The sequence below is a fragment of the Mycobacterium spongiae genome (assembly GCF_018278905.1).
GTDB classification, from domain to species: Bacteria; Actinomycetota; Actinomycetes; order Mycobacteriales; family Mycobacteriaceae; genus Mycobacterium; species Mycobacterium spongiae.
Map to the genome: position 1 here is coordinate 3,688,361 of NZ_CP046600.1, position 115,343 is coordinate 3,803,703.

A 115,343-nucleotide genomic window follows, 5' to 3' on the forward strand; every position below is an offset into this window, starting at 1 on the left:
CAGCCGACCGTGGCCGAGGTATCCACCGCAACCGCACCGGACCCGGAGCCGTCAACGAGCGCGTCTTCACGCCCGTGGCCCTCCACAGCCACTAGCACTCCCCCATCGGACGGCTCGCCGCGACGGATCCGCCATGAGGTCAGCGTCACTGTCAATGCGGTCAAGAGGAACTCCCGCGCTCCGATATCCGCGGACGCGGCGGCCAGCTTGTCCAACATGGCCCGGGTCTCGAACACATCATGGTGAACTTCGCTAGCCCGTAGTGACGCCCACGTGTCGAGCGTTGGATCAGGCATCCGCGCTCCCAGCGCCGGATCGGGACCAGCGAGCTCGCCCAGCCAGTAGTCACGTTGGGAACATATCTCGGCGCGGCGAGACCGCTGTTCCAACAACCGCGACCACTCTCTGTACGTCGTGTATTCGCCCGGAAAAGCCACCTTTTCGCACTCAACAAGCTGCGTCCACGCGCTTGCTAGAGCAGCGATCAACACGTACCACGACACGACATCGGTGGCCAGGTGATGCACCGCCAAGAGCAGGCAACTGCGGTCGTGTTCGGGGTCATCGCACCACAACGCTCCAACCATGGCACCAGTGAATGGGTTGATGCTGTCGAGCGTCCCACGCGCATGAGTCTTGATCGCGTCATCGATCGGCCCAACGACCCGGCTGAGGATGTCTGCTGCCCGTACCGAGCCCCGGCGGCGGCTGCTCAGCCGGTAATTGCCGGCCACCCCGTCGAGCCGTGCCCGCAACATCTCGTGGCGGTCCAAGACCGCCTGCAGCACTGTTTCCAGTTGGTCCGCAACGATTTCCGGAGGCAACTCGATCAGGACCGCCTGGCTGAACCGCTGGAAGTTTCCATACTCGTACATCCACGACACGATCGGCACGGGGACAATCTCGCGGTGGCGTTCGACCTCGTGGTGCGCATCGCGGGTTCCTGCTTCGCCGCTATCGATGGCAGCATCGACGGCCGCCGCGAGTTCCCGGATGGTGTCCGATTCGAGGATTAGCCGGGCCCGCAGCGCAACCCCGCGCGCCTTGGCCGCATTGACCACTGCGAGCGATGCGATGCTGTCCAAGCCCAGGTGCAGAAAATCGGCGGTGACGTCGACATCGGAATCGCCCAAGACATCGATGAACGCGTCGACCAACGCCACCTCGGTCGGCGTCTCGGGCTGGGTTGCCGGCCCTTGGGTGATGGTGATTGCAGCCAAGGCGTTTTCGTCGATCTTGCCGTGCGGGGTCAGCGGCAACTCTTCGAGAACGACGATGTGATGCGGGACCAGATAGCGCGGCAGCCGATGGCGCAGCATCGCCCGTAGTTCGGACACCGGCGGCCGATTCGGTCCGGCTGCCACGTATGCCGTGAGCCGCGAGCCACTGGCATGCCTGCGGGCGGTCACGTGACAACCGCGCACCGCGTGGTGGCTATTGAGCACTGCGGCGATCTCGCCCGGTTCGACGCGGAACCCGCGGATCTTCACCTGGTCGTCGCTGCGGCCCAGGAACTCCAACCCGCCATCCGGTAAGCGGCGCACGATATCTCCGGTGCGGTACATCCGGCCGCCGCTCCCGTTGCGCTCAGCGACGAAGCGTGCGGCGGTCTCAGGCGCGCGTGCGAGGTAGCCGCGGGTCAGCTGGTCTCCCGCCAGGTACAGCTCGCCGGCCACGCCGTCGGGAACGGGCCGCAGCCATGAGTCCAGAACATAGGCGCGGGTCGTGCGGGTCGGACGTCCGATGACCGGTCGTGCGTGCTCGGTGATCGCGGCGACGACGGCTTCGACCGTAGTTTCGGTGGGACCGTAGCAGTTGAAGGCCGTCAAGTCAGTGCGGGCACAGTGGTGCTGGATCCGCTGCCATGCGGCGACACCGAGGGCTTCGCCGCCCAGCGCGAGAACAGCCAGTGGCACGCGATCGAGCAGGCCGGCGCTGTGTAGTTGGCCAAACATCGATGGCGTGGTGTCGATCATGTCCAGATCGAAGGTGTGGATCGCCTCCACCAGCGCAGCGGCGTCGCGCTGCCGGTCGTCGTCGACGATGTGTACCGAGTGGCCGTCGAGCATGGCCACCAACGGCTGCCATGCCGCATCGAAGGTGAACGACCAGGCGTGTGCAACACGCAGTGGGCGCCCAATGCGCGCAGCTGCCGGCCGCAGGACGCGCTGGATGTGGTCGTCGGCGTAGGCGGACAGCGCCTTGTGAGTGCCGATCACACCCTTTGGCGCGCCGGTGGTTCCCGAGGTGAACACCGCATAGGCAGCATGCTCCGGCGGCACCGCGGCCGCCTGGTAATCGGCAGGCGGTGGAGCGGCGACCGAAGCGTTGAACAGTTCCTCGGCCGCTTCTTCATCAATGACGATCGGAACCGATGCCTGGCGGATGATCTCGCTGACACGCTCGCTGGGCATTCCCGGGTCGAGCGGCACAATCATGCCGCCGGCCTTGAGGACCGCCAACATCGCGACGACATAGCGCGGACCACGTGCCAGCGTGATCGCCACCGGGGTCTCGCCCGCCACCCCGCCGCGCCGCAGCGCCGCAGCGAGCCGATCTGTGAGTGCGTCGAGCTCGTGGAAGGTCAACTCGCCATCCGACCAACTAACCGCGAGCGAATCCGGTGTCGCCACGGCGATCTCGGTGAACCGGGTATGCACCGCCACCCCAGACGCACTCGCTTCAGACAGACCGCGCGTTCTCGGTTCGTGTTCGCCGTCGAGCAGAACGTCAATGTCGCGGAGCGGCCGGTCCCACCCGCTGACCATGCGTTGAACCACGGCCAGGAGCCGCCTGCCGAGGTCTTTGGGCGCCATTGTGCCCAGTGCGCCGTCGAGCACCTCCACCAGTACGGTGAGTTCACCGGTGACCAGATGAGCGGCGATGGTCACCGGGAAGTGCGACACACTCTCCATGGCCACGGGGCGGAATATCGCTCCTTTTGCGACGAACTCCGCAGCCCCCACCACCGCGCCGGGTGGGAAGTTCTCATACACCAACAGCGTGTCGAACAGCTCACCGATACCGCCGATAGAACGCAACTCGGCGTGTCCCAAATAGCTGTGGTCCCGCAACACGGCGAACTCACGTTGTAGCGCGAGGCATTGCGCCCCGACGGTCTCTCGGGGGTCCAACCGCATCCGCAACGGGACGGTGTTGATGAACAGGCCGATCATGGTCTCTACGCCCGACAGTTCGCTGGGCCTGCCCGACACGGTCACACCGAACGTCACATCGCTGCGGCCGGTGAATGCTGACAGGATGGTGGCCCAAGCCATCTGAACAAGCGTGTTGAGCGTGACCCCACGCCCGCGGGCGGCGTCGGTCAGCGCGGTAGTGGCATCACGCTCGAGGCGCACTTCGGTGCGTTTCGGAATCGCCACCTCCGGCGGACTGTCGGCCAGCGCTGGCGAGAGCAGGGTAGGACCGTCGAGGCCCTGGAGGTGTTGTGCCCACAATGCGCGGCTGGCGCTCTCATCCCAGTTGGCCAGCCAGCCGATGTAGTCGCGGTACGAACGTGGCGGTGGCGTCAACGCGCCGGTATCCCCACCGGCGCGATACAACGCGAGTAGTTCGGTGACGAACAGTGGCAGGGACCAGCCGTCAATGACGATATGGTGCGCGACGATAGTGAAATGCCAGTTTTCGTGCGGTAATTCGAGGAGCAGGAAGCGGATCAGCGGTCCGCGACCTATGTCGAAAGGACGTCGGCGCTCGTCGTCTTCCAGCGCTGCGACCTCAGCGTGGTCTGCTCGCAGATGCCGCCAGGGCACCTCGACGCTGCTCGGGATCACCTGTACCGGCCGGCTGAGATTGCCGTGGATGAAGCTGGCTCGCAGGTTCGGGTGCCGGGTCAGCATGGCTGCAGCGCAATCGCGCAGCAACCCAACGTCGAGCGGGCCAACCGCTTTGGCCGCCATCGCAATGACATACGGGTCGACGTCACCGGATTCCGCATCAGCGAGCGTGGCCATCGCGAATAATCCGCGCTGCAGGGGGCTGAGCGCTATCACATCCTCGAGGGCGGGTCGCGATGTAGCTTGGGTCACGGCTGCTGTTCCCATGACGCGGTCAAAGCCCCTAATTCGTCGGCAGAAAGCCCTGACGTGCTCATCGGCGCATGGTGTGTGTCGTCCGGCTGGGCGTCGTCGGCATGGCACTTGGCGTTCAGCGCGGTAGCGAGCTCATGCAGCACGGGGTGCTCGAAGACCATCCGGGGGGTTAGCGGCATTCCGGCGTCTCTGGCCTGTGCGGCTACTCGCACCGCGAGGATGCTATCTCCCCCGATGTCGAAGAAGTCGCTATGGCGCCCCGGCTCCGCCACCGCGAGTACATCGGAGAGGATGCCGGCCAGGGCGCGCTCGGTAGCCGTCTTGGGTGGCTCAGCGGCCACCGGGGCCGCCTGCGCCCGTGGCGGTCCGGAAGTTTCGGCCAGCAGTTCTAGTTGATTGTCGGCATTCCACACACCACGCTCGCCGCTGCGGTAGAGCCGCGATCCTGGCTGTGCCGCAAACGGATCAGCAACGAATCGCGTCGCCGTCAGCGCGGCTCCCGGTAGCCGGGCACGGCCGGCCAGGCCGCCACCGTGGTAGACGTCGCCGACCACCCCGAGGGGAACGGGTTTCAGCGCCTCGTCAAGAAGGTAGACCCGGGCCGGGCTGACCTCCGCGGTGGATTGGTCCAGAATGCGTTGTCTTTCTTGCGGTCCGGCAATATCAAGTTCGCGCAGGGTTTGGTCAGGACGATCGACGAACGCCTCAATGACACGCACGAGCCGGTCAGCGAAACGTTGGGCGGTGCTGCGCAGGTACAAGTCCGTGCGGTAGATGACGTGACCGCGGTAGGCGTCGTCGGAGGCGAAGAAGTTGACCGATAAATCCGCCTGTGCGAGGTCGAATGTCGGCTCCAGTGCGCTCAGGGAGGTGTCGCCGCCGGGGCCCGTAGTCATGACGCGACCCCGCGGCAACTGTTCGCGCACGTGCACGACGACGTCGAACAACGGATTACGCGACAGTGTCCGCCCCGGCCTGACGGCCTCGACGACACGCTCGAAGGGGAGGTCCTGGTGAGCGTAGGCCGACAGCAACATCTCCCTAGTTCGTTGCAGGATCTCCCGCAGCGTTGGGTTTCCGCCCAGGTCGTTGCGCAGCACCACGAAATTGATGAAGAAACCGACGAGTTGGTCCAGGTCCGGCTCATTGCGACCGCTCACTGGGGTGCCGATGGGGATGTCGATGCCGCCGCTGACCTTGTGCAGCAGTACCGCGACGGCCGCCTGCAGGATCATGAACTCAGTGGCGTTGAGTTCGCGGCTCAGCGCAGCGAGCTTGTCGCGTGTCGTTGACTCGATCCGGAACTCGACAGCATCACCGGAACCGCTGAGCAGTGATGGACGCGGGAAATCCGGGCGCAGACCGGCTTCGGCGGGCAATCCTTCGAGTTGGCGGATCCAATACTCGCGTTGCTTACCGGCGATGTCAGCGTTGTCAGCGAGCAACGCCGCCTGCCACGCGGAGTAGTCGGCATACTGCACCGGCAGCGGTTTCCACGCAGGCTCCTGCCCGGCGCCCCGCGCTTGGTACGCGGTCACCACGTCGGTCAACAACACGCCGGCGGACCAGTGATCGCCGGCGATATGGTGCATCACGACCGACAGCACGGTCTGTTCCTGCATGCTCAGCAATGCCACCCGGATCGGCCACTCGGTTTCCAGATCGAATACGTAACGTCGCTCGCTGTCCAGCTCAGCCTGGAGCCAATCTTCGCCGCTTCCCTCGGCACGCCGAACCGGTACCTTGGCGGGCGGGTGAATGACTTGGTATGGCAGGCCGTCGATTTCGCGGTAGATAGTACGCAGTATCTCGTGCCGTGCCACTACGTCAGTGATGGCCGTCGCAAGTGTGTCGGTGTCGCAAGGACCCTTGAGTGCCGCAACGAAGGGAATGTTGTTGACTGCGCTCGGCCCGTCGAGACGGTAGATAATCCAGCTGCGGAGCTGAGACGACGACAACGGCACCGGCCCGTCATGGTGTACCCGAGTCAAGTGCGGTCTTGTCGAATCCGCGTCCAGCGTATCGATGTGTGCGGCCAGCTCCACCACCGTGGCGAGTTCGAAGATTTCTCGCACGCCAACGTCGACATTGAACGCGTTACGCAGGGCCGCTGCGAGTTTGGTTGCCAAAAGCGAGTGGCCGCCAAGATCGAAGAACGAGTCGTCGGCGCCGACGCGGTCACGTGCCAGTAGCTCACCGAACAGCTCGGCGATGCGCTGCTCGGTAGCGGTCTCCGGCTCGCGGAACTCTACGCCGACACCGACCTCCGGGTCCGGCAGCGCCGCCCGGTCGATCTTTCCGTGCGCGGTGATCGGAATCTCGTCGAGCACCACGTACGCCGTAGGCAGCATGTACTCGGGCAGTGCCGCGGCCACTCGGGCACGGATACGGTCCACATCGACATCGGGGATATTGGCAGTTCCCTCGTCGCCGACTGCGGGAGTCACGTAGCCAACCAGACTCTTGCCCAGCCGCGGCAGGTCGCTGACCACCACGACAGCCTGTCCGACGGTGGGATCGACCGCGATGGCGGCCGCGACATCCCCCAGTTCAATGCGGAATCCGCGGATCTTGACTTGTTCGTCGGCACGCCCGACGAACTCGATATCACCGTCGGAATTGCGGCGCGCGAGATCTCCGGATCGGTACATCCGAGCTCCGGGACTGAATGGGTCGGCAACGAATCGTTCTGCGGTAAGCCCGGCTCGGCGATGGTATCCGTGTGCGAGATGGGTTCCACCGATGTAGATCTCACCGATCACCCCAACCGGCACCGGCTGCAGCGAATCGTCGAGGAGGTGGATGGTCGTGTTGATCTTGGGCCGGCCGATGGGCACGATGCGGGTGCCCTGCGGGCCCTCAACTTTGTAACGGCTGGCGTTGATCACGGTTTCGGTAGGGCCGTAGAAGTTGTGCAGAAGCGCGTCGAAGGTCGCGTGGAATTTGTCGGCCACCTCGCCGGGCAGCGGCTCACCACCGATGGGCACTCGCTGCAATGTCCGCCACTCGTTCACGCCCGGCAGCGACAAGAACAGTCCGAGCAGGGAGGGCACGAAATGCATTGCGGTGATGCCCTCGTCGCGCAAAAGGGCGGTGAGATAGCCGATGTCGGTGAGGCCCCCGGGGCGGGGGATCACCATCCGGGCGCCGCAGGCCAGGGTGCCGAATATTTCGGCGATCGATACGTCGAAGCTCGCCGAGGCGACCTGGAGCAGCCGGTCGGTGCTGTCCACCGCGTACTCGCCCCTGAACCATACGAAGTATTCCGCCACCGGACGGTGCGGTACCGCAACGCCCTTGGGCAGGCCGGTCGTTCCCGATGTGTAGATCAGATACGCCGTATTATCCGGGCGCAGCGGCCGGGCGCGATCCGAGTCGGTGGGATCGTGGACTGAGTATTCGGCGAGATCGCTCACAGGCTCGCGCAACACCAGTTTCGCGTTGCAGTCCTCGAGGATGAAGGCCTGCCGGTCGTGCGGGTAGCTGAGATCCACGGGCACATACACCGCACCGGCTTTGACCACGCCCAGTGCGGTGATCACCAGCTCCGGCGACTTCTCTAGCAGCACTGCGACCCGGTCTTCGCTGCCTATCCCGCGGTTGATCAACCAGTGAGCCAACCGGTTCGACTCCTCGCTGAGCTCACGGTAGGTGTAGTGGCGGCCCTCGTACACCACGGCGGTCGCGTCCGGCATCCGGTCAGTCTGCTCGGACACCAGTTCCACGATGGTTTTCGTTGGGGTGTCAAACTTTTCGCCGTGCGACACCGCACGCAGCCACTCCGCGTCGCCGGCGCCCATCAGCGCTAGGTGCGACAGCGGCGTGTCCGGTGCGGTCAGCGCATCGTCGAGCAAGACGGCGAAGTGTTCGAGCAGTTGTTTCACCAGGGCGGGTTCGAGAATCTCCAGGAGGTGTTCGGCTTCGACCAGGGCTCCACGAGGGTCGAATTCGACCATGAATCCCAGTGGCAGCTGGGTGACGTTGCTGCGCAGGTCGTAGCGCTGGCACGTCGTGCCGGGCGGGTTGAATCCGCCGCCATCGGGCTCCCGGAATCCGAAGCTGATCCGAGTCATGCGCTCGGCTCCGTGACGGCGGTCGGGGTTCAGTTCCCGCACCACACGGTCGAGGTCAATTCGTTGGTGTGCGAACGCACCGGAGACGATATCGCGGGTCGAGGTCAGGAAGTCGCGGAAGCTCGTCGCTGCCTGCGGTCGCAATCGCAGCACCACGGTATTGCCGAAGTAGCCAATGCAGTCTTCGGTGCCGAAACCACGATTCAGCACCGGTGTGGCGACGAGGAAGTCGTCAGTGTGAGTGTAGCGATGCAGCAGGGCACCGAATGCCGCGAGCAGCACCGTATAGGGCGTGCTGCCGGTGTCCTTGGCGAGTGCGACGACCCGCCCAACGGTGTCGCCGGACAGCCGCCGCGTGGTGCGGGCGGCGCGCCAGTTGGTCGGCACCTTCGTCCCAGCTGGACCCGGCAGTTCCAGCGGCTCCGGCGGATCGGCCATGATGGACCGCCAGTAGTCGAGGTCGGCCGCAGTGGTGTCCGGTCCGGACACGCGAGCGCCGCGGTGTTCGGCCCCGAGATCGGTCCCCGCGTAGGCCTGAGTGAGATCACGGAAGAATGGCCGCCACGAACCATCATCCCAGGCGATATGGTGGGCCACCAACAGCATGACGTGTTCGTCGGGAGCCGTCCGCACGATGCTGATCCGCAACGGAGAATCCGCGGCAAGGTCAAAGCGGGCATTGAATTCCCGCTGGGCCAGCACTTCCAGGCGCAGCCGTTGCGCATCGTCGGGCAAGTCGGTCAGGTCATGCTGTGCCCAACCGGGGCGGAGATCCTCGTGCACCGTCGGCTGGGGATCTCCATCGTCGCCGATCACATAGGTCGTGCGCAGTATCCGATGTCGCCGCGCAACAGCGTTGACGGCATCGCGAATCCGGGGCAGATCGATGTCACCGGTGATTCGGTAGGACACACAGACATTGAGCAACGCTCCACTCGGGTCAGCCATGTGAACGAACCACATCCGCGCCTGACCGTGGGAGATGCGGGTGTCGGCCTCAACACCGGGGTCTGCCGCGGCAGCGGCGAGACCGCGGTCTGCCAACCTGCGACGAAGCAGCTCCAGTCGCGCCTTGTCCAGCTGCGCGCGGGTATCGGCAATATCAGTCACGCGAAACGTCCACTTTCTCTGCTGTGTCGGGACACACGTCGGCCCCCTCGAGTCTCTCGACGAGTTCGTCGCCGGTGATGTCGTCCATCAACGTCGCCAGGGGCACCGTTCGGCCGATCACCCGTCGCAGACGTTTACTCAAGTCGACGCCCAGCATGGAGTCGACACCCAGGTCGAATAGCGAGTCCTCGAGCCGCAACTCACCGTCGTGGGCCATTCCGAGCACCGCCGCCAGCTGACTGCGCACCACGTCCGCAGTCGTCGGGTTGTCCGCGCAGGTTGGCGCAGCCACCACGGCTGTCCGGCGCCCGGGATCGCGCCACTGGGCTTGTCTGGTGTCCAAGAACATCTGCAACCGGCCCGCATCGGCAGCAAACACCAACGGGTCGAGCCAGTAGTCGCGCAAACTCGCGCTGATCGCCTGGCGTGGAGCCATCTGACGCAGCCCAGTGCGCTCGACGCGTGCCATCTCGGCCGCATCGAGCATGCCCGGGCTTACGGCGCCGTCCGGTGGACGCTCCCACACGCCATACTTCACGGCCACACAGAACCTGCCTTGAGCGCGCAGCTCGGCGGCCATCACGTCCAAGAGCCGGTTTGCCGCCGAGTACGAAACAATGCTCTTTCCCCCCCACACTCCAGTCACCGAGGAACACAACAGCATTCGGGCGTCTGCGCGAATCGGCCACAGTTCGTTCACCCGAACCAGGCCGGTGATTTTTGCGGCCAAGGTGTCGGCGATAGCGTCGGCCGTGAGGCAGCCAGCGGCTTCGAACGTCGTGGCGCCGGCAGCGTGAACTACCAATGAGGCACCAGCGGCACCGTATTCGGCAGCAACCGCCGACAATTGGTCGGGATCGGTGATGTCGCACGGTGGCGACACGACCACGGTGCCGTGGTGCGCCGCGAGCTCGGTCAGCACCGTCGGGTCCGCGGCGTGGCGGCTGAGCAGCACGACGCGTCGCGCTCCGTGCTCGGCGAAGTATCGAGCGTAGTGCAGACCGATGGCGCCGGCACCGCCGGTGATGACGACGTCGTCGAGCACGGCGGCGTCCAACGGCCACGCTGCGGCGGCCGGCGCATCGGCAAGCGTGCGCCCCAATAGCACGTACCCGCTTGCTGAGTCGCGTAGCGCGATCTCGCTGCGTCCGGTGAGCAGCGCCTCGACCAAGGCAGCGCCGGCCTCCGGTGCCAACTCGCCCGAGGGTAGGTCCAGGTGGCTGAAAGTTCTTTCGGGATATTCGAATCCGATGCTGCGATGCATCGCAGCCAGAGCCGCCTGGCCGGCGAATGGCACCGCGTCGCCCGAACTGACCTGTTCACCGCCGACGGTGACCAGGCAGACTGTGTGGCAGTCCGAGCCCACCTGCGACGGGTAGTCGAGCACACCGGCACCCACCAGATCGCACAGCTCACCGGTCACGCGGGCGGCGTCCGGGTAGTCGAATTCCGGCGCGATCACGGCGGTCAGCTCCGCGTCGCGTGCTGAGCTCAGCTCGGTCCCGGGGTGGGAATCAATTGCCATCCTGAAGGTTTCGGCAAGATCGTGCTGGGTTCCCAGGCCGATGACAGCGATGTGGCGTCGCGGACCGGACGCCGGCGTCACCGACGCTAGCTGGTTCCAGCGCTCTACAGCGGTTGTCAATCCCGGGGTCCGGCCCGGCACGGGAGACAACGGCTCGGGGTGCGCCCACAGCGGCACCGCGTGCATGGGCGCATTCGGGAATCCGGACAAACCGGTGTCGCGGTCGGGCGCGCCAGGGTTCAAGTCTTCCCAGGGGTAGCCGGGGTCCGCCACCGCGGCGGCAGCGATATTCGCCGCCAGCGAATCCACGAATGGCTCATCGCGTCGCCCCGACCCGACCAATACCGTCGGGACTTCCCGGAAGGGAGCGGATTCCTCGAGGTTCTGACGAACGGCGAACAGCAGCACGGGATTAGCCGACAATTCGATGAACGAACGCGCACCACAACGAATAGCCGACTCAACAGCCCGGTCGAAACGCACGGTGTGACGCAGGTTTGCATACCAGTATTCCCTGAAGGCGGTGCTTGGTGGCACCATGTCGCCGGTGGTCCCGCCGATGAATCGCACGGGTGCCTCGACGAATTCCGAATCCGGCAGCCCAGACAGCAGCTCGTCGCGGAGCGGCTCGAGCACACTGGTATGCACTGGGAAGCCCACGGTGATCTCCCGGGCGAAATCACCGCTGGCTCGGACCGTCTCGACGATGGCCAGCACCGCCTCGCGGTCACCCGAGACGGCGACGGTGGCGGGGGCGTTGATGACCGACAGTTCCAACCAGCCCTCGGTGGCCGCGATCAGCGTACGTGCCGCTTGTTCGCTGATGCCCAGCGCCGCAACCGCGTAGCGGCCCGGGAGGCGGTCCACCACATTGGCGCGGGCGCAGACTACGCCGACGGCGTCGGACAGGGTGATGCTTCCCGCGATATAGGCGGCGGCTACTTCGCCCAGGCTGTGCCCGACAGTGACATCGGGATGCACGCCACAGGAACGCCAGACCTCGGCCAGCGCCACGGCATGGACGAATTGCGCGCCTTCGATCTCGATTTCAGCAAAAGGCGCTTGTTCGTCGGCAACGCGCTCGGCAGTCAAGTAGCGCAGCGGAGACGGCGTGCCAACAGCGTCAAACGCCGCGGCGCAGGTATCCGTCACGGATCGGTAGACCGGCAGCTCCTGATAGGCAACGGCGCCCATCCCCGGCCACTGTCCACCCTGACCGGGAAAAACGAACGCGTGCCGCGGTGCGTCGCCCAGCGCCGACCGGGCGACGAGGTGATGGTCGCGTCCGGCGGCCAGCGCGTGCAACCCGTCGATGAGTTCGACCCGGTCGGCAACGCGCAGCGACACGCGGTGCGTGCGCACCCGTCGGGTCTTGTGCACCTGGCGCGAAACTGCGCTCGCGGTGGTTTCCGGAAAGCGGTCAAGGTAGTCGGCGATGGCCCGCGCGTCGCGGCCGATGAGTTCCTCGGCATGCGCGCTGAGAAGAACCGCGACCCGACCGTCGGGCAGTCGTTTGGGGGCCATCAGGTCTCCTCGCGCTCGGAAGCGGAGTCGGGCATCGAAACGATGGCGTGACAATTGGTGCCGCTCATTCCGAACGCGGACACGGCCGCGGTGCGCCATCCGTCCACGGCCGGCCACGGCGTCAACTTGTCGGCCAGTCGCAGGCCCTGTTGCTGCCAATCGATTTCGCGGCTGGGTTCGTCGACATGGAGAGTCGCCGGGACCGCGGCGTGTTCCGCGGACACAATGACTTTGGCCAGACCCAGCGCGCCCGCCGCGGCCTGCGCATGCCCGATATTCGACTTCACCGATCCCAGCCGCGGGCCACGTCCGGCCGGCGCGGTGCCGTAGCTGGCCACCAGCGCCAGCAGTTCGGTGCGGTCACCGAGCCGCGTCCCGGTGCCGTGCCCCTCGACCATCCCAACATCGGCGGGCGCAACCCCGGCTTGTGCGATGGCGCGCCGAAACAATCGCGTTTGCGCGTCGCGGCTGGGTGCCGTCAGCCCGCTGCTGCGCCCATCGGAGTTCACACACGTGGCGCGGACTTCCGCCAGGATGCTGCGCCCGTCGGCCAGTGCCCTCGACCGGCGTTGCAGGACAAACATGGCCGCGCCCTCTGCCCACACGGTTCCGCTGGCGTGCGCGCTATACGGCCGACAATGGCCGTCATCGGATAGCGCGTGCTGTTTCGAGAACTCCGCGAAATAGCCGGGGGTACCCATCACGCACACCCCGCCCGCGAGCGCGAGGTCACAGTCGCCGGCCCGGATCGCTTGCACCGCGGTGTGAAACGCCGCCAGGGCCGAGGAACACGACGTGTCGACCGTCAGTGCCGGCCCGGCCAAGTCCAGGGTGTAGGCAATGCGTCCGGCGATGACACCTAGTGATGTCCCGGTGATCAGATGGCCACTGTAGTCGGAGAATTCGGCCAGAGGTGGCCCATATTCGAGGGCAGAGGCGCCAACGTAGCAGCCCACGTCGTGACCGGCCAGGTCGTCGGGGTTGATCCCGCTGTTCTCCACGCTGCGCCATGCCAGCCGCAGCGCAACTCGCTGCTGTGGGTCCATGGCCGTCGCTTCGCGCCGCGAGATACGAAAGAATTCGGGGTCGAACGTTATTGCACTGGAAAGAAATCCACCAAGGTTGTGGATGGGTTTGTATCCGTCTGTACGCGAACCGTCGAAGAGTTGCGGTAGCGCCCAGCCCCGATCCGTGGGAAAAGGACCGAGCCCCTCACGTTGTTCGGCCAGCAGGGACCAGAAGTCGTCCGCGGTCTCGACGCCTCCGGGTGCCTCCACCGCCAGCCCGACGATGACGATCGGGTCGCTATCCGACATCGGCACCCACCATCCGTGCCACCGCGTCGAGATGCTCATTGAGATAGAAGTGACCGCCGTCGAAATGCGACAGGGTGAACCGGCCAGACGTGTGAGTCTCCCAGCTCGTCAACATCTCTCCGCCGACGCGGTGGTCGCTGTCACCGCCGACCGCATGGATGTTGGCGCGAATGCGTACATCGGGCGCGCACGAATAGCCGCCGAGAGCTTGATAGTCGGCTTTGACCGCCTTCACCAGGAGCTCGACGAATTCCTCATCCTCAAGCAGCACAGGGTCCGTGCCGCCGAAGTCCACCATGTCGGCCAGGACGTCACTGTCGCTGGTCGGCAACGGTCCGGAGGCGGCAACGGTGCACGGAGCCTGACCAGAGGATGCCCACAAGGCACGCACCGGGACACCGTTGCGTTCGGCGATACGGGCGAACTCGAAGGCCACCACAGCTCCCATGCAGTGACCGAACAAGGTCAGCGGCGCGGTCAGCCGCCAATCGCCTGCCTGGAAGAGTTCCAGCGCCAAGGCCTCTATGCTGTCTGCCGCCGGATGGCTGCGCCGGTCGGCTCGCTGCGGATATTGCACCACGAAGGTGTCAACACCGTTTCGCGACAACTCCTTCGCCAGCGATCGATAGGCTGCCGCAGCGCCACCCGCGTGTGGGAACACCACCACCGAGCCAGGGTTGCGACCAGTGGTGAACCGCTTCACCCACGGCTTGAACTCCAACGGCGGCTTGAACTCCAACGGCGCCGGCGTGGCCGCAACCTCGTCGCCGGACGTCTGATGGAGTTCGGACATGACGTCGGCAGTTTCCATATCCGCGACTTCCAGGTACACCTCGGCCACCAACTCGAGCCGGTCGGCCTCGGATTCTCGGTCGATGAGCAAATCGGCCAGCCGGGCAACCGTCCGGGTGCTGAACACGTCGGCGACCATCAAGCTGGGGGAATCCAGCCATTGTCGGATACCGGCGACGGCGTGGGTGGCAAGCACGGAATCGTAACCGAGCGAGAAGAAGTCGTCGTGTACGCCCACGGTTTCGGCGTCGCGTCCCAAGACGCTGGCGACGATATCGCAGAGCGCCCGCTCCACCTTCGTCCGCGGCCCATCACCGCCCGATGCCCTATCGTTGCGCCGTTCGGCCGTGACCTTGGCAAGCACACTCGCGATCGCCGCGCGGTCGAACTTGCCGTTGTCGGAATAGGGCACCCGGTCCATCAGCACCAACTGCCGCGGAATCATGTGCGCGGGAAGGAAATCCTCCAACCGCTGCCGGATCAGCGCATCGGTCAACTCGACGTCCGAGGGCTCGGTACAGACGGCGGCGCCCAGCGCATCCGAGTCGCCGGGCAGCAGCGCGGCCACCGCTGCCCGCACTCCCGGCACTCGCTGCAGCGCGGCCTCGACCTCACCGAGTTCGACTCGGTACCCGCTGACCTTGACGCGGTGATCGGCGCGGCCAACGAATTCCAGTGTGCCGTCGGGCCAGTAGCGAGCTAGATCACCCGTTCGGTACCAGGTCCGGCCGGCGTGCTCGACGAATCGGTCCGCGGTCAAATCCGGGCGGCAGCGGTACCCGCGGGCGATGCCGCGTCCGCCCACCCACAACTCTCCAGCTACCCAATCGGGACAGTCGTCGCCGGCATCGTTGACGACCCGGCAGGCGATGTTCGGGAACGGCGCGCCGTAGGGCACCGCGCTCCAAGCCGCCGGCAGGTCCTCAGCCCGTCCGATTTCGAAGATGGTTGCGTGCACAGCGGTCTCAGTCGCCCCGCCCAAGCCCGCGAAGCGCAGACCAGGCGAAGCGGCCAGTAGCTGACGGGCCAGCTCGGGTCGCACCCAGTCGCCGCCGGTGGCAACGACACGTACCGACGATAGCCGCTGGCGGCCAACCTCGATCAGCATCTCCAGCCACCCCGGAATGAAGTTCAGTACGGTGACCTTGTGCTCCTCGATGAGCCGAGCCCAGTCGTCGGGATTGCGGCGCTGCGCTTCGTCGACGACCACGATCGCTCCGCCGGTGCGCAGGGTGGCGAATATGTCCAACACCGACATATCGCATTCCAGTGTGGACAGCGCCAAGCATCGGTCGGCGGTGCCAATCTCGAAGTGCCGAGTGAGAAACTCCACGGTGTTCATCGCGGCGTCGTGGGTCAGCTCGACACCTTTGGGCTCGCCCGTCGAACCGGAGGTAAACAACACGTAGGCCAAATCGGTCGGATTGCTTTCCGCGGGGGCGAATTCAGCCGGTTTGTCACCGAGCAGATCGGCAATTGTCAGCGTACGAACGGGCAACGACATCTGCTGGGAAACTCGCTGGCCGCCGCACACGAGGGCAAGACGCACCGAACCGGTCGCGAGGATACGTTCCGCGCGATCGCGGGGTTGATCGACACCAATCGGCAGATAGATTCCGCCGGCAGCCAAGATTCCCAGCAGCGCCGGCACTTGCTCGGCGGTCTTCGGACCCATCACCGCGACGATGTCGCCGGCGCCCACGCCCGCCGTACGCAGAGCCGCGGCCACCGCCAGCGCCTGGTCGCGTAACTGTGCGTAGCTCAGATCCCCCGACCTGGAGAACACCGCCGGCGCATCAGGCTGGCGCTGCGCCTGGCGAAAGAACCCGTCATGCAACGCCTCTCCCGACGGCGCCGCGAGCGTGCCGTTGACCGACGCGCGCACTACGCTCTGGTCTCGTGGAACATCGGGGGAATCGGGCGCAATCCAGGCTTCATCGGTGACGAGCCGAGCCAGCTCGGCGATGTGGTGAGCGAACATGGCGTCGATGACCCCCGGTCGGAATGCATCCTCGCGTACGTCCCAGTTCACCAGGAGGCCGCCGCCCAGCGGTGTCACCTGGGCGTCGAGCAAAACCTGGGGCCCCTGCGAGATGGTCCACACCGGCGTCCCAAACTGATCGGTGACGTCGTCGGCGAAGAGATCGCCAAGTCCGAGCCCACTGGTGAACACGAACGGCGCCAGCGTCTGGGTGCCGCGGTGACGGGTCAGATCGCGCAGCACGGAAAGGCCTGAGTATCCGATATGGCGGGCGCTGGCGTGCAAGGTCTCCTGCAGCACCTGTGCCCGTGCCAACGCAGTGCGGGCGTGTGTGAGGTCGACGTCGAGCATCAACGACGAGGTGAAATCGCCGACCAGCTTGTCGACATCGGGATGGAATGGCTCGCGGCCAAATATCGGCAGGTTCAACAGGAATCGCCGGCTCGTGGACCATCGCGCCAAGGCCCCGGCGTAGGAGGCTGCGAATGCCATGGCCGGTGTGATGCCATGCCGGCGGGCCGCCGCGTACAACGCTTCACGGGCGTCGGAATCGAACCAGTGCCAACGTCGGGTGCTACGGCGAGGGTTCGCCTGATCAGCGAGCGGAACCAGTGGCAGCGCAGGCGCTTCGGGCAGCTCCGGCACGCGTCGCGTCCACCATTGGCGGTGCTCCTCATAGTGCGGTATGTCCGTTGCAGTTAGTGCGGCGCGATACTCTCGATAGGTGTAGTCCAGCTCTGGCAACCGCCTGCCGCTGTAGAGCACGGCGAGATCAGCCATGAAGTTGCGGTAGCTCACCGCGTCCGCCGCTTGCATGTCGAGGTCGACATGCAGCCGGGTGCGCCCACCCGGCAGCAACGACAGCGCCAGTTCCAGCACTTCACCGTCCAAGAGCTGATGCGACTTGGACTCACGGGTGGCTAGGAGCCGTTGGGCTGCGGACTCAGAGTCGAGGTCCCGCAGGTCCATAACGGTGACGGGAAGTCCGCGGTCCCCAACCCGCTGCGTTCCATCCGGCAGGATCTCGACACGGAGCATCGGGTGGCGTTCTGCCAATTCCATAGCGGCTTTCCGCAGTCGCTCGGGATCGACTCCGCAGCCGTCGAATTCGACATAAAGGTGCCCTGCTACACCACCGAGCTGCTGAGCGTCATCGCGCCCCACCCACATGGCGTGTTGTATCGGCGCCAGCGGAAATGGCGCACCGGGGTCGTCTGCAGCGACGGAACCCTCAGCCGGTGGTCCATCCTGACGCGGCGCTGCACTCGTTTCGCCAGCCGTAGCGTGCCGAGCTACCAGGTCCGACCAGGCCCTTACGGTGGGGTTTGCCGCCAAGACCGCAAAGTCCACCTCGATGCCTTGTCTGCGCCACCGCCCAGACAACGTCATCATCCGGATGGAATCGAGGCCAGAGGCGATCAGGTCGGCCGCCGGGTCGAGAGAGTCGGGACTGACCCCAAGGAGTTCGGCGACCTCATGACGGACGGTATCTGCGCTCGTCGCCCCAGCGCGCAAGGCAACCCCCTCGCAACTTAGTATAGGATGTCCTAACTTTGTGAAGGTTACCTTAAGTGGTGAACCAGCGGGCAACCGTGGGTTACGACCCACCGAACAAACATATTCGAACAAGGGGCGGTTTCGACGGGATGAGCGTGGAATTGGAGCCCGAACAAAGCGGATTGGGTCACGGCTTCGTCCCTTTCCCCGCCGACCGGGCCGCCGAATACCGGCGGGCGGGCTACTGGCTCGGACGCCCGCTGGCTTCGATCCTGGACGTCGCTGCCAGCAAGTGGCCGCAGCGGCCCGCGATCATCGACACAGACCGCACCTACACCTTCGCCGAACTGGATGCGGTGGCCCATCGGGTCGCCGCAGCCCTGGCGGATCTCGGCATCAATCCCGGCGACCGAGTACTCCTCCAGCTGCCGAACACCACTCAATTTGCCGTCGCGTTGTTCGGTTTGCTGCGCGCCGGCGCGGTCCCGGTGATGTGCTTGCCGGGTCACCGCGCCGCCGAGCTGGGTCACTTCGCGGAGGTTAGCGGTGCGGTGGGGCTGGTTATCCCTGATCGCGCAACCGGCTTCGACTATCGGGCGATGGCCACACGGTTGACACAGAGCCATCCAGGTCTGCGTCATGTCATTGTGGACGGCGATCCGGGCTCGTTCGTCTCCTTGTCCGCGCTCGCCGATTTCGTCGTCAGTCCCGATGCGCCCAACCCCCCTCGCGGGACTGTCGATGCCGCGCTGCCGGCACTGCTCTTGGTGTCGGGAGGCACGACCGGGATGCCGAAGCTGATTCCCCGTACACACGACGACTACCTGTACAACGCGACCGGCTGTGCGCAGGCGTGCCAACTGCGCGCCGACGACGTTTACCTGGTCGCGCTACCGGCCGGACATAACTTTCCGCTGGCCTGCCCCGGAATGCTCGGCGCGATGACCGTCGGCGCTACCACGGTCTTCACCGCCGATCCCAGCCCCGAATCGGCGTTCGCGCTGATCAATCGACACGGGGTCACCGCAACGGCGCTCGTCAACGCCCTGGCCAAACTATGGGCGCAGGCCTGTGATTGGGAGCCGGTGCGGCCGAAATCACTGCGGCTACTCCAGGTAGGTGGGTCACGGATGGCGGCCGATGAAGCCCACTACCTCCGGAAAATGCTGACCCCAGGGCTGCAGCAGGTGTTCGGGATGGCCGAGGGGATGCTGAATTTCACGCGCCCCGGCGACCCGGTTCAGATCATTGAACACACTCAGGGCCGACCCATGTCGCCACACGACGAGCTGCGCGTGGTCGACGAAAACGGCGGCGATGTCGCACCCGGCGACGAGGGCGAGTTGCTGGTGCGCGGGCCCTACACACTCAATGGCTACTACCGAGCCGATCACGCCAACGCCGAATCGTTCTGCCCCGACGGCTTCTTCCGAACCGGTGACCGGGTGCGCATCTTCGCCGACGGCCCCTTGGCTGGCCACGTCGAGGTCACCGGCCGGATCAAAGACGTCATCCATCGCGGCGGAGAGACCGTGTCGGCCTCCGAGGTGCAAGAGCACCTGCTTGGCCACCCGGCCATATCCTCGGTCGCCGCGGTTGCCGTGCCCGACCAGTACTTGGGTGAAAAGATCTGCGCGGCGGTGGTTTTCAGCGGCCAGCAGGTCAACCTGGCTGAACTCAACCAGTATCTGGATGGCCGCGGAGTGGCCGCGCACTCGCGGCCGGACATGCTTGTTGCGATGGCGTCACTGCCCACCACCGCCGTCGGAAAGGTAGACAAGAAGAGAATTGTCGCGCAGATAGGCGCGCAATGACCGCCGCGGCTGAACCAATCGCCATCGTCGGAATCGGCTGCCGACTGGCCGGCGACATCACCACACCGCAACAGTTCTGGGCGTTTCTCCTGGACGGCCGCAGTGCGATCGGAGAAGTACCTGACGACCGCTGGCAACCGTATCTGCACCGTGATCCCCGAAACGCTGCGGTGTTGCGGGCCACGACGCGGTGGGGCACATTCCTCGACGACCTGCCCGGTTTCGACGCCGAGTTCTTCGGTGTCTCGCCGCGGGAAGCCGAGCTCATGGACCCGCAGCAACGGCTCGCGCTCGAGGTGTGCTGGGAGGCCCTCGAGCACGCGGGGATGCCGCCGCGGTCACTGGCGGGCACCGACACCGCGGTCCTGATGGGCGTCAACTCCGACGATTACGGCAAGTTGATCATGGAAGACTTGCCCGGCATCGAGGCGTGGACCGGAATCGGCACCGCGCTGTGCGGGGTGGCCAACAGGGTGTCGCACCTGCTCGATCTGCGAGGACCTAGCGTCGCATTGGACGCGGCGTGCGCAGCGTCGCTGGTCGCGGTGCATCAAGGGTGCCAGTTACTGCGTGCAGGAGAGACATCGCTTGCGCTGACCGGCGGCGTCAGTGCGTTGATCGGCCCGGGTTTGACCCGAGTGCTCGACCAGGCCGGCGCCACCGCCCCGGATGGGCAGTCCAAGACCTTCGACATGGCGGCCGACGGATATGGACGCGGCGAAGGTGCCGGCGTCGTGGTGTTGAAGCGTTTGGCGGACGCCGCTCGCGACGGAGATCATGTGATCGCGGTGGTGCGTGGGGGCGCGGTGGCCCACGATGGCAACACGATCGGCATCATGTCCCCCAACGGCGCCGCTCAGGAAGATTTGTTTCGACTCGCGTGCCGGTCGGCTGATGTCCCGCCCGCCAGCGTGGACTTCATCGAGGCGCACGGGACGGGCACTCCTGCTGGCGATCGCGTAGAACTAGCAGCGCTGGCCGCGGTATTTGGGGTCGAACGCCCGATCGATACGCCATGCCTCGTTGGGTCGGTCAAGCCGAACACCGGCCACCTCGAAGGTGGGGCCGGGGTCGTGAGCCTGATCAAGTCGGCGCTGGCACTGAAACACGAGGCGATTCCCCCAACCGCAGGCGTGGGCAAACTCACCACTGCCGTCGACTGGGCCGAATGCGGATTGCGAGTACCCACCTCGGTCCAGCCGTGGCCACGCGGCCACGGAAATCCCCGGCGCGCGGCGGTCTGCAGCTACGGCTACGGCGGCACCATCGCCCAAGTGCTACTCGAAGAGGCGCCGCTGCGCGCACCGTCGTCGGCTGCTACGCCAGCAACCACGCCGATCACGTTTGTGGTGTCCGCGCGCTCGCCGGTGCGACTCTCCAGGCAAGCCGAGGCGCTGGCGAATCACCTCCGGGCCGACGACGCCGTCGCCAACCCGCTCGACCAGGTGGCGGCGACGCTGTGGGCGCGGCGGTCACACGAGCGGTTCCGTGCGGCGGTGCTGGCGGAAACCAGCGACGAGTTGGTCGCCGGCCTACAGATGCTGACCAACAACGTGCAACACCCTTCCGTTGTCACCGGGGCCGTCGTTCCGAGCGCGTCGGAGGGCGCGGTGTGGGTCTTCTCCGGTCATGGATCGCAGTGGGAGGGCATGGGCCAGGAACTGCTCGCAAGCGAGCCCGCATTCGCGGCGGTAGTGGACGCAGTCGATCCCGTGTTTCAGGCCGAGTTGGGCTTCTCGACGCGCGCTGCGTTGACCGCCGGTGCCTTGGGTGCGACGGACCGGGTCCAGGCGTTGACCTTCGCCATTCAGGTCGGACTCGCTGCGGTGTTGCGCGAGCGCGGGGTCAAGCCCGCGGCCATCATCGGGCACTCGGTCGGCGAAGTCGCGGCGTGTGTGGCGGCGGGGGTGTTCGATCTGGCCCAGGGCGCCGCGGTGGCCTGCTACCGGGCACGCGGATTCCGGAAGGTGATGGGCCACGGGGCGATGGCACTGACTGCGCTCCCCTTCGCCCAGGCCCAAGACCGTCTGGGTGGCCGCACCGACGTGGTCGCCGCGATCAGTGCCTCTCCCGAGTCCACGGTGATATCTGGCACCATTGCCGCGGTCGAGGAGGTGTGCCAGTCCTGGCAAGACCAGGGCGTACCAGTGCGCAAGGTGAATACCGACGTCGCGTTCCACAGTCCGGCGATGGACCCGCTTACCGACGAACTCGCGCGGCTCACGGCGGGCCTGTCTCCAGCGCATGACCCAGCGGTCCCGCTGTACACGACCGCGTTGGCCGATCCACGATCGACAGCTCGCCGCAACTCGGACTATTGGGTGGCCAACCTGCGGGACCAGGTCCGATTCACCGAGGCCGTCACCGCTGCGGCGAACGACGGGCGTCGGCTGTTTCTGGAAGTGTCCGCTCATCCGGTCGTCGCCCACTCGATCACCGAGACACTGACGCACTTGGGGCTCCAGGACTACGCGGTGGTGCCTGTCCTGCGCCGCCACCAGCCCGAACTCCGGGCCGTCGCGACGGCGGTAGCCTCCTTGCACTGCCACGGGGCACCGGTCGCTCACGGAGTCACCGCCACCACGCCCTGGGCCGACGACCTGCCCGGCACGCAATGGCACCATCGGCGCTTCTGGCGTACCCCGACTCCCCCGCCGGGCGGCACCGGCATCCATGACGAGCACAGCCATACGTTCCTGGGTGGCCGCATGGACGTGACGAGCGCCGTGCCAACCCGCGTGTGGCAGACGCGGCTGGACATGTCGAACCGGCCGTATCCGAATGACCATCCTGTACAAGGCACCGAGATCGTGCCCGCCGCCGTGCTGCTCAACACGATGCTCACCGCTGCGGGAACGGATTTGGCAGACGTTCGCTTGCGCGCACCGGTGGCCCCGGGTCGTCGCTGTGACCTACAGGTGGTGCACCAAGAGCATTCCCTCAGTGTCTCCTCCCGGATCGTGGAATCCGATCCCATCGTGAAATCCGATCCCATCGTGAAATCGGACAACATCGTGAAATCCGACAGGACCACCGACGCGAGCAGCTGGCTGACCCATTGCACCGCACTCGCGTCGACAGATCACGAAGCCCAGGAACTCGACATACCCGCGTTGCGCGAGCACGCAGTGCGACGGCGCTGCACCGAGGCGCTGCCAGCGGGTTACGTGGTGGACACGCTGGCGGCGTTGGGCGTATCCGCAATGGGCTTCGAATGGGAAGTGGTGGAACTTCATCGCGGCGAGGGCGAGTTATTGGCAAAGGTGCGCGCCGAACCCGACGGATCGACCCCGTCGACCTGGGCGGGGCTTCTCGATGCGGCGACATCGACTGCGTCGGTGGTGTTCGATGGCGAAGCGCGGCTGAAGATGCCTGCCCATATCGAGCACGTACGCGTGCATGGCCCAGCGCCGGGATCTGCGCTCGTGCACGTTCGTTGGCGCGCCCCCGACACGATCGCAGACATCGTTGTCACCGACCTCGCTGGCACAGTGCGGGCCTCGATCACCGGCTTGACATTCGAAGATCTCGAAAAGACCGCAGACCGCGAGTCTGGGCAGATGGTGCATCGAGTCGCGTGGCATCCGACGCCGTGGCGCGACGGTGAGCGTCCCACGTGGGTCACGCTGATCGGCGGCAATGCTGAGACACAGGCATGGTGCACACGCGACCTCGCCGCGGCCGATGTGGGTGTCGACGTGTTCGCAGACCCCGCGGACATCCCGGAGGATGCCTCCGGCCTCGACGCTGGCGCCGTAGTTCTGGTGCTGGGGGACGGCGGCGACGAGCCCGCTGGAGCAGTCGACACGGTCCTGCGGACGCTCAACTGCCTCGTGGAACGGTCCGCCAACGCGCGGCTATGGGTACTCACCCAGGGAGTGCACGAAGGCACCGAGATCGGGCAGGCGCCGCTGTGGGGGCTGTCGCGGGTGGCTGCCACCGAACATCCCCATCTGTGGGGTGGCGTGCTTGATGTGTCCGGTCCCCGCCTGCCAGTGCCTGCTCTCGCGTCACTGACCGGGCACGGGGTCGTCGTGGTGCGCAACGACGTCGCCTACACGGCCCGCCTGGCCCCCGCGCCGTGCCGGGCCGGCACGCCGATGCGTTGCTCGCCGGGCGGCACATACGTCATCACCGGAGGCACCGGCGCTCTGGGGCGTCAGATGGCGCATCGGTTGGTCGACGTGGGTGCCAGACGGTTGGTATTGGTTTCGCGTTCGGGAATGCCTGATGGGTCCCGCCAGGACGGGGAAGGCCCATCGGATGTGGTCCAGACTGTCCGATCGCTCGAGGAGCGCGGAGTATTTGTCCGGGTGGCCGCCCTCGACATCGGCGCGGCCGGGGCCGCCGAGGCGCTGCGGCTGGCGTTGCGCGATCTGCCGCGGGTGCGCGGTGTCGTTCACGCGGCTGGTGTCGAGACGGGCGCGCTGCTGATGAACACGACGCGGGCAGACGTGAGCGCGGCGATGCACCCCAAGCGCGACGGTGCGCTCACCCTCAACGACGTGTTTCCGCCCGGACACCTGGACTGGATGGTGCTGTTCTCGTCCTGTGGCTATCTCGCCGGCTTTCCGGGCCAAGGCGCCTACGCCTGTGGAAATTCCTTCCTCGATGCGTTTGCCCGGCAACGCCGCCACCTCGGCGACCGCACCACCAGCGTCGGATGGACCGCGTGGCGCGGCCTGGGCATGGGATCCACGTCCGACTTCGTCGCGGCGCAGCTGGCGGCACTGGGCATGGGCACGATCAGCGCCGACGACGCGATGTGGGCACTGGACCTTGCTATGCGAGACGACCAGGCCAACGTCGTGGTGCTGCCGGTCACGTCAGCGGCAGCCTCGGTACCGATGCTCGCCGACGTGGCCCCGTCGGAGCCTGACGGCCTCGGACCGGACGAACCCGCGCCGTCAACCATGCCCGAGGATCCAGCCGAGGCCGCCGACTGGGTGATCGAGCGGGTGCGAGCCGCGGTAGCGAGTCAACTTGGCATGGCAGCAGATGACGTGGATCCCCAGTTGCCACTGGTGGAAATGGGGGTTGACTCGATTGTCACGGTTGCGGTGCGTCGTCAGTTGGAGAAGCAAATCGGACTGGCATTGCCACCGACCCTGCTGTGGGAGCACCCGACAGCGGCTGCGGTGACCGCGAGAATGCTCGAGCTGCTCGCCTAGCAACGACAGACGATCACCGCCCGCTGAGCGTCAGCGTCCCTTCGGTCTTGAGCACATTGCTGGCCGTGATTTTCTCGGCCCTACGGGCCTCACGGTCCAGGTAGCGCTGCTTAGACTCGTCGAACTTGTCGGAGGCTTCCTCGAGCTCCTTGATCAGCACCGCGAGATCGTCGCGCATCCACGCAGCCTCGCCCGTGAAATCTTCACGTTCGAAAATCCGCCACTTCTTCAGCACGGGCATGACCACCTCGTTGAGATGGATGCGCGGGTCGTAGACACCGCCGACAGCAATGATGACGGCCTTGCGGCGAAACTCCGGCACCGTGAAGCCGGGCATCTTGAAGTTCCGCAGAATCCGGTGCACTGACCGCATCGCCTGGTTGGGGGCGATGTCCAGACCGGCGGCGCTGACGTCACGGTAGAACAGCATGTGCAGGTTCTCGTCGTGCGACACCTGGGCGAGCAGCTGGTCGGCGATCGTCTCGTTGCAGGCTCGTCCCGTATTGCGATGCGAGACCCGGGTGGCCAATTCCTGGAATGAGACATACATGACAGAGTCGAACAAACTGTCAGCAAACATATCGCCCTGGTGATTCTGCCCCGGGCTGAAGCCCCGGGTCATTTGCTCCATGCGCAGCTTCTCCAACTCGACCGGATCCACCGAGCGGGTGACCACCAGATAGTCGCGCAGCGCGGTGCTGTGCCGGTTCTCCTCGGCGGTCCACCGATTGACCCACTGACCCCAAGCGCCGTCGATGCTGAAGTTCATCGCGATTTCGCGGTGGTACGACGGAAGGTTGTCCTCTGTCAACAGATTTTGCACCATCGCCACCCGGGCCACGTCGGAGAGATGATTCTGCCCGGGTTCCCAGTCCTGCCCGCCCTGGGCGTAGAAGTTCTTGCCATCCGACCACGGAATGTAGTCGTGCGGACTCCACTCCTTGAACAGCGAGAGGTGCCGGTTGAGCAGGCGTTCAGCCACAGGCTCGAGCTCTTGGAGTAGCTGTAGGTTAGTCAAACCTTTGGACACGATGTCCTCCCAGTTATCTGTGTCGAACAGTTGCACGCAATATATCTGTACAACCCGGTCACATTCAAATCAGCCACGCCGTATCGGGCTAGGGCCCAAAGTCCCCGCATTCGATGTGCCGGCGATCACTAGGGCGCGCGTGCACAGCGATTACACAGCAAATCCACACTGAACTGGCAGTGGGGAGGCATCCGGTACTGGCTGACCAGCGCGACCTGGTCGGCGAACCCCACCCTGTCCCGCTGTGTCACCAGTTGTGCTGTAGGCCCGCTCGTCTCACACGCTTCACAAGTGGCGGGCTGACGGCAGCACCGCTAAGTTTTCGGCCTTGGCGGGATAGTCGCGGTTGCCCAGGCCCGTGCCGTGCGCGACCCCGGACCAGGCATCAACTCAGGGAGACATTTATGCTGCATGAGTTCTGGGGGAATTTCACCCACAACCTGTTCAAGCCGCTGCTGCTGTTCTTCTACTTCGGCTTCTTGATAGCGATCCTCCGGGTGCGGTTCGAATTCCCGTACGTGATCTACCAGGGCCTGACCACCTACCTGTTGCTGGCCATCGGGTGGCACGGCGGCGAGGAGCTGGCCAGGATCAACCCGTCGGCGATCGACAACATCGCTGGGTTCCTGGTCCTGGGCTTCATCCTGAACTGCGCGATCGGTTTCGCGGCCTACTTTCTGCTCGGCCGCCTGACCGCGCTGCGCCGCGTCGACCGCGCGACGGTCGCCGGCTACTACGGGTCGGACTCGGCCGGAACTTTCGCCACCTGCGTGGCCGTGCTTGCCAGCGTCGGCATCGCCTTTGACGCGTACATGCCCGTCATGCTGGCCATCATGGAGATCCCCGGCTGCCTGGTGGCGCTCTATCTGGTGGCGCGGCTGCGGCAGCGTGGCATGGACGAAGCGGGTTTCATGCCCGACGAGCCCGGCTACGCCCTCGCGGCGAAGGTTGCGGTCGGATCCAGCTCGGCCGACCCAGCAGCCCCGAGCCTACGAACTCGGCACGAACATGAGATCGAGCAGGAGATAGAGATCTCTCTGGAAAAGCGGAATCACCAAGACTGGGACCCGGAGTCAGACTCCGATGACCCAGCCGGTGGAAATCCGACTGTCGTTTCGCGCGAGCTTTTCCGGGAGGTGTTCCTCAACCCAGGGCTATGTTTGCTGGTGGGTGGCATCATCATTGGCCTCATTAGCGGGTTGCAGGGCGAGAAAGTCGTCCACGACGATGACGTATTCTTCGTCACGGCCTTCCAGGGCGTGCTGGCGCTGTTCCTGCTCGAAATGGGTATGACGGCGGCCCGCAAGCTCCGGGATCTACGATTGGCAGGCACGGGTTTCGTCTTCTTCGCTCTGCTGGCGCCGAATTTGTTTGCCACGCTTGGGATTATCGTCGCGCACAGCTATGCCTACCTCACTGGAAGCGAATTCAAGCCGGGCACATATGTTTTGTTTGCGGTGCTGTGCGGTGCCGCATCCTACATTGCTGTCCCCGCCGTACAGCGGCTCGCGATTCCCGAGGCCAGTCCGACCCTGCCGCTGGCCGCGTCGCTCGGACTGACGTTCTCCTACAACGTGACGATCGGGATCCCGCTCTACATCGAAATCGCCCGCATGGTCGGAACCTGGTTCCATACCACCTGAGCCGCACCATCCGCGCGCCTTCGGCTACCCCAGCACCGTGCGCACCACCGCGTCGGCCAGCAACCGTCCGTGGCCGGTAAGGACCACCCTGTCACCGTCGAACGTCAGCAAGCCGTCGGACACGACCGCCTCGGCGCGCTCGCGTTCGGCAGCATCCAGCCGCGACATCGGCAGTCCCTGGCGCAGCCTCATCGTCAGCAGCACGTCTTCGGCGTGTAGCGCATCCGCACCAAGCTGCTCGAAACCTGCCACTGGCAACGCCGCATCGGCCAGCAGCTGCGCATACGCATTGGGGTGCTTGACGTTCCACCACCGTGTCGCGTCCACGAATCCGTGCGCACCCGGGCCCGCACCCCACCATTGGCCGCCAGCCCAGTAGCCGAGATTGTGCCGGCACTCGCCGCCCGGTCGCGACCAGTTGGACACCTCGTACCAGCTCATCCCGGCCGCCGACAATCGCGCATCGACCAACTCGTACCGGTGCGCCAGCACGTCGTCGTCGGGCGCCGCCAGCTCACCGCGCCCGACACGGCGGGCCAGCGCAGTACCCTCCTCGACGACCAGGGCATAGGCCGACACGTGGTCGACACCGGTCTCGAGCGCGGCGTCCACCGAACACAGCAGGTCCTCATCGGACTCCCCCGGAGTTCCATAGATCAGGTCGAGGCTGACATGTTCGAAGCCTGCGGCCATGGCCTCGGCGGCCGCCGCCGCGGAGCGGCCCGGCGAATGCACCCGATCCAGGGTCGCCAGCACGTTCGGCGCCACCGATTGCATGCCCAGCGAGACCCGCGTGTAGCCCGCCGCACGGATGGCATCAAAAAATTCCGGCCAGGTCGACTCGGGGTTGGCCTCGGTTGTGATCTCCACATCGGGGGCCAGCACGAAATACTCCCGGACCATATCGAGCAGCGTGGCCAGGCGCTCACCGCCAAGCAGGGATGGCGTCCCCCCGCCCACGAACACCGTGTCGACCGTCGGTGCGTGCAGCCGCGCGGCGGCCAGCCCGAGCTCAGTCCGCAGCGCCAGAAGCCAGGCATCCGGGTTTACCCCGCCCAGCTCGGCAGGTGTGTAGGTGTTGAAGTCGCAATACCCACAACGGGTCACACAGAACGGGACGTGCACATAGAGCCCAAAAGGCTGATCTGGACGTGGCTGCAGTGCGGGCAGATCGGCCGCCACCTCACGAGGGGTCATGCCAAATCTTCGCACGGCACGGCCGGTCAGGCCGGGCTCCCCCAGACCACAAGACACCAGGGACCCAGAGTATTTCTCAGGGTATTCACGGTTAATGAAACCCAATTAACTAAGATTGCCGCCTAGTTTTAATCACCGTGAGGAGAAGTTTCACCTGGTCGCGCGGCCGCGCGCCATCCATGGCAGAATATGAGCCGTGCCCGTCGCCAATCCAAACCCGCGCCCTCGTCTGCGCACAGCCCTGGTGGCGCGGCGGCATATCGACCTCAAGCGCGTCTGCAGCTGTGGCTGTCTGCCTTGATGTCGTAGACCCAGCCCACCTGTACCTCCAGCTGGCCACCGGATCTGCGCCACGGAAGTAACACGGTGTTGCGCGCGGTCCACGGTCGGCAATCTTCGCGAAGGAGAACCCCCGAATGACCACAGCACGTCCCGGCAAGACCCGCAACGAGGGTCAGTGGGCGTTGGGAAATCGCGAGCCGCTCAACGCCAACGAAGAGCTCAAGAAGGCCGGCAATCCGCTCGACGTGCGGGAACGCATCGAAAACGTGTACGCGAAAGCCGGATTCGACAGCATTGACAAGACCGACCTCCGAGGCCGGTTTCGCTGGTGGGGCCTCTACACCCAACGCGAGCAGGGCTATGACGGCTCGTGGACGGGCGACGAGAACATCGACACGATCGAGGCCAAGTACTTCATGATGCGAGTGCGCTGCGACGGCGGGGCAATCTCCGCGGCGGCGCTGCGCGCTTTGGGGACGATTTCGACCGAATTCGCCCGGGATACCGCCGACATCTCGGATCGCGAGAACATCCAATACCACTGGATCGAGATAGAAAATGTGCCCGAGATCTGGCGTCGGCTCGACGAGGTCGGTCTGCAAACCACCGAGGCATGCGGCGACTGCCCACGCGTAGTGCTGGGTTCGCCCTTGGCCGGCGAATCGCTCGACGAGATCATCGACCCAACCTGGGCGATCGAGGAGATCGTGCGTCGCTACATCGGCAAACCCGACTTCGCCGACCTGCCACGCAAGTACAAGACCGCGATCTCTGGCCTGCAGGATGTCGTGCACGAAATCAACGACATCGCTTTCGTCGGTGTCGACCATCCCGATCACGGTCCTGGCTTGGACCTGTGGGTGGGCGGCGGCCTCTCGACCAACCCGATGCTGGGCCAGCGAGTCGGCGCCTGGGTTCCCCTGGACGAGGTCCCCGAGGTGTGGGCCGCGGTGACGTCGGTGTTCCGCGACTACGGCTACCGCCGACTGCGGGCCAAGGCGCGGCTGAAGTTTCTGATCAAGGACTGGGGCATCGAGAAGTTTCGGGAAGTGCTCGAACGCGAGTACCTCAAACGTCCGCTGATCGATGGCCCGGCGCCGGAGCCCGTCACCCATCCCGTTGACCACGTCGGGGTCCAGCGGCAGAAGAACGGGCTCAATGCGGTCGGCGCGGCTCCGATCGCGGGAAGGGTGTCGGGCACCATCCTTACCGGAGTGGCCGACGTGGCCCAGCGGGCTGGCTCGGATCGGATCCGCTTCACCGCCTACCAAAAGCTCGTCATCCTCGACATACCCGACGACAAGCTCGACGACACGATCGCCGGCCTTCAAGCTCTAGGGCTGCAGACCCGGCCGTCACACTGGCGCCGGAATCTGATGGCCTGCAGCGGGATCGAGTTCTGCAAGTTGTCCTTCGCCGAAACCCGGGTCCGTGCCCAATCCTTGGTACCCGAGCTGGAGCGCCGGCTGGAGGACATCAACTCAGCGCTGGACGTGCCCATAACGGTCAACATCAACGGCTGCCCGAATTCCTGCGCGCGAATTCAGATCGCCGATATCGGATTCAAAGGTCAGATGGTGGACGACGGCCATGGTGGATCGGTCGAGGGCTTCCAGGTGCATCTGGGCGGCAGTCTCGGCCTCGACAGCGGTTTCGGCCGAAAACTTCGCCAGCACAAGGTGAGCAGCGAGGAGCTGGGCGACTATATCGAGCGGGTGGTACGCAACTTCGTCAAGCACCGCACCGAGGGAGAACGCTTCGCGCAGTGGGTCGTTCGTGCCGATGAGGACGATCTGCGATGAGCGAGTCGACCAGGCTGGCCGAATCCGAGTTGCGCGAGCTGGCGGCGCGCGGCGCAGCCGAACTCGACGGCGCCAGCGCCACTGAATTGCTGAGGTGGACCGACGAGACCTTCGGCGGCGCCAACGGACCCCATGGGCGGGCCGAAACAAGCAACTGCAACTACGTTGTGGCCTCCAACATGGCCGACGCGGTCCTGGTGGATATGGCCGCCGCGGTACGGCCGGGCGTGCCGGTGCTATTTCTCGACACCGGCTACCACTTCGCCGAAACGCTCGGCACTCGCGACGCGGTCGAGTCCGTCTACGACGTCCGAGTCCTCAACGTCGTCCCGGAGCACACGGTGGCCGAGCAAAACGACCTGCTGGGCAAGGACCTATTTGCCCGAGATCCCGCCGAGTGCTGCCGGCTGCGAAAGGTCGTCCCGCTGCGCAGGACACTGGCCGGCTACTCCGCGTGGGTGACCGGTCTGCGCCGCGTCGAAGCACCGACGCGCGCCAACGCCCCACTGATCAGCTTCGATGAGGCCTTCAAACTGGTGAAGGTCAATCCGCTGGCAGCGTGGACCGACCAGGATATGCACGACTACATCGCCGAGCACGACGTACTGGTCAATCCGCTTGTCCACGAAGGCTATCCGTCGATCGGCTGCGCCCCATGCACCGCGAAGCCTGCTGACGGCGCTGACCCGCGCAGCGGGCGCTGGCAGGGGCTCACCAAGACCGAGTGCGGGCTGCACGCCTCGTGACCGCCGACAATGCAGTGGCGGTGGCGCCCGCTTGCGCGGGACGGCGCTCGTGACCACGCTGGTGCTGACACCGCACGGAAGCGCGGACCCGCGGGCGGCAGCCAACGCGCGGGCCATCGCGAGTCAGCTGTCCCGCATGCGTCGTGGCCTCGACGTTCGGCTGGGGTTCTGTGAACAGAATTCGCCGAGCCTGGTCGACGTCCTCACCGGACTGTCCAGAACCCGTGCGGCGGTCGTCACCCCGTTGTTGCTAGCCAACGCTTACCACGCTCGCATCGACATTCCCCGCCAGATCACCAGTTGCGCTATCGCGGACCAGGGGATCGACGTGGCGCAGGCCGATGTGCTTGGCGAGGACGACCGACTGGTGTCGGTGTTGCGTGAGCGGGTGACCGAGTTGGGGGTTTCGCGGCTCGACGACAGGCTCGGCGTGCTCGTGGTCGCGATCGGCACGTCCGACCCCGCGGCGAACGCACGCACCGCGACGGTCGCAGGGAAGCTGACGGTGGGTACTCGGTGGACCGCCACGACTGCATTCGTCACCCGGCCTGAGCCGTCACTGCATGACGCAGTTATCCAGTTGCGCCGCAACGGCGCCCGCCGTGTCGTCATTGCCCCGTGGTTCCTGGCGCACGGAACGCTGCCGGATCGGGTACAACAGTTTGCACATGTCAAGGACATCGAGATGGCCGCGCCATTGGGCGCGCACCGTTGGGTGGCCCAGACGGTACTGGCTCGATTCGATCAAGCAACGGCTCGGCGCCTGGCGGCCTGAGCGCACTCAGCAGAAGTCAACGAGAGCGCGCAAGAAGCGACCAGGAACGCGCCTAGGCGAACCAGGGGCGAGAACCTTGGCAAACTACACCACCGCGGCTCCGAATGGCGATATCGTTGACGTCTGGCGCGATTCGTCGCAGCTTCCGGCGGTCCCCGATCGCGACAGATCACAGCGGTTGTGACGTCCTTGGGAGGCAACAGATGTCGTATGTGATCGCGGTTCCCGAAGCGCTCATGGCGGCAGCAACCGATGCGGCCGGCATCGCGTCGACACTCACCGCAGCAAACCTCGCCGCGGCGGCGCCAACCACCAGCGTCCTGGCCGCCGGTGCTGACGAAGTGTCGGCCGCGGTCGCGGCGGTGTTCAGCGCCCACGCGCAGGGTTATCAGGCCCTGAGCACCCAGGCGGCGGAGTTTCATGCGCAGTTTGTGCGGACGTTGACCGCGGGCGCGGGCTCGTACGCGGCCGCCGAGGCCGCGAGCGCGTCGCCGTTGCAGCAGGCGCTCGACGTCATCAACGCGCCCACCCAGGCGCTGTTGGGACGCCCGCTGATCGGCAACGGCGCCAACGGGGCACCCGGGAGCGGGGCAAACGGCGGCGACGGCGGGATATTGATCGGCAACGGCGGTGCCGGCGGGTCGGGAGCGCCGGGCTTGCCTGGCGGCAACGGCGGAGCCGGGGGCCTCTTCGGCAACGGCGGCGCCGGCGGCGCTGGCGGCCTTGATGCCGGCGTCGGCGCCGGCGGGGCCGGCGGCATGGGCGGCACCGCCGGGTTGTTCGGCGTCGGCGGCGCCGGCGGATTCGGCGGCAGCGGCGACATGGCCGGGGCCGGCGGGGCCGGCGGCAGCGGCTGGCTGTTCGGCTCCGGCGGGGCCGGCGGCACCGGTGGCGACGGCCTCGGGGCGACGGGTATCGGCGGTGTCGGCGGGGCGGGCGGCGCCGGCGGCATGCTGTTCGGCGCCGGCGGCACCGGCGGCACCGGCGGCCTCAGCGGCGGCGGTATCGGCGGGGCCGGCGGCACCGGCGGCGCCGGCGGGCTGTTCGGCGCCGGCGGCGACGGCGGCAATGGCGGCACCGGGTTCACTACCGGGGGTGCCGGCGGGACCGGCGGCGCCGCGGGACTGTTCAGCACCGGCGGCGACGGCGGCACCGGCGGCACCGGCGCGGCCGGTGGGGGCGACGGTGGGGCCGGCGGCACCGGCGGGCTGTTCGGAACCGGTGGCGACGGCGGGACCGGCGGCACGGGCGGGACCATGGGCGGCGTCGGCGGGGACGGCGGGGCGGGCGGCAGCGCGGTGCTGTTCGGCGCTGGTGGCGCGGGCGGCAACGGTGGGTCCGGCGGATTCGCAGCCGGCGGCGGCGGCGCCGGCGGCGCCGGCGGCAACGCCGGAATGCTCTACGGCGCCGGCGGGGCCGGCGGCAACGGTGGATTTGGGTCCGGCGACGTCGGCGGAGTCGGCGGGGCCGGCGGCGCCGCCGGCCTCCTCCATGGTGCCGGCGGCGCCGGGGGCGAAGGCGGCACCAGTGTCGGCTTCGCCGGGGGTAACGGCGGGGCCGGCGGCAGGGCCGGGCTGACTGGCAACGGCGGCGACGGCGGCGCTGGCGGCAGCTCACTCGCCGCCGCCGGAGGCGGTGACGGCGGGGCCGGCGGCGACGCGTGGTTGATTGGCAATGGTGGTAACGGCGGCAACCCCGGGACTGGCCCACTCCCGGGCGCCGTCGGCGTCGGTGGTGCCGGCGGGTTGCTGCTCGGCGCAAACGGGATGAACGGGTCAGCGTAGCCCGCAGCGCGGCGGCCGTTCACTGTAGTTGCGTCGATGTGCCCCGGATCAGGCTGGCGTCAGCGTGTTCCGGTCCTCATCGGTGCCGCCGGCTCCGTCGTCGCGGCGGCCGGCCATCTCACCGGAGATCGGCGGTACCCGGGTGGCGCGCACGTAGACAGTGTCGCCCTCCCGTAGCGCGAGCGCCTCGGCGTCCCCGCGGGTGATCTGGGCGGTGAAGGCGCCCCCGGTGGCCGCGCTGGTCAACTCGACGCGGACCTCGAAGCCCAACACCACTACCCGGTCGACGATGGCGCGCGAGACGCCGGTGGATTCCCCGGTGCCGTCAGCGGTGGCGACTGCCATCTGAGGATTCCGGCCGACCCGGATGTCATGCGGGCGGACCAGAGCACCGTTCAGCGACGACACCGCACCAAGGAAGGACATGACGAAGGCGTTCGCCGGGGCATCGTAGACGTCGGTCGGGCTTCCGATCTGCTCGATCCGGCCCTTGTTGAGTACGGCAATCCGATCGGCCACATCCAACGCTTCGGCCTGGTCGTGGGTGACTAGCACAGTGGTGACGTGCACCTCGTCATGCAGGCGGCGCAGCCAAGCCCGAAGATCCTCGCGCACTTTGGCGTCCAGCGCTCCGAATGGCTCGTCCAGCAGCAGCACCTCGGGGTCCACGGCCAGCGCCCGGGCCAGCGCCATCCGCTGTCGTTGACCACCGGACAGCTGGTGCGGGTAGCGGCCCTGGAATCCGGTCAGACCCACTACCTCGAGCAGGTTGTCCACCTTGGCCTTGATCTCCGGTTTGGGGCGCTTGCGGATCTTCAACCCGAACGCCACGTTGTCGCGCACCGTCAAGTGCTTGAAGGCGGCGTAGTGCTGGAACACGAAGCCGATGCCGCGCCGTTGCGGGGGCACTCGGGTGACGTCGCGACCGTTGATCGTGATGGTTCCACTATCGGGCTGATCGAGGCCGGCAATGGTGCGCAGCAGGGTCGACTTGCCCGATCCGCTGGGGCCCAGCAATGCGGTCAGCGAACCGGCTGGCACCACGAAATCCACCCGATCCAACGCGACGAAGTGGCCGTACTGCTTGTAGGCGCCATGCAAAACGATCGCGGGGGCGCTGGACGTGGGGCCGGTGTCGGTCATGGTGGAGTCTCCTTGTCACGCCTGGCTAATCGCTCGACTTCGGCGGGCGTCCAGCGCCACTTGGACGATCAGGACCACCACCGAAACAGCCATCAGCAGTGTCGACAGCGCGTAGGCGCCGTACTCGGCACCGCGGTGGTAGCGGTCGGCGACCAACAGCGTCAGCGTTTGCGACGTCCCGGGCAGATTGGACGACACCATGATCACCGCGCCGTATTCACCGAGGGTTCGAGCGACCGTCAGCACGATGCCGTAGGTCAGGCCCCATCGGATGGACGGCAACGTGATCCGCCAGAATGTCTGCCACCAACCGGATCCGAGTGTGGCCGCCGCCTCCTCCTGATCGGTTCCCAATTCATGCAGCACGGGTTCGACCTCGCGTACCACGAACGGCAAGGTGACGAACAGGCTGGCGAGCACGATTCCGGGCAAACCGAAAATGACTTTGAGCCCCAAGTCCTTCTCGACGAAACCCAGCGCACCTGCAGATCCCCAGAGCAGGATCAGCGCCACACCGACGATGACGGGCGACACCGCGAAAGGCAGATCGATAATCGCCTGCAGCGCTCCCCTACCACGAAAACGGTTGCGGGCCAGTACCAACGCGGTAGGAATACCGAAGATCACATTCAGTGGCACGACAATGGCCACCACCAGGAGCGAGAGGTTGAGCGCCGATATCGCCGCCGGCGTGCTGATGTAGTCGTAGAACTGTCCCAGCCCGGGTTGGAAGGTCCGCCACAGGATCAGCACCACCGGAACGACCAGCAATACCGCGACATAGGCGAGCGCGACCACTCGGAAGAGGTAGCGAACCGCGCGTGACGGCCTCACGCCGCCATCTCCTCGCGCTGGGCCGCACGGGCGCCAATTGTTCGCAACACGAGCAGTACGAAGAACGAGATCGAGAGCAGCACAATCGATATCGCGGCGGCGCCCGTCCGGTCGTCATTCTCGATCAGAGTGCGGATCCATTGCGACGACACTTCGGTCTTACCCGGCACCGCGCCGCCGATGAGCACAACCGAACCGAATTCGCCAATGGCTCGCGAAAACGCCAGCCCCGCACCGGACAACAATGCCGGCGTCAGCGACGGCAGCACAACGGACGTGAAGACTTTCCACCCGCTGGCGCCCAGCGACGCCGCCGCCTCCTCGGTCTCTCTATCGATTTCCATCAGCACCGGTTGGACGGCGCGAACGACGAACGGCAACGTGACGAACGCCACCGCCACCCCAACGCCAGCGGCCGTGTGCTGCAGATGAAGACCTACCGGACTGTTATTCCCGTACAGGGCCAACATCACCAGGCTGGCGACAATCGTGGGAAGCGCGAACGGCAAATCGATGATCGCATCGACAAGCCGTTTGCCAGCGAAGTCGTCACGCACCAGTACCCATGCGATCAGCAGACCGAATGCGGTATTCACCACCGTGACGCCGGCCGCAATCGTCAACGTCACCCGAAACGACTCCAGGGCGGCGTGCGAGGTGACCGCCAGCCAGAAGGCCGACCAGCCGCCGCCCGCTGCTTGCCAAGCGATGGCGGCCAGCGGCAACAGCACGATCACCGAAAGCCAGAGCACCGCGACACCGAGCCGAACCGAACTGCTGCGCGCGCGGCCGAAACTGCGCACACCCACCTCACCCCCGCGGGGATCGAGTTCCGGCCGGACAACCTCCGGGTCTGGCGCCACCGCCTGCATTATCCGGTGGCCTGCATGTAGATCCGGGTGATGCTGCCGGTGGACTTACCGAACAGCTGGGGATCCACGGTGCCCCAGCCACCGAGGTCGGCAATCGTCCATAGTTTTGCCGGAGCCGGAAACTGATCGGCGAAATCAGCGGCGACCGATGGATCGACGGGCCGGAAGCCGGCCCGGGCCCACAACCGCTGCGCCTGCGGGGTGTATTGGAAGTTCTTGAAAGCGGTCGCCGCTTCCAGGTGTGTGCTGGTGGTCACCACTGCCAGCGGGTTCTCGATCTTGAACGTCTGCGGCGGAGTGATGTGTTCGACCGGCTTGCCTGCCCGTTCCGTCGCGATGGCTTCGTTCTCGTAGCTGATCAAGACGTCACCGCTGCCTTCGAGGAACACATCGGTGGCTTCCCGTCCCGAACCCGGGCGCAAGGTGACGTGATCGTTGACCAACCTGGTGACGAAATCGATCCCGGCCTGGTTGTCCGTGCCGCCCTCGCTCTTGGCGGCATACGGAGCGAGCAGATTCCATTTTGCGGAGCCGGAACTCAGCGGGCTGGGTGTGATGACCTCGACGCCTGGACGTAAGAGGTCATCCCATCCGCGGATCTTCTTCGGATTGCCCGCGCGCACGACAAACGTCACGACCGACCCGAACGGAATGCCCTTGGTTGCGTCGGCATCCCAGTCTTTGGAGACCTTGCCGGCTTCGACCAGCCGAGTGATATCGGGTTCGACCGAGAAATTCACCAAGTCGGCCGGTTTACCCTCGGCAACACCGCGCGACTGGTCAGCGGAGGCGCCGTAGGAGGTGATCACCTGAATTGCCTTGCCGTCCTCGGAATCGTTGAACGCGGGAATCACTGCGCTCCAGCCGGGTTCTGGCACCGCGTAGGCGACCAGGGTGATGCTCGTCTGCGCGTTGCTCGGGCCGGCCCCGCCGACCACATCACTGGGACCGCCCTGACACGCCGTGAGGACACCGGCGAGGACGAGCGCGAGCCCGAATGCGACACGCTGGCGCCAGCGCGAAGCGCTGCCGACGCCCCTCGACATCGGTAGCGGGGACGACGGGGGAAGCATGGCTGTCCTTCCGGTGCGGGACGTGTGGACGATGGTCCCGTAGCTGTGGAAGGCGATCCCAGTACACGTCACGCGAGCTCACCCACTCCACACCGAACCGCGCCCGGGTTGGGGGTCAGAGGCAACAGTGCAGGTCAGATGCGGTGCCGCAGCCGGGGTTGACGACATAGCCCCCCAAGGCATCCGATGCTGCGTGCATGCCGCGAAGCCTAACAGAATTCGCCAGGCCGACCACTGGGCCGGCTAACGGGCTGGCGTGGGTTCGCGCCTCATCGGGTGACCTCATCGGGTGACCTCATCGGGTGACCTCATCGGGTGACCTCATCGGGTGACCTCATCGGGTGAATAGCCACGCGATGATCACCAGCGCCACGAGCACCACGAGGACCAGAGTGACGTGCGACCGCGGCATCCGATTACCTCGACGTTTCATCGAGGTGGCGGGCGCGGCGCATCAACCCGATGCCCTTGCCGAGCAGGACATCCAGCAACGCCGCCAAGAGATATGCCAGAACCAACACGACAGGAATCACAACGAGTGCTTGCAGCACGAACGGGAGCCCGGAGAGCCAGAGCTCAACGCTGTCCCACCAATTGAGGAACCCGTTCACCGGGCTCACCCTATTAGTGCCCGGACCGGAAACCAATCTGTAGGTCGCCACTCGCCGTGTCCGGCCGGATCTTCGGGGGAAAGCGCCGCCGAGCCAGCGATGGGCGGGCACCACACGGCGCCCGACACGGGGACGCAAAGTCGACCTAGGTGGACGCCGGGCATGTCGACAGATGATGATGGCGGGATGGTCCTGCAAACCCAACCCGCTGACCAACCGACCTCGCCAGCCGCCCGAGACGCCCAATCTGAGGCGCTCGAAGCGCGTCCCCAGGGCGCGCCCACCGACGGGCCCGTCGAGTTCGGTCTGCCCGCGGCAGTTGCGTCCAATGCGTCGTTGCGCAACCCGTTTCCCCCGATCGCCGACTACGCGTTTCTGTCCGACTGGGAAACAACGTGCCTGATATCACCGGCCGGTTCGGTGGAATGGATGTGTGTCCCCCGGCCGGACTCCCCGAGTGTGTTCGGCGCGGTATTGGACCGCAGCGCCGGCCATTTCCGGATAGGCCCCTACGGCGTTTCGGTGCCCGCCGCTCGCCGCTACCTTCCCGGCAGTCTGATCATGGAGACCACCTGGCAAACCCACACCGGATGGCTGATCGTCCGCGACGCTCTGGTCATGGGGCCATGGCACGACATCGAGCGGCGATCGCGCACGCATCGCCGTACTCCGATGGACTGGGACGCCGAGCACATCCTGTTGCGGACGGTGCGTTGTGTCAGCGGGACCGTCGAACTGATGATGAGTTGCGAACCGGCGTTCGACTACCACCGACTCGGCGCCAACTGGGAGTACTCGGCCAACGCCTACAGCGAGGCCATCGCACGTGCCACCAAGCAACCAGACGCCCACCCGACGCTGCGGCTGACCACCAATCTGCGGATTGGGCTCGAGGGCCGTGAAGCGCGGGCACGCACCCGGATGGTCGAGGGCGACGACGTCTTCGTGGCCCTGAGCTGGACGAAGCACCCGGCACCACAGACCTACGAAGAAGCCGCCGACAAGATGTGGAAGACCACCGAGTGCTGGCGGCAATGGATCAACATCGGCAACTTCCCCGACCACCCGTGGCGGGCGTATCTGCAACGCAGCGCGTTGACGCTGAAGGGGCTGACGTACTCGCCTACCGGCGCGCTGCTGGCGGCCGCGACCACGTCGCTGCCGGAAACCCCACAGGGCGAACGCAACTGGGACTACCGCTACGCCTGGGTTCGCGACTCGACGTTCGCGTTGTGGGGGCTCTACACCCTGGGATTGGACCGAGAGGCCGACGACTTCTTTGCGTTCATCGCCGACGTGTCCGGCGCCAACAACAACGACCCCCACCCATTGCAGGTGATGTACGGCGTGGGCGGTGAGCGCAGCCTGGTCGAAGAGGAGTTGCACCACCTGTCCGGTTACGACCAGGCGCGCCCCGTACGAATCGGCAACGGCGCCTACAACCAGAACCAGCACGACATCTGGGGCTCGATTCTCGATTCGTTCTACTTGCACGCCAAGTCGCGCGAGCAAGTCTCGGAGACGTTGTGGCCGGTGCTCAAGCGGCAGGTCGAAGAGGCGATCAAGCACTGGCGGGAGCCCGATCGGGGGATTTGGGAGGTCCGCGGGGAGCCGCAGCACTTCACGTCGTCGAAGGTGATGTGTTGGGTGGCGCTGGACCGTGGGTGCAAGCTGGCCGAGCGGCAGGGTGAGACGAGCTATGCCCAGCAGTGGCGAGCCATCGCCGAGGAGATCAAGGCCGACATCCTGGAGCACGGAGTCGATTCCCGGGGTGTGTTCACCCAGCGATATGGCGATGACGCCCTGGACGCTTCGCTGCTGCTGGTGGTGCTCACCCGGTTCCTGCCGCCGGACGACCCACGGGTGCGCAACACCGTGTTGGCCATCGCCGACGAACTCACCGAGGAAGGATTGGTGCTGCGCTACCGAGTCGAGGAGACCGACGACGGGCTCACCGGTGAGGAAGGGACGTTCACCATCTGCTCGTTCTGGCTGGTGTCGGCGCTGGTCGAGATCGGTGAGGTGGTTCGCGCCAAGCGGCTGTGCGAGCGGCTCCTGTCTTACGCAAGCCCATTGCTGCTTTACGCCGAGGAAATTGAGCCGCGGACCGGGCGGCACTTGGGCAACTTCCCGCAGGCGTTCACCCACCTGGCGCTGATCAATGCGGTGGTCCATGTGATCCGCGCTGAGGAGGAAGCCGATAGCTCCGGAATGTTCCAGCCCGCCAACGCCCCTATGTAACCAGCCGAGCACCGGCGACCGATGTCGTTCAGCTGAGCGCGCTGATCTTCTCCATCATGGTGCGTGCGATGTCGATGGCGCTGGTGGAAACTTCTCCCGATCCTTGGTCCGACTGGCTGTGCGCGCTGTAGAAGGCGACTTCGACCTCGACGAGGCAGTTCACCCGCACCCCGATCGCGCGAGCTTCAGGAATGGTTCCCGAATGTGAGCCGGACGTCGACTCCTCGGACACGGTCGCCGCGAGGACCGAGTTGGCAACACGGACATCCTCGATCTGGTCACGAAAGCTGAGCCTGGCGCTGCGCAGGGTCAATACCGTTCCATCGCATGTGTCCCATTGCTGGGAGAACTTGGTGAACAGCGCGTCGGCCTCGGCGGCCGTGGGCAGGGCGACCACGGCCTCGTCCACGCTGATCACCTTCCCGGAATCCCCATCATCCCACCAACTCTCCCGCGCGACATGTGTGACGTTGGCGGACTGGTAGGCGGCGCGCTGAAGCATCGCGACGACACCGACGCACTCGACAGGCGAGGACAGGACATAGGCACCTGACAGCTCGTCGGAACCGCCGAACCGCGGCGGCAATTCGGGATCGGCGGCGAAGGGCTGGTCGAGCATGCGGGACAAGGCGGTGCCGTCGAGCAGTACTTCCTTGATGATCGACCCGGCTAGCGGTCGGGGCTTCATCCCCGGCGCGGGGTACGCGGTGCCGGTGATCACGGCGGTACAGCCGGTGGCCAGCGCAGCGACCAACACCGTGACCATCGCCGACCATGTGGCTCTCATCCGGTCGTCACCGTCGCGCCGCGACCCCATTTCGTGCCTTCTGTCATTTCTTACCTTTGTCGGCGGCGGCATCGGCGGACAGCGCGGCCACGAAGGCTTCCTGGGGTACGTCAACCCGGCCGATGGTCTTCATCCGCTTCTTGCCTTCTCGCTGCTTCTCCAGGAGTTTGCGCTTGCGGGTGATGTCACCCCCGTAGCATTTGGACAGCACGTCCTTGCGGATCGCGCGGATGTTTTCCCGGGCAATTATTTTCGAGCCAATGGCGGCCTGGACCGGGACTTCGAACTGCTGGCGCGGGATGAGCTCCTTGAGCTTGGCGGTCATCTTGTTGCCGTAGGCTGCGGCCCCGTCTTTGTGCACGATCGCGCTGAACGCGTCCACGGCCTCGCCCTGCAAGAGGATGTCGACCTTGACCAGTTGGGCCTCCTGCTCGCCGGCGTCTTCGTAGTCGAGGCTGGCGTAACCGCGGGTCCGTGATTTCAGTGAGTCGAAGAAGTCGAAGATGATCTCCCCGAGAGGGATCGTGTAGCGCAGCTCGACTCGCTCGGGCGAGAGGTAGTCCATGCCGCCCAACTCGCCGCGGCGCGCCTGGCACAGCTCCATGATTGTGCCGATGAACTCGCTGGGCGCGATGATGGTGGTCTTCACAACGGGCTCGTAGACCGTTCGGATCTTGCCCTCCGGCCAATCCGACGGATTGGTCACGACAACGGCGTCATCTGCCTTACCTGCCTTTCCCTCCAACACGACCCGGTAGACGACGTTGGGCGACGTGGAGATCAGATCCAGGTCGAACTCGCGCTCCAGGCGCTCCCTGGTGATCTCCATGTGCAGCAGTCCCAGAAAGCCACAGCGGAACCCAAAGCCCAACGCCACCGACGTCTCCGGCTCGTAGGTCAGCGCCGCGTCATTGAGTTGCAGCTTGTCGAGGGCGTCGCGCAAATTCGGATAGTCCGAACCATCCACGGGATACAGCCCCGAATAGACCATCGGCTTGGGTTCGCGGTAACCAGTCAGCGCTTCCTCGGCGCCATGGCGGGCGGTCGTCACGGTGTCGCCGACTTTGGACTGCCGCACGTCTTTGACCCCGGTGATCAAGTAGCCAACCTCGCCAACGCCGAGACCCTCGCTCGCTTTCGGTTCGGGCGAGACGATGCCCACTTCCAGCAATTCGTGGGTGGCGCCAGTGGACATCATCGCGATGCGTTCCCGCGGGCTGATCTTGCCGTCGACGACGCGAACATAGGTCACCACACCGCGGTAGATGTCGTACACGGAGTCGAAGATCATTGCGCGGGTAGGGGCGTCGGCATCTCCCTCGGGGGGCGGCACCTGACGGACCACCTCGTCGAGCAGCTCGTCCACCCCCTCACCGGTTTTGCCCGATACCCGCAACACGTCGGCGGGTTCGCAACCGATGATGTGGGCGATCTCACCCGCGTAGCGGTCCGGATCGGCCGCCGGAAGGTCGATTTTGTTGAGCACCGGAATGATCGTCAGGTCACGGTCCAGCGCGAGGTACAGATTAGCCAGAGTCTGCGCTTCGATGCCTTGCGCCGCATCGACCAGCAGCACCGCGCCCTCACACGCCTCCAGCGCCCGCGAGACCTCGTAGGTGAAGTCGACGTGGCCGGGGGTGTCGATCAGATGCAGGACGAACTCGTCGTCGCCGGTCCGCCACGGCAGCCGTACATTCTGCGCCTTGATCGTGATACCACGTTCGCGCTCGATGTCCATCCGGTCCAGGTACTGGGCACGCATCGAGCGGTCATCGACCACCCCGGTCAGCTGCAACATGCGGTCGGCCAGCGTCGACTTGCCGTGGTCGATGTGGGCAATGATGCAGAAGTTCCGAATCTGCGCCGGCGGCGTAAAGGTCTTGTCGGCGAAACTACTGATGGGAATCTCCTGGAACGGCGGACGGGCATTCAGCCTATCCGTGCCGGGCGACCAAGACACATCGACATCCAACCGCCGCACCGATCGCGTCTATGCTGCGAACATGGTGTCCGCGCGGAAGTCGCAGTGGAAGACATTCCAGCGCTTCGCCGAGAACCTGGTGTTCAACGAGGCTCCGAAACTCGTCCGTCAACTCCAGAACCCGCAGGACACGCTGCGAAATCTGCAGCAGGCTGTGAAGCTCACCGCCAACATCATGGCCTCGGCCGTGCCGGCGCCGCCTGCCGAGATCACCGCCGGCCGCCCGGTGACCAACACCAGCTTCCCCACGGCACAGCGTGCCCGCAAAGTGGTCTATGCCCCGGATCTGGACGGCCGGGCCGATCCCGGAGAGATCGTGTGGACCTGGGTGGTATATGAGGACGACCCCACCCGAGGAAAGGATCGACCGGTCCTCGTCGTGGGCCGCGACCGCCGCGTCCTTTTGGGGTTGATGGTGTCCAGTCAGGAGCACTATGCGACCGACCCGGACTGGGTCGGGATCGGTTCTGGTGCTTGGGATTATGAGGGCAGGGACAGCTGGGTCCGCCTGGACCGGGTGCTTGACGTGCCCGAGGAGAGCATCCGCCGCGAGGGCGCGATTCTGGATCGCGACATCTTCGACATGGTGGCGACGAGATTGCGGGCCGAGTATTCCTGGCGCTGATGCAAGCGGCGTGCGCCTACGGCGTCGAGTGTGACCACACGGCGTGTTTCGTCGGCTTTTCCCGCCCTCGGCTCACACCGGAGTCCCTCAGCGCACACTCAACCCTGGGTGATGTAGGACTGCAGCTGCTGCTGCTCGGCCTCGAGCTCTCCCATGCGCGTTTTCACCACGTCGCCGATGCTGACGATGCCAATCAGCTTCTTCCCGTCCAGCACCGGGACGTGCCGGACCCGGTTTTGAGTCATCAACACGCTGATCTTGTCGACCGTGTCGGACTTTGTGCAGGTAGCAACCGCGGCCGTCATGATCTTGGAGATAGGCCGCGACAGCACGCTGGCGCCGTGGGAATGCAGCTGGCGAACGACATCGCGTTCCGACACAATGCCGACGACGCCCTCGTCGCCCACCACAACCATGGCGCCAATGTTCTGCTCGGCAAGGCCGGCAAGTAGTTCCCGGACGGTGGCGTCCGGGTTGATCGTCACGACCGCCGCCCCCTTGTTTCGCAAGACGTCCGCGATGCGCATCAAGGCCTCCCGCCGGTGGTGAGCTTACTCACACCAGGCTACGGCGAACTGGCGTAGCGGGAAAGCCGACCCCCCAACACGTGCCGGCGAGGACACGATGAATCGCACGATTGGGCACCGGACCGTCGGCCGCCTTGCCAGGATGGGGGCCATGCCCGAGATCACGTTGTTGGGAACCGGAAGCCCCATCCCCGACCCGAACCGCGCCGGACCGTCCACCCTGGTGCGAGCCGACGGACAGGTGTTCTTGGTGGACTGCGGGCGTGGCGTCCTGCAACGGGCAGCTGCCGTCGGCGTGGGTGCGGGCGGATTGTCGGCCCTGCTGCTCACCCACCTGCACAGCGACCACATCGCCGAACTCGGCGACGTGCTCATCACCAGGTGGGTGACCAACTTCGCACCCGATCCCGAACCACTGCCGATCATTGGTCCGCCGGGAACCGCTGAGGTGGTCGAGGCGACGCTCAAGGCGTTTGGCCACGACATCGGCTACCGGATCGCCCACCACGACGATCTGACCGCGCCACCGCCGCAGGACGTCCGCGAATGTACCGAGGGCACGGTGTGGCATCGCGACGGTGTGACGATCCGAGTAGCCCCCACCGATCACCGACCGGTCGCACCGACCATCGGGTTTCGGATCGAATCCGGCGGCGCCTCCGTCGTGTTGGCCGGCGACACCGTTCCGTGCGACAGCCTCGACGAGCTGGCCGCCGGAGCCGACGCGCTGGTCCACACGGTGATCCGCAAGGACATCGTCACTCACAGCCCGCAACAGCGGATCAAAGACATCTGCGACTACCACTCGTCGGTACAAGAAGCAGCGGCGACGGCGAACCGCGCCGGGGTGGCAACACTGGTGATGACGCACTATGTACCGGCCATCGTGCCGGGGCAAGAGGAACAATGGCGGGCATTGGCGGCAACCGAGTTCGGTGGGCACATTGAGCTCGGCGATGACCTACACCGGGTCGAGGTGCACGCGCGGCACTAGCGAAGACGGCTCCATCGGGACGAACGCGGCTCGGCACAGCTTGCCGGCGGCCACGGGCGATCTCCGCACGACCGAGGCTCACCAGCGGTTTTGGATCGATCCAATTCAACGGAAAAGCTAGCTGACAGCGCGGACGGCGATACGATCCTAAGTCGCAAGCACAGCGAGACGACTGAGCTGTCCCGACCCGACGAGGTGCCGAATGTCGTACGTAGCCGCAACGCCGGAGGCCATGCTGGCACGCGCCGCCGATTTGGCGGGCCTCGGTTCGACACTGCAGGAGGCCAACGCGCTCGCGGCCGCCCGGACAACTGCCGTGGCCGCGGCCGGGGCCGACGAGGTGTCCGCAGCCGTAGCGGCGGTGTTCGGGTCGTACGCCCAGAGCTATCAGAGTATCGGCGCCCAGATGACGGCGTTCCACGAGCAATTCGTGCAACACCTGGCCGCCAGTTCCAGCTTGTACGCCGGCGCCGAGGCCGCCAACGTTCAACAGGGCCTGCTCGATGTGATCAATGCGCCCACCCAGGCGCTGTTGGGGCGGCCACTGATCGGCAACGGCGCCGACGGGGGGACCGTCGGCGGGGTTGGGCAAAACGGTGGCGATGGCGGGCTATTGTGGGGCAGCGGCGGCAACGGTGGCGACAGCACCAACGCCGGAGTGGCTGGCGGAAGCGGCGGGTCCGCCGGCCTTTTCGGCAACGGCGGTAACGGCGGCAACGGCGGGGACGGCGTTGTCGGCACCTCCAGCGGCGGCGCCGGTGGCAACGCCGGCAACGGCGGGTGGCTGCTGGGCAATGGCGGGATTGGCGGTACTGGTGGCGCCGCCGGAGGCGAGTTCGACACCTTTGGAGGCCATGGCGGTATTGGTGGCAACGCCGGACTGTTCGGCGGCATCGCCGGAGCTGGCGGCAACGGTGGCATTGGGACGGGAGCTGGCGGTGGCAACGACGACGGCGGCGGCAATGGCGGCATGGGCGGCAGTGCCGGGCTGATCGGCACCGGTGGGGCAGGCGGTCTGGGCGGAGAGAGCCTGAACACGAATGGCGGCAACGGTGGCGAGGGCGGCAACGGCGGGCGCCTATGGGGCATTGGCGGCAACGGCGGCAACGGCGGCAACGGCGCCCTCACCAGCGGCAGCGGCGGCGATGGCGGCGGTGTCTTCGGGCTGTTCGGCAGCGGAGGTGACGGGGGACACGGCGGCGAAAATGTGAGCGCCTCTGGCACCGTTACCGGCGTCGGCGGTGACGGCGGCCACGGCGCGTTGCTGGTGGGCTTCGGTGGCCACGGCGGCAACGGCGGCGCCGGCGGCGATTCCATTAGTTTCGGCGGTTGGGGCGGCAACGGCGGTGACGGTGGCATCCTCTTCGGTATTGGCGGTAACGGTGGTACGGGCGGCCCCAGCGGCTTCGGGGGTGACGGCGGCACCGCGCTGCTCACCGGTTTCGGTGGTCACGGCGGCGCCGGCGGCGTCGGTAACCCCACCAACACCGCGGGTGGCTTGGGCGGTGACGGGGGCAGGGTCTTCGGCATCGGCAATGGCGGCATCGGCGGAACCGGCGGAACCGGCTTCGGAACCGGCAATGGTGGTGTCGGCGGGGCCGGTGGCGATGGTGGAGCCTTGTTCGGCAGCGGCGGCGTCGGCGGGCATGGGGGCGCCGGCGGTACTGGTGGCGGCAACGGTGGCGACGGCGGCAATGGTGGAAACGCCCAGCTGATCGGCAACGGCGGCAACGGCGGCGACGGCGGCCCCGGCGATGGCGGCGGCGTCGACGGTGACGGCGGGCTCGGGGGGTCGGGCGGGTCGGTATTCGGCCAGCCGGGAAGCCCGGGCGCCTAAGCGCTAGGCCAGGCGCGTCACTTCGACGACCACGTCAAGATCGGTGGCTCCCTCTCCGGAATAGATGCCTTTCAGCGGGGAAACGTCCGCGTAGTCTCGGCCCACCCCCACGCTGATGTATTGCTCGGTGATTTCGGTGTCGTTGGTGGGGTCGTACTGCCACCAATCACCAGTCCAGGCCTGTATCCAGGCGTGGCTGCGGCCGTCGATCGTCTTTCCGACAACGGCGTTGCGTTTGGGGTGCAAGTAACCGGACACATAGCGACAGGGAATCCCCATGCTGCGCAACAAGATCAGGGACAGATGCGCGAAGTCCTGGCAGACTCCCCTACCCTTTTCCAACGCGTCCAGCCCAGACGAGTGCACTCCGGTCGTGCCCGCAATGTAGTCCAACTCGCTGCGCGCCCATCGGGCTGCGGCGACGACCGCCTCTCGGGGCTCGTGCACCGCCATGATGCGCTTACCCACAGCCGCGACGCGCTCGCTCGTGGGGGTGCGCGCAGTCGGGCGCAGCACTTCATCGAACCGATCGATCACGGCCGCCGATTGCAGTTCGTCCCAGGTCGCTTTGGCCACTGGCGACTCCGAGCACTCCGTCTCAACGACCGACAGGGACGTCACGGTCAGTTCGGTATGCGGCGCATGCAGGTCAAACGCCGTCACCGCAGTGCCCCAATAGTCGACGTACCGGTAGGACCGGGTGGCCGGGATGGTTTCGACCCGGTTGACGATCAGGTTCTGCCGCACGCCGGATCGTGGTGTCAGCCTTACTTCGTTATAGGAAGCGGTCACTGGCGACTTGTAGGCATATCCGGTGCTGTGTACCACCCGCGTGCGCCACATCAGGATTCCTCCTTTCCGGCGACCAGTTCGCCGCGCTCGGCGGCATCCGACCACGCGACCCAGGGCGCCGCATGGAAGTACTGCAGCGCCAACGCATCTCCGACATCACGACAGATTTCCTGCAAACCCGCCAACCGGCCGTCCAGCGTCTCCAGCAGGACACCCGGCTGCACGAATTCCAGCTCGCTGCGCGCCTGGCCCAGCAACCGCTGCGCTTCGGTGGTGGCCCCAATCCGACTGTGGGGGTTGTGCAAGAGCTCCTCCAGGTTGTGTTCGGCCAGCTTCAAGGAGTAGAAGACCGAGCGCGGAAAAAGCCGGTCCAACAACATGAACTCGACCACCCGGCCCGCGTCCAGCACGCCGCGGTAGGTGCGCAAGTAAGTATCGTGGGCCCCCGCTGAGCGCAGCAGCGTGACCCACGCGGGCGACGACGCGCTGTCGCCCACGCGCGACAGCAAGAGCCGTACCGTCATATCTACCCGCTCAATCGCGCGGCCCAGCACCATAAACCGGTATCCGTCGTCGCGCGAGAGCGTGGAATCGGCCAGGCCCGCAAACATCGCCGCGCGTCCCTCGACGAAAGACAGAAATTCGTGCGGCCCCAGGCGTTTGGCGGCGCGTTCGCGCTCGGGCAGCGCGTGGTAGGTGGTGTTGATGCACTCCCACGTCTCGCTGGACGTGACTTCCCTTGCCGAACTTGCGTTTTCCCGCGCCGCCGAGATCGCATCCACGATCGAACAGCCGCCCTCGGTGTTCGCGCTGAACGCGACCAGATCGGTCAGTGACCAGACGTCCAACTCGTGGTCGGGGGGCTCGATGCCGAGCACCCGCAGCAGCAGCCGCGAGGCGTGGTCGGGATCGACGCTGGAATCCTCGAGCAGTTGATGCACGGCGACATCCAGAATGCGTGCCGTGTCGTCGGCGCGCTCGACGTAGCGGCCGATCCAATACAGCGCTTCGGCGTTGCGGGCGAGCATCAGTCCATCGCCCGCTGCTGTTGCTGCTGCTGTTGTTGTTCGTCCAGCGGCTGATTGTGGGTTGGTCGCTGTTCGTACGGGTCGGGTGCCGGGTCGGGCACGGGCGGCGGCAATGACCGCACCACTTGCGCGGCGCCCAGCTCGCGTGCCGCCGCCGAAGCGCGCGGCGCCAGCACCCAGGTGTCCTTGGAGCCGCCGCCTTGGCTCGAGTTGACCACCCGCGAACCCTCGACCTGGGCCACGCGGGTCAGCCCGCCCGGCAACACCCACACGTCCTCACCGTCGTTGACCGCGAATGGCCGCAGGTCGACGTAGCGGGGCGACAACGTGCCCGCTATCCGCGTCGGCACCGTCGACAGCTCCATCATCGGCTGCGCGATCCAGCTCCGCGGGTCGTCGCGGATCTTCTTGCTGACCGCGTCCAGTTCTTCCGCGCTGGCCTCCGGGCCGAAGACGATCCCGTATCCGCCCGATCCCTCGACGGGTTTGACGACCAATTCGCGGATCCGGTCCAGCACCTCTTCGCGTTCGTCGTCCAGCCAGCACCGCAGGGTCTCCACGTTGGCCAGCAGGGGTTTTTCCTGCAGGTAGTACTCGATCATCGTCGGCACATAGGTGTAGACGAGTTTGTCGTCGCCGACGCCATTGCCGATTGCGCTGGAGACAACGACGTTGCCCGCGCGCGCGGCGTTGACCAGGCCGGCCACCCCGAGCACCGAATCGGCGCGGAAATGCAGCGGGTCAAGGAACGCATCATCGATGCGTCGATAGATGACATCCACCTGCCGCTCACCCTCGGTGGTGCGCATGTACACCTGGTTGTCCCGACAGAACAGGTCGCGACCCTCGACCAGCTCGACGCCCATCTGCCGAGCCAGCAGTGAATGCTCGAAGTACGCCGAGTTGTACACCCCGGGGGTCAGAACCACGACCGTGGGATCGGCCTCGTTGGTGGCAGCCGAGTTGCGCAGCGCCCGCAGCAGGTGCGACGCATAGTCGTCGACCGCACGCACCCGATGCGTGGCGAACAGATTCGGAAATACCCGCGCCATGGTGCGCCGGTTCTCCATCACGTACGACACCCCCGAGGGTGAGCGCAGGTTGTCCTCCAGCACGCGGAAGTCGCCGCGATCGTCGCGGATCAAGTCGATTCCGGCAACGTGAATTCGCACGCCGTTGGGCGGAACGATCCCCACCGCCTCGCGGTGAAAGTGTTCACACGACGTCACCAGCCGGCGCGGGATGACGCCGTCGTGCAGGATCTCTTGATCGCCGTAAATGTCGTCGAGATACCACTCCAGGGCCTTGACGCGTTGGGTGATCCCGCGCTCCAATCGGGACCACTCGGCGGCCGATATCACCCGCGGCACCAGATCCAGGGGGAATGGCCGTTCCTGGCCCGACAGCGAAAACGTGATGCCCTGGTCAATGAAGGCGCGTCCCAGTGCGTCGGCCCTGGCCTTGAGCTCTGACGCGTCCGAAGGGGCCAACTCGGCGTAAATGCCCTTGTAGGGGCCGCGGATGGTGCCCTGCCGATCGAACATCTCGTCGAAGGCCATGGCGTAGACATCCGACGTGTTGTAGCCGTCGAAGATGCGTTCCGGACGCGTCGGCGACCACCGCCCGGTCTCCTTGCGCGTGTTTGGCAGGCTCACCCTTGACATGCTGCCTCAATTCGGCAGTTTCGGCAGGCGACGACTTCGTCTTTGGGCTAAAACGTAACCGACTGATACCCTGGTCAATCGCGCCGTCGCCTGGTCGCGGCGCCCGAGCACTTCGAATCGAAACGAGTCCATTGACAACGAGGGAACTAACGCGTGGCCAACATAAAGTCGCAGCAGAAGCGCAACCGCACCAACGAGCGCGCCCGCCTGCGCAACAAGTCGGTGAAGTCCTCACTTCGCACGGCTGTTCGCGCATTCCGCGAGGCTGCTGAAGACGGTGACAAGGAAAAGGCCACCGAGCTGCTGGTGGCAACGAACCGCAAGCTCGACCGGGCCGCGAGCAAGGGAGTCATCCACAAGAACCAGGCCGCCAACAAGAAGTCGGCGCTGGCGAAGTCCCTCAACGCGCTCTGAGCAGGGCTCGCCCGCCCCTCAGCTGATTCGTCAGCTCCGGTCGGCCGCCAACTCGGCGACCCTTCGGACTGCGGACTCCAGCGCATAGTCGGCGTCTGCCGCGGCGCCCTTGACGTTGGCGTTGAGCGCTGCGACTAGCCTCATCGCGGTCGCGACCGTGTCGCGCGACCAACGCCGGGCCTGTTTCTGGGCCTTCTGCACCCGCCACGGCGGCATTCCGAGTTGGGAAGCGAGCCGGTACGGATCCCCGGACAGCGGCCCCACCCGGCCAATGGTGTGCACGGCTTCGGCCAGCGCATCCGCCAACACCACACGCGGCTCACCGCGCATCATCGCCCACCGCAGCGCCTCCGCGGCTCCCTGAACATCGCCGGCAACGGCCTTGTCCGCGATATCGAAGCCTTTCACTTCGGCTTTGCCGCTGTGATAACGCCGGACCGCGGCAGCATCGACATCGCCAGCGGTGTCGGCAACCAACTGCGAACACGCGGAGGCGAGTTCACGGACGTCGGAGCCAACGGCGTCGAGCATCGCAGTCACCGTCTCCTGGTCGACGGTGGCCCCCAACGAGCGAAACTCCCCGCGAACGAAGTCGGCACGCTCGCCGAACTTGGTGATGCGCGCGCAGAGATGCACCACCGCACCCAGCGACCGCAGTTCGTTGGCCAGCGCTTTAGCCCGCCCGCCGCCGGAGTGGACCACCACCAACAGCGTGCCAGCCGGGATGTCGGCCGCGGCCGAAGCGATCATGGCGGCCGCGTCCTTACCCGCCTCGCCGGCCGCCTCCAGCACGACGACGCGCTCCTCGGCGAACAGCGATGGGCTCAGTAACTCGGCAAGCTCGTAGGCACTGACGTCACCCGCCCGCATGCGGTTGACCGGGACATCGGGATTGTCCGAGGTGTCAGAGCCGCTGGATCCCGCCGCGGCCCGCTGCCGCGCCAAGCGCAGCACCTCAGCCACGGCGCGCTCGACCAACAGTTCTTCGTCGCCCAGCACCAGGTGCAGCGACGCAACCTCGCTCACCCCCCGATCCTGTCATGGACGGCTGTCATGACGACCCAACGAGTCCTGATAGCGACCAGGCCAGCAGGCAGAACACGGCGACGGCGGACACCGCGGCCCATGCCGCACGAAACCACCGCCAGCGCCACAGCGCGGCAACGAGCAGCGTGGTCCCACCCACGACCACCACGCCGGGCAGCCCAGGCGCGACCGGAACGGTCGCCGCGGGCACAGCGGCGGCCCAGTGCGCCACGTGCAGCACCCACCACACTTCGGGCCCGGTGAAACGGATCAGCAGCTGCGCACCGGCTGGCCACGCGAGAGCCAAGACGGCCGCCGCGCTACCCAGAACAGTTACCGGCGCAATCACCACCGCGGTAACGAGATTGGCCGCTACGGCCACCACACTGACCCTGCCGGAGATCGCGGTGACCAAGGGAGCCGTCACCACCTGCGCAGCCGCCGCGACAGCCAGGGCATCCGCCAACGGTGTGGGCACGCCGCGGGCGACCAGACGTCGCGACCAGACCGGCGCGACGAGGATCAGTGCGCCGGTCGCCACCACCGACAAGGCAAAGCCGACGTCGACGGCCAGGTGCGGAGCGAGGGCTGTTAGCACCAGCACGCTGGCCGACAACGCCGGAATCGCCTGGCGCCGGCGGGACGACAGGATCCCCACCAGGCCTATGGCGCCCATGACCGCTGCCCGCAGCACGCTGGCCGTCGGCTGCACCACGATCACGAACGCCCCCAACACGACGGCCGCACATCCCACGGCCGCGCGGGGGCCGATCAGCCGAGCCAAGACGAGGACCGCCCCACACACGATCGTGACGTTGGCCCCGGAAACCGCGGTCAAGTGCGTCATCCCTGCCGCACGGAACTCGCGGTTCGTTGCGGCGGTGAGTTCCGAGGTATCACCGAGCACCAGAGCGGGCAGCATCCTGGCCTGATCGGCGGGCAGCGCTTCGCGAACCGTTGCCGCGAACCGAGTGCGAACGGTCTGCGCGGCCCGGTACACCAGGCCCGCACGGCCCGCTGTCGGTTGACCCGTCGCGTTAAGTACCGCGACGGTCAAGTCATGACGGGTCGGGCGCCTGATGCGCGCGCGAAATCGCATCGGTTGTCCCACCATCAGCCCGCGGAATTCCGAAGCCCGCGCGAAAACCACGACGCGGCCTGATATCTCGTCGCCATGCAACCGCTGCAGGGTCGCGCGAAACATGAGGCGGCCACTGCGCAACGCGACGGCGTTTTCGCTTGGAGTGACCGTCACCCGGGCTGAGGTTCCAAATGCCGCGGTGATCGGGTGGCCCGCGATGGCGTCGGTACGCAACGCGATCGCGACCCCGTAGCCGGCGCCGACCAGGCCGACCGCCACGAGACTGGCGCCAATGGCGGCCTGCCGCGCAGATCGGGCCGGCCCATACGCCGCACCCCACCACAACAGACTCGACGCGGCGGCCAGAACGCCACCGCATGCGGCAAGTGCTGCGCCAACGGGCCACACGGTTGCGACAGCGGTAACAATCCAGCCGGTCAATGCGGCCGGAACGAGGCGCACATCCAAGGGCGCGGCCCGGCCCGCGGAGCCGCCAACCTCGTGGGGCACCGGGCTCAGACGCGAACCAGCTCACGCAGCTTGTCCAGCCGCGCCGGCCCGATACCGTCGACCTCGGTCAACTGGTCGATGCTGGTGAACCGGCCGTTGGCCTGCCGCCACGCCACGATCGCGGCGGCGGTGACCGGTCCGACCCCAGGTAGGCCGTCGAGCTGCTCCAGCGTCGCGGTGTTGAGGTCGACTAGCTCGGCTGGTTGAGAGGCTGGTTGAGGGGCCCGCCCAGGCCCACCCGAGGTGCCAGCGTGCCCGGCGCCCGGTCCCGCGGTCGGCGCGGTCACCGAGCTGCCCAGCGCCGTCGGTTGCCCCGACGGCGAAGCCAGCCCGACCACAATCTGCTCGCCGTCACCAAGCTGCCGGGCCATGTTCAGTCCGATGGTGTCGGCACCGTCGAGCGCCCCACCGGCAGCCTGGAGCGCATCGGCGATCCGAGCACCTGGCGCCAAAGTGACCAGTCCGGGGGCATTGACCAGGCCGACCACGCTTACAACCACTGGCCGGCCAGACTCGTCCGGCGGGCCCGGACGTGCCGACGACCGAGGGTGCGGCGTCAACGAGACCCGCTCTACCGGTGGAAGCTTGGCCGACATTACCGGCGCGGATCGATCCCGGATGAGGGTGAAGAGCGTGATCAGCACCGCGAGGGCGGCGATCACCGCCAAGGCGACCGCGCCGGCCCGGCCGGGATCGGCTCGTAGGCTGGCCACCCAACCTTGACCATCGGATGTGTCGGGAAGCCAACGCGGCAGCAGCGAGTTCGGGTCGTCCTGCGGGTCCGGGGGTGACTCTCCGGCTAGCGCCGCGCCGGCCTGCTCATCGCAGGTGGAGTCCTCATCATGGCCCATGTCGAGGCCGCCCGCGTCGCCGCGCGTGTCGGCATCCGCGACGGCTCCGAGCCGTCTGTGCAGTCGCTCGGCGGCAGGTTCGGTACGCATGTGCCGACCGTAGGCGCGCCCGCCGCTGCAACCACCACGTCCGACGGCAACACCACCCCGTGTTGTGAACCAACCCCAGGGTGTGGACAAGCGCTCGGGGGAATGGGTCAAGATGGAATGGTCGCGAACGACCGGAGCCTGCATATCTACCCGTACGCGCCAGGCTCCCCCGTTCGTCCCCGACCGAGGAGGCCGCCAATGAAACTCGCGCTGACACCCGATGAAGCCGCCTTCCGCGAGGAGCTCCGAAACTTCTACAGCACGCAGATACCGGACGAGATCCGCGAGCTGGTACGTCAGGGGCGCGCGCTGACCCGCGACCAGATCGTGACCAGCCAAAAGATCCTGAACGACCACGGCCTCGCGGTACCGAACTGGCCCGTCGAGTGGGGCGGTAAGGATTGGACTCCCACCCAACATCAACTGTGGGCGGACGAGATGCAATTGGCGTGCGTCCCGGAGCCGCTGACCTTCAACACCAAGATGGTCGGCCCGGTGATCGCCGAGTTCGGGTCCCACGAGATCAAACAGCGTTTCCTCCCACCGACCGCCAGCATCGACATCTGGTGGTGCCAAGGGTTCTCGGAGCCAGACGCCGGCTCCGACCTCGCTTCGCTGCGCACCACCGCAGTGCGCGACGGCGACAGCTACATCGTCAACGGGCAGAAGACGTGGACGACGCTGGGCCAGCATGCCGATTGGATCTTCTGTCTGGTGCGTACCGACCCGCAAGCGCCAAAGCGCCAGGCGGGCATCTCGTTTCTGCTGATCGACATGGCGACTCCAGGCGTCACGTTGCGGCCGATCAAGTTGATCGATGGCGGCCACGAAGTCAACGAGGTGTTTTTCTCTGACGTCCGCGTACCGGCCGATCAACTTGTCGGACAGGAGAATCAGGGCTGGACCTATGCGAAATACTTGCTGGGCAACGAACGCACGGGCATCGCCGGCGTGGGCCGGACCAAGGTCCACCTTGCCCGGGTGAAACAGCACGCCGCAGATACCGGGCTGCTCGACGACGCGCTGTTCGCCGCGCGACTGGCCGAGGCCGAAAACGAGCTACTGGCGTTGGAACTGACCCAAGCGCGGGTGGTTTCCGGCTCTTCGGACGGCAAGCCCAACCCAGCATCATCGGTGCTCAAACTTCGCGCCAGTCAATTGCAGCAGGTGGTCACCGAACTACTCGTCGAGGTGGCCGGTCCCGACGCGCTGCCCACCGACGGTGGCGACGACATCACCTCACCCACCTGGGCGCAGGCCAGTGCCCCGCATTACCTGAACTACCGCAAGACGTCCATCTACGGCGGCAGCAACGAAGTGCAGCGCAACATCATCGCGTCCACCATTCTCGGATTGTGAGGCAATCATGGACTTTCAGCTAAGCGATGAGCAGGCCCTGCTCCGCGACACCACGCGCGACCTACTGTCGGCCAGCTATGACGTGGAGACTCGCAACAAGGTCATCGCCACCGATCTCGGCTTCAGCCGCGACGTGTGGCAACAGCTGGCCGACACCGGGATTCTCAGCCTCGGATTCGACCCAAGCGAATCCGGCCAGATCGAGATCATGGTCGTGCTGACCGAAGTCGGCCGGCGGCTGGCACCCGAACCCATCGTGCATGCCGCGCTGGCACCGGGCGCCCTGATCGCCGAGGTCGGTACCGGGGCACAGCAACGGTTGCTGGACGACGTGGCGGCCGGGACACGACTGCTGGCGTTCGCCCACCTGGAACCCGGCATTCGCAACCCAGGCACCCCAAGCTCAGGGGTCACGACCCAGGCGGTGCGCCAAGGCGATTCGTGGACGCTGACCGGCCGGAAGAACCCGGTGCTCGCCGGTGACTGCGCCGACACCCTGGTGGTCAGCGCTGCGTTGCCGAACGGCGGCACCGGGCTATTCCTCGTCGATCCAGGCCCGGACAACGCGGCGGTCACTCGCCACGCCTATTCGACCTTCGATGGCCAGCGCGGCGCGCAGCTGGACCTGGACCGGGCATCCGCCGAACCCCTGGGCGACGCCGAGGACGCGTCGGGCGCTATCGGCAATGCCATCATCCGAATTCAGTCCGCGTTGTGCTCGGAAGCGGTCGGCGCGATGGAAGAAGCCCTTCGGCTGACCACCGATTACCTCAAGACGCGCAAGCAATTCGGGGTCACGCTCAACAAATTCCAGACGCTGACCCAGCGCGCGGCCGATATGTACCTTTCGCTGGAAATGGCGCGCAGCATGAACCTTTACGCGGCGATGTCGATCGCCGACGGCAACACCGACCCGGTGATCGCGTCGCGAGCCAAGCTGCAGATCGGCCGCTCGGGCCGGCACATTGGGCAGGAGGCGATCCAGCTGCACGGCGGCATCGGCATGACCGCGGAGTACCCGGTCGGCCACTACACCGCCCGGCTCACCGCGATCGAGCGCACCCTGGGTTCCTCACACGACCATCTGCAGACCCTCATGGACCACATCCGCGACTACGACTTGGTCAAACTCTAGGGCAAGCGTTATAGATGGCTGACTTGTCAAGCCGGGTCGCCGCGTTCCTCTCCGAAGGCACCCGCACCGGGATGTTGGGTTTCGTCGCCGCTGACGGCCGACCGCTGGTAACGCCGGTATGGTTCGTCGTCGACAACACAGACCTGGTGTTCACGACCGCGCTCCATTCCCCTAAAGTCCTTGCACTGCAACGTGATTCTCGAGTAGTAATCTGCGTAGACGACCCCCACCCACCTTATTCTTTTGTTCAGGTACAGGGTGTGGCGACAGTGACCGAAGACCCCCACCAGGTGCTGGACATCGCGACCAGAGCCGGCGCGCGCTATATGGGCGCTGCCCGCGCCGCCGAGTTCGGGCACCGCAACGCCGTGCCCGGCGAGGTGGCCGTGCGGGTCCACCCCACCAAGGTCATTTCCGCATTCAATGTCAGCGACTGACCCCGCGCCCTCAGAACTCGAAACCCGCCTCGGCGGCAATGTCGCTGTCGAACGCCGCGTCGAGGCGCCGTATCAGCCCCGCGTCCTTCGCCTGCAATCGGTTCGCCGCTGCCCACGCCGACGCGCGGTGCGCGCCGAGATAGAGGCTGCCCAGCACGCCGCGATCCATCGTAATCTCGGCCGACGCTTCGGTCGGCGTGCAGCGCGCGCGGCCATCGCGGATCTCCAGTGCGTATCGTCCGCCGTCGGCACCGGGCCCGTCGGACACCTCCAGCACCGTGCACAGCTCCGCGGGGTAGCTGCGCGCCTCCAGGGCGCGCGGGACGTCGACGATCCGCAGCCAAAGGCCATCCTGGTGGCGTGTGGTCTGGGCGAGCCGCGCATCAGTCAGTTGGTAGGGCAGCGGGTCAGCCACGCTGGTGAACATCGTGATCTTCTCCATCAGATCGAGCCCGAGCAGTGCTCGCCACAACGCGATGTGAGCGTCGGCGGTCGCGGCCCTCAGCTCACCGCCGCGCACCACCTTGTGATCGATGCCGTGCACCCGGTAGAGCGCGTAGCCGTCGGGATGCAGGAACGCGAACCACGCGGTGCCGCCATAGCGGCTGCTCTCTCGGTCGGCGAGCAGGTCGTCCCAGAGCGCCACCGGACGCAGTAGCCCCCCGGGTGTCTGCTGGCGCCAGCGCTCGTAGATCTCGGCGAAGTCGTCGCGGTGCTCACCCGGTTTGACCAGCCGCACTCCGCCTGGAGAGGGTACGTCGGCGTGGAAGCGGGCGAAGCGGCGATCAACGGTCAGCTCGTGCAGGATGGTGGCGGGGCCATAGCCGAAGCGGCCGTAGATGGCACCCTCGCTGGCATGCAGCGCCGCTAGCGGGTATCCGGAATCGGCAATGCGGCGGTGCAGTTCGGCGCACATCGCGCTCAGCAATCCGCGGCGGCGGTGCGTGGGTGCCACCGCCACCCAGCTGAGGCCGGCGGTGGGCAACACAGCCCCGCCGGGCACGGTCAACCGAAGGTCGAAATACAGGGCCATCCCGACGATATCAGCGCCATCCTCACAGCCCTCGTCACAGCCATCGACGACCACCACCGCGTTATCGGTCGGCCTGAGGTCCCGCCAGGCGGTGAACTCGTCCAGCTCGCCGAAATCGCCGAAACTGGTAGCACCCAAGTGCATCATCGCCGGCAAGTCGGCCTCGGTCGCAGGGCGCAGCCTCAGCGACCCCGGTAGTACGGCGGGCTCGTTCACAGAGCACGACATTGGCACAAACGGCACTCAAGTGCACTCGAATATTTGCCGCGGCCGGCACACTAGCCTGGCTATGGGTCAGCCATGACGCCCCAGGGCCGCGCAGAGCCCTGCCGGCGACCGCACCACTGAGGAGAGCCGCATGACCAGAACCACCGTGGACCGTCCGCTGCGAGTGATCCAGTGGACGACCGGCAACATCGGACGGCGATCACTGCACGCCATCATCGGCCGCACCGACATGGAGCTGGTCGGGGTGTACGCGCATGGGCAGGACAAAGTCGGCGTCGACGCTGCCGAGTTGTCGGGCTGGCCGGAGACAACCGGGGTGCGTGCCACCAACAACGTCGACGACCTGCTAGCACTGGGCGCCGACGCGTGCTGCTACAACCCGTTATGGCCCAACGTCGACGAATTGGTGCGCTTGCTGGAATCCGGCGTCAACGTCTGCTCCAGTGCGGCCTGGATCACCGGCGGTAAACAGACTCCTGACGACCGCGACCGGATCGTGGCCGCCTGCGAACGCGGCCGCTCGACGATCTTCGGCAGCGGCGCACACCCGGGGATGACGAATACGGTCGGGATGGTGCTGAGCGCGTCCTGCGAACGGGTCGACGAGATTCGCATCACCGAGTCGGTCGATTGCTCGACGTACGCATCGGCGGAAACCATGACGGCGATGGGGTTTGCACAGGATCCCGATACCCCGGGGCTTCAGGAGAGCGCGCGCGCCGAAAGCGAGGTCTTCGCGGAGTCGGCGGCGATGATGGCCGATGCGATCGGCGCGACGCTGGACCGGATCAGTTTCGACGTCACCTTCACCGCCGCCACCGCCGATACCGATCTCGGCTTCATGACGATCCCCGCCGGTACCGTCGGCAGCGTCTACGGCTATCACCGCGGCTGGGTGGGCGATCGCAACGTCGTCAGTGTGGGATTCAACTGGGTCATGGGCAATCACGTGGTTCCGCCCAAGCCACTCGAACACGGCCATGTCATTCAGGTTTTCGGTCTGCCGAACATGCGTACCGTGCTGCACTGCCTTCCGCCGAAGGATTGGACCGAGCCCGGTTTCATGGGCCTGGGCATGATCTACACCGCAATGCCGGTGACCAATGCCGTTCCGGCCGTCGTGGCCGCCAAACCCGGGATTGTCACGCTCGCCGACCTGCCGCCGATCACTGGTCGTGCGGCGGTCTAGCCACCCGCCCACCGCACCCGGGCAAGCTATTCCCGCAATTGGCGCCCATCCCCGTCCAGTTCCACACACACCGCGATGGCCTTGGCGCCGACGTGCAGGGCAAGCACCGGTCCCATCGGAGCAACCATCGCCGGCTCGCACCTCGGTAGCCGCTGGGCCAGGGTCGAAACCACGTCGTGGGCATCGCCCGGGTTGGCGACGTGGTGGACCGCAAGGGCGGCCCGACCGTCGCCGACCACGTCGCAGACCCGGTCTATCATCGCCGCCATCGCGTTACTGACGGTGCGAACCCGTTGTGCTAGAACAAGTTTACCCGCATCGACGCGCAGTAGCGGCTTGAGCGCCAGCGCGGTGCCCAACCACGCCTTGGCACCGCCGATGCGCCCGCTCCGACGCAGATTGTCCAACCGATGAACAACAATGAAGCTATGAACGCGCGGCACCACGGCCCGTGCCGCCCGCGCAACGGTTTCGACGTCAGCGCCCGCTGCCGCGGCCCGGGCGGCAGCCAATGCAACGAATCCGGTACCCATCGCGGCCGATCGCGAGTCGACAACCCGAACGGTCGGTCCGATTTCCGCCGCGGCCAGCTCGGCGGCGCGGTACGTGCCGGATAGCCCTGACGAGATGTGCACCGCCACCACGCCCTCGCCGCCGCTATCCGCCAACGCTTGCCGATACGCCGCGCCCAGCTCAGCCGGGGTCGCCGCCGCCGTTGTGGCAGGGCGCCTATGGATGTCAGCGGGGATCTCGTCCACGCCGTCGCGCAGGTCGAGGTCGTCGAGCAAGATATGCAGCGGAACCTGCTGGATCGACCACTTTTCACGCAGGCCGACGGGCAGGCCCGAAGAAGCATCAGTGACGACGACGGTCAAGGCCGCCACCTCCCGCAGGCCGACGGTGCCGCCACTCCCCCGCACGCGGGCGCTATCCCCACCCTTGTATGCGGGGTATGCGGGGTATGCGGGCGTTCCCCGACAGCGTTGTCGCCGCACATCGCTCAGCCGCGTGGTTTCTCGTCCGGCACTCCGGCTTCAGCCAGCGCTTTGAGCATCAGTTCGGCGACGGCCTGGTGAGCTTCGAAGTTCCAGTGAATACCGTCGGGATTGCCGCGACCGCTCATAATATGTTCGGCAACAGCGGCTTTGAGGTCGACCAAGGGAACATCGTGCTGCTGCGCCCACGCGGTGATCGCCGCCGCGGTGCCGGCGCGGCCGTGGTGCGCCTTGCCATAGGTCGGGGCGATATGCACCGACGGTAACGAGGCGACGATCGGGATACCCGGGCGGTTGAAGTCGATGGCGCCCCGAGTCTGCTCCAGATACTCGGCGGTGAGGTGCGCCGGCAACGCCGCCCTGGCCACCGGCGAAAGTCGCGGTTGCACCCAGGCGTATCCGTCGCGGACCCATCGCCGCAGCCAGGGCGGACGCACGTAGCGGATGAGCTCGCGCAGCGCCGTCGGCAATACCGACGGCAGTGAATCCATTCCGCTGGTAGCAAAGATCACCGCTCCTGCTCGGGGCAGCGCCGCCCACGCTCGGGGATCCTGGGTCGCCGCCCACCACACGTCCCGGCAGGTCCAGCCGATGCGGCCGACCAGCTCTAGATCCCAACCCAGTTGGGAAGCAACAATGTTGGGCCAGATGCGCGGATCGTCGGCCGGGAGGCCACCGGTGGGTCCGTAATAGGCCAGTGAGTCGGCGAAGACCAAGAGCACTGGCTTGGACCGGGGATCAGGGGACATTGCTGGACACCTGCGCCGACGCGTTCCAGACGTCCAGGCGCCACCGGATCTGGTCAAAGTCGGCGGATGAATCGTCCGAGTCGTGAGTATGACCACTCAATTGCACCCAGCTGGCATTACCCAGGCCGCCGAACACCGGCCAGTCGGCAACTGGTAGCTGCACCAGGGTGGCTGACAGCGCCGCGATCAGGCCCCCGTGCGCCACCAGCACCACCGGTCGATCCGGCTGGCCGGCGCCACCCCATTCCGGCGTACCGGAGACCAACTCGGCCACCACCGGCCGACTTCGCGCGGCCACGTCAACCCTGCTTTCGCCGCCATGCGGTGCCCAGGTGGCATCCTCGCGCCAGGCCAACCGAGCGCCGGGAGCATCGGCGTCGATCTGGGCGTGGGTCAAGCCCTGCCAATCGCCGAGATGGGTCTCTCGTAGCCGCCGGTCTATCCGGACCGCAAGCCCGCTACGTTCACTGAGCTTGACCGCCGTGTCGTAGGCCCGACGCAGATCCGACGACACGATCATCAGGGGCTGCAGTTTGCTGAGCCATTCGGCGGCCGCGACCGCCTGGTTGCGGCCCAGCTCAGTCAATTGCGTGTCCAGCTGACCCTGCATGCGGGTACCGAGGTTGAAGTCGGTTTGCCCGTGCCGCAACATCACCAGGCGCCGCCTCATGGGGTGGCCGCCGAACTCCCGGACTCGTGGTCGGAGTCCACCGGCACCGCGGGGCAATCACCCCACAGCCGGTCCAGGGCGTAGAAGCTGCGGTCGTCTTGATGCTGGATGTGCACGACGATGTCGAGGTAGTCCAGCAGTGCCCAGCGGCCTTCGCGGGCACCTTCGCGGCGCGCCGGCCGGTAACCCGCCTTCCGCATCTTCTCCTCAACCTCCTCGACGATGGCGTTGACCTGCCGCTCGTTGGAACCCGAGGCGATGACGAAGCAGTCGGTGATGACCAGCTGCCCGGAGACGTCGATGACAACGACGTCGTCGGCAAGCTTGGCGGCGGCCGCGCCGGCGGCCACCATCGCCATCTCGATGGCTTCCTGGTTCGCGGTCATGTGTTGTTCCCGGCGGGCAGCCTTGTCGCGGCGCCCGCCGCTCCGCTGGCATTCTCACCGCCCGATCCGCGATAGAGCCGGCGCTTGGCGACGTATTGAACGACGCCGTCGGGCATCAGATACCACAGCGGCCGCGACTGTTCGGCGCGCTGCCGGCAGTCGGTCGACGAGATCGCCAGGGCCGGGACCGCGACCAACGTCAACGCATCCTCGGCCAGATGTCCCAGCACATCGGTGATGTGATCGTGGTGCAGCTCGTAGCCGGGCCGGCTGACCCCGACGAACCGTGCCAAGTCGAACAACTCCTCCCAGCCCTGCCAGGACAAGATGGACGCCAGCGCGTCCGCGCCGGTGATGAAGTGCAGCTCGGAGTCGGGGTTGAGAGCATGCAGATCCCGCAGCGTGTCCTTGGTATAGGTGGGTCCGCCCCGGTCGATGTCCACCCGGCTCACGGAGAAGCGGGGATTGGAGGCGGTGGCGATCACCGTCATCAGATAGCGATCCTCGGCGGCGGAGACCTGCCGATCCTTTTGCCAGGGCTGACCGCTGGGTACGAATACCACTTCGTCGAGCTCAAACAGGTGGGCGACTTCGCTGGCGGCGACCAGGTGGCCGTAGTGGATGGGGTCGAACGTCCCACCCATCACTCCCAGCCGACGCTTATGCACGATTGGCCAGCTTACTGGAGCTTCGTGCCGCGGTTTCGGCAGCGAGCGCGACGGCCCGCCGCGGAGGCCCGCTGACGACGCCGACTGACTTTGGGGTCGGACCAGTCTTCAGGTTTTCCCCCGATGCCACGCGATAACTCGGTGGGTCGTGTAAAAGGGGGTCTGTGGATAATCTGCCGCTCGAAGCAGACGAGTCGACGCAGCTCGCGAAGCAGGCGATGACCAGACGGTTTTACACCCGATCGGTGGTCAAAGGCGAGATCACGCTGCCGGCCGTTCCTGCCATGATCGACGAGTATGTGACGATGTGTGGCGGCCTCTTTGCCGGCGTGGGCCGGAAGTTTTCCGACGACGAGCTGGCTCGACTGCGCGAGGTGCTCGAGGGCCAGTTAGCCGAGGCCTATGCCACCTCCCAGCGTTCGAGCATTGTCATCACGTACAACGCTCCCATGGGCTCGACCTTGCACTACCAAGTCCGGGCACAGTGGCGGACGGTGGCGCAGGAGTATGAGCACTGGATCAGCACCCGCGAGCCACCGCTGTTCGGCACCGAACCCGACGCCAAAGTGGTGGCATTGGCCAACGAAGCAGCCGATCCCACGGGGTATCGGGTGCTCGATATTGGGGCAGGAACTGGGCGCAATGCCCTTGCGCTGGCGCGGCGCGGACACCCGGTTGACGTGGTGGAGATGACCCCGAAGTTCGCTGAGATGATCCGCGCCGAAGCCGAACGGGATTCTCTCGACGTGCGCGTCATCATGCGCGACGTCTTTTCGACCGTGGATGACCTGCGACGCGACTATGCGCTGATAGTGCTGTCCGAAGTGGTGCCCGACTTCCGGACTGTGGAGCAGTTGCGGAGCGTGTTCGAACTCGCTGCCCAGTGCCTGGCTCCCGATGGACGTCTGGTGTTCAACGCCTTCCTGGCCAACGGGGACTACACGCCCGACCAGGCGGCCCGCGAGTTCGGCCAGCAGATGTATACCGGCATGTGCACGCGGCGCGAGGTGTCGACCGCTGCGGCTGGCTTACCGCTACAGATCATCGCCGATGATTCGGTCCCCGACTACGAGAAGGCTCATTTGCCGGACGGCGCCTGGCCGCACACGAGCTGGTACGCCGATTGGGCCAGCGGACTGGATGTGTTCACCATCGCGCGGGACAAGTGCCCGATCGAGCTGCGCTGGCTCGTTTTCCAGAAGACGCGGCCGCGGCGGCGCGACGAGAGACTGGGCCTACACCGGCAATAGCTGGTCGATCACGGCGGCCAGCTGCTTGGCGGACCGGCATTCGTGCATCGTGATCACTTCCTGGTAGCGCGGCACCGCCGAGTCGCCGCTGCCCCACAGGTGCCGGGGCTCAGGGTTGAGCCAATGCGCGTGTCGGCTGGCGGACACCATGTCGACCAGCACATCGGTGGCGGGGTTTCGATAGTTCGTGCGCCCGTCGCCAAGCACCAGCAACGAGCTGCGTGGCGATAGCACATTCGGGAAAGCCTGCATGAACGAGACGAAGGCATTGCCATAGTCGGAATGACCGTCCCGGGCGTACACGCCGGCCTCCCGCGTGATCCGCTGGATCGCCACTGCCAGGTCGGCCTCCGGGCCGAACATGTGGGTCACCTCGTCGGTAGTGTCAATGAAGGCAAAGACCCGCACGCGTGAAAACTGTTGGCGCAGAGCGTGTACCAACAACAACGTGAAGTGGCTGAACCCGGCGACGGAACCCGAGACGTCACAGAGCACCACCAACTCCGGCCGCGCCGGGCGGGGTTTGCGCATTACAACGTCGATCGGCACGCCGCCGGTGGACATCGATTTGCGTAGCGTCTTGCGCAGATCGACTGACCCCGCACGGGCGCGACGGCGCCGGGCCGCCAGCCGGGTGGCCAGCGTGCGGGCAAGGGGGGCGACGACTCGGCGCATCTGGCGCAGCTGGTCCCCGGAGGCCCGCAGGAACTCGACGTTCTCGGAAAGCTGCGGAATCCCATACATTTGGACGTGATCGCGGCCAAGTTGCTCGGCGGTGCGTCGCTTGGTCTCGGCGTCGACCATCTTGCGCAGCTGTGCGATCTTCTGGGCGGCAAGCGCTTTGGCGATCTGTTCCTGGGTGGGTGTGGGCTCGTCGCCGTAGGGAGCCAGCAAGCCGGCCAGTAGCTTGCCCTCCAGCTGATCCAGTGCCATGGCCTTGAGCGCCTGATACGACGAGAACGACGGGCCGCGGCTGGAACTGTACTTGCCGTAGGCCTCCACGATCCGGGCGATCATTGCGACCAGCCGCTGGTCCAAGTCGGCCAGGTCTTCGTTGTCAGTCAGCAGATCCAGCAGCATCTGCCGCATTGCCTCGACGTCGTCGGGCGGCAGATCGCCGGAGTCGTCGAAGCCTTCCTCGGTAACCGCGGCGCGCGCACCCAGTGCCACCGGGAACCACAGGTCGAACATGGCGTCGTAGGTGTCGCGGTGGTCGGGCCGGCGCAATACCGCACAGGCGATGCCCTCGCGCAGCACCTCACGATCTTCGAGCCCCAGCGTGGCCATCACCCGGCCGGCATCGACAGTCTCGGAGGGACCCACCGAGATCCCGCTCCCGCGTAGCGCTTCCACAAAACCAACCAAATGGCCGGGCAGCCCGTGCGGGGCGAGCGGGCGGGTGGGGCGGATCCGACTGGTGGCCATAGCGTGTCGTGTCCTTAGTTCAGCCGAAGCTCGCCGGTTGCGCGTTGCTGGTCGGATTGGTGTTTGAGGACTACGCCGAGGGTGGCGGCGACGACCGCGTCGTCGATGGTGTCCAGGCCCAGCGCCAGCACAGTGCGGCCCCAGTCAATCGTCTCGGCGATCGAGGGGACCTTCTTGAGCTGCATCCCGCGCAGCACGCCGATGATGCGCACCAGTTCCTCGGCGATGTGCTCGGGCAACTCGGGGACGCGGGATAGCAGGATGCGACGTTCCAGGTCGGGCGTGGGGAAGTCGATATGTAGGAACAGGCAGCGGCGCTTGAGCGCCTCGGACAGCTCGCGGGTAGCGTTGGAGGTCAGCAGCGCGAACGGCGCCCGTTCTGCGGTGAGCGTGCCGAGCTCGGGTACGGTCACCGCGAAGTCGGAGAGCACTTCGAGGAGCAGCCCTTCGATCTCGATGTCGGCCTTGTCAGTTTCGTCGATCAGCAGCACGGTCGGCTCGGTCCGCCGGATGGCGGTGAGCAACGGGCGCTGTAGGAGGAACTCCTCGCTAAACACGTCCGTCTTGGTCGCCTCCCAGTCCCCGGAGCCGGCCTGAATGCGCAAGATCTGTTTGGCGTGGTTCCATTCATACAGGGCGCGAGCCTCATCGACGCCTTCGTAGCACTGCAACCGAACCAGGCCCGATCCGGTGGCCTGGGCGACGGCGCGGGCCAGCTCGGTCTTGCCGACCCCGGCGGGGCCTTCCACCAACAGTGGTTTGCCGAGACGATCAGCCAGGAAGACAGCCGTCGCGGTCGCGGTGTCGGGCAGATAGCCGGTCTCGGCCAGCCTGCGCGAGACGTCGGCGATGTCGGCAAACAGCGGCGTAGGCCGAGCTGGCACGGTCACAATCGGTCTCCTCTTGGCTGAGTTTTGGCTTAGTTCGACGGCCTCAAGCCGGACGGGTGTGGCCCTCTCCCCACGCGATCCACTTGGTGGACGTCAATTCCGGTAGTCCCATCGGGCCGCGGGCGTGCAACTTCTGAGTGGAGATGCCGATCTCGGCGCCAAAACCGAATTGCTCGCCGTCGGTGAACGCCGTCGAAGCGTTGACCATCACCGCGGCGGCGTCGACCTGCTCGGTAAAACGTTGTGCTGCGGCAAGATTGGTGGTCACGATGGCTTCGGTGTGCCCGGTGCCGTACTCGTTGATATGGGCTATAGCGGCGTCCACGCCGTCGACCACCGCCACCGCGATATCCATCGACAGGTACTCGCGACGCAGGTCGGCTTCGTCGGCGCCGTCAGGCCCACCACCGTGCACCGTCACACCGGCGTCCTGCAGGGCGTTGCGTAGCCGCGGCATCGCCTCATCGGCGATCGCAGCGTCGACCAGCAGCGTCTCGGCGGCGTTGCAGACACTGGGCCGCCGCGCCTTGGAGTTCAGCAGGATCTGCTCGGCGATGTCCAGGTCGGCGGCCTCATGCACGTAGACGTGACAATTACCGACGCCGGTCTCGATGGTGGGCACCTGCGCATCGCGCACCACCGCCTCGATCAGCCCCGCGCCGCCACGTGGAATCGCCACATCGACCAATCCGCGGGCCTGTATGAGGTGAGTGACCGTAGCGCGGTCGGCCGCCGACAACAGCTGGACCGCATCGGCGGGCAACCCCTCACCAACCAGGGCGGTGCGCAACGCCACGACCAGGGCTTCGTTGGATTTGGCGGCAGACGAGCTGCCGCGCAGCAGAACGGCATTGCCCGATTTGAGGGTGAGCCCGAAGGCATCGACGGTGACGTTCGGACGGCCCTCATAGATCATGCCCACCACGCCCAGCGGTACGCGCTGCTGGCGCAGGCGCAGTCCGTTGCGCAACGTATAGCCGCGCATCACCTCGCCGACCGGATCCGCCAGCCCAGCAACCTGCCGCAGGCCTGCGGCAATACCGTCGAGGCGCTGCGAGTTAAGAGCTAGCCGGTCGAGCATCGCGGTGGGGGTGTCAGCATCGCGGGCCGCTGTCAGATCTTCGGCGTTGGCGGCCAGGATCTGGTCGCGGTGAGCCAAGACCTCGTCGGCCGCGGCGTGCAGCGCGCGGTCTTTGACCGCGGTGGGCAGCGAGCCCAGGCGGCGGGCAGCCACCCGGGCACGGCGCGCCGCCTCGTGCACGTGCTCACGCAAATCGGGTTGCTGCTGGGTCGCCGCACTCGAGGACGGTGCTTGCACACTCATTACCCCAGGGTAACGGGCCTTGGCTGACCGAGTAAGACAGCCTGTTAGGCCCCCGCGGGGTTGGGGACGTGGCGGTATCGGTGCCGGCAAACCCGCCCGCCTCGGGGACACCAAAAAGAAGCCTGCGTACACGAACCCGTAGAGGTGAAAATCAATTCCAAGGAGCAACCAGACCCCAAGATGAAACAGGCTCATCACGAGCAGCCCGACGCGAAACAGCCGGGGAAAAAACACTGCCGCGACTAACCAGCCTTCGGCGAACAGCGTCGCATAGTCGAGCAGCTTCCAGAACACGGCGCTGTCTAGCTGCAAGAGCCACGGTGCCAGCGGCCCTGACCTGCGGCTGCCCGCGGTGACCGCGACGAAGAACCGGGTGGCCTGGCGAGCGGGATCGAGCCACCCGGTCGCCGCCTTCGCTGCGGCAGCGGTAAACATCCCGAATGCAATCAGCGTTGCGTACACCAGCATTGCGTAGCCGCTGGGTTGGGCAGCCTTGCGACGGCAGGCGTCCACAGACCAGGCCGATCCCCACCCCGCGAGACCGAGCATGAGGGGTGCGACGTCGTACAGGATGAGGTGGTCGGCCTTGCCAAACGAATACGCGAGCCCGCTGCACCCGACAAGCACCACAGAGAGGCAGCCCGAAGCAGTCCTGGTCTTCCAGCCGATCACGACCCAGATTGCGACAAGAGCGCGAACTATCTCGAGCGCATGAACCACGCCGGCCGGCGCGGGACCGGGAAGAAGGGCGAATGGCCCTGATGGAGGATCGAAGCCAACCGCCGACATCCTCGCGATCCACCCGATGTTCCTGGGCCAGATCACGACATATGTTGCGAATGCGATTCTCAGCAGTGCCATCGGTCGCGATGCGGGGCGATAGCCGTCACTGATCACGTCGATCGCTGTGGGTGCGCGATCACGCACCGTGCTCACCAACGAACCTCGCGAACCGTCGCCGGGCCAGCAGGTGTGCGTGCCAGCGTTCGGATGTCCAGGATCACCGGTTGCCAGGTAACCCGAAGCCCGACGGGATCCGGCCCCAGCTCGAGCCGCTCTGCGTGAGCCTTCAGCCACTTCACGGTCTCATCGGTCGGCTCCGAAGCCACCTCGGATGACGGCCGCAGCAGCCGGTCCAATGTCTGCGATGCCGGCCCAGGGGGAAGCGGCGCGAGCAATGCCGCTGCGTTGACGGTGTGCTCGGTCCCATCTCGATTGATGACGTGAACCGTGCGTTCCGCTACGTGCGCACGCGCATCGGTGCCAACATTCTCCGCGCCAAATACCGGCATTGTCACAACCGGGAATGGTTGTCGCCCAGCGACCGGGAACGACGCACCGACGACAAACTGGGCAACCAGCAGGATCCACAGCCCGACGATCAACCAGAGCCGCCATGTTCCCGGCTGCTCCGCGGTTCCCGGGACGCGGCGAGTACTTCTCCTCAAGATGTCAACGCCGGCGATGGCGGTCCACGCAGACAGTTGCCCAACGCCGCCCGTGTGCCCGGCCCTGCTGACACCATGGCTCCCCAACCACCCGAGTCAGTAGTGGTAGCAGGAGTGGTAGCAGTGAACGCTGCTGCACCACGTGCTGGCAGCTGGGCCGTCCCCGGGGGCCGGTGTGACCCGCCACGTTGTTTCGACTGCGTTACCCGATGGACGGTCGGCGGTGTCGATGACGGCGCAGTGCAGCGCGCGCCGCGACTTGTCGCAGGTTTCCATCAATTCCTGATCCTCGGAGATTCCCAGCTGATTGCGGATCAGCCGCACGCCGAACCGCTCGATCTTGTCGTGCGCCCGCAGTCGTTGGGCCAATCCGGCGAGCACCGCCTCATCGTCGGGTCCGATTGGTGCAGCTGGCCCGAAATCGGCGGGCCCGGCGAATTCCATCCCGACCAGGCCTACACCTGCAGACACCTCGGCGTCGAACCGGACTGCAGTGGCGCGTAATCCGCTCGGGGAGAACGCGGCTCGGTCGATGAGGGTGGTATGCGTCTGCGGCGGCCTACCAATAGCGCGCTCGACGAACACCTCCCCGGGTTCGGGAACGAAGTGCCTGTGCAGCAGCCACACAGCGAATCGCTGCCAGGTATGAGTGTTGACCAGGTAATCGCCCAGTTCGTTAATGCAATCTTTGTCATCCCGCGTCAGCACACCGACCTTGCTAGCGTCCATATCGGCCAGCTCGGCGTAGTCGTCGACTCCATGGTCGCGGATTGTCAACATTGCGAACTCCTGTCACCCGGAGAAGCCCTCCCGGACAGGGGCTGAAGCCCCTGAATTCGGACTTCCAACGTACTCAAACGGTAGCACTGGCAACCAATGAATGGTGAGGGCAGAAACACACATTGCGACCAACGATTCGGCATTTTCTTACGCCTCGAAAACCCCCTCGCGAATTCGAGAACTTCACCTGTGGCTGGGGTATCGGCCGCCAATACTTCGTGGGCGACCGGGTCCAGATAGGCTCTCGACGAACCGAGCCGACGGCGAAACGGAGACGGGGTCATGGACGTGCGGTGGCACGACAGCGTCGCCGACTTCCGCGCTAGCGCCGTCGATGTCTACCGGGACGACCCAGTAACCGCCACGGTGGAGCTGATGGTGTTGTCGGGGCGACTGGTCGACCGCAATCCGGCGCCGCTGCTGATCACGGTGTGGAGCGGCGGGAAGGCGGTCGGAGCGGCGTTTCAGACTTTGCATTCGCCGCTGTTGTGCAGCGGCCTGCCGGAGCGGACCATCGCGAGTGCGGTCGCCCGAATCTCAACTGTGAAAAAAGATCTGGGCAGCGTGCGGGGCCCACATGGCATCGTGGCGAGCTTTGCCGCCGCGTGGCAGACGGCCACCGGGGCACTCGGCACAGTGCGCATACGGGAGCGGCTGCACCGCCTCGATGGACTGCATTCGCCCGCGGGCGTGGCTGGTGAAGCCCGACGGGCCCGGCCAGCTGACAAAGAACTCCTCCATGATTGGCTCAGCCGGTTTCGCGCCGAGGCGCTGGGCCAGCTGGTCGATAGCGCCGCCGATCCGGGGCGGGTGCGCACAGCCAAGGAACCGCCGAACGAATTCCTGCTGTGGACGGTAGCCGGTGATCCAGTGAGCCTCGCTGGCGTGCGCCTGCCAATTCTGGGGGTCTCTCGGATCGGACCGGTGTATACCCCGCCCGAGATGCGCGGGCACGGTTACGGTTCGGCGGTGACGGCCGCGGCCGCGGACTGGGCGATCGCGGCGGACGCCGGTGAGGTGGTGCTGTTCACCGATCCGGAAAATCCGGCGTCCAATGCGGCGTACCGACGCATCGGGTTTCAACCGGTCAGCGATTTCGCCCGCATCGATTTCCCACCGGGCAACCGATGAGTGGGCGCGTCGCTGAAATGCGGCTCGCCGCGAGGGTGCTCGGCTAACCTGGCGCCATGGAGGCGAGCGCGGGGCGAGCACGCCTGGGCGCGTTGGTGTTCGGCGCTATGGCCGCGGAGGCGGTATTCGCCGCGGCACAACTGCGGATCGCCGATGTCATCAGCGACGGGCAGCGCAGCTGCGACGACATTGCTGCCGAAATTGGCGCGCTCCCGACAGCACTCGCCCGACTCCTGCGCGTGCTCGCAGCGCTGGAGCTCCTCGCTGAGCCGGTACCAATGCAGTTCCGGCTGACCGAGGCCGGCCAGCTGCTGAGGGCCGATCAGCCGGATTCGATGCTCGCATTTGTGCGCATGTTCGGCGACCCCGTCATGCTCTCCGCATGGCGTGAACTCGAAACCGCGATCCGCACGGGTGAGACGCCATTCGAAAGAATTTACGGCACTGGCTTTTTCGAACACCTGTCTGCGAACCCCGATCTGTCCGAGCGGTTCAACGCGGCGATGCGACAGGGCACCGCCGTGGCTGCCCGACAAGTGCTGCGCCACTACGATTTCGGAGCTTTTCGCACGGTGGCCGACATCGGTGGCGGCGACGGCACCCTGTTGGCAGCGGTGTTGGTCAACCACCCCAGCACCCGGGGCATCCTCTACGACACCGCGGCGGGCCTCGCGCAGGCCGGGGCCACTCTCGCCAAGGCAGGAGTCGGTGACCGCTGCGAGGTCCGCACCGGGGACTTCCTGGAGGCCGCTCCCCCCGGCGCCGATCTGTACATCGTCAAAAGCGTGCTCCAGGACTGGGACGACGACAACGCGGGCACGATCCTGGCCCACATCCGCGCGGTCGTTCCCGACCACGGACGACTACTCATCATCGAACCGGTGCTCCCCGAGCGAGTCGACGCCTCTGCGCCCGTCACGATGTACCTCGGCGACCTCAACATGTTGGTCAACCTCGGCGGCCGGGAACGGACACTAGCGGAACTCAAGAGGCTCTGCGAGGAAGCACATTTCAGCACGGCTTCCACGATTCGGCTGGCACCTCCGGTCGCTCTGTCCATGCTGGAGGCGACACCGCGCTAGCACGTGGTACCCACTGATCACGCCCGCTTGGCGGCGATCACCACGCCCCCGGACGCGTCGATATCGGCCACCACAAGCTTCTCGTGATCGAGCACGCTTCGCCGCAACGCTTCTGTGTCGGTGTCGCCGACCGCACGCGCACGGGCAGTCACGGCGGTGTAGTCGAAGATCAGCATGCCGCCGGGTCGCGACGCGGCCACGATGGCGTCGACGGGCAAGCCAGCGCGTGCGTCGACAAGGATCAGGTCGAACGTACCCGGGTTGCCGGCCAATGCAGCGTCGACTTCCGAAGTTTCGATGCGCACGTACGGGGGCCACGGGTAAGTATGCGCGGCCGCGCTCAACGTTTCGTCGGTCTCGACCGACAGGATGGCCACATCTGTGCGGGAACCGAGCCCGGCCACCAACCACGCGGTCGCGATGCCGACGCCGGCACCCAGATCGAGCATCTGCGCGCCTGGTCGCACGTGAGCGGCCTGCACGGCAAGCAATCGGCCCACGTTGTCCCGGCAGGATCTGGTGGTGCGATGCTCGACAGCTCGGCGCTTGGCGTGAGCGACGGGCGCCGGGATGTTCGTCGCGAGCGCGTACAGCGCATCGCTGGCCTCATCGACCATCTGCCCGACCATCGCATCGTGCGTACCGGACGCACTCAGCCGGTACCCGTCCGGGGAGGCGTCCAGTAACCAGGTCTCGACGGTGCGCCGGATCTCGGGATAGTGATCGGCGAGTTCGGCGCCGACCAAGCCGGCGAGGGCGGTGTCGAGTCCGTCGAGTTGTCGATGGGCGCCAAGGTCGCCGAGGATGGCGCGTGCGCTCGCTACGTCCTGTCGAGCGAGGGCGGTGAGCTGTTCGCGTGCGGCCTCCGGGTGCTCCGAGCGCTCGGACAGCAACTGTTCCACCCGGTCGGTCTCTCTGTGGTAGCGGTCGAGGTAGAGGTGAAGGGTGGAGCCATCCGGGGCCGGGGCTGGGTCGAGGGCGTCCTGGAGGGTGTCTAGGTGTGACTGCAGCCAGTCGGCGAGCTCCTGACCGAAGGGGCCGAGTTCGTTCCAGCACATCGGCTGCGCTCGCAGCTGGTGGCCGAGGTAGTGGGCTCGCGTCCGCGCGCGGTGGCTCTCGACTATGCCGGACGGGGCGCCGTAGGTGGTTTCCAGCTCGGGTGCGCGCCGCTCGGCCACCATACTGAGAAGTGTCAGGTGCACGTAGACGTGAAATGCGGCGAGGACCCGCCAAGCATGCCAACGGTTGGCCCCGGAGAGCAGCGATGGGTTCCACGGTGTGACGACCGGGCGCTGGACGTATCGCCCGTCGGATCGCATGAGAGTGTCTCCGTCGAGCAAGTCGTAGAGTTTCATATGCACTGACTCGTGCAGCAAGTGCTCTGCGACCCACCATGGGCTGCCGAGGCTTTCGCGCAGTAGGACCGTCCCGGACAGGTCGGGGCGTGAGCTGGACCCGAAGAACGCCTTCGACGTCGGTACGCAGGCAACGATGTGGGCGTGGTGCAAGGTGCTGGGCGCCAACGACGGGAGTAGCTCGTCGAGCAGCCGGGCGCCGGCCGTCAACATGTCGATAGTGCCTGCGTCGGGTGTGCTGGGCAGCATCACGTAGCGCTCTGTCAGCAGTTCCCGGAAGACCCGACCGTACGTGTCGTCGGGGTGTTCGTCCCGCCAGATCCATCCGTGGTGGGTGCTTGGACCCAACCGCACTAGCGAGCCGTCCTGCAGCGGACTATCGGTGCCGCCGCGCTCCAGATAGCCGGCAGCGGCGGAGAAGACGGCCGCACAGTCGGTCAGCCGGAGGAGCCGGGGCCCGCGTGGGGTATCCGGAGTCAGCTGTTTGTGGGCGTGCACGATCGCCGATCGCAAGGTCGTCTCGGTGAAGAGCCGGCGGTGATCGCCGTCGGGACGGTGCGCTACCGCGTCGAGAAGCTCACCGGCGGCGGGCATGCGGGGCGTGAGCTCTTCGAGCAGCTGAACGAGGCAATCGCGCCGGTGGTCGAGAATGTGTAAGTCATTCCCGAAGGGCTTCTGAGACGCCAGCGCCCGCTCAACGGATTCACACGCCCCCATCGCCGCTCCTTCCGACACGCGGGTGCACGAGGTCACTACCGTATGTCCAGCTCGGTCTTAGCGACCCGATCAGGATGGCCTAAGAAGCACCCATCTGAGCAACGAGCCAGCGGTGCAGGCCCGCAAGTTTGCTGAGCCGCGCGGTGCAGAATGCGGTCAACGCGCCTGTCGATACTTCCTCGGGCAGCGGCTCCGCCCAGCGGAGCTGGAACGTCGCCTTGTGCCGCAACAGGTCTGCGCCGGGGTGATCGGGCGGGAATGGCGAAGGGACCCGTTTGAGATCCGCGCCAGCGATGTCGACGTCGCCGATGGCAGCTTGGATGTCCTCAATCAGCCGACGCAGCTCCTCGGCAACCGGGGGGTCACCGACCGCAGCACGCCAACGGTCGGTCGATGCGAACACCACACCGGACGCGAAACCGATCTGGCCCGGGTCAATGCGAAGGAACAACGTCGGCGCGGTCTTTTTCGGCGTTCCCTCCCAAAAGCGAAACATCACGTGATCCTTGTAGCGCGGACCATCGGGGTTGAAGCGCAGGTCACGGTTGATCGGGGCGATCGAGCCATTGACCTTTGGTTCGGCGATGAGACCAGGCGAGATCTGTTCGGTCAGCTGGGCGCCGAGGTCGTCGACGAGGTCGCGGGCGGGGTTCAGCACGTGCTCTTCCCAGTCAGGTCGCACCGCGGAGAAGCCCGCCGAGTCCAGGGTGGGCAAGCGCGCGAGCAGCGCCAACCCGGCGGGCGGAAAGCCGAGAAAGGTCATTGTTGCCCACTCACGAATTGCCGCGCCTCGTCGATGAGGGCGGTCCATCTGGCCTCGTCGCGGTCGTCGACCAGGACCCATTCCCGGAAGGTGCGTCCCGCCGGGGCAAAGGGTTTGCCGATCCCCGCATCGATGAGCTCTTCGACGCGCGGCCGCGGCAGTTTCGCGATGAGATCTCCGGTGCGATGGTCGCACGAAGCAAAGAATGCTCCGTCGACTCGCAAGCACGGAAAGCCCATCATCGTCCCCGGCTCAACCCCGGGCTGGCTCAGCGCGGTGACCGCGACATCGTGGAAGAAGGCGTCGGGTTGCTCGGACATCAGTAGTCCTCTCAGACGGTGAGTGCGGCGCCAGGGTTGCCGGCGGTGCGCTCATCCTATGAGCGACGTCCGACAAGTATTGGATCGCGCGGTCACCCCGGCATCGCCTGGCGCAGCAAGGTCGCATCGAAGACGAGCCGGATCGTGGCGATCTTGCCGCCGCGCAACCCGAAGAACTCAGCGGTTCTGATCGTTCCGGCGGGCGAGTTAGTGACGCAGTCATACAGCAGCGCGGCCCCATCGTCGCTGTAGAACTGCGCGAGCAGGTCCACTCTTGTGAGCATCTGGGCGAATCCGGTCAGCGTCGCAATGAAGTCGTCGGCGTTGGTGAACGTGTCGATCGACCCCTGAAAGTCGAGGTCATCGGCCAGGTGGGAACGCGCGGTCACCATATCGCCCCGCGTCCACGACTCGTGATAGGTCGTCACCACACGTGCTGCGCTCATCGCACTTCCTTCCAGAACTTGGTGCGGCACGCGCCGCGGCGTCGGGTGGCAGCGTAGCGGGCCGCCGACGCAGCCGACACTCAGGACCAGATGCGGACCGCGCGGTTGTGCCAGGTCGTCGATCCCGGCTCGGGCCAACGCCAACCCGCTGGCCCCTCCGGTGCCGGCGCTGCCACTGTTTAGGCGACAACACGCGTCCAATGGATGGTCTATTCTTGGCGTTTGCCCTCTAACCTGGTGCCACCGCCACCGCACCGCACCGGACCGCACCGACGATTGGGGAAGACGATGCGCACCCATGGCTGGTCGGGTTCCAAGCCAAGCTCCGATGAAGAAGCTGTCGAACGGATACTGGCCGCGGCCAAGCGAGCGATCGACCATAGTGGACCTGACTTCAGCATCGTCGACGTCGCCCGTGATCTGGGAGTCACCCGCCAAACGGTCTACCGGTACTTTCCAAGCACCGAGGCGTTGCTGACCGCCACCGCGATTGGCGCGGTCGGCCCCTTCCTCGACAACATGGCCATTCACCTCACCGGACTTCACGATCCGGGCGAAGCAGTGGTCGAATCCATCGTCTATGTGCTGGAGCGGCTTCCTCATGATCCATACCTGAGCTTGTTGATGTCCCCGGGATCGACGCTCGTGTCGCCAGCGAGGGTTACCTCCGACGTAGCGCTGGCTTTTGGCCGCTTGATCATCGATCGCTTCGACATCGACTGGCCCAGCATCGGTTTCGATGATGCCGATATCAATGGCCTGGTCGAGCACACGCTTCGGACTCTGCAATCGTTCATCATCGATCCCGGCCGGCCACCGCGGCTGGGCGATGACCTGCGAAACTACCTGAGGCTATGGGTGGCACCCGCGATCCCAGGCACCCAGATAGCCAAGAAAGAGACGCACGCTCCACGACACAACAGCTGACGACGCGTTCGTCACCGCTCTCTGCCAGAAACACGCCCTCGCTGAGCGCCCTCCCGGTAGCCTAACTGCGACACCGTGTTCCGGTACTCGTCGATGATCCGAGCGAAGTCTTGCAGCAAAGCTGGTCTGCGGGTGACCAGTTCCTCGATATGTTCACGGTTGAGTTCTAGCGCCGTCACTTCTTCTAACGCGTATGCGCCGGTGAAGCTGGGTTGGCGGGTCAGCGTGGTCAGCCCCAGGAAGGATCCTTCATACAGCGTGCCGACCGTGACGACCAAGCCATCGTCGTCGGTAGCGGTGAGCCGAATGCTGCCGGCAACCACAAAGGAAATCCTCGTGGGCACCTCACCCAGGTGTTGCATGGCTTCGTCGGCACCGTAGCGCACCATCCGCGCCTGCGGAATGAGCGATTGGCGATCTGCTTCGGTCAGCCGCAGCGCCGGCCCAACGATGTCACGCAACGCTGCCTCGATGCGTTCCGGCGTCGAAAAATCGTCATAGGCGCCGTCGAGGTGCAGCCCTTCCCGCCGAGCCGCGTACCAGATCCACCGCAAGAAGTCGGATTTCGCGGCGAAGGCATCGGTAGCCGAGTTCAGGCCGACCGACGTGCTGTACTGGGTCGCGCCACCGGCCCAGGTCGTGGCCGTTCCGACGGCCAACGTCGAAGGCTCAACGCCGGGCTTGAGCTGCGGCAGGGCACTCGCGACTCGCGACAGCAACGCGCACACCCGATCGGGCGGGTCGATGGACAAGAAGGTGGTCACGATCAGGATGTCGTGCGGTCCGTCAGGGCGACTTAGGTTGGTGAAGGAGGTGCCGGCCAGCACCGAGTTCGGAATGATCTCCAGCCCACCAACTTTGGCAATGTGCACGGCCCGCCAGTTGACCTCGACGACTTGTCCTCGCGTCGTCGCGACCATCAGCCAGTCGCCGATCCCGAAGGGTCGCTCGAACAGCAAGAACAGCCCCGACACGACCTGGCCCACGGAGTTCTGCAGCATCAGGCCGACGACGAGCGACCCCACGCCCAGCGCGGTGAACAGGCCTCCGATCCGGATTCCCCAGATATAGGACAGGATCAGCGCCAAGCCCACGCCGATCAGCAGCAGGCGGGCAACGTCGACCAGAATGCCGGGGAGCCGTTTACGCCACGAGCCGGTCGGCGCTCCCTGGAAGAGGGTGGCATTGAGCCCGGACAGCGCCAACACCAGCACCGTGAAGGCGAACAGCGTCGCGATGATCCGTATCCAGGTGTTGTCGGTGGGGACCTGTGTCGCCCCGACGAGCAGCGCCAGCAGCGCCGCGAGCGGCAACAGATAGTTGCGCAACAGGTTGACCGGGCCGGCGAGATAGCTCTGTCTGCGGACGAGGGCGTGGTGCCACTCGGTCAGGATGATGAGCCCCGCCGGAAGTCCTACCGCGACACCAATCGCCCAGTAGAACCAGGACCCACCGGGCGGGTTCACGGACGCTCCGACAATCGCCAGATTTGCTGCTCGGACCCGCCGACCACAATCGTGCCGGCCGGCGTGAACTCCCGTGTGTCCCCCATGACCTCGTAGACTCCTGCGCTCACGTAGATGCCGGCCTGCGGCATGCCACTGTGCATCTGGTATGCCAGGCTCACCGCGGGCCCCCACAGGTCGTAGGCGACACTGGACAGCCCCACCAGTCCACTGACCGCGGTTCCGGTGGTGATACCGGCGCGAAGCGCGACACCGTCACCGGTCCTGCCGTTGAACCGGTCTACGATGCGCTGCATTTCCAGGGCGAAGTCGACGGTTCGCCGCACATTGTCCAGTCGCGGGGTGGTGACTCCGCAGGCGGCGAGGTAGCCGTTGTGCAGAGTGCGGACCCGCTCGACGCCCAGCGATTCGGCAGCCGAATCGAACTGCCGGACCAGTCCGTTCAGCTTCTCTACCAATTCATCGCCCGAGAGTTCCGTCGACACCTCGTCGAGTCCGACGATGTCGGCGTAGATAGCGGTGATGTCGTGGTGCTCGGCGGCGATCGTCTCGTCGCCCTGGCGGTAGCGCTCCATCACCGCCTCCGGCATCAGCGACCGCAACAGCCGGTTGTTTTCTTCGCGCTGCTCGGTGAGCAGCTCCTCCTTGATCCGCAGACTTCGACTCATCGCGTTGAAAGCGGCCGCGAGATCGCCAATTTCGCCGCTCGCCGTCTCCGGGATAGCGACGTCGTAGTCGCCCGCGCTGATCTTGTTGGCGCCGACCTCCAGCCGCCGGATGGGCCGGACAAACGCCCTCGCAGCCAGCGCCGAGACCAGGCAGACGACGAAAATGATCGCGGCGGTGGTCAGTACGATCCTTCTGGTGAACCACGCCGCCCGCGCGAACGCCTCGGAGTTGTCTTTGGTCGCCAGAATCGACCACTGCAGGTCGGAGTCCGGCACAGTCAGCGGGGCGTAGGCCTGCATCTCCCGCATACCCAAATAGCCTTCGGCGGTGATGATCCCGGTCTCGCCGCGTTGGGCGGCGCGCAGCGCCGCACCGGGAACGGGCTGCACCAGCGTCGTGCCACCCAACCGGATCGCTTCGTCCACGACCGCGGACGCGGTGCCCGCGGCCACCGCCTCACGGCGGTATTCCTCCGGATCCTCAAGGAAGAGACGCGAATCCGACCGCATCAGATCGTCCGGACCGGCCAGGTACGTCTCGGTCGTCGCGCCTAGCCCCAGTTGTTGCCAGTCCTTGTCGAAGGTCATGACGCGATTGATCTTCGCGATCGGTAGCGGCACGGCCAATACGCCATAGGTCTCACCGTGCGATCGGACCGGCGCCACCATCCAGGCCGTCGGTGCACCCAGATCCGGCTGATAGCGCCCAAAGTCGGTGATCCAGGCGAAGTTCAAGGCGTTGGCGCCCAGCGCCTTTTCGTAGCCATCATGCAGTTCGGATTCGCGATACGGCCCAGACACGATATTGGTGCCCAAGTCGAAACCCTTGTTCACGCTGTAGACGACGTTGCCTTGAGCATCCAGCAGCAGCGCGTCCCGGTATTCGAAACGAGTGACCATGTCCCGGAAATAGCCGTCAAAACGAGTGTTTGCCGCCGACCATGCGCGACCTTCGGGACTGTCATCAGTCGTGGCCGCGTCACCGTCCGCCGCAGCCGCCACGGTGTAGTGGGTCTGAAGGTACCGCGGGGCGCTGGAACTCGGTAGCACGGCGTCGATGTCAAGTTTGACGCCGGTGTCCCGCTCTGTCGGCGCGATGAGTTCGTTGGTGTAGTAGTCGACGAGTGCCAGCTGCTGCTCGGGGTCGATCGTTGCGTTGGCAAGCTGATCGAAGCCGGCTGTGAACAGTTGCGCGGCCGCGACCACGATCGTGCTGCTGCTGTAGGAGACTAGCGAGGTCGTCAAGTTTTCGAACTCGGCCTGGATCGCTCGTTCCTGCGACGTCCGCAGCTGTGTCAACCACCGAGCCGACGAGACCGTCGACAATTCACGGCCTGTTCCGAACGCGACGACGGCGATGACCGCCGCCGACACGATGCTGGACATCAACAGCATCACGATGAGCTTGGACTGGATGCTCATCCGAGAAAACAGCCCCCGCCAGCGTCTGCGCCTTCGCACCGGCACGGGCGTTGCTCCCGGCACTGGTGCCTGTTGCGACGTCACCCGCTCTCCATTCACTCGTGCGCCGAGAAACACGGACTCCGCTGCAGACTAGCCTGCCGCGACCAGGCATATTGCCGTTAGCAAAAAGTAAGACGTTGGCCGAAAGTGATAGGCATCCAGGAAGCTCCGCAGCGTCAGCAGAATGGCGGCCTCCGCAATGAGTGCCGACATCTTTGGCGGACAAGTTCCATTGAGCCACGTGGCGTCCATAACCGTGGGACCACCCAGATCGCACCGCGTGCAATCGCAGCAGGCAGCTTGCGACGCCGGTTGCGGTTGAGGCTCAGGAAGCCTCGGGCTCCCCGCCGTCAGTAAGCAGTCTCTCGGGATGGTGGTATCCATTGATCCGGGGTTGGCCCCGTAGAACCGAAGAGTCCAGATGCGGCGGCGGGATCCATTCGGTGTCGCCGTTTGCGCGTTTTCGGGTGGTCCAGCCCTTTTCGGCCAGCGGGTGGTCTTGGCCGCAGGCGAAGGTCAGGTCGTTGACATCGGTAGTGCGGCAGGCCGCATACGGGGTGAGGTGGTGGACTTCGCAGAGATAGCCGGGCACATCGCAGCCGGGGCGGGTACAGCCGCGGTCCTTGGCGTAGAGCACGATGCGTTGCCCGGGCGAGGCCAACCGTTTGGTGTGGTAGAGCCCGATGGCTTTGCCCTGGTCGAAAATCGCCAGGTAATGGTGGGCATGGCGAGCCAGGCGGATGACATCGGTCATCGGCAACAGGCTGCCGCCACCGGTGAGTGCCGTGCCGGTGGCTGACTCCAGGTCTTTCAACGTGGTGGACACCACGATGGTGGCCGGCAGCCCGTTGTGTTGACCGAGCTCTCCGCTGGCCAACAGCGCGCGTAGCGCGGCAGTGAGGCCGTCGTGGTTGCGTTGGCCGGTGCTGCGGGCGTCGCGCTCGATTACCGGGTGTGCGGCCACGCCGTCGATCACCGGGGTCTGGTCGTCGGGATTGCACATTCCGGGTGCGGCCAGTTTGGCCAGCACCGCCTCCAGGGTGGCGCGCGCCTCGGGCGTGAGCCAGCCGGTCAGCTTCGACATGCCGTCGATGTCTTGGTTGCCCAGGCTGAGTCCACGCCGACGAGCGCGGTGCTCGTCGGTGTAGTCGCCGTCGGGGTGGAGGTAGTCCAGGAGCCGCTGGGCCAGCTTGGCCAGCTCGTCGGGGCGAAACCCGGTGGCCAGCGCGGCGAGGTGGGCTTCGGCGTGCTCGCGGGTGTTGGCATCCACCGTGGTGGGCAGCCGACCGAGAAATTCCCGGATGACGCGGACGTGGCCGTCGCCGAGGAGGCCGTCGCGCTGGGCTTGGGCGGTCGCGGTCAACAGCGGTGCCAGGGGTTGGCCGGTCAGGGCACGGCGGGGCCCGAGGTCGGCGGCCGCGGTGATCCGGCGGCTGGCGTCGCTGCGGGTGATGTGGAGCCGGTCGGCGAGCGTTCTGGGCAGGGTGGCGCCGAGCTCGGTCGCGCTGGCCTGCTCGCCGATCTGGTTGATCAACTCATGCTCGACGACGGGTAGCCGGCGGCGCAGCGTCTCCACGCGCTCGAGCAACGTCAGCCTTTCCGGAGTTGTCAGGGCATCGAACGACAACCCGCAGGCGCGGTCCAGATCATCCTCGAGCGCGTCGAGGACCGCGAGGATCTCCTCGCGACTGCTCGAACTCATGTTCGAATTCTATCGCAGGGCACCGACAATCAGTCCCGCCCATGAGACCACTGAAATCACAGCGACACAGATGATTTCAGTCGACTGGGCTGCCCTGCGTACGAGTCGACTAACCTCAGCGGAATGGCACCCCGAGTGTGCGTGGTCGGCAGCGCGAACATGGACATGACCTTCAACGTCACCAAGCTGCCACGCCCGGGCGAGACCATGTTGGCGTCGGCATTGACATGCGCACCAGGCGGGAAGGGCTGCAATCAAGCGATCGCCGCGGCGCGAGCCGGCGCGCGGGTGCGGTTTGTCGGTGCCGTCGGCGATGATCCTGCCGGCAACCACGTGCGAGCCCACCTGCTCGCCAACGGAATCGACGTGGCGGGGACCAGCGTGGTCCCCGGACCGAGCGGGACGGCGGTCATCATGGTCGACGCCGACGCCGAGAACGCCATCGTCGCGGCGCCGGGCGCCAACGCGCACCTGGTAGTGGCGCCGACGGTGGGCGCCGACTGCGAGGTGTTGCTGACCCAGTTGGAGATTCCCTTGGCGGCGGCGACAGCGGCGGCGCGCCAAGCCCGGGCGGCCGGGGCGGTCGTCGTGGTCAATGCGTCACCGGTCGGCCAGGATCACAGTTCGCTGGCCGAACTGGCGGCCGATGTCGACGTCGTTATCGCAAACGAGCGCGAGGCAGCCGACTGGCTCTGGCAGCCAGAACATTTCGTGATGACCCGCGGAGCCCGCGGCGTCCGGTACCGCGGTGCCGACGGGGAGTTCGATGTGGCCGCCCCGAAGGTATCGGCAGTGGACACCACCGGAGCCGGCGATGTGTTCGCCGGCGTTCTGGCCGCGCACTGGCCAACCAAGCACGGTTCTGCGGCACAGCGGCTGCGCGCGCTGCAGCGGGCAAGCACCGCGGGCGCACTGGCGACTCTCAAGCTCGGCGCCGGCGACTGTGCACCTCCTGCCGAAGCGATCGAAGCCGCCCTCCGATGCGGTTGAGGTGCGAACGAGGTGCGAATGAGTGGCGGATGAGATAGTGGCTATCCGACGGACCACACAGCGGGAGGACCTGCGATGCCAGCAACTACCTCGGCCGATATCGCGTTGGTGTTGTTCGCGGTTTTTGCACTGCTCGGATTTGGTTGGCGTAGCTGGGTTCAATACCGGCGCACCGGATCGAGCGGCTATCGCGGCGTCAGCGGCCGAATCGGCTCACCAGAATGGTTGGCTGGCATCGGATTTGCCGTAGCACTCATGGTGACGGTCGCGGGCGTGATTGTGCAGCGGATCGATCTTGTCAGGCCACTTGCAGTCCTGACCGCGGTGTGGATTCAGGTGGCTGGGATCCTGGTGGCGGTCGTCGGCATCGTGGCGACGGTCTACGCCCAGCTCGCTATGGGTGATTCGTGGCGAATCGGGGTCGATGAGCAGGAGTCCACGACGCTGGTAGCCACCGGGCCATTCGGCTGGGTGCGTAATCCCATCTACACCGCCATGTTCGTGTTTAGCCTCGGGGTGGTGCTCCTCACGCCGAATCTTGCCGTTTTCGCCGGGTTTATCCTGCTCGTTTGCTCGATCGAAGTACAGGTCCGTGTCGTTGAGGAGCCGTACCTGCTCCGGGAGCATGGGGATTCCTATCGGGCTTACTGCGCCAAGGTAGGGCGGTTTGTTCCAGCGGTGGGGCGGATTCGCTAGGCATTTGCCCAGCACGCGCTAGTCGACGGGTATGTCGCGTTCTATTTCGGCGAGCCAGACCCGCGCCGACATGTCCGATGGGGCTCGCCAGTCCCCTCGCGGCGACAACGCGCCACCGTGCGACACCTTGGGACCGTTGGGCAATGCCGAGCGTTTGAACTGACTGAAGGAGTAGAACCGCTCGACGAAAACCGTGAGCCAGTGCCGAATCTGGGCCAACGAATAGGACGGTCGCTTATTCTCGGGGAATCCGGACGGCCAGGTGCCGTGATCAGGGTCGCTCCACGCGTGCCAGGCGAGGAAGGCGATCTTCGATGGCCGGAACCCGTAACGCAGTACCTGATACAGCGAGAAATCCTGCAGGGCAAACGGGCCGATTTTTGCCTCGCTGCTCTGCAGTTCCTCCTCCTCACCGGTGGGAACCAGTTCGGGCGTGATCTCGGTGTCGAGGACCGACTGGAGCACCTCACCCACCTGCGCCTCGAATTCGCCGGAGGTGATGACCCAGCGCATCAGGTGCTGGATCAGCGTCTTGGGCACACCGGCATTGACGTTGTAGTGCGACATCTGGTCACCAACGCCGTATGTCGACCAGCCCAAGCCCAGCTCCGACAGGTCGCCGGTGCCCAGCACGATTCCTCCGCGTTGGTTGGCGATACGGAACAGGTAGTCGGTGCGCAAACCGGCCTGCACGTTTTCGAACGTGACGTCGTAAGTCTCCTCACCGGCCGAAAACGGATGACCGATGGTGGCCAACATCAGCCGTGCGGTGTCGCGGATGTCGACTTCAGCGAAGGTGACGCCCAACGCGTGCGCCAACCGCGCCGCGTTGCCCTTGGTGCGGTCGCTGGTAGCGAAGCCGGGCATGGTAAACGCCAAGATGTCGCTGCGCGGCCGGCCCTCTCGATCCATCGCGCGCGCCGCGACGATCAATGCATGCGTCGAATCCAGGCCACCCGAAACGCCGACGACCACCTTCGGATAGTTCAGCGAACGGAGCCGCTGCTCCAGCCCGGACACCTGAATGTTGTAGGCCTCGTAGCAATCCTGCTGCAGTCGAAGCGGATCAGCGGGGACAAAGGGAAAACGCTCTACCTCGCGAAGCAGGCCGATGTCGCCGGCCGGCGGGTCGAGCCGGAAATCGATGCGCCGCACTGACTCTGCCAACAGCCCGTGGTGGCGTCGATTGTCGTCAAAGGTGCCCATCCGCAGCCGTTCCGATCGAAGCAACTCGGTGTCCACGTCGGCGACCGACCGGCGCTCCCCCTTCGGGAAGCGCTCAGACTGCGCGAGCAACACTCCGTTTTCCCAGATCATCGTCTGGCCATCCCACGCCAGGTCGGTCGTCGACTCACCCTCCCCCGCGGCGGCATAGACGTAGGCGGCCAGACAGCGCGCGGATGCCGAACGTGCCAGCAGGCGGCGGTCGTCGGCGCGACCGATCGTGATTGGGCTACCAGAGAGGTTCGCCAATACCGTGGCGCCCGCCAAGGCTGCCTCCGCGCTTGGCGGCACCGGTACGAACATGTCCTCACAGATCTCGACGTGCAGCACAAACCCCGGCAGATCCGATGCGCAGAACAGCAAGTCGGGGCCGAAGGCTGCGTCGATACCACCGATCCGGATCGTGCCGCGCTCCCCAGTGCCGGCAGCGAACTGCCGGCTCTCGTAGAACTCTCGGTAGGTAGGCAGGTAGGACTTGGGTACCACGCCAAGCACAGCGCCGCGGTGGATGACAACCGCGGCGTTGTAGATGCGATGCCGATGGCGCAGCGGAGCCCCCACGACGAGTATCGGCAGCAGCTCGGCGGACGCGGCGACCAGATCGAGCAATGCATTCTCGACGGCGTCGAGCAGGACATCCTGCAGGAGCACGTCCTCGATCGAGTAACCCGACAGCGTCAACTCGGGGAACACCGCCAGCGCTACGCCCTCGTCGTGACATGCGCGTGCCAGCCGCAGGACCGAGGCGGCATTGGCCGCCGGATCGCCGATGGTGGTGTGGTGCGTGCAGGCGGCAACGCGCACGAACCCGTGCTGGTAAGCCGAGTAGAAGTTCATCGCTCCCTCATTGTCGCTCGCGGAGCCGAAATTCCCGAATCAGCCTAAGCTCGGGTAGGTGCAATCCCCCCAATCACCCGAACTTGTTGCGGTGCTGGCCGGTCGCCGGGTGGCGGCGTTGACCGGTGCGGGGATTTCCACCGACTCGGGCATCCCCGACTATCGTGGCCCCGACTCGCCGCCGAGCAATCCCATGACGATTCGCCAGTTCACCTCGGACCCGGTGTTTCGGCAACGCTACTGGGCGCGCAACCACCTCGGCTGGCGGCACATGGACGAAACCCGGCCCAATGCCGGGCATCGGGCGCTGGCCGCGCTCGAGCACGCGGGGGTGGTGACCGGCGTCGTCACCCAGAACGTCGACCTGCTGCACACCAAAGCCGGCAGCGTCAACGTGGTGAATCTGCACGGCAGCTATGCGCAGGTGACGTGCCTGAGCTGTGGTGACACCACCACCCGTGCGGCGCTGGCCGAGCAATTGGAAACACTCAACCCGGGATTCGTGGAGCGCATCGATGCGGTGGGTGGGTTGGCGGTCGCCCCGGACGCCGACGCCGTTGTGGCCGATACCGAGTCATTTCGCTATCTGGACTGCAGGCGCTGCGGTGGCATGCTCAAGCCCGATATCGTCTACTTCGGCGAGAATGTGCCGAAAGAACGTGTTGCACAGGCGTATTCACTGATTGATGGCGCCGAAGCGCTGCTGGTTGTGGGCTCGTCGCTGGCGGTGTTCTCCGGATACCGGTTTGTCCGACACGCAGCGGCGCTGGGCATCCCGGTTGCGATCGTCAACCGCGGTCGCACCCGCGGCGACGACCTGGCAACCGTCAAGGTCGACGGCGGGTGCTCCGAGCTGCTGGCGCTGCTGTGCGACGAACTGTCACCGATGCCCTTGCGCTAGAAGGCGCAGGGCATGCTACGGATACCGTGGATGAAGTTGTTCGGCACGTATGTCGCTTCCCCGGCCTCGATATCCGGCAGCTGCCGGAGCAACTCGCCGAAAATGGCGCGCAGCTGCGCCCGTGCCACGTGGGCGCCGAGGCAGAAGTGGACTCCACCGCCGCCGAAGCCGATGTGTGGGTTGGGACTGCGGCTCAGGTCCAACCGGTCCGGGCGGTCGAAGGCCTCGTCGTCCCAATTGCCGGACGGATAGAACATCACCACCCGCTCCCCCGCCCGGATGGTCTGACCACTCAGCTCGAAATCCGAAACGGCCGTGCGCCGGAAGGTCATTACCGGTGTGGCCCAACGGATGAACTCCTCGACGGCCGTGCCAATGCGGTTGTCGAAGTCCGCCAGCAGCCATGCCCGCTGGTCGGGAAAATCGGTGAGCGCCTTCATCGCATGGCTGGTGGTCTGGCGGGTGGTGTCGTTGGCCGCCACAGCGAGTAACACGAAAAAGGCCCCAACATCCGCGTCCGTTAATCGGTCACCGTCGACCTCGGCATTGACCAGGCCACTGAACAGGTCGTCGCCGGGCTGCTCGCGGCGCTGGCCGGCCAGTGAGCCAGCCACCGAATGCAGATACATCTGGTTTTCGACCATGACCTGCAACGGATTACGCCCGTCGAGGTAGACCGGGTCGGACCAGGACACCATTGCATCGGCGGCGTGGGCGACATGCTCGCGCTCGGATTCGGGAATCCCCACCATGTCCGACAACGTGCGGATAGGTAGTTCCTTGGCGCAGTGGTCGACGAAATCGGCCCCGCTGCCGGCAGCCCGCAGCTCCTCGACAATGGTCTTAGCGTTTGTCTTGATGGAGTCCTCGATCCGGCGGACCTGACGGGGCGTGAACGCAGCGCTGATGAGCTTTCGCAGCATGGTGTGTCGCGGCGGGTCCATCGCCAGGAAAGACATTGACGCTTCGAGAAGCTCCTCGGGGACGTTCTCGAAAGTCACCCCCTTACCCGAGACGAACACCTGGTTGTTTCGGCTAACCGTGACGATGTCAGCGCGTCGCGTCACCGCCCAATATCCCCGATCGGCGGGATCATGCATAAGCGCGTCTTCGACCGGCGGATGCCAGCTCACCGGTCGTTCCGCGCGCAGCACCGCGAACGAGCGCTCCCGTTCGGCCGCCGACAAGGACCAAAACGCGCGCGAGGACAGATCGATCGGGTCATAGGTGCGAGCGCTGCCGGATATCTCAGTCACTAGTGCCATCGCGGTGACCTCCTTATCGCCCAATTGCCCGACTATATGTCTAGACATATTGTCTAGTCAAGGCGTCATCAGGCCGGCTATGCTAGCCAAAACACAGGAAGGAACCATGCCGTCGGTGACCCGGAAGCCGCAGGCCAATCGCCAGCAGCGACGAGAGCACATGGAGCGCCGATTGCTGGACGCCACCGAAAGGCTGATGAGCGACGGCGCCTCTTTCACCGAGCTCAGCGTGGATCGGTTGGCGACCGAGGCCGGCATGTCACGCGCCAGCTTCTATATCTACTTTGAGGACAAGGGCCATCTTCTTCGCCGCCTGGCCGGTCAGGTATTCGACGATCTCGCTTCCGATTCCGAGCGCTGGTGGGGCGTAGCCTGGCGACACAATCCGGACGACCTGCACGCCGCGATGGCCGGCATCATTGCCAGCTTTCGACGTCATCAGCCGCTGCTCGTTGCCCTTGCCGAGATGGCCGCATATGAGCCATTGACGGCGCAGATCTATCGCGATCTGCTGGCCGGAATTTCAGAGCGGCTCGCCGGGGTCATCCAGGACGGTCAGGCGGACGGTTCGATCCGTCGGGAGCTGCCGGCACTCACCACGGCCAGCGCGCTGACGTGGATGGTCGAGCGAGCGTGCCAGCAGAACCTGCCGGATTCCCAGCCTCGCTACGACGCCGAGCTGGCCGCGACTCTCACCGAGATCGTCTGGGGTGCACTGTATCTCACGCCTGCGTCGACGGAGTGAGGAAGGCGGGCTACGGTGCCTCTACCGCCACCAGATCGTCGGCGTGCACGGCGGGACGGCGCAACTCCCCCGGCAGCTCAGAGGTCGAGCGGCCGATCATGGTGGCAAGCTCCGTCGCGTCGTAGGCGACCACACCACGGGCGACCACGTTCGCGTCCGGACCGCATAGTTCAACGACGTCGCCGCCGAAGAACCGACCCGATACCCCGGTGATACCCGCGGGAAGCAGCGAGCGCCGCTGCCGCACCACCGCGCGCACCGCGCCTGCATCGAGAGTCAGCGTGCCCGCGGACTCGGCGGCATAACGCACCCAGAACCGGCGTGCGGACATCCGTCGGGGGCGGGCCGCAAACACGGTGCCGACCGAGGCATCGGTGAGTGCGGTCGACACATCGGCGGCGGCGGCCAGCAGCACCGGCACCCCGGCGTCGGCGGCTAGCAGCGCCGACGACACCTTCGACGCCATTCCGCCAGTCCCCAGGTGGCTACTGCGGCCGGCGGTCACACCGTCCAGATCTCCCGGCCCGGATACCTCGGCGATATACCGGGTGGGTGCCGCGGCCTTGCGGGGATCCGACTCGTAGAGCCCGTCGATGTCAGAAAGCAGCAGCAGGGCGTCGGCACCCACCAGGTGGGCCACGAGGGCCGAAAGCCGATCGTTGTCGCCGAAGCGGATTTCATTGGTGGCCACCGTGTCGTTCTCGTTGACGATCGCCACCGCATGGAGTGCCCGCAGCCGGTCCAGCGTGCGCTGGGCGTTGGTGTGCTGCACCCGCATGGAAATGTCGTGCGCGCTCAAGAGCACCTGCCCGACCGTGCGGCCATACCGGCCGAACGCTGCGCTCCACGCATTCACCAGCGCGACCTGGCCCACGCTGGCCGCGGCCTGCTTGGTCGCCAAATCATTGGGTCGACGGGACAACCCCAGCGGTTCAATGCCGGCGGCGATGGCACCCGACGACACGATGACGACGTCGGAACCCGCCTTCATCCGCTTCTCGATCGCATCGGCGAGTTCGGCCAGGCGGCTGGCGTCAAACAACCCGGAAGACGTGGTCAGTGCGGTGGTCCCGACCTTGACGACGAGACTGCGCGCGGTCCGGATGCCTTCGCGGTGGTGGCTGGTCATCATTCGTCGCCTACGGACGGACTCGGTCCCTCGTCGCGGACGCGCTGGTCGCCCCGAGCCGGTTCCCGACGTTGACGCCGCGCGGTCTTGCGCTCCGCGGCGCCTACCCGCTCGGTGCGTTCCAACCGCGGGTCGGTGCCCCGGCCGGACGTCACCACCTGACCTCCGGCGGGAGTTTGCGGCTCCCAGTCGAAGGTCATGGTGCCGATGGTGACCGCGCACCCAGGTTGCGCCCCCAACCTCAGCAATTCCTCCTCGACACCGAGGCGCGCCAGCCGGTCGGCAAGATAGCCAACAGCCTCGTCGTTGTTGAAGTCGGTCTGGTGAATCCAGCGCTCGGGCCGAGCGCCGGCAACGACGAAGCTTCCCGGCTGCTGCGGATCGGGTGCGACGGTGAAGCCGCTGTCGTCGGTGGGCACCGGACGGATCACCGGCCGGCGCGGTACCGCTCGCGGCAGCGCGGCGCGGTAGGCCGAGATCATCTGCCATAGCCCAAAAACCAACGGCTGCAGGTTTTCCCGGGTAGCCGACGATACGCAATAGACCGGCCAGCCGCGGTCGGCGATATCGTCACGGACGAATTCGGCGAGCTCACGAGCCTCCGGCACGTCGATCTTGTTCAGGACGACAGCCCGGGGCCGCTCAGCGAGGTCGCCCAATGTCGCGTCCGCCTGCAACGTGGGCGTGTAGGCGGCCAGTTCGGCTTCCAAGGCGTCGATGTCCGAGACTGGATCGCGGCCCGGCTCGGCGGTAGCGCAGTCCACCACGTGCACCAACACAGCGCAGCGCTCGATATGCCGCAGGAATTCCAGGCCCAGGCCGCGACCTTCGGATGCGCCCGGGATCAGACCCGGCACGTCGGCGACGGTGAACGTATGCTCGCCGGCCGAAACCACACCCAGGTTCGGAACCAATGTGGTGAATGGGTAGTCGGCGATTTTCGGTTTGGCCGCCGATATCACCGACACCAGGGAGGACTTGCCCGCCGACGGGAACCCGATGAGGCCGACATCGGCGACGGTCTTCAGCTCAAGGGTGAGATCGCGCGTCTGTCCCTGCTCGCCGAGCAGCGCGAAGCCCGGCGCCTTGCGAGCCCGCGATGCCAACGCGGCGTTACCCAAGCCGCCCCGGCCCCCAGCTGCGGCCTCATAGCGGGTGCCCGCGCCCACCAGGTCGGCCAGCATCCGATCATTCTCGTCCAGCACAACGGTGCCGTCGGGAACCTTGACTTCCAGGTCCGCACCGGCAGCGCCGTCGCGATTGTTGCCCATCCCCTGCTTGCCCGACGGGGCAGTGATGTGCGGATGGAAGTGGAAATCAAGCAGTGTGTGCACCTGCGGATCGACGACGAAGACGATGCTGCCGCCGCGGCCGCCATTTCCCCCATCGGGGCCGCCCAACGGCTTGAACTTCTCGCGGTGAACCGAGGCGCAGCCGTTACCGCCGGAACCCGCGCGGGTGTGGATGACGACCCGATCGACAAACCGAGGCATCGGGGGTCCTCTCATCCGCCGAGCGTGCAGCTACCGCGAATTTTCTCGCAAATCTTCGCAGCAGGCGCACACCGGGCGGCGATCAGTCGGTTTGTCCGGCAGCAACGATGTTGACGGTCTTGCGACCGTGCTTGACACCGAACTCGACGGCCCCGTTCGCCTTGGCGAACAAGGTGTCGTCGCCGCCACGCCCGACGTTGACCCCTGGGTGGAATTTGGTGCCGCGCTGGCGAACCAGGATTTCGCCAGCTTTGACGATCTGGCCGCCGAACCGCTTGACACCCAACCGCTGGGCGGCGGAATCGCGGCCGTTGCGCGAGCTGGAAGCACCCTTCTTGTGTGCCATGTCCGTCGCCTCCCCTACTTGATGCCCGTGACCTTCAGGACCGTCAGCTGCTGACGGTGGCCCTGGCGCTTGTGATAGCGGGTCTTGTTCTTGAACTTGTGGATCCGGATCTTGGGGCCCTTGGTGTGCTCGAGCACCTCGCCGGTGACCGCGACCTTGGCCAACGCGTCGGCATCGGTGGTGACCTTTGCCCCGTCGACCACCAGCGCCACCGGCAACGACACCTTGGCTCCGGGCTCGGACTCGAGTTTCTCGACCTTGACCACGTCTCCGACGGCGACCTTGTATTGCTTGCCGCCCGTCTTGACGATTGCGTAGGTCGCCATCGTTGCTCCTGCCTTCTGGTCAGCCGCAGCTCGGGCGCTTCGCGCGCGTGCTACCGGCGGTGCGCGTGGTGGGTTTGGGGCGCGGGCCAAACTCGCGCCAAATTCTCAAGCCCGGCTTGTCCTGTGCTTGTTCCTGGGCCGTTAGCCGACCCTCGCCGTCGCCCGGGTGTCAGCCTGGCGACAACTGACCCAGGGTACGTGACCAGCGGCTACAGGGTCAAACCGGCGCGTTGACCCATCCCGAATGCCCTCGTGGGGCGATTCGTTGCCTCATCTGACAATGCCCGCGAGCCATTTGCCGACCTCACAGGCTAAACGAACGGTGCTGGCGAAGGAGATCCTCCCAGGCGCCGAGCCGCGCGGCGGAGTGATCAAACCTTGGCCCGTGGGTTCAAGCACGCCAGGCATGCTGGGCGACCCGATAGAAGTTTCCGCCGAGCACTGCGCCGATGTCGTCATTGGCCCAGCCCTGCCCCGAGAGATGCTCGCCAAGCCTCAGCAATGTTTCCGGCGGCATCCACTGGATCGGCCCCCAGCGGGTGTAGCTGTCATCGAACAAATGCGGGTTGTGGGCGAGTTCGTCGTAGAAATCGGCATGGTCGAAAGAGAAGTCGGTACTTATGCCGACGTGGTTGATGCCGACCAGGTCGATGGCGTGTTCCAGATGCCGTGTCATGGCGGCAAGGGTGGGGGTGTTGGGCCCGAGGAAGATGCCGACGCCAGTAATTCCGATTACACCACCGGTTGCTGCGCACGCCCTGGCTTGGTCGTCGGTGATGTTTCGCGGGTGATCCCAAATTGCGCGCATGCAGGAGTGGCTGTAAATGACTGGGCCAGTGGATATCTCACACATGTCCAATCCAGTGCGGGCACTGCAATGGGAGCCGTCGGGAACGATACCGATGTTGTTCATTTCGGCAACGACGGCGCGTCCCCAGTCGGTGAGACCCCGATCGCTGGTGTCCAGGCACCCGCTGCCGGCCCGGTTTGCGTGGTTGTAAGTGGGCAGCAGCGTACGCACACCGAGGCTGGCTAGGGTCGCGAGATTGTCGAGGTCGTCATCGAGGGGACGCGAGTCTTCCAGGTCGAACACCACCGCTACCCGGCCGCTGCGGTTGATCGCGGCGACGTGGTCGATGGTGGCTGCCAACTCGAGACGGGGGTGGGCTGTGATCACAGCCCGGTAGTGCCGCAACAGCGCCATCGTGTCGGTGAAGCTGTGGGGTGAGTATCCCGCGTTGACCGATACCAAGGTGCCGGCGCGCTGGTGGTAACGGGTCAGCGGTTCGACATCGGTGTCGGTTCGCAATGGCAGACACGTGTGCTGGTCCCACAGGAACGACGTCATAGATACGAATACTGCACCCGCGACCACAGCACGCTGGTGCGTCCCGGACACAGCATTTCGAAGACCCCGGATGCATTGCCGTCTCAAATCCCGAGAATCGGGAGTGTGAGGGGGACCCGTTTGTTGATCCAGTCGCTATGCGGCGTGGGGTTGGTGGGTCGTAGTCCACCTTAGTGCGAACTCGGTTGGGGTGAGTTCGCCGTGGGCGTAGTGGGGTCTGTTGGCGTTGTAGTCGCAGCGCCAGTCTTCGGTAATCACAAAGCCTTCCAGCAGTGAGTCGAAGTGCCACAAGTTGAGCAATTCGTCGCGCATCCGGCCATTGAACGATTCGAACCACGCGGTCTGCCACGGCAAGCCCGGATCGATCAACAGCGAACGGTGCCGGAGAAGCGGCATTAATCGTTCACGGCGTGGGCCACGAACTCGGGACCATTGTCGAAACGCACGTAGTTAGGCGCTCCGCGCTGGAGGGCCAGACGTTCCAAGACATCGACGACGCGGTCGGCATCGATGCAACGATCGACGTCGATGGCCCGGGGCTGGTGTCAGCTTGCCGATTCGTGCGCGGTCGCCGGCCACCAGCTCGGCGATCGCGGCAAAGTCCTGCCGGTACACCCCGATTGTGTACCCGCGATGGCTTGCGGACCGCGCGATCGACCAGAAACGCCGAGAACCACGGTGGAAAGACCGACTCCGGGAGGGGAGTGTCATCATCCGATCTACGAGACGCCTGCACCACAGATCCAATTTTCGCACCAAGCTCGCGGATACCAGGGATCCGCTCGCTATGCGGGCCGTGTCGGCAGCAGGCGGCCGGGTGTCGACCGCGGTGGTAGTGGGACCGGTCTGAGCAGGGCAGATTCGAGATGACGTACCGCAGCGTTATCGGTAGCGGAGGGTAAACGTTGTGGCTCACCCGCAGCCAGACACCCTAATGCCACCGCAAGCCCGAACATATCCGGATGGACAACGGACCCGAATTGACCAGTCACGCTCTGGCCGACTGGGCGCGCTTCGGCTCGGTGGGCACCGTGTTCATTGAACCCGGCGCACCGTCGGCGCGGCCAGTTCGGGGGCGGCCTGGCGAACGTTTTTCCGGTGGGCGGCGTTGTTGCAATTCGGCGAGTCGGTCACGGTCGGAGATTCCGTTCGCGCCGTGTTCTCGAGTGCGGCTACCCGCGTCGGTCGCGGGTGCCGGCGTGGCCGTGGGGGTTGCGATCGGTGCGCTCGGTCTTGGCGCGGTCGGGATCGATGCATGCATCGTGGTTGGGGTTTGGGCAGCTCGGTCCATCGAGGTTCGGATCGATCGTGTTAGCCCGAGAGCGTGGCCTTGTGTCTGAGCGGCTCACGGTCAGCGCCGGGCGCGCACCGACTTGGACGCGGTGGGATCTTGGGCGCGGGCTTGTTAGACCCCGGCCTCGTCACGGCGGTCATTGTCTCGCTGTCAGCAAACATTGATACGCACAACCTGGTTCAGGCAACGCTGTGTATCAGTACTTGCCAAAAAACTATTTCTGAAGTTCAGCGAGCTATTGAAGTTCGCTATATACTCTGCTGGCGCCTCCGGAGGGCGCACGTATGGACTGGCACAGCAACGAGGAACCGATGAGGAGGGCGGTGATGTCGTATGTGTGGGCGGCCCCGGAAGCGCTGGTGGCGGCGGTAGCAGATCTTGAGAGTATTGGCTCGGCGTTGGAGGCAGCCAATGGGGCCGCCGCCGCCCCGACCACGGCGGTGTTAGCTGCTGGTGGTGATGAGGTGTCGGCGGCTATCGCGGCGCTGTTTTCTGGGCACGCCCGCGACTATCAGGTGCTTAGCGACCAGATGGCGGGGTTTCATCGGCAGTTCGTGCAGACCTTGAATGGTGCCGCGGGCGCCTATGCGGCCGCCGAGGCCGCCAACGCCTCCCCGTTGCACGACGTCGAGCAAGCCGCGCTGGCGGTGATTAATGCGCCCACCCAGTTGCTGTTGGGGCGCCCGTTGATCGGCGACGGCGCCAACGGGACGGCGCCCGGGCAGGCCGGTGGGGACGGCGGGTTGTTGTACGGCAACGGCGGGGCCGGCGGGCCCGCCGGTGCCGGCGGTGATGCCGGGCTGATTGGTAACGGCGGGGCCGGCGGGAGTGGGTCGGCACTCGGCTTGTTCGGCGGCGCCGGCGGCAACGGCGGGTTGTTGTATGGCAACGGCGGGGCCGGCGGGGCCGGCGGGACCGCCGCCACCGGACTCGGTTTGGCCGGCGGTGCCGGCGGCAATGCTGGGCTGATCGGCGCCGGCGGTGCCGGGGGTATCGGCGGCAGCGGTGGTGTCGCTGGTATCGGGGGTATCGGCGGGGCCGGCGGTGCCGGCGCTGTCGGGGGGGCCGGCGGGTGGCTGCTTGGCGACGGTGGGGCTGGCGGCGACGGGGGGCAAGGCGGCACCGGCGGCGACGGCGCCGCTGGCCGCAATGGCAGTGTCGACGGCAGCGGCGGTGGGGCCGGTGGGGCCGGCGGTGCCGGCGCGGCCGGGGGGGCCGGTGGGTTGTTCGGGGCCGGTGGTATCGGCGGCAGCGGTGGTATCGGCGGTATCGGTGGCAACGGTGGGGCCGGCGCTCACGGCGCCGACGCAATCACCTTGGGCGATACCGGTGAGGCCGGCGGGGCCGGCGGGGCCGGTGGCGTTGGTGGGGCTGGCGGGCTCGGCGGGGCCGGCGGATCCGCCCTTTTGGGCCAGGCCGGCGGCCAAGGCGCGGGCGGCAACGGCGGGGCCGGTGGTAACGGCGCGGCCCCCGGTGACGGCGGGGCGGGCGCTGTCGGCGACATCACGGTAAACGGTGGCGCCGGCGGAGCCGGCGGTAACGGCGGCAATCCCGGCGCCGGTGGCACCGGCGGGGCTGGTGGTGCTGGCTCTGCCCCAGGCAGCGATGGTGCGAGCGGCATCGACTCAACCGGCGCCGGCGACGGCGGGGCCGGCGGTAAGGGCGCCGACGCCACCGACCCGGGCCAGGCCGGTGGGGCCGGCGGCAAGGGCGGCGATGGCGGACTGTTCGGCAACGGCGGAAAGGGCGGTGTCGGCGGGGCCGGCGCAGTTGGTGTCGCAGGTAGCACTGCCGCAGATGGCAACGGCACGGTCGGCGGCATAGGTGGGGCCGGTGGGGCCGGTGGGGTTGGTGGGTCCGGCGGAGCCAACGCTGGTGATGGCGGCGACGGCGGGGCCGGCGGAGCCGGCGCCGTGGGTGGTGACGGTGGGGCCGGCGACGACGGAGCTGCCGGCGACATAACCGACAACAACGGCGCCGGCGGGTCCGGAGGTGCTGGTGGTGGCGGTGGTGTCGGCGGTAACGGCGGTGTCGGTGGGGCCGGCGGGGCCGCGTTAGCAGCTTCCGGCCAGGCCGGCAACCAAGGCGCCGGCGGCAACGGCGGGGCCGGCGGCAACGGCGGGGCCCCCGGTGATGGCGGTGCCGGCGCCACCGGCGACATCACCATCAACCGCGGTGCCGGCGGTAACGGCGGCAACGGCGGCAATCCCGGTGCCGGTGGGGCCGGCGGGACCGGCGGTAGCGGCTCAACCCCAGGTCAGGACGGCGCAACCGGCACGAGCCCCGACACCGGCGGGCACGGCGGGGCCGGCGGGGCCGGGGCCGCCGGCAGCGCAACCGTCGGTACCGGCCCTCTACGAGGCCACGGTGGTCCCGGCGGCAACGGTGGCGACGGCGGGCTGGTCGGCAACGGTGGTGCCGGCGGCGCCGGCGGTGCCGGCGCTTCCGACCTCGTCCTCCCCGACGGCACCGGATCCTCGAATTTCGGTGGTGCCGGCGGCCACGGCGGCAACAGCATCAACGGGACTGGTGGCAACGGTGGGGCCGGCGGCGCCGGCGGTAACGGCGGCGACAACGCCGGCGGGAACGGCAGTTTCGGCTCTCGAGGCGGTGCCGGCGGTCACGGCGGCACCAGCATCAACGGGACTGGTGGCAACGGTGGGGCCGGCGGCGCCGGCGGTAACGGCGGCGACAACACCGGTGGGACATTCGGCGGCAGTCGCGCAGGTGACGGTGGTGCCGGCGGTAACGGCGGCACCAGCACCACCGGGGCTGGTGGCAACGGTGGTGCCGGCGGCGCCGGCGGTAACGGCGGCAACGACGCCGCTGCACGGAGTATCGCCGGCGACGGTGGTGCCGGTGGTGTCGGCGGCGCGGGCGGCGCTGCCGGTGGTGCCGGTGGTGCCGGTGGTGACGGCGGTGCCGGCGGTGACGGCAGTCCGAGCAGTGAAGGTGGCACCGGTGCTGGCGGCGGTGTCGGCGGCAACAGCTCTAACGGGGCTGGTGGCACCGGTGGCAACGGTGGTGGCGGCGGTGACGGCGGTAACGGCGCCACCAACAGTCGGGCCGGTGGCGGCGGTTTCGGCGCCACCGGCGGCACCAGCACCACGGGGGCTGGCGGTGCCGGCGGTATCGGCGGCATCGGCGGCAACGGCGGCAACGACGCCGTTAACGACAGTCTCGGCGGTCTCGGGGGTAACGGCGGTCTTGGCGGCGTTGGCGCGACCCTCGGCGGTGACAGTGGTGCCGGCGGCGCCGGCGGTAACGGCGGCGACAACCCCGGCCGCGACAGTATCGCCGGTGCCGGCGGTAACGGCGCCACCGGCGGCACCGGCACCACCGGGGCTGGCGGTGCCGGCGGTGCCGGCGGTGTCGGCGGTAACGGCGGCAACACCGCCGGCCGCGACAGTATCGCCGGTGGCGGTGGCCGCGGCGGTCTCGGCGGCACCGGCACCACCGGGGCTGGCGGTGCCGGCGGGGCCGGCGGTGACGGCGGTAACGGCGGCGACACCGCCAGCCGAAACAGTATCGCCGGTGGCGGTGGCCGCGGCGGTCTCGGCGGCACCGGCACCACCGGGGCTGGCGGTGCCGGCGGGGCCGGCGGTAACGGCGGTAACGGCGGCAACGACGCCGTCAACGTCAGTCGCGGCGGTAACGGCGGTAACGGCGCCGACGGCGGTAACGGCGGCACCCTCGGCGGTGGCGCCGGTGCCGGTGGTGGCGGTGGTCGCGGCGGCACCAACGCCGGGGGCGCCAGTATCAACGGTGTCGGCGGTATCAGCGGTATCTCCGGTACCAGCGGCCCCTGAACCGTCTGCACCCACGTCGGCGTTACCGGCGACTGCGCACTGGCCCGCGGGCGACCACATCGGTATCAGGGCCGCGGATCGATCCAACGGCGCCAGACCACGGCCAGAACCGTCAGAGTGACGCATGGGTCCCTAGACCTGTCGATGCGCCGGGTAGCCGCTGAAAACGTTGCGCTTCAACGTCATCTAGCTACCCGTGCTCAAGCAGTTCTTGATGGATTATGTAGATAATCCATGATTTCTAGCGAACGCTGTTCGGAAGCAGCATGTTTGAGTTCCTGCTCGAACCGTCACGATGACAAAGCGTCCATACCGGCCAGGGTCAACTTGCTGCCACGCCTACGCGCCTGCTTGCGTTTCGCGCTCGACCGACAGGGAGTAGGTGCTGGTTGGGCCAGGCCAGCGGCGCTGATCGTGGCGGCGTCTTGACATAGGGCGTCTCTATCGGTGGCCCGTGAAGGCCTCTCGTGACATGAGGAAGTCAAGCGGCTAGATCGAGGGGAGCCGGGAACGCGTAGGTTTCGTCGTAGCTAGCGCCCCTCCGGGCTAATCGGTGGAGCTGCCCGAGGATTCCAGTCCGCACGCTCTCGCCGGGCTTGGTACTGGCGTCTGGCTCCGGGCGAGGCATTAAGTGCGGACACTGCCCAAAGCGATCCAGCTGCGGCAAGCCGGTGCGACCGTACGACGCACAAGCCTCAGGGTCGCAGACCAAACCGGGTTGCAGCAAGTGGGGCGCCCGCCAGCTGGCGTGGATGTGATCGTCCGGATTGCGATCTCTCTCTGTGCATAGAAAGGGGCCCGACTACGAAAGTAACGGCGCCACAAGTCCGAACCCGACGAGAAGCACGGCTGCACCTAAGATTGAAGCTAATACAGCAAACGGAGCCAGTAATAGAACTAACGGAAGAACAAGTAATAGTTCCGGGTCCGAGACAATCAGAGTGAGAAATCCAGATGTTGCCAGCAGCAGAGAATTCCAATAACCCATTATCGAATTGAATAATGGGCCCAGCACGGGAATACTCGCAATGACATCCGCACCTGCACTCAGGGGCTGCAGCCACGACACATTGGCGGCCTCAGCGCTGGCATACGAGCCCGCACTCGCTGTCAAGCGCTGCACAAACTGCTCATGAAACGCCGCGGCCTCCCCGGCCAGTTTCTGATAGTCCACGGCGTGACCGGAGAATAGGTGCGCGATGCTCGCGGACACCTCATCGGCGGCCGCCGGTAGCACCGCGAGCGTCGGCGCCGCTGCTGCCGTGCGCGCGGCGTTGAGCGTCGAACCGATAGTCGCCAACTCCGTTGCCGCGGCCTCCATCAGCTCCGGCGCCGCCATGACATAGGCCATATCCGTCCTCCTGCCGAGCCCTTACCCAGCTAGCCACCTCTTCGGCGTCAACGCTACCCGGGTCCCACGCGATCTCCCGTACCGATATTGAGCCGGAGATCCATTGCAACAGCTCCCGGACGCGCTTTCCCACGTGCGGGCAGATCGTCGAGCACTCCGCGGCATCTACCGTTACCGCCATCGCGACCAGGGCGGGTACACCGATGCACAGGCGGCGTATGGGGTAGCCGCCGCCGGGCTCTAGCTGCTGACTCGCATTACGTTGTCACGCAATCATGTTCGGCCGTACCCCAGATGAACACCTGATCTCCACGCTCGCTCGGCTCGATCACCGCTTTGATCACTTTCTCCAGCGCTGTGCCCTCTTCGCCACCTGAGGGGGACCCGTTTGTTGGTTCAGTCGCTATGCGGCGTGGGGTTGGTGGGTCGTAGTCCACCTTAGTGCGAACTCGGTTGGGGTGAGTTCGCCGTGGGCGGAGTGCCGTCTGTTGGCGTTGTAGTCGCAGCGCCAGTCTTGGTTAATCACAAAGGCTTCCAGCAGTGAGTCGAAGTGCCACAAGTTGAGCAATTCGTCGCGTATCCGGCCATTGAACGATTCGAACCACGCGGTCTGCCACGGCGAGCCCGGATCGATCAACAGCGAACGGTGCCGTTGAAGCGGCACCAATCGTTCACGGCGTAGGCCACGAACTCGGGACGAGTTCACCCGCGAAGCCCTGGCCATCGACGTCGATCGTTGCATCGATGCCGACCGCGCGACTCGGCGATCTCCAGGTGCCGGCACACCTCGTTGAGCTCTTGGCCGGATGCGAGGAGCTTGTTGACCCCGGCGAGCTTGCCGATGATCTGATCCGGCGTGTGCCGCCGGCGCTTGTTCGATGTCATGTCGTTGCTGATTCTTCCTGCCCGAACACACCGGGCAACAGAGTCGCACAAAGACTGGACCACTACAGCGGGCTCACCTCAAGTGATCAGAACCAGTCTCAAATGAACACCGTTGTCGTCATCGATCCCTCTCTGCTGATCTGAGCTTCGCGTTCGGCGGTCTGTGTAGCCACGCAGTAGAGACGGCAGACCAGTCCGCAACGCTCGCATAGGGGCCGGCCTGACTGTGCGCTTCGCCGCACACGTCACTCGCGACGAATCGGGTCGTCGAGATCGTGGGATGGGCCAGTAGCAATCCGGCAGCCGACAGATGCACCGCATCCCAGGATTCGGCGATCGCCGGCCAGTCCGGGTACTTACAGCTGCCAGCGATGATCGGGTGCGATTCGATCAACTCGATCCAATCGCGAGCTGAATCAACCCGCGCGACCCGAACAGAGTCGATATCGAAATACACTTCCCACCGAGGGTCTTCACGACTCAGGTTTTCCCCGCACACGGTCCACGAATCCTTGCCGTCGCTGATCGGAGTCGAAGTCCAGAACGCGCCACCCGGCAACGCGCTCAGAGGATTTCGATTGACAATGACTGGTTCGCGTAATTCGCCGATCTTTCCTTGGTGAATCTGAGGTGAGTCGAAAGTCGATAGCTTCGCCAGGGCCGCCAGTCCCGCAGCGTTGAACTCTTGAAGCTCGGGGTCGTCCACATCGAGGTCCGCCACTTCCAGGCAAGCATCGGAGTAGAGATAGCTGCCGACCACCGAGTCCGCGCCTTCGATCAAGTGTTCCGCCCCCATGTCGCCAACGAACGCCGCAGGTAAAACGCGAGCTGATCGCAGATGATCGATGAACAGGCGCCCTGGAAATGTATCCAGTAGTGATTCGCGGGGGCTCACAGCGGCCTAGTATCACAGCTGCCTCACCGCCGCTGGAAGCTGGCCGCGGGCTTGCCCAGATCACACGGGATGCGAACCGCTTGTGCCACCGCCACGACGATGCTGAGCTTCACCTTGACTCCGCCGCCAGTTTCACCACCCGAGTGCTGTGCCTCCTGGAGAAGTGGTTGTCAGTGACGTACGCGTTGCCCGCGCCGTCGACCGCCACCCCGTTTGGATTGTGAAGGACGGCGAGCAAACTCGTGGTGGTGGAGCCCGCCGCCAGCTTCAACACCTGACCTTTTTCGAAGTCGGTGACGTACACGTTGCCCGCGCTGTCGACCGCCACCCCGTTGGGGCTGCCAAGGACAGTGAACGGCAGCACGGTCGGGGTCGTGGCGCCCGCCGCCAGCTTCAACACCCGACCGCTGTCCTTCTTGGTGATGTCTTGGTCGGTGACGTACACGTTGCCCGCGCCGTCGACTGCCACCGCGGTGGCCCAATCGAGGCCGGTGAAGGGCAGCACGGTCGGGGTGGTGGTACCCGCCGCGAGCTTCATCACCCGATCGTTGCTGCCGTAGTCGGTGACGTACACGTTGCCCTTGCCGTCGACCGCCACCCCGCCGACGTAGTCGATGCCGTTGAACGGCAGCACGGTCTGGGTGCTGGAGCCCGCCGCCAGCTTCACCACCCGCTCGTTGCCGGCGTCGGTGACGTACACATTGCCCGTGCTGTCGACCGCCACCCCGTTAGGCCTGTCAAGGCCGGTGAACGGCAGCACGGTCGGGGTTGTGGAGCCGGGCGCCAGCTTCATCACCCGGCCGTTGTACTTGCCGGTGTCGGTGTCGTGGTCGGTGACGTACACATTGCCCGCGCTGTCGACCGCCACCTCGTTGTAGCCATCAAGGCCGGTGAACGGCAGCACGGTCTGAGCAGCGAACGACGACTCGGGGGTTGCGCCAGTGGAAGGCTGGCTGCGTGGTGCGGCGATGGCAGGTTTAGGCGCCGATGGTTCCTTGTCGCCGGTTCCGATGCTCAGCGTGATGCCGGCAGCAACGATCGCGATGGCCAGCAGCACGGCGGCGGGGATCAGGACGGTTTTACGCCGCCACCACCTGATGTGAGGTGTTTCCGAGTCAACCGCAGAGATGACCCGAATATACCCGACTCACGGCGTCTCCTCGGTGGGCTTGGTGGTGCGGCCGCTGCCCCCGGACAAGACCGGGCGAGCGCACCTTCCGGCTGGGCTGGTCACCGACCGAGGAAGCCGGCATAGAGACCGGGACGGCGGTCGGCGAGGAACAGGCGCCGCGCGTGGCTGTCTCGGGTCTGCGGTAAGTGGACCTCCGCATAGAAGACCTCGTCACCAGCACCGGCCTGCCCGACCATCGAACCGTCGGGCGCGCACACGAACGAACGTCCGGCGAAGGTCATGCGCTCCTCGTGTCCGACGCGATTGGCGAGCGCGACAAAGTAGCCGTTCTGAAACGCAGCGACGCGCATCTCTGCCTCGAAGAGGCCCTCCGGCCATTCGCCGACCGTCCCCGCCTGTGGGACGACGATGAGCTCGGCACCGCCTAGCGCGAGCGCGCGCATGTACTCGGGAAAGTGGCGGTCGTAGCAGATCGCGACGCCGATCCGCCCGGCACGAGTCTGGTAGACGGGCGCACCGGTGTCGCCCGGCGTGTAGTAGTGACGCTCGTGGTAGCAGTCGTAGTCGGTGATATGGACCATCCGAGTGCGCCCGAGGAGTGTGCCATCGGCGTCGATCACCGGTGAACTGTCGTAGCACGCATCGCCGTCGCGTTCGAAGAGATTGAGGACGATCACGACACCGCACTCCGCGGCGACCTCGCAGAAGCGCTCGGTCGTCGGGCCGGGTACGGGTTCGGCGAGTAACTCGGGCCGCGGCCGCCGCTCCTGTGGATAAAAGGGAGTGTTCGCGAGCTCGGGAAATGCGACTAACTGGGCACCGGCAGCTGCCGCCTCGCGGACCGTTCGTAGAGCGCGATCGAGGTTACGTCCGAGGTCGGGACTGACCGCATGTTGAACGAGCGCGAGCTTCACGACGTGACCTCCGGTGTCGGGACAGGGGCTCGGCCGCGGGGCTTGGCAAATCAGAGCCAGCCGGTGCGGGCGGCAGCAACGGGTTCGGCGGGGGCCGGGGCCAATTCCCCGTCCCACACTGCGTCGAGCATCCGTCTTACGGCATCGACAATCTCGGCTGCCGCCGCGGCGAGTCGGGTCAGTTCGCCTTTGGCGACCTCATCGGTATCGATGCCGGCCCGGGCGAGCACGGCGGCCGGATCGGCCAGCTGATCTGCCAGCCAGGACAGCGGGTCAGCTGTCAATTCAGCGACGAAGCACCGGGGTCCAGGTTCCCAACCGTTGAAACGGGGATGGTGGTGGGCGCGGTCCAGCGTGCCAGGCGGGCTCTCCGTAGAACCGAAAATGTCCACCCGCCACACCGGGCGGGTGAATGCAATGGGGACGCCCGCGTAGATCGACCCTTGCGGCTCGGCGCGATCGACGAGGCGGAGTTCCAGTCTGACCCCTCGTTCCGGAGTTTCTTGACCGGCGGCCGGGGCAGGGTCGACGAAATACATGTCTGCGATGACGACCCCGAGGGTTTCAAATCCGAAAGCTGTAAGCATTGCGCACCTTTCGTTGGCCTAGACGATCTTCCGCAGCCCGTACTCCTAGTCGAGATGAATCGGCGGGCCGGCCGGGCGGCCAGCAGCCCGGCGCCGCAACCGCCGGGGCTCGCCTTCGACAGGCATGGCGGGACCCGTGGGCAGGTATGCGGCGTCGGTGGTTGTGTCCGTGTCGGTGTCAGGCTCGGAGTCGGCCTCCTCGGCTTCGAGCTCCTCATTGAGGTCTTCGTCGTCATTGAGGTCCCCGTTGAGGTCTTCGTCTTCACTCAGGTCCCCATTCAGGTCCTCATCGTCGAGCTCGTCGACCTCGTCTTCGCTGTCTTCGTCCAGGTCCTCGAGATCCTCGTCGTCGAGTTCGTCGACCTCGTCTTCGGTGTCTTCCTCGTCTTCGGTGTCTTCCTCGTCTTCGGTGTCGACCTCGTCTTCGTCGGTGTCGTCGGTCTCGTCGATCGCTTCGAAGTCTTCCTGGCCGGTCTCGTCGACCTCAGACGGAACGTGCACTTCAGTCTGATCATCGATCTCGCCACCGAGTTCCTCGTCCGACACCCCGGATTCGTCGTCACCGCGACCCCCGGAGGAGCCGGCAGCCATCGCTTTGAACATCGGATGCTCGCCAGGAGCATGCACCGGCACTTTCGCCACGATGCCTTTCTCACTGGGCTCTTCGGACCGATTCTTCTTCGATCGCCGGCCCCGCCGACCACCGGACTCAGACTTGCGCCCGCTCGTCGATGCCGAATCGACCGGGTCGGTGTGCAGCAGATGCCCGCGACCACCGCAGTTCCCGCACGACGTGGAGAACGCCTCGACCAAACCGGTCCCCAATCGCTTGCGCGTGAGTTGCACCAGGCCCAACGACGTCACCTCGGACACCTGGTGGCGGGTGCGGTCGCGGGCCAGTGATTCGGTCAGACGACGCAGCACCAAGTCGCGGTTGGATTCGAGCACCATGTCGATGAAGTCAACGACGACGATGCCGCCGATGTCACGCAGCCGCAGCTGACGCACGATCTCCTCGGCCGCTTCGAGGTTGTTCTTGGTGACTGTCTGCTCCAGGTTGCCCCCAGAACCGGTGAACTTGCCGGTGTTGACGTCGATCACCGTCATCGCTTCGGTGCGGTCGATCACCAGGCTGCCGCCCGAGGGTAACCACACCTTGCGATCCATCGCTTTGGTCAGTTGTTCGTCGATGCGGTGCACCGCGAAGACGTCCGGTCCGGCTTGCCCATCCGGACCGGTGACTGGCTCGTACTTGGTCAGTTTCGAAACCAAATCGGGTGCAACGGAATTCACGTACTCGTTGATCGTGTTCCAGGCCTCGTCCCCGGAGACGACCAGCCCGCTGAAGTCCTCGTTGAACAGGTCCCGGATGACCTTGACCAGCACATCCGGCTCTTCGTAGAGCGCTACGGCCGCGCCGGCGGCCTTGTCCTTGGTTTCGGTTGCCTTGGCGTCGATCTGCTCCCAGCGCTCCCGCAGCCGATTGACGTCCGCCCGGATGTCGTCCTCTTTGACTCCCTCGGACGCGGTACGGATGATGACGCCTGCATCGGAGGGCACCACTTCGCGCAAGATCTCTTTGAGGCGCTGACGTTCGGTATCGGGCAGCTTGCGACTGATCCCTGTCGACGACGCTCCGGGAACATAGACCAGGTAGCGGCCCGCCAGCGACACCTGCGTCGTGAGCCGCGCGCCCTTGTGCCCGATCGGGTCCTTGCTGACCTGCACCACGACATAGTCGCCGGGCTTGAGAGCTTGTTCGATCTTGCGGTCGGCCCCGTCCAACCCCGCGGCTTCCCAATTGACTTCGCCCGCGTACAGCACGCCATTGCGTCCGCGGCCGATGTCGACGAAGGCCGCCTCCATCGAGGGCAGCACGTTCTGGACGATCCCCAGGTAAATGTTGCCGACCAGGGAGGCTGAGGCGGCGGAAGTCACGAAGTGCTCAACCACGATGCCGTCTTCGAGCACCGCGATCTGGGTGTATCGCGCCCCGGGGTTTGGCGGCTCGGTGCGCACCCTGTCGCGCACAACCATGACCCGCTCGACAGCTTCCCGGCGAGCCAGGAATTCGGCCTCGGTCAGCACCGGTGGGCGGCGCCGACCTGCGTCACGCCCGTCGCGGCGGCGCTGTCGCTTGGCTTCCAGCCGGGTCGAACCGTCGATACCTTTGATCTCCGCGCCCGCGTCGTTTCGACCGTTCGAGCCGCCGGACTTCCCGCCGGAGCGGGGCGCCCGCTCGTGGACGACGGTGTTGGGTGGATCGTCGGGTGCTGGCCCGCCATCGTTGTCGTCACCGGAACCGGACTTGCGCCGCCGGCGGCGACGACGGCGGCGGTTGCCGGCCTCGGAAGAACCGTTCTCTTCGTCACCGTTTTCGGACCCGTCATCGGCGTCTTCGCCATCCTGGACGTCGCCATCGGCGTCGGTCGATTCTTGGGCCGAATGTCGGGCCACTCGTTGGGTGCCCTGATCGTCTCGCTGGTCCGTCGGGCCGTCACCGTTGCCACCGGCATGGCTGCGACCGTCTGGTGGGCCATCGGACCCGCCCTGTTCGCCGCGACCGCGTCCACGACCGCGACGGCCGCGACGCCGCCGCCGGTTCGCGGGTCGGTCGGCCGGCGCTTCGTCGTCGTCCGCGTCGGACTCGTCAGCCGACTCGGGGCCATCGTCGTCAAGAGTCGAGCCGACATCATCGCCGGCGTCCGGCGGTTCCGGCATTGGCTGGGGCGCGACAAACAGCGGCATGTAGTGCGGTCGCTCCGCGTCGACCTTTGCCGTTTCCGGTGTCTCCAACAGCACCCGTGATTCCGGTTCGGTCGGTTCGGCTGCCGCATCACCGCCAGCCACGACCGCGGCCTTGGGCTCCTCGGCCAGCAGATCGCGCACGCGGACCGCATCGACGCGGTCCACCGTCGAATGTGCGCTGCGGATGCGTCCGTCGAGTTCGGTCAGGGCGTCCAGCACCCGTCTGCTGGTGGTTCCCAGCGTGCGGGCTAGCGAATGGACTCTTAGCCGGTCCGGCAGATCCTCGCCCGGTGTCGGCTCGTTTGCTGGTTCTGAAGATGGTGCACCGTCTACCACGTATTCTCCTCAAGCCCCCGGGCGCGTCTTGGTCGACGCGGCCACGCGAGGGCTTCACTATGTGCCCGGGTCACTTCTCCCGGGCTTGTGCTGGTCTTGCTCCGAGCGGCCCACGAAGAACACACTCGGCGCCGTGCTGAATGACGGCCCGACATGCCGCGCCGCATCGAGAGGGCACGATGGTCGCGCTTGTCTAAGTCTTCATTCGGGCGTCCGTCACCTGTTCGGGGACGTTCACCTAGCACCAGTATCCCATAACTATCCCAGATGACCGGCCAAGGTCGGGCTGCCCTGATCCGGGCACTGCGCAACGACGGGCTCACCGGCCCGGGTTCTCGACGCTCTCGACGCTCTAAATGCCGGGAAACCAGAGCGCGATCTCACGCTGTGCCGATTCGGCCGAATCGGAACCGTGGACCAAATTGAACTGGGTTTCCAACCCAAAATCGCCCCGGATGGTTCCGGGTGTGGCCTTCTCCACCGGGTCCGTGCCGCCCGCGAGTTGCCGAATCGCCGCTATCGCTCGCGGTCCGGCAACGATCGCCGCCACCAACGGCCCCGACGTGATGAACTCCAGCAAAGAATCGAAAAATGGCTTGCCGTCGTGCTCGGCGTAGTGACGCCGGGCGAGCTCAACACCGACATTCCTGAGCTCCAATGCCGCGATGGTCAGGCCCTTGCGTTCGATGCGGCCAATGATCTCGCCTATGAGTTGGCGCTCGACACCGTCGGGTTTGATCAGGAGGAGGGTCCGTTCGCTCACGGCGCACAGCGTACCCAACTAGCCGGATCCGTCCGGCGACGCCAGCCCAGGTTCGTGGCGTCGCTTCACCTCGGCACGCAAATAGGCGATGAGTAACCACAACGCAGTGAACAGCACACCGACGACACCCACGGCCGGATATACCGCATAGCCGGCGATCAGCGCCGGCTGAACGCCCAGGTTGACCCAGATAGCCCACGGTCGGCGCTGCAAGCCGGACAGCAGGATCAACAACGCCGCCAGCCCGATCAGGTAGCCCAGGGATGCCGCAGACAGCCCACCGCCGACCGAACCCACGACAGGGAGGGCCAGCAGAACGACGATCGCTTCCAGCAGCAGCGTCACAGCCATCACCCCGCCAAAGCTCCTCCACGGGTCAGGCGGCGGATTCTGGCTGGCGGGCGGCGAGCGATCCGGCTCTGGCGGCTGGTCAGTCTGGTCAGTCACTGCGGATCACGACCGAACAAAGTCCGGGCTGCACCAGCGGTGACAACCGAGCCAGTAATAACAATCCCCGCGCCGGTGAACGCCGCGTCTGGGTCGGCGGCGGCGTCATCGACCAACGCGGTCGCAACGTCGATCGCGTCGCGCAGGGTCTGCGCGGTGAGCACCCGGTCGGGCCCGAACCACTCGCCAGCCGCCACAGCCAGCGTGTCCACCTCAACCGCCCGCGATGAGCCGTTGTGCGTCACGACCACCCAGTCGAAAACCGGCTGCAGCGCCGCGAGGATGCCATCCACATCCTTGTCGGCGAGCACACTGAGCACCCCGACGAGCACCCGGAAGTCAAACTCGCCGGAAAGTGTCCGCGCAAGCGCGGCCGCGCCGGCCGGATTGTGCGCGGCGTCGATGAACACCGACGGCGCGCTGCGCATGCGCTCGAGCCTGCCCGGGCTGGTCGTGGCGGCGAATCCAGCCCGGACGGCGTCCACGTCGAGCTGACGCTGCGCTCCGGCGCCGAAGAATGCTTCCACCGCGGCCAGCGCCACCGCCGCGTTGTGCGCCTGGTGTTCGCCGTGCAGCGGCAGGAAGACGTCGGAGTACACCCCGCCCAAGCCCTGTAGCTCCAGCAGCTGGCCCCCGACGGCGACTTGGCGGCCCAACACCGCGAATTCGGAATCCTCGCGGGCCACGGCGGCGTCGGCACGCACCGATTGGGCCAGCAGCACCTGCGCTGCCTCCGGTGCCTGGCGTCCGATGATGGCCACCGTATCGGGTGCGGCCTCGGCCGCACGGTGGATGATGCCGGCCTTCTCACCAGCGATCGTCGCGATGTCATCGCCGAGGTAGTCCATGTGGTCGAGGCTGATTGGGGTGATCACCGCCACCGGCGCATTGATCACGTTGGTGGCGTCCCAACGCCCGCCCATCCCTACCTCGACTACCGCGACGTCGATCGGCGCGTCGGCGAACGCGGCGAAGGCCATCGCGGTGAGAACCTCGAATTTGCTCATCGCCGGTCCCCCCGCGGAAGAAGCCTGCGATTGCTGGTCAATCATCGCCACGTACGGCTCGATCTCGCGGTATGTCGCCACATACTGGGCCGGACTGATGGGTTTGCCGTCGATCGCGATGCGCTCCACGGCCGACTGCAGATGCGGGCTGGTGGTGCGCCCGGTACGCCGGTGCAGCGCGGTCAGCAGCGCGTCTACCATCCGCGCCACCGAGCTCTTGCCGTTGGTGCCCGCGATGTGGATTGCCGGGTAGGCCAGTTGCGGTGAGCCGAGCAGGTCCATCAACGCGCTGATCCGAGTCAGGCTCGGTTCGATGCGGGTCTCGGGCCAGCGCTGGTCGAGTAGGTGCTCGACCTGCAACAGCGACGCGATCTCGTCCGGCGTGGGCGGCGTGCCGGACGCCTGGGGGGGCTCGGGCCAGTCAGGCGCCCCCGAACTCACCGCGTTCATTGCAGCGCTGCCAACCTGGCGGTGATCCGGCCGGTTTCCTCTTGCGCCAGCCGTTGTCGATCCCGGATCTTGGCGACGACGGGCTCCGGTGCTTTGGCGAGAAAGTCTGCGTTGGCTAATTTGGCGGCGGTCGAGGCTAGCTCTTTTTGCGCGGTGGCCAAGTCTTTTTCCAGACGGCGGCGCTCGGCGGCCACATCGATGGTGCCGGAGGTGTCGAGTTCGACAACCACAGTGCGATTCAGGTCTTGGCCGAGCCGAACCTCCAACGACACCGATGGATGGAAGTCGGCGCCCGGTTCGGTGAGCCAGGCCAGCGATGTCACCGCGGTCACTTGGGTATCCAGGTCCGCGTCGGTCACTCCACCCAACCGTGCCGGGACCTTCAGCCGGTCGGCCAGGCCCTGATCACTGCGGAACCGGCGGATTTCGGTCACCAACTTCTGCATATCGCTAATTCGTTGTGCGGCAACCGGATCCATATTGACTCCGGAGGGCTGTGGCCAGTCCGCAATGACCAGCGATTCCTGCTCCGTCAATGCCTGCCACAGGGCCTCGGTGAGAAACGGAATGACCGGATGCAGCAGGCGCAGCAGGGTGTCAAGCCCCGTGGCCAACACGGCGGTGGTGTGCGTGATCCCGGCAGTGAGTTGCGTCTTGGCCAGTTCGAGGTACCAGTCACAGAATTCGTCCCACGCGAAGTGGTAGAGCGCCTCGCAAGCTTGGCCGAACTCGTAGCCGTCAAAGGCCGAATCAACTTCGGCCCGAACCTCTTCGAGCCGTCCGAGAATCCACCGATCAGCATCGGTCAGCTCGTCGAACGAGGGTAGCGGCGCCAGCGCTGCGCCGTTGAGGAGCGCGTACCGCGTGGCGTTGAACAACTTGGTGCCGAAATTGCGCGATGCCCGGACATGATCCTCGCCGATGGCCAAATCACCGCCGGGACTGGCCCCGCGAGCCAGGGTGAACCGCAGCGCGTCGGCCCCGAACTTCTCGATCCAGTCCAGCGGATCGATGACATTGCCCTTGGACTTGCTCATCTTACGACCGGACTCGTCTCGGATCAGCCCGTGGAGAAACACGTCGGTGAACGGCACCTGCGGTCCCCGGCGTCCATCGAACGTGATGGCGTCGTCGGCACCCACGAACGTGCCGAACATCATCATCCGGGCCACCCAGAAGAACAGGATGTCGTAGCCGGTGACCAGAACGCTTGTCGGATAGAACTTATCCAATTCCGTGGTGCGCGACGGCCAGCCAAGCGTCGAGAACGGCCACAGCGCGGACGAAAACCAGGTATCCAACACATCGGGGTCCTGCTCCCAGCCCTGCGGCGGTGCCTCGTCCGGTCCCACACACACCCGCTCGCCGCCCGGCCCGTACCAAATCGGGATGCGATGCCCCCACCACAGTTGGCGGGAGATGCACCAGTCGTGCATGTCATCGACCCAAGAAAACCAACGTGGTTCCAGGCTGGCGGGGTGAATCACGGTGTCGCCGTTGCGCACCGCATCACCGGCGGCCTTGGCCAGCGATTCCACGCGGACCCACCATTGCAGCGATAGCCGCGGCTCGATCGGCTCTCCGCTGCGCTCGGAATGCCCGACGCTATGCAGGTACGGTCGCTTCTCTTGGACGATCCGGCCCTGCGCCGCGATCGCCTCGCGAACCGCGACGCGGGCTTCGAATCTGTCCATGCCGTCGAATTGTGTTCCGGTGTCGACGATCCGGCCTTTGGTGTCCATGATCGAGGGCATCGGCAGCTGGTGCCGTGTCCCGATGTCGAAGTCGTTCGGGTCGTGTGCGGGCGTGACTTTGACGGCGCCGGTGCCGAATTCGGGATCCACATGCTCGTCGGCGACGATGATCAGCTCGCGGTCCACGAACGGGTGGGCCAGGGTGGTGCCGACGAGGTGACGGTAGCGCTCGTCGTCGGGATGGACCGCGATGGCGGTATCGCCCAGCATCGTCTCCATCCGGGTAGTGGCGACCACGATGTGGGGTTGCGAGTCGTCGAGCGAGCCATACCGAAACGACACCAGCTCGCCTTCGACTTCAAGGTAATTGACCTCGAGATCCGAGATCGCCGTCTCGAGCACCGGTGACCAGTTGACCAGTCGCTCGGCCTGATAGATCAGCCCGGCGTCGTAGAGCCTTTTGAAGATCGTCCGCACCGCCCGTGACAGGCCCTCGTCCATGGTGAACCGGTCCCGGCTCCAATCCACCCCGTCGCCGAGCCGACGCATCTGGCCGCCGATGGCACCGCCGGACTCACGCTTCCAATCCCAGACCTTGTCAACGAACAGCTCCCGACCAAAGTCCTCCTTGGTCTTGCCGTCAACCGCGAGTTGGCTTTCGACCACGTTCTGGGTAGCGATTCCGGCGTGATCCATGCCCGGCTGCCACAACACCTCGTAACCCTGCATCCGCTTACGGCGGGTCAGGGCGTCCATCATGGTGTGTTCCAACGCATGGCCCATGTGCAGGCTGCCGGTCACGTTCGGCGGCGGCAACACGATGGAATACGCCGGCTTGGCGCTGCTGGCGTCAGCAGTGAAGTAGCCGGCATCCAGCCACTTCTGGTAGATCACGCTCTCCATCGAGCCCGGATCCCACGACTTGGGCAACGGGCTGGCGGCGGGCTGGGGACTGGCAGTCACCGGTCAATTCTAGGAACCCCCGCCAAGCGCCCGCGTTGGGCGCCCGAACCCGCACGTGAACGAGATTCAGCCGGCCAACCGCTCGGTGCGCAGCGATACTCCTGCCACCGGGAATCGCGCGAGCAACGCCTCACCCATCGCGGCCGCGGGGGTCAACACACCATGCAGGTCGGACAGCTTGTCGCGGTCGAGTGCCAGCGCCAACCCGCACTCCCCCAGCAATACCGATGTCGCCTTGTAACCGGGGTCGCCATCTTGTTCCATTCGTGCCACGTATCGAGCTCCGCTGGCCGTCGTGGTGTAGGTCTCGACGCGGTAGTAGCCGCGGTCCCGAGTCGCGGCGCTAGGACCGGTACCTGGCTTGGGAACGACACGCTCGATCAGCCCACGCGGCAGGAATCGGAAGTAGCGGCCGCCCAATAACGTCATAACGTTGCCAAATCCACTGAACGCGGCCGACGCTAGCGGCGCCACGATGGAGGAACCCACGCTCATGCTTTCGCTGTAGCGGAACCTGCGGCCGTAGGCCCAGTCGAGCAACCCGTTGCTGCGGCGCACGACCCGGGTGTTCGTCGACGCCATCATGAACCCGGTCGTCCAGAGCCCCGCCAGTTCCGGCGCGATTCGACGACCACGGCGCCACGGTAGGTCCGGCTGCGGGCCGAGTTCAGGTTCGGCGCCGCGGTCGGTGCTCAGCGTGTACGGGTCGGCAAGCTGGCGGCGGGCGTCGGGATCATTGGACATGGTGCTCAGCACTTCGAGCATCGACGCGATGGTGCCGCCGGACAGCCCGCCAGCGAAAGAGCGCACCACGAAGTCGGTGGCGAGCAGCTCGCCGGCGCCGTCGTCGGTTGCCGCCCGGTGTAGCGCGTAGACGCTCAGATCCGACGGAACCGAGTCGAACCCGCAGGCATGCACGATGCGCGCACCGGTATCGGCGGCCTGCTTGTGATAGAGGTCGATGCTGTTGCGCATGAACATCGGCTCGCCGGTCAGGTCGGCGTAGTCGGTGCCCGCCGCGGCGCACGCGGCCACCAGCGGCAATCCGTAGCGGGAGTAGGGCCCGACGGTGGTGATGACGACTTGGGTGCGGGCGGCCATCTCATCGAGTGTCGAGGGCGATCCGGCATCGGCAGCCACGATGGGCCACGACCGCGCAGGTTCGGCCAGAGTCTGGCGGACGGCGAGCAATCGCTCGGTGGATCTGCCGGCCAGTGCGATTCGCGTGTCACCCCCGGCCCGGGCGAGGTATTCGGCGGTGAGTTTCCCCACAAAACCCGTGGCCCCGTACAGCACGATGTCGAATTCGCGCGGTGTTGCACTCATCGGCTCGACGCTACTCCCGGCCATGGGACGCACTGGGTCGTGCCCCACTCCCCCGCAGGCACGCGTGGGGCCACTACCGCGCGTATATTCTCAGCCCAACCCGGACGTCGATCGAACCACTGCTCGCACGACTAACCGGGATGGCCGTTGTTTCCGGACGGGCCCTGATTGCCTTCGACGCCCGAGGTGCCACCCGGCGCCCCGCCTCCGCCACCGGCCCCACCGGCGCCACCGGGTGCCAGATCGCCACCCTGGCCGGGCGTCGTTGTACCCCCAGCGGCAGTCCCGCCGTTGCCGCCGTTTCCGCCGTGGCCCCCAAGGCCGCCCTCGCCACCGGAAC

General features: G+C 66.1%; 82 protein-coding genes and 5 pseudogenes (2 of these 87 running past the window's edge). 27 read left to right on the top strand and 60 right to left on the bottom strand.

The features are described 5' to 3' along the window. The 5 genes in view from F6B93_RS15035 to F6B93_RS15055 are tightly spaced (each overlapping or abutting the next) and all read right to left on the bottom strand, a layout consistent with a single transcriptional unit that may run on beyond the window. Window positions 1-4,064: the 5' portion of an amino acid adenylation domain-containing protein gene (locus tag F6B93_RS15035; RefSeq protein WP_425518457.1), read on the bottom strand. Its footprint begins 496 nt before the window's first position; only the first 4,064 of its 4,560 coding nucleotides appear in the window; the start codon lies at window positions 4,062-4,064; its stop codon lies beyond the left edge, outside the window. After that, window positions 4,046-9,235 (bottom strand): non-ribosomal peptide synthetase, encoded by a 5,190-nt coding sequence (locus F6B93_RS15040; RefSeq protein WP_211695794.1) that lies wholly within the window; start codon window positions 9,233-9,235, stop codon window positions 4,046-4,048. Before F6B93_RS15040 ends, F6B93_RS15035 begins: the two co-directional genes overlap by 19 nt. Then, a complete protein-coding gene (gene mbtD, locus F6B93_RS15045) occupies window positions 9,228-12,284 on the bottom strand; it encodes a mycobactin polyketide synthase MbtD (protein WP_211695795.1) in 3,057 nt (1,018 codons plus the stop codon). Before mbtD ends, F6B93_RS15040 begins: the two co-directional genes overlap by 8 nt. Continuing rightward, window positions 12,284-13,600, bottom strand: coding sequence for a beta-ketoacyl [acyl carrier protein] synthase domain-containing protein (locus tag F6B93_RS15050; protein WP_211695796.1), 1,317 nt, complete (start codon window positions 13,598-13,600; stop codon window positions 12,284-12,286). The genes mbtD and F6B93_RS15050 overlap by 1 nt, the downstream gene beginning before the upstream one ends. Beyond that, window positions 13,590-17,888, bottom strand: coding sequence for a non-ribosomal peptide synthetase (locus F6B93_RS15055; protein ID WP_211695797.1), 4,299 nt, complete (start codon window positions 17,886-17,888; stop codon window positions 13,590-13,592). Before F6B93_RS15055 ends, F6B93_RS15050 begins: the two co-directional genes overlap by 11 nt. 131 nt (window positions 17,889-18,019) lie before the next feature. On the opposite strand from F6B93_RS15055, the gene F6B93_RS15060 reads away from it, so the two are divergent. Further along, window positions 18,020-19,684, top strand: coding sequence for a (2,3-dihydroxybenzoyl)adenylate synthase (locus tag F6B93_RS15060; RefSeq protein WP_211695798.1), 1,665 nt, complete (start codon window positions 18,020-18,022; stop codon window positions 19,682-19,684). After that, on the top strand, window positions 19,681-24,855 hold the full coding sequence (locus F6B93_RS15065; RefSeq protein WP_211695799.1) for a type I polyketide synthase: 5,175 nt from the start codon (window positions 19,681-19,683) through the stop codon (window positions 24,853-24,855). The genes F6B93_RS15060 and F6B93_RS15065 overlap by 4 nt, the downstream gene beginning before the upstream one ends. Window positions 24,856-24,868: 13 nt before the next feature. On the opposite strand, the gene F6B93_RS15070 is transcribed toward F6B93_RS15065, so the two are convergent. Next, window positions 24,869-25,885, bottom strand: a complete 1,017-nt coding sequence (locus F6B93_RS15070) for an acyl-ACP desaturase (RefSeq protein WP_211699518.1) — start codon at window positions 25,883-25,885, stop codon at window positions 24,869-24,871. Between the two features lie 404 nt (window positions 25,886-26,289). Between F6B93_RS15070 and F6B93_RS15075 the strand changes: the two genes are divergently transcribed. Next, a complete protein-coding gene (locus F6B93_RS15075) occupies window positions 26,290-27,528 on the top strand; it encodes a sodium-dependent bicarbonate transport family permease (protein WP_211695800.1) in 1,239 nt (412 codons plus the stop codon). A 24-nt stretch (window positions 27,529-27,552) separates the two neighbouring features. On the opposite strand, the gene hemW is transcribed toward F6B93_RS15075, so the two are convergent. Then, on the bottom strand, window positions 27,553-28,725 hold the full coding sequence (gene hemW, locus F6B93_RS15080) for a radical SAM family heme chaperone HemW (RefSeq protein WP_211695801.1): 1,173 nt from the start codon (window positions 28,723-28,725) through the stop codon (window positions 27,553-27,555). Between the two features lie 244 nt (window positions 28,726-28,969). On the opposite strand from hemW, the gene F6B93_RS23780 reads away from it, so the two are divergent. From F6B93_RS23780 to F6B93_RS15100, 5 genes are all read left to right on the top strand, one after another. Continuing rightward, window positions 28,970-29,026: an Ms4527A family Cys-rich leader peptide gene (locus tag F6B93_RS23780; RefSeq protein WP_425518556.1), complete on the top strand. Its 57-nt coding sequence runs from the start codon at window positions 28,970-28,972 to the stop codon at window positions 29,024-29,026. A gap of 115 nt (window positions 29,027-29,141) precedes the next feature. Next, window positions 29,142-30,809, top strand: a complete 1,668-nt coding sequence (locus tag F6B93_RS15085; RefSeq protein WP_211695802.1) for a nitrite/sulfite reductase — start codon at window positions 29,142-29,144, stop codon at window positions 30,807-30,809. Next, window positions 30,806-31,555 carry a phosphoadenylyl-sulfate reductase gene (locus F6B93_RS15090; protein WP_211695803.1) on the top strand — a complete coding sequence of 250 codons (750 nt, stop codon included), beginning with the start codon at window positions 30,806-30,808 and terminating at the stop codon, window positions 31,553-31,555. Before F6B93_RS15085 ends, F6B93_RS15090 begins: the two co-directional genes overlap by 4 nt. 49 nt (window positions 31,556-31,604) lie before the next feature. Next, window positions 31,605-32,330 (top strand): sirohydrochlorin chelatase, encoded by a 726-nt coding sequence (locus F6B93_RS15095; protein ID WP_211695804.1) that lies wholly within the window; start codon window positions 31,605-31,607, stop codon window positions 32,328-32,330. A 203-nt stretch (window positions 32,331-32,533) separates the two neighbouring features. Beyond that, window positions 32,534-34,114 carry a PE family protein gene (locus F6B93_RS15100; RefSeq protein WP_211695805.1) on the top strand — a complete coding sequence of 527 codons (1,581 nt, stop codon included), beginning with the start codon at window positions 32,534-32,536 and terminating at the stop codon, window positions 34,112-34,114. 48 nt (window positions 34,115-34,162) lie between these two features. Here the strand turns inward: F6B93_RS15100 and F6B93_RS15105 are convergent, their stop codons facing one another. The 5 genes from F6B93_RS15105 to F6B93_RS15125 all read right to left on the bottom strand — a co-directional run bounded on the left by F6B93_RS15105 (window position 34,163) and on the right by F6B93_RS15125 (window position 38,656). Then, window positions 34,163-35,257: a sulfate/molybdate ABC transporter ATP-binding protein gene (locus tag F6B93_RS15105; protein WP_211695806.1), complete on the bottom strand. Its 1,095-nt coding sequence runs from the start codon at window positions 35,255-35,257 to the stop codon at window positions 34,163-34,165. Between the two features lie 15 nt (window positions 35,258-35,272). Beyond that, window positions 35,273-36,091 (bottom strand): sulfate ABC transporter permease subunit CysW, encoded by an 819-nt coding sequence (gene cysW / locus F6B93_RS15110; protein WP_211695807.1) that lies wholly within the window; start codon window positions 36,089-36,091, stop codon window positions 35,273-35,275. Continuing rightward, on the bottom strand, window positions 36,088-36,963 hold the full coding sequence (gene cysT, locus F6B93_RS15115; RefSeq protein WP_211695808.1) for a sulfate ABC transporter permease subunit CysT: 876 nt from the start codon (window positions 36,961-36,963) through the stop codon (window positions 36,088-36,090). The genes cysW and cysT overlap by 4 nt, the downstream gene beginning before the upstream one ends. Continuing rightward, a complete protein-coding gene (locus tag F6B93_RS15120) occupies window positions 36,963-38,009 on the bottom strand; it encodes a sulfate ABC transporter substrate-binding protein (protein WP_211699519.1) in 1,047 nt (348 codons plus the stop codon). The genes cysT and F6B93_RS15120 overlap by 1 nt, the downstream gene beginning before the upstream one ends. A 443-nt stretch (window positions 38,010-38,452) precedes the next feature. Then, complete coding sequence (locus tag F6B93_RS15125) at window positions 38,453-38,656, bottom strand: hypothetical protein (protein ID WP_246540800.1); 204 nt, start codon at window positions 38,654-38,656, stop codon at window positions 38,453-38,455. Window positions 38,657-38,971: 315 nt separating this feature from the next. Between F6B93_RS15125 and F6B93_RS15130 the strand changes: the two are divergent. Beyond that, window positions 38,972-40,888 (top strand): annotated as a pseudogene (locus tag F6B93_RS15130) (glycoside hydrolase family 15 protein); the annotation flags it as partial. A 28-nt stretch (window positions 40,889-40,916) separates the two neighbouring features. Here F6B93_RS15130 and F6B93_RS15135 read toward each other — a convergent pair. Further along, a complete protein-coding gene (locus F6B93_RS15135; RefSeq protein ID WP_211695809.1) occupies window positions 40,917-41,675 on the bottom strand; it encodes a sensor domain-containing protein in 759 nt (252 codons plus the stop codon). A gap of 43 nt (window positions 41,676-41,718) precedes the next feature. After that, a pseudogene (gene lepA / locus F6B93_RS15140) lies at window positions 41,719-43,712 on the bottom strand (translation elongation factor 4). Here lepA and F6B93_RS15145 point away from each other — a divergent pair. Continuing rightward, complete coding sequence (locus tag F6B93_RS15145) at window positions 43,679-44,281, top strand: type II toxin-antitoxin system PemK/MazF family toxin (protein ID WP_211695810.1); 603 nt, start codon at window positions 43,679-43,681, stop codon at window positions 44,279-44,281. The pseudogene lepA and the gene F6B93_RS15145 overlap by 34 nt on opposite strands. A 98-nt stretch (window positions 44,282-44,379) precedes the next feature. On the opposite strand, the gene F6B93_RS15150 is transcribed toward F6B93_RS15145, so the two are convergent. After that, on the bottom strand, window positions 44,380-44,808 hold the full coding sequence (locus F6B93_RS15150; protein WP_211695811.1) for a CBS domain-containing protein: 429 nt from the start codon (window positions 44,806-44,808) through the stop codon (window positions 44,380-44,382). A 151-nt stretch (window positions 44,809-44,959) separates the two neighbouring features. Here F6B93_RS15150 and F6B93_RS15155 point away from each other — a divergent pair, with 151 nt between their 5' ends. Both F6B93_RS15155 and F6B93_RS15160 read left to right on the top strand, forming a co-directional pair. Further along, entirely contained in the window at window positions 44,960-45,802 is an 843-nt protein-coding gene (locus tag F6B93_RS15155; RefSeq protein ID WP_211695812.1) for an Rv2407 family type 3 sulfatase, read from the top strand. 202 nt (window positions 45,803-46,004) lie between these two features. Further along, complete coding sequence (locus F6B93_RS15160; protein ID WP_211695813.1) at window positions 46,005-47,639, top strand: PE family protein; 1,635 nt, start codon at window positions 46,005-46,007, stop codon at window positions 47,637-47,639. A 3-nt stretch (window positions 47,640-47,642) separates the two neighbouring features. On the opposite strand, the gene F6B93_RS15165 is transcribed toward F6B93_RS15160, so the two are convergent. Genes F6B93_RS15165 through F6B93_RS15175 form a run of 3 tightly spaced genes read right to left on the bottom strand, consistent with a single transcriptional unit; the run spans window position 47,643 to window position 51,123 of the window. After that, window positions 47,643-48,482, bottom strand: coding sequence for a transglutaminase family protein (locus F6B93_RS15165; protein WP_211695814.1), 840 nt, complete (start codon window positions 48,480-48,482; stop codon window positions 47,643-47,645). Further along, window positions 48,482-49,459 (bottom strand): alpha-E domain-containing protein, encoded by a 978-nt coding sequence (locus tag F6B93_RS15170; protein ID WP_211695815.1) that lies wholly within the window; start codon window positions 49,457-49,459, stop codon window positions 48,482-48,484. The genes F6B93_RS15165 and F6B93_RS15170 overlap by 1 nt, the downstream gene beginning before the upstream one ends. Next, on the bottom strand, window positions 49,459-51,123 hold the full coding sequence (locus tag F6B93_RS15175; RefSeq protein WP_211695816.1) for a circularly permuted type 2 ATP-grasp protein: 1,665 nt from the start codon (window positions 51,121-51,123) through the stop codon (window positions 49,459-49,461). Before F6B93_RS15175 ends, F6B93_RS15170 begins: the two co-directional genes overlap by 1 nt. 153 nt (window positions 51,124-51,276) lie before the next feature. On the opposite strand from F6B93_RS15175, the gene rpsT reads away from it, so the two are divergent. After that, window positions 51,277-51,537 (top strand): 30S ribosomal protein S20, encoded by a 261-nt coding sequence (rpsT, locus tag F6B93_RS15180; protein WP_211695817.1) that lies wholly within the window; start codon window positions 51,277-51,279, stop codon window positions 51,535-51,537. A gap of 30 nt (window positions 51,538-51,567) precedes the next feature. Here rpsT and holA read toward each other — a convergent pair whose 3' ends face one another. The 3 genes from holA to F6B93_RS15195 are packed head-to-tail and all read right to left on the bottom strand — an operon-like array spanning window position 51,568 to window position 55,095. Beyond that, entirely contained in the window at window positions 51,568-52,545 is a 978-nt protein-coding gene (gene holA, locus F6B93_RS15185; RefSeq protein WP_211699523.1) for a DNA polymerase III subunit delta, read from the bottom strand. A gap of 43 nt (window positions 52,546-52,588) precedes the next feature. Continuing rightward, window positions 52,589-54,106, bottom strand: coding sequence for a ComEC/Rec2 family competence protein (locus F6B93_RS15190; protein ID WP_211699524.1), 1,518 nt, complete (start codon window positions 54,104-54,106; stop codon window positions 52,589-52,591). A 53-nt stretch (window positions 54,107-54,159) separates the two neighbouring features. Continuing rightward, complete coding sequence (locus tag F6B93_RS15195; RefSeq protein WP_211695818.1) at window positions 54,160-55,095, bottom strand: ComEA family DNA-binding protein; 936 nt, start codon at window positions 55,093-55,095, stop codon at window positions 54,160-54,162. Window positions 55,096-55,293: 198 nt separating this feature from the next. On the opposite strand from F6B93_RS15195, the gene F6B93_RS15200 reads away from it, so the two are divergent. From F6B93_RS15200 to F6B93_RS15210, 3 genes are read left to right on the top strand one after another with little or no spacing between them, the layout of a single operon-like run. Continuing rightward, on the top strand, window positions 55,294-56,454 hold the full coding sequence (locus F6B93_RS15200) for an acyl-CoA dehydrogenase family protein (protein WP_211695819.1): 1,161 nt from the start codon (window positions 55,294-55,296) through the stop codon (window positions 56,452-56,454). Between the two features lie 7 nt (window positions 56,455-56,461). After that, complete coding sequence (locus tag F6B93_RS15205; protein ID WP_211695820.1) at window positions 56,462-57,589, top strand: acyl-CoA dehydrogenase family protein; 1,128 nt, start codon at window positions 56,462-56,464, stop codon at window positions 57,587-57,589. 14 nt (window positions 57,590-57,603) lie between these two features. After that, window positions 57,604-58,026, top strand: a complete 423-nt coding sequence (locus F6B93_RS15210) for a PPOX class F420-dependent oxidoreductase (RefSeq protein ID WP_211695821.1) — start codon at window positions 57,604-57,606, stop codon at window positions 58,024-58,026. Window positions 58,027-58,036: 10 nt separating this feature from the next. Here the strand turns inward: F6B93_RS15210 and F6B93_RS15215 are convergent, their stop codons facing one another. Beyond that, window positions 58,037-59,287, bottom strand: a complete 1,251-nt coding sequence (locus tag F6B93_RS15215) for an enhanced intracellular survival protein Eis (protein WP_211695822.1) — start codon at window positions 59,285-59,287, stop codon at window positions 58,037-58,039. Between the two features lie 130 nt (window positions 59,288-59,417). On the opposite strand from F6B93_RS15215, the gene F6B93_RS15220 reads away from it, so the two are divergent. Then, the gene (locus F6B93_RS15220) at window positions 59,418-60,476 is read left to right on the top strand and encodes an NAD(P)H-dependent amine dehydrogenase family protein (RefSeq protein WP_211695823.1); all 1,059 of its coding nucleotides are present in this window, start codon (window positions 59,418-59,420) and stop codon (window positions 60,474-60,476) included. 26 nt (window positions 60,477-60,502) lie between these two features. Here the strand turns inward: F6B93_RS15220 and F6B93_RS15225 are convergent, their stop codons facing one another. From F6B93_RS15225 to nadD, 5 genes are all read right to left on the bottom strand, one after another. Then, window positions 60,503-61,351, bottom strand: coding sequence for a DegV family protein (locus F6B93_RS15225; RefSeq protein WP_211699525.1), 849 nt, complete (start codon window positions 61,349-61,351; stop codon window positions 60,503-60,505). Between the two features lie 125 nt (window positions 61,352-61,476). Beyond that, window positions 61,477-62,220 carry a diglucosylglycerate octanoyltransferase gene (gene octT / locus F6B93_RS15230; protein ID WP_211695824.1) on the bottom strand — a complete coding sequence of 248 codons (744 nt, stop codon included), beginning with the start codon at window positions 62,218-62,220 and terminating at the stop codon, window positions 61,477-61,479. Further along, window positions 62,210-62,890 carry a glucosyl-3-phosphoglycerate phosphatase gene (gene gpgP, locus F6B93_RS15235; RefSeq protein ID WP_211695825.1) on the bottom strand — a complete coding sequence of 227 codons (681 nt, stop codon included), beginning with the start codon at window positions 62,888-62,890 and terminating at the stop codon, window positions 62,210-62,212. Before gpgP ends, octT begins: the two co-directional genes overlap by 11 nt. Then, window positions 62,887-63,276: a ribosome silencing factor gene (gene rsfS, locus F6B93_RS15240; protein WP_211695826.1), complete on the bottom strand. Its 390-nt coding sequence runs from the start codon at window positions 63,274-63,276 to the stop codon at window positions 62,887-62,889. The genes gpgP and rsfS overlap by 4 nt, the downstream gene beginning before the upstream one ends. Beyond that, window positions 63,273-63,929, bottom strand: coding sequence for a nicotinate-nucleotide adenylyltransferase (gene nadD / locus F6B93_RS15245; RefSeq protein WP_281426165.1), 657 nt, complete (start codon window positions 63,927-63,929; stop codon window positions 63,273-63,275). Before nadD ends, rsfS begins: the two co-directional genes overlap by 4 nt. A gap of 179 nt (window positions 63,930-64,108) precedes the next feature. Between nadD and F6B93_RS15250 the strand changes: the two genes are divergently transcribed. Beyond that, the gene (locus tag F6B93_RS15250; protein ID WP_211695827.1) at window positions 64,109-65,194 is read left to right on the top strand and encodes a class I SAM-dependent methyltransferase; all 1,086 of its coding nucleotides are present in this window, start codon (window positions 64,109-64,111) and stop codon (window positions 65,192-65,194) included. Here the strand turns inward: F6B93_RS15250 and F6B93_RS15255 are convergent. The 5 genes from F6B93_RS15255 to F6B93_RS15275 all read right to left on the bottom strand — a co-directional run bounded on the left by F6B93_RS15255 (window position 65,180) and on the right by F6B93_RS15275 (window position 71,061). Next, a complete protein-coding gene (locus tag F6B93_RS15255) occupies window positions 65,180-66,619 on the bottom strand; it encodes a vWA domain-containing protein (RefSeq protein WP_211695828.1) in 1,440 nt (479 codons plus the stop codon). The genes F6B93_RS15250 and F6B93_RS15255 overlap by 15 nt on opposite strands. 14 nt (window positions 66,620-66,633) lie before the next feature. Next, window positions 66,634-67,509 (bottom strand): AAA family ATPase, encoded by an 876-nt coding sequence (locus F6B93_RS15260; protein WP_211695829.1) that lies wholly within the window; start codon window positions 67,507-67,509, stop codon window positions 66,634-66,636. A 43-nt stretch (window positions 67,510-67,552) separates the two neighbouring features. Beyond that, a complete protein-coding gene (locus F6B93_RS15265; protein WP_211699527.1) occupies window positions 67,553-68,833 on the bottom strand; it encodes a glutamate-5-semialdehyde dehydrogenase in 1,281 nt (426 codons plus the stop codon). Between the two features lie 932 nt (window positions 68,834-69,765). Then, on the bottom strand, window positions 69,766-70,281 hold the full coding sequence (locus F6B93_RS15270) for a hypothetical protein (protein ID WP_211695830.1): 516 nt from the start codon (window positions 70,279-70,281) through the stop codon (window positions 69,766-69,768). A 96-nt stretch (window positions 70,282-70,377) separates the two neighbouring features. Further along, complete coding sequence (locus tag F6B93_RS15275; protein WP_211695831.1) at window positions 70,378-71,061, bottom strand: hypothetical protein; 684 nt, start codon at window positions 71,059-71,061, stop codon at window positions 70,378-70,380. A gap of 282 nt (window positions 71,062-71,343) precedes the next feature. On the opposite strand from F6B93_RS15275, the gene F6B93_RS15280 reads away from it, so the two are divergent. Both F6B93_RS15280 and F6B93_RS15285 read left to right on the top strand, forming a co-directional pair. Further along, the gene (locus F6B93_RS15280; RefSeq protein WP_211695832.1) at window positions 71,344-72,192 is read left to right on the top strand and encodes a GNAT family N-acetyltransferase; all 849 of its coding nucleotides are present in this window, start codon (window positions 71,344-71,346) and stop codon (window positions 72,190-72,192) included. Window positions 72,193-72,248: 56 nt separating this feature from the next. Beyond that, window positions 72,249-73,274: a methyltransferase gene (locus tag F6B93_RS15285; RefSeq protein WP_211695833.1), complete on the top strand. Its 1,026-nt coding sequence runs from the start codon at window positions 72,249-72,251 to the stop codon at window positions 73,272-73,274. Between the two features lie 17 nt (window positions 73,275-73,291). Here F6B93_RS15285 and F6B93_RS15290 read toward each other — a convergent pair whose 3' ends face one another. The 4 genes from F6B93_RS15290 to F6B93_RS15305 form a co-directional block, all read right to left on the bottom strand. Further along, complete coding sequence (locus F6B93_RS15290; RefSeq protein ID WP_211695834.1) at window positions 73,292-75,346, bottom strand: aKG-HExxH-type peptide beta-hydroxylase; 2,055 nt, start codon at window positions 75,344-75,346, stop codon at window positions 73,292-73,294. A gap of 79 nt (window positions 75,347-75,425) precedes the next feature. Then, window positions 75,426-76,109: a DUF2461 family protein gene (locus tag F6B93_RS15295; RefSeq protein WP_211695835.1), complete on the bottom strand. Its 684-nt coding sequence runs from the start codon at window positions 76,107-76,109 to the stop codon at window positions 75,426-75,428. Then, window positions 76,106-76,429, bottom strand: a complete 324-nt coding sequence (locus tag F6B93_RS15300) for an MmcQ/YjbR family DNA-binding protein (protein WP_211695836.1) — start codon at window positions 76,427-76,429, stop codon at window positions 76,106-76,108. The genes F6B93_RS15295 and F6B93_RS15300 overlap by 4 nt, the downstream gene beginning before the upstream one ends. Before the next feature lie 92 nt (window positions 76,430-76,521). Continuing rightward, a complete protein-coding gene (locus F6B93_RS15305; RefSeq protein WP_211695837.1) occupies window positions 76,522-76,875 on the bottom strand; it encodes a nuclear transport factor 2 family protein in 354 nt (117 codons plus the stop codon). Between the two features lie 288 nt (window positions 76,876-77,163). Here F6B93_RS15305 and F6B93_RS15310 point away from each other — a divergent pair, with 288 nt between their 5' ends. Then, window positions 77,164-77,802: a TetR/AcrR family transcriptional regulator gene (locus F6B93_RS15310; RefSeq protein WP_211699528.1), complete on the top strand. Its 639-nt coding sequence runs from the start codon at window positions 77,164-77,166 to the stop codon at window positions 77,800-77,802. Between the two features lie 11 nt (window positions 77,803-77,813). On the opposite strand, the gene F6B93_RS15315 is transcribed toward F6B93_RS15310, so the two are convergent. The 3 genes from F6B93_RS15315 to F6B93_RS15325 all read right to left on the bottom strand — a co-directional run bounded on the left by F6B93_RS15315 (window position 77,814) and on the right by F6B93_RS15325 (window position 83,102). After that, window positions 77,814-79,268, bottom strand: a complete 1,455-nt coding sequence (locus F6B93_RS15315; RefSeq protein WP_211695838.1) for a mechanosensitive ion channel domain-containing protein — start codon at window positions 79,266-79,268, stop codon at window positions 77,814-77,816. Continuing rightward, on the bottom strand, window positions 79,265-81,442 hold the full coding sequence (locus F6B93_RS15320) for an adenylate/guanylate cyclase domain-containing protein (protein ID WP_425518458.1): 2,178 nt from the start codon (window positions 81,440-81,442) through the stop codon (window positions 79,265-79,267). Before F6B93_RS15320 ends, F6B93_RS15315 begins: the two co-directional genes overlap by 4 nt. Before the next feature lie 283 nt (window positions 81,443-81,725). Then, window positions 81,726-83,102: an HNH endonuclease signature motif containing protein gene (locus tag F6B93_RS15325; RefSeq protein WP_211695840.1), complete on the bottom strand. Its 1,377-nt coding sequence runs from the start codon at window positions 83,100-83,102 to the stop codon at window positions 81,726-81,728. Window positions 83,103-83,225: 123 nt separating this feature from the next. Between F6B93_RS15325 and F6B93_RS15330 the strand changes: the two genes are divergently transcribed. Beyond that, window positions 83,226-84,092 carry a PfkB family carbohydrate kinase gene (locus F6B93_RS15330; RefSeq protein WP_211695841.1) on the top strand — a complete coding sequence of 289 codons (867 nt, stop codon included), beginning with the start codon at window positions 83,226-83,228 and terminating at the stop codon, window positions 84,090-84,092. 75 nt (window positions 84,093-84,167) lie between these two features. After that, complete coding sequence (locus F6B93_RS15335; protein WP_211695842.1) at window positions 84,168-84,788, top strand: methyltransferase family protein; 621 nt, start codon at window positions 84,168-84,170, stop codon at window positions 84,786-84,788. 18 nt (window positions 84,789-84,806) lie between these two features. On the opposite strand, the gene F6B93_RS15340 is transcribed toward F6B93_RS15335, so the two are convergent. After that, window positions 84,807-86,849 carry an NAD(+) synthase gene (locus F6B93_RS15340; RefSeq protein ID WP_211695843.1) on the bottom strand — a complete coding sequence of 681 codons (2,043 nt, stop codon included), beginning with the start codon at window positions 86,847-86,849 and terminating at the stop codon, window positions 84,807-84,809. 58 nt (window positions 86,850-86,907) lie between these two features. Here F6B93_RS15340 and F6B93_RS15345 point away from each other — a divergent pair, with 58 nt between their 5' ends. Next, the gene (locus tag F6B93_RS15345) at window positions 86,908-87,750 is read left to right on the top strand and encodes an NAD-dependent protein deacetylase (protein WP_211695844.1); all 843 of its coding nucleotides are present in this window, start codon (window positions 86,908-86,910) and stop codon (window positions 87,748-87,750) included. Here F6B93_RS15345 and F6B93_RS15350 read toward each other — a convergent pair. Beyond that, the gene (locus F6B93_RS15350; RefSeq protein WP_211695845.1) at window positions 87,747-89,015 is read right to left on the bottom strand and encodes a cytochrome P450; all 1,269 of its coding nucleotides are present in this window, start codon (window positions 89,013-89,015) and stop codon (window positions 87,747-87,749) included. The two genes, F6B93_RS15345 and F6B93_RS15350, sit on opposite strands and share 4 nt — an antisense overlap. A gap of 106 nt (window positions 89,016-89,121) precedes the next feature. Here F6B93_RS15350 and F6B93_RS15355 point away from each other — a divergent pair, with 106 nt between their 5' ends. After that, complete coding sequence (locus F6B93_RS15355; protein ID WP_211695846.1) at window positions 89,122-89,760, top strand: TetR/AcrR family transcriptional regulator; 639 nt, start codon at window positions 89,122-89,124, stop codon at window positions 89,758-89,760. Window positions 89,761-89,770: 10 nt separating this feature from the next. On the opposite strand, the gene proB is transcribed toward F6B93_RS15355, so the two are convergent. The 6 genes and pseudogenes from proB to F6B93_RS15385 all read right to left on the bottom strand — a co-directional run. Next, window positions 89,771-90,889, bottom strand: a complete 1,119-nt coding sequence (gene proB / locus F6B93_RS15360) for a glutamate 5-kinase (RefSeq protein ID WP_211695847.1) — start codon at window positions 90,887-90,889, stop codon at window positions 89,771-89,773. Continuing rightward, window positions 90,889-92,382, bottom strand: coding sequence for a GTPase ObgE (gene obgE / locus F6B93_RS15365; protein ID WP_211699529.1), 1,494 nt, complete (start codon window positions 92,380-92,382; stop codon window positions 90,889-90,891). The genes proB and obgE overlap by 1 nt, the downstream gene beginning before the upstream one ends. Window positions 92,383-92,464: 82 nt before the next feature. Next, window positions 92,465-92,728: a 50S ribosomal protein L27 gene (rpmA, locus tag F6B93_RS15370; RefSeq protein WP_211695848.1), complete on the bottom strand. Its 264-nt coding sequence runs from the start codon at window positions 92,726-92,728 to the stop codon at window positions 92,465-92,467. A gap of 14 nt (window positions 92,729-92,742) precedes the next feature. Next, on the bottom strand, window positions 92,743-93,054 hold the full coding sequence (rplU, locus tag F6B93_RS15375) for a 50S ribosomal protein L21 (protein ID WP_211695849.1): 312 nt from the start codon (window positions 93,052-93,054) through the stop codon (window positions 92,743-92,745). A gap of 391 nt (window positions 93,055-93,445) precedes the next feature. Beyond that, window positions 93,446-94,402, bottom strand: coding sequence for a dipeptidase (locus F6B93_RS15380; RefSeq protein ID WP_211695850.1), 957 nt, complete (start codon window positions 94,400-94,402; stop codon window positions 93,446-93,448). A 135-nt stretch (window positions 94,403-94,537) separates the two neighbouring features. Beyond that, window positions 94,538-94,944, bottom strand: a pseudogene (locus F6B93_RS15385) (integrase core domain-containing protein); the annotation flags it as partial. A gap of 1,078 nt (window positions 94,945-96,022) precedes the next feature. On the opposite strand from F6B93_RS15385, the gene F6B93_RS15390 reads away from it, so the two are divergent. After that, a complete protein-coding gene (locus F6B93_RS15390; protein ID WP_211695851.1) occupies window positions 96,023-99,505 on the top strand; it encodes a PE family protein in 3,483 nt (1,160 codons plus the stop codon). 802 nt (window positions 99,506-100,307) lie between these two features. On the opposite strand, the gene F6B93_RS23430 is transcribed toward F6B93_RS15390, so the two are convergent. Then, the gene (locus F6B93_RS23430) at window positions 100,308-100,856 is read right to left on the bottom strand and encodes a PE family protein (RefSeq protein ID WP_211695852.1); all 549 of its coding nucleotides are present in this window, start codon (window positions 100,854-100,856) and stop codon (window positions 100,308-100,310) included. Window positions 100,857-101,259: 403 nt separating this feature from the next. Beyond that, window positions 101,260-101,552 (bottom strand): annotated as a pseudogene (locus tag F6B93_RS15400) (integrase core domain-containing protein); the annotation flags it as partial. A 48-nt stretch (window positions 101,553-101,600) separates the two neighbouring features. Between F6B93_RS15400 and F6B93_RS23785 the strand changes: the two are divergent. After that, the gene (locus tag F6B93_RS23785; RefSeq protein ID WP_425518459.1) at window positions 101,601-101,885 is read left to right on the top strand and encodes a hypothetical protein; all 285 of its coding nucleotides are present in this window, start codon (window positions 101,601-101,603) and stop codon (window positions 101,883-101,885) included. Here F6B93_RS23785 and F6B93_RS15410 read toward each other — a convergent pair. The 11 genes and pseudogenes from F6B93_RS15410 to F6B93_RS15460 all read right to left on the bottom strand — a co-directional run. Next, window positions 101,860-102,636: a hypothetical protein gene (locus tag F6B93_RS15410; RefSeq protein WP_211695853.1), complete on the bottom strand. Its 777-nt coding sequence runs from the start codon at window positions 102,634-102,636 to the stop codon at window positions 101,860-101,862. The genes F6B93_RS23785 and F6B93_RS15410 overlap by 26 nt on opposite strands. Window positions 102,637-102,745: 109 nt before the next feature. Beyond that, a pseudogene (locus F6B93_RS15415) lies at window positions 102,746-103,588 on the bottom strand (NHL repeat-containing protein); the annotation flags it as partial. A 278-nt stretch (window positions 103,589-103,866) separates the two neighbouring features. Continuing rightward, entirely contained in the window at window positions 103,867-104,682 is an 816-nt protein-coding gene (locus tag F6B93_RS15420) for a nitrilase-related carbon-nitrogen hydrolase (protein ID WP_211695854.1), read from the bottom strand. A 50-nt stretch (window positions 104,683-104,732) separates the two neighbouring features. Continuing rightward, window positions 104,733-105,269 carry a hypothetical protein gene (locus F6B93_RS15425; protein ID WP_211695855.1) on the bottom strand — a complete coding sequence of 179 codons (537 nt, stop codon included), beginning with the start codon at window positions 105,267-105,269 and terminating at the stop codon, window positions 104,733-104,735. 45 nt (window positions 105,270-105,314) lie between these two features. After that, the gene (gene rne, locus F6B93_RS15430; protein WP_211695856.1) at window positions 105,315-108,353 is read right to left on the bottom strand and encodes a ribonuclease E; all 3,039 of its coding nucleotides are present in this window, start codon (window positions 108,351-108,353) and stop codon (window positions 105,315-105,317) included. A gap of 352 nt (window positions 108,354-108,705) precedes the next feature. Further along, the gene (ndk, locus tag F6B93_RS15435) at window positions 108,706-109,116 is read right to left on the bottom strand and encodes a nucleoside-diphosphate kinase (protein WP_211695857.1); all 411 of its coding nucleotides are present in this window, start codon (window positions 109,114-109,116) and stop codon (window positions 108,706-108,708) included. 18 nt (window positions 109,117-109,134) lie between these two features. Beyond that, complete coding sequence (locus F6B93_RS15440) at window positions 109,135-109,467, bottom strand: DUF4233 domain-containing protein (protein WP_211699531.1); 333 nt, start codon at window positions 109,465-109,467, stop codon at window positions 109,135-109,137. A gap of 92 nt (window positions 109,468-109,559) precedes the next feature. Further along, on the bottom strand, window positions 109,560-111,020 hold the full coding sequence (folC, locus tag F6B93_RS15445; RefSeq protein ID WP_211695858.1) for a bifunctional tetrahydrofolate synthase/dihydrofolate synthase: 1,461 nt from the start codon (window positions 111,018-111,020) through the stop codon (window positions 109,560-109,562). Beyond that, on the bottom strand, window positions 111,017-113,677 hold the full coding sequence (locus tag F6B93_RS15450) for a valine--tRNA ligase (RefSeq protein ID WP_211695859.1): 2,661 nt from the start codon (window positions 113,675-113,677) through the stop codon (window positions 111,017-111,019). The genes folC and F6B93_RS15450 overlap by 4 nt, the downstream gene beginning before the upstream one ends. Window positions 113,678-113,743: 66 nt before the next feature. Then, a complete protein-coding gene (locus tag F6B93_RS15455; RefSeq protein ID WP_211695860.1) occupies window positions 113,744-115,003 on the bottom strand; it encodes a saccharopine dehydrogenase family protein in 1,260 nt (419 codons plus the stop codon). A 131-nt stretch (window positions 115,004-115,134) separates the two neighbouring features. After that, window positions 115,135-115,343, bottom strand: the final stretch of a protein-coding gene (locus tag F6B93_RS15460; protein WP_211695861.1) for a PE family protein. 2,128 nt of this gene lie beyond the right edge of the window; the window shows 209 of its 2,337 coding nt (coding positions 2,129-2,337); its start codon lies off the right edge, out of view; it ends in the stop codon at window positions 115,135-115,137.

Excerpts from the sequence above, each read along its gene's own strand:
- F6B93_RS15170 (WP_211695815.1), bottom strand. The coding sequence starts at position 49,459 with ATGCTCGCCCGCAACGCCGAAGCGCTGTATTGGATCGGCCGCTACGTC.
- F6B93_RS15085 (WP_211695802.1), top strand. The coding sequence starts at position 29,142 with ATGACCACAGCACGTCCCGGCAAGACCCGCAACGAGGGTCAGTGGGCG.
- obgE (WP_211699529.1), bottom strand. The coding sequence starts at position 92,382 with ATGCCTCGGTTTGTCGATCGGGTCGTCATCCACACCCGCGCGGGTTCC.
- F6B93_RS15310 (WP_211699528.1), top strand. The coding sequence starts at position 77,164 with ATGCGCACCCATGGCTGGTCGGGTTCCAAGCCAAGCTCCGATGAAGAA.
- rpmA (WP_211695848.1), bottom strand. The coding sequence starts at position 92,728 with ATGGCACACAAGAAGGGTGCTTCCAGCTCGCGCAACGGCCGCGATTCC.
- F6B93_RS15165 (WP_211695814.1), bottom strand. The coding sequence starts at position 48,482 with ATGTGGCGCACGCGGGTGGTACACAGCACCGGATATGCCTACAAGTCG.
- F6B93_RS15050 (WP_211695796.1), bottom strand. The coding sequence starts at position 13,600 with ATGTCGGATAGCGACCCGATCGTCATCGTCGGGCTGGCGGTGGAGGCA.
- F6B93_RS23430 (WP_211695852.1), bottom strand. The coding sequence starts at position 100,856 with ATGGCCTATGTCATGGCGGCGCCGGAGCTGATGGAGGCCGCGGCAACG.
- cysT (WP_211695808.1), bottom strand. The coding sequence starts at position 36,963 with ATGCAGGCGGTGGCGCCAGACCCGGAGGTTGTCCGGCCGGAACTCGAT.
- F6B93_RS15340 (WP_211695843.1), bottom strand. The coding sequence starts at position 86,849 with ATGAACTTCTACTCGGCTTACCAGCACGGGTTCGTGCGCGTTGCCGCC.
- F6B93_RS15280 (WP_211695832.1), top strand. The coding sequence starts at position 71,344 with ATGGACGTGCGGTGGCACGACAGCGTCGCCGACTTCCGCGCTAGCGCC.
- F6B93_RS15455 (WP_211695860.1), bottom strand. The coding sequence starts at position 115,003 with ATGAGTGCAACACCGCGCGAATTCGACATCGTGCTGTACGGGGCCACG.
- F6B93_RS15150 (WP_211695811.1), bottom strand. The coding sequence starts at position 44,808 with ATGCGCATCGCGGACGTCTTGCGAAACAAGGGGGCGGCGGTCGTGACG.
- F6B93_RS15380 (WP_211695850.1), bottom strand. The coding sequence starts at position 94,402 with ATGACGTCGTTCCTGTGGGACCAGCACACGTGTCTGCCATTGCGAACC.
- F6B93_RS15145 (WP_211695810.1), top strand. The coding sequence starts at position 43,679 with ATGGTGTCCGCGCGGAAGTCGCAGTGGAAGACATTCCAGCGCTTCGCC.
- F6B93_RS15390 (WP_211695851.1), top strand. The coding sequence starts at position 96,023 with ATGTCGTATGTGTGGGCGGCCCCGGAAGCGCTGGTGGCGGCGGTAGCA.
- F6B93_RS15105 (WP_211695806.1), bottom strand. The coding sequence starts at position 35,257 with ATGACCGACACCGGCCCCACGTCCAGCGCCCCCGCGATCGTTTTGCAT.
- F6B93_RS15220 (WP_211695823.1), top strand. The coding sequence starts at position 59,418 with ATGACCAGAACCACCGTGGACCGTCCGCTGCGAGTGATCCAGTGGACG.
- F6B93_RS15065 (WP_211695799.1), top strand. The coding sequence starts at position 19,681 with ATGACCGCCGCGGCTGAACCAATCGCCATCGTCGGAATCGGCTGCCGA.
- F6B93_RS15160 (WP_211695813.1), top strand. The coding sequence starts at position 46,005 with ATGTCGTACGTAGCCGCAACGCCGGAGGCCATGCTGGCACGCGCCGCC.
- F6B93_RS15100 (WP_211695805.1), top strand. The coding sequence starts at position 32,534 with ATGTCGTATGTGATCGCGGTTCCCGAAGCGCTCATGGCGGCAGCAACC.
- F6B93_RS15200 (WP_211695819.1), top strand. The coding sequence starts at position 55,294 with ATGAAACTCGCGCTGACACCCGATGAAGCCGCCTTCCGCGAGGAGCTC.
- F6B93_RS15175 (WP_211695816.1), bottom strand. The coding sequence starts at position 51,123 with ATGTCAAGGGTGAGCCTGCCAAACACGCGCAAGGAGACCGGGCGGTGG.
- F6B93_RS15335 (WP_211695842.1), top strand. The coding sequence starts at position 84,168 with ATGCCAGCAACTACCTCGGCCGATATCGCGTTGGTGTTGTTCGCGGTT.
- F6B93_RS15300 (WP_211695836.1), bottom strand. The coding sequence starts at position 76,429 with ATGTCCGAGCAACCCGACGCCTTCTTCCACGATGTCGCGGTCACCGCG.
- F6B93_RS15290 (WP_211695834.1), bottom strand. The coding sequence starts at position 75,346 with ATGGGGGCGTGTGAATCCGTTGAGCGGGCGCTGGCGTCTCAGAAGCCC.
- octT (WP_211695824.1), bottom strand. The coding sequence starts at position 62,220 with ATGTCCCCTGATCCCCGGTCCAAGCCAGTGCTCTTGGTCTTCGCCGAC.
- F6B93_RS15275 (WP_211695831.1), bottom strand. The coding sequence starts at position 71,061 with ATGTTGACAATCCGCGACCATGGAGTCGACGACTACGCCGAGCTGGCC.
- F6B93_RS23785 (WP_425518459.1), top strand. The coding sequence starts at position 101,601 with ATGCCGACCGCGCGACTCGGCGATCTCCAGGTGCCGGCACACCTCGTT.
- rplU (WP_211695849.1), bottom strand. The coding sequence starts at position 93,054 with ATGGCGACCTACGCAATCGTCAAGACGGGCGGCAAGCAATACAAGGTC.
- F6B93_RS15120 (WP_211699519.1), bottom strand. The coding sequence starts at position 38,009 with ATGTCGAGGGGCGTCGGCAGCGCTTCGCGCTGGCGCCAGCGTGTCGCA.
- F6B93_RS15075 (WP_211695800.1), top strand. The coding sequence starts at position 26,290 with ATGCTGCATGAGTTCTGGGGGAATTTCACCCACAACCTGTTCAAGCCG.
- F6B93_RS15255 (WP_211695828.1), bottom strand. The coding sequence starts at position 66,619 with ATGGCCACCAGTCGGATCCGCCCCACCCGCCCGCTCGCCCCGCACGGG.
- F6B93_RS15155 (WP_211695812.1), top strand. The coding sequence starts at position 44,960 with ATGCCCGAGATCACGTTGTTGGGAACCGGAAGCCCCATCCCCGACCCG.
- folC (WP_211695858.1), bottom strand. The coding sequence starts at position 111,020 with ATGAACGCGGTGAGTTCGGGGGCGCCTGACTGGCCCGAGCCCCCCCAG.
- F6B93_RS15440 (WP_211699531.1), bottom strand. The coding sequence starts at position 109,467 with ATGGCTGTGACGCTGCTGCTGGAAGCGATCGTCGTTCTGCTGGCCCTC.
- F6B93_RS15305 (WP_211695837.1), bottom strand. The coding sequence starts at position 76,875 with ATGAGCGCAGCACGTGTGGTGACGACCTATCACGAGTCGTGGACGCGG.
- F6B93_RS15355 (WP_211695846.1), top strand. The coding sequence starts at position 89,122 with ATGCCGTCGGTGACCCGGAAGCCGCAGGCCAATCGCCAGCAGCGACGA.
- F6B93_RS15090 (WP_211695803.1), top strand. The coding sequence starts at position 30,806 with ATGAGCGAGTCGACCAGGCTGGCCGAATCCGAGTTGCGCGAGCTGGCG.
- F6B93_RS15425 (WP_211695855.1), bottom strand. The coding sequence starts at position 105,269 with ATGCTTACAGCTTTCGGATTTGAAACCCTCGGGGTCGTCATCGCAGAC.
- proB (WP_211695847.1), bottom strand. The coding sequence starts at position 90,889 with ATGACCAGCCACCACCGCGAAGGCATCCGGACCGCGCGCAGTCTCGTC.
- F6B93_RS15265 (WP_211699527.1), bottom strand. The coding sequence starts at position 68,833 with ATGAGTGTGCAAGCACCGTCCTCGAGTGCGGCGACCCAGCAGCAACCC.
- F6B93_RS15060 (WP_211695798.1), top strand. The coding sequence starts at position 18,020 with ATGAGCGTGGAATTGGAGCCCGAACAAAGCGGATTGGGTCACGGCTTC.
- gpgP (WP_211695825.1), bottom strand. The coding sequence starts at position 62,890 with ATGAGGCGGCGCCTGGTGATGTTGCGGCACGGGCAAACCGACTTCAAC.
- F6B93_RS15350 (WP_211695845.1), bottom strand. The coding sequence starts at position 89,015 with ATGGCACTAGTGACTGAGATATCCGGCAGCGCTCGCACCTATGACCCG.
- F6B93_RS15285 (WP_211695833.1), top strand. The coding sequence starts at position 72,249 with ATGGAGGCGAGCGCGGGGCGAGCACGCCTGGGCGCGTTGGTGTTCGGC.
- F6B93_RS15195 (WP_211695818.1), bottom strand. The coding sequence starts at position 55,095 with ATGCGTACCGAACCTGCCGCCGAGCGACTGCACAGACGGCTCGGAGCC.
- F6B93_RS15135 (WP_211695809.1), bottom strand. The coding sequence starts at position 41,675 with ATGAGAGCCACATGGTCGGCGATGGTCACGGTGTTGGTCGCTGCGCTG.
- F6B93_RS15325 (WP_211695840.1), bottom strand. The coding sequence starts at position 83,102 with ATGAGTTCGAGCAGTCGCGAGGAGATCCTCGCGGTCCTCGACGCGCTC.
- F6B93_RS15295 (WP_211695835.1), bottom strand. The coding sequence starts at position 76,109 with ATGACCTTTCTCGGCTTTCCGCCCGCCGGGTTGGCGCTGCTCGCGCGC.
- F6B93_RS15205 (WP_211695820.1), top strand. The coding sequence starts at position 56,462 with ATGGACTTTCAGCTAAGCGATGAGCAGGCCCTGCTCCGCGACACCACG.
- F6B93_RS15210 (WP_211695821.1), top strand. The coding sequence starts at position 57,604 with ATGGCTGACTTGTCAAGCCGGGTCGCCGCGTTCCTCTCCGAAGGCACC.
- F6B93_RS15330 (WP_211695841.1), top strand. The coding sequence starts at position 83,226 with ATGGCACCCCGAGTGTGCGTGGTCGGCAGCGCGAACATGGACATGACC.
- F6B93_RS15215 (WP_211695822.1), bottom strand. The coding sequence starts at position 59,287 with ATGTCGTGCTCTGTGAACGAGCCCGCCGTACTACCGGGGTCGCTGAGG.
- rsfS (WP_211695826.1), bottom strand. The coding sequence starts at position 63,276 with ATGACCGCGAACCAGGAAGCCATCGAGATGGCGATGGTGGCCGCCGGC.
- hemW (WP_211695801.1), bottom strand. The coding sequence starts at position 28,725 with ATGACCCCTCGTGAGGTGGCGGCCGATCTGCCCGCACTGCAGCCACGT.
- mbtD (WP_211695795.1), bottom strand. The coding sequence starts at position 12,284 with ATGGCCCCCAAACGACTGCCCGACGGTCGGGTCGCGGTTCTTCTCAGC.